Source organism: Extensimonas vulgaris (assembly GCF_003337425.1).
Classification (GTDB): domain Bacteria; phylum Pseudomonadota; class Gammaproteobacteria; order Burkholderiales; family Burkholderiaceae_C; genus Extensimonas; species Extensimonas vulgaris.
Map to the genome: position 1 here is coordinate 115,030 of NZ_QPJU01000004.1, position 114,471 is coordinate 229,500.

General features: G+C 64.7%; 95 protein-coding genes, 8 tRNA genes and 1 pseudogene (2 of these 104 cut by a window edge). 63 read left to right on the top strand and 41 right to left on the bottom strand.

The window, feature by feature from the left end:
* On the bottom strand, positions 1–116 hold the 5' end (the start) of the coding sequence (locus DFR45_RS07635; RefSeq protein WP_114483113.1) for a DUF2442 domain-containing protein. 190 nt of this gene lie to the left of the window's left edge; the window shows 116 of its 306 coding nt (coding positions 1–116); its start codon is at positions 114–116; its stop codon lies off the left edge, out of view.
* A gap of 45 nt (positions 117–161) precedes the next feature.
* Here DFR45_RS07635 and ispD point away from each other — a divergent pair, with 45 nt between their 5' ends.
* From ispD to DFR45_RS07655, 4 genes are read left to right on the top strand one after another with little or no spacing between them, the layout of a single operon-like run.
* On the top strand, positions 162–893 hold the full coding sequence (gene ispD, locus DFR45_RS07640) for a 2-C-methyl-D-erythritol 4-phosphate cytidylyltransferase (protein WP_114483114.1): 732 nt from the start codon (positions 162–164) through the stop codon (positions 891–893).
* A gap of 40 nt (positions 894–933) precedes the next feature.
* Complete coding sequence (gene ispF / locus DFR45_RS07645; RefSeq protein ID WP_114483115.1) at positions 934–1,464, top strand: 2-C-methyl-D-erythritol 2,4-cyclodiphosphate synthase; 531 nt, start codon at positions 934–936, stop codon at positions 1,462–1,464.
* A 38-nt stretch (positions 1,465–1,502) separates the two neighbouring features.
* A complete protein-coding gene (locus DFR45_RS07650) occupies positions 1,503–2,351 on the top strand; it encodes an enoyl-CoA hydratase/isomerase family protein (RefSeq protein WP_114483116.1) in 849 nt (282 codons plus the stop codon).
* 31 nt (positions 2,352–2,382) lie between these two features.
* A complete protein-coding gene (locus tag DFR45_RS07655; protein ID WP_170132850.1) occupies positions 2,383–3,210 on the top strand; it encodes a DODA-type extradiol aromatic ring-opening family dioxygenase in 828 nt (275 codons plus the stop codon).
* Positions 3,211–3,325: 115 nt separating this feature from the next.
* Here DFR45_RS07655 and DFR45_RS07660 read toward each other — a convergent pair whose 3' ends face one another.
* The 3 genes from DFR45_RS07660 to purL form a co-directional block, all read right to left on the bottom strand.
* Positions 3,326–3,925, bottom strand: coding sequence for an OmpW/AlkL family protein (locus DFR45_RS07660; RefSeq protein ID WP_114483117.1), 600 nt, complete (start codon positions 3,923–3,925; stop codon positions 3,326–3,328).
* A 136-nt stretch (positions 3,926–4,061) separates the two neighbouring features.
* Positions 4,062–5,024, bottom strand: a complete 963-nt coding sequence (locus DFR45_RS07665; RefSeq protein WP_114483118.1) for a DUF808 domain-containing protein — start codon at positions 5,022–5,024, stop codon at positions 4,062–4,064.
* A gap of 48 nt (positions 5,025–5,072) precedes the next feature.
* A complete protein-coding gene (purL, locus tag DFR45_RS07670; protein ID WP_114483240.1) occupies positions 5,073–9,140 on the bottom strand; it encodes a phosphoribosylformylglycinamidine synthase in 4,068 nt (1,355 codons plus the stop codon).
* A gap of 218 nt (positions 9,141–9,358) precedes the next feature.
* Between purL and map the strand changes: the two are divergent.
* From map to DFR45_RS07690, 4 genes and pseudogenes are all read left to right on the top strand, one after another.
* Positions 9,359–10,156, top strand: a pseudogene (gene map / locus DFR45_RS07675) (type I methionyl aminopeptidase); the annotation flags it as partial.
* A 170-nt stretch (positions 10,157–10,326) separates the two neighbouring features.
* The gene (locus DFR45_RS07680; protein WP_114483120.1) at positions 10,327–12,987 is read left to right on the top strand and encodes a [protein-PII] uridylyltransferase; all 2,661 of its coding nucleotides are present in this window, start codon (positions 10,327–10,329) and stop codon (positions 12,985–12,987) included.
* A gap of 87 nt (positions 12,988–13,074) precedes the next feature.
* Positions 13,075–13,150 (top strand) — tRNA-Asn (locus DFR45_RS07685).
* 88 nt (positions 13,151–13,238) lie between these two features.
* Positions 13,239–13,314, top strand: a tRNA-Asn gene (locus tag DFR45_RS07690).
* 410 nt (positions 13,315–13,724) lie between these two features.
* Here DFR45_RS07690 and DFR45_RS07695 read toward each other — a convergent pair.
* The 4 genes from DFR45_RS07695 to DFR45_RS07710 all read right to left on the bottom strand — a co-directional run bounded on the left by DFR45_RS07695 (position 13,725) and on the right by DFR45_RS07710 (position 18,785).
* Positions 13,725–13,801, bottom strand: a tRNA-Val gene (locus tag DFR45_RS07695).
* Positions 13,802–14,071: 270 nt separating this feature from the next.
* Positions 14,072–16,291: a RelA/SpoT family protein gene (locus DFR45_RS07700; protein WP_114483121.1), complete on the bottom strand. Its 2,220-nt coding sequence runs from the start codon at positions 16,289–16,291 to the stop codon at positions 14,072–14,074.
* On the bottom strand, positions 16,288–17,301 hold the full coding sequence (locus tag DFR45_RS07705) for an alpha/beta fold hydrolase (RefSeq protein WP_114483122.1): 1,014 nt from the start codon (positions 17,299–17,301) through the stop codon (positions 16,288–16,290). Before DFR45_RS07705 ends, DFR45_RS07700 begins: the two co-directional genes overlap by 4 nt.
* A 104-nt stretch (positions 17,302–17,405) precedes the next feature.
* Complete coding sequence (locus DFR45_RS07710; RefSeq protein ID WP_114483123.1) at positions 17,406–18,785, bottom strand: chloride channel protein; 1,380 nt, start codon at positions 18,783–18,785, stop codon at positions 17,406–17,408.
* Between the two features lie 438 nt (positions 18,786–19,223).
* Here DFR45_RS07710 and ompR point away from each other — a divergent pair, with 438 nt between their 5' ends.
* Together ompR and DFR45_RS07720 are read left to right on the top strand one after the other, a co-directional pair.
* The gene (gene ompR, locus DFR45_RS07715; RefSeq protein WP_114483241.1) at positions 19,224–19,955 is read left to right on the top strand and encodes an osmolarity response regulator transcription factor OmpR; all 732 of its coding nucleotides are present in this window, start codon (positions 19,224–19,226) and stop codon (positions 19,953–19,955) included.
* 80 nt (positions 19,956–20,035) lie between these two features.
* On the top strand, positions 20,036–21,487 hold the full coding sequence (locus DFR45_RS07720; RefSeq protein ID WP_114483242.1) for a sensor histidine kinase: 1,452 nt from the start codon (positions 20,036–20,038) through the stop codon (positions 21,485–21,487).
* Between the two features lie 118 nt (positions 21,488–21,605).
* Here DFR45_RS07720 and DFR45_RS07725 read toward each other — a convergent pair whose 3' ends face one another.
* A complete protein-coding gene (locus tag DFR45_RS07725; RefSeq protein ID WP_114483124.1) occupies positions 21,606–23,312 on the bottom strand; it encodes an electron transfer flavoprotein-ubiquinone oxidoreductase in 1,707 nt (568 codons plus the stop codon).
* Between the two features lie 180 nt (positions 23,313–23,492).
* Here DFR45_RS07725 and DFR45_RS07730 point away from each other — a divergent pair, with 180 nt between their 5' ends.
* The 16 genes from DFR45_RS07730 (at position 23,493) to DFR45_RS07805 (ending at position 35,969) form a co-directional block, all read left to right on the top strand.
* A complete protein-coding gene (locus DFR45_RS07730; protein ID WP_114483125.1) occupies positions 23,493–24,413 on the top strand; it encodes a DHH family phosphoesterase in 921 nt (306 codons plus the stop codon).
* A 335-nt stretch (positions 24,414–24,748) separates the two neighbouring features.
* Positions 24,749–26,167, top strand: a complete 1,419-nt coding sequence (locus tag DFR45_RS07735) for a DegQ family serine endoprotease (RefSeq protein ID WP_421782214.1) — start codon at positions 24,749–24,751, stop codon at positions 26,165–26,167.
* A gap of 228 nt (positions 26,168–26,395) precedes the next feature.
* The gene (lepA, locus tag DFR45_RS07740) at positions 26,396–28,204 is read left to right on the top strand and encodes a translation elongation factor 4 (RefSeq protein ID WP_114483127.1); all 1,809 of its coding nucleotides are present in this window, start codon (positions 26,396–26,398) and stop codon (positions 28,202–28,204) included.
* Complete coding sequence (gene lepB, locus DFR45_RS07745; protein WP_114483128.1) at positions 28,204–29,178, top strand: signal peptidase I; 975 nt, start codon at positions 28,204–28,206, stop codon at positions 29,176–29,178. Before lepA ends, lepB begins: the two co-directional genes overlap by 1 nt.
* A 34-nt stretch (positions 29,179–29,212) precedes the next feature.
* The gene (locus tag DFR45_RS07750; RefSeq protein WP_114483129.1) at positions 29,213–29,581 is read left to right on the top strand and encodes a DUF4845 domain-containing protein; all 369 of its coding nucleotides are present in this window, start codon (positions 29,213–29,215) and stop codon (positions 29,579–29,581) included.
* 2 nt (positions 29,582–29,583) lie between these two features.
* A complete protein-coding gene (rnc, locus tag DFR45_RS07755; RefSeq protein WP_114483243.1) occupies positions 29,584–30,267 on the top strand; it encodes a ribonuclease III in 684 nt (227 codons plus the stop codon).
* Complete coding sequence (era, locus tag DFR45_RS07760; protein ID WP_241659370.1) at positions 30,264–31,406, top strand: GTPase Era; 1,143 nt, start codon at positions 30,264–30,266, stop codon at positions 31,404–31,406. The genes rnc and era overlap by 4 nt, the downstream gene beginning before the upstream one ends.
* A gap of 36 nt (positions 31,407–31,442) precedes the next feature.
* Positions 31,443–32,237 carry a DNA repair protein RecO gene (gene recO / locus DFR45_RS07765; protein WP_421782174.1) on the top strand — a complete coding sequence of 265 codons (795 nt, stop codon included), beginning with the start codon at positions 31,443–31,445 and terminating at the stop codon, positions 32,235–32,237.
* A gap of 55 nt (positions 32,238–32,292) precedes the next feature.
* Positions 32,293–33,075, top strand: coding sequence for a pyridoxine 5'-phosphate synthase (locus tag DFR45_RS07770; RefSeq protein ID WP_114483132.1), 783 nt, complete (start codon positions 32,293–32,295; stop codon positions 33,073–33,075).
* Between the two features lie 51 nt (positions 33,076–33,126).
* Positions 33,127–33,516 (top strand): holo-ACP synthase, encoded by a 390-nt coding sequence (acpS, locus tag DFR45_RS07775; protein ID WP_114483133.1) that lies wholly within the window; start codon positions 33,127–33,129, stop codon positions 33,514–33,516.
* Between the two features lie 68 nt (positions 33,517–33,584).
* A complete protein-coding gene (gene nagZ, locus DFR45_RS07780) occupies positions 33,585–34,673 on the top strand; it encodes a beta-N-acetylhexosaminidase (RefSeq protein ID WP_114483134.1) in 1,089 nt (362 codons plus the stop codon).
* Between the two features lie 102 nt (positions 34,674–34,775).
* Positions 34,776–34,851, top strand: a tRNA-Gly gene (locus DFR45_RS07785).
* 26 nt (positions 34,852–34,877) lie between these two features.
* Positions 34,878–34,951 (top strand) — tRNA-Cys (locus DFR45_RS07790).
* Between the two features lie 149 nt (positions 34,952–35,100).
* Positions 35,101–35,176: transfer RNA gene (locus DFR45_RS07795), tRNA-Gly, on the top strand.
* A 69-nt stretch (positions 35,177–35,245) separates the two neighbouring features.
* Positions 35,246–35,339 (top strand) — tRNA-Leu (locus tag DFR45_RS07800).
* 12 nt (positions 35,340–35,351) lie between these two features.
* Entirely contained in the window at positions 35,352–35,969 is a 618-nt protein-coding gene (locus tag DFR45_RS07805; RefSeq protein ID WP_114483135.1) for a DUF6806 family protein, read from the top strand.
* Positions 35,970–36,105: 136 nt separating this feature from the next.
* Here the strand turns inward: DFR45_RS07805 and murI are convergent, their stop codons facing one another.
* From murI to apbC, 3 genes are all read right to left on the bottom strand, one after another.
* Positions 36,106–36,963 (bottom strand): glutamate racemase, encoded by an 858-nt coding sequence (gene murI / locus DFR45_RS07810; protein WP_114483136.1) that lies wholly within the window; start codon positions 36,961–36,963, stop codon positions 36,106–36,108.
* Positions 36,964–37,012: 49 nt separating this feature from the next.
* Positions 37,013–38,569 (bottom strand): fumarate hydratase, encoded by a 1,557-nt coding sequence (locus DFR45_RS07815; RefSeq protein ID WP_114483137.1) that lies wholly within the window; start codon positions 38,567–38,569, stop codon positions 37,013–37,015.
* Between the two features lie 98 nt (positions 38,570–38,667).
* Entirely contained in the window at positions 38,668–39,759 is a 1,092-nt protein-coding gene (gene apbC / locus DFR45_RS07820; RefSeq protein WP_114483138.1) for an iron-sulfur cluster carrier protein ApbC, read from the bottom strand.
* 234 nt (positions 39,760–39,993) lie between these two features.
* Here apbC and metG point away from each other — a divergent pair, with 234 nt between their 5' ends.
* From metG to DFR45_RS07850, 6 genes are all read left to right on the top strand, one after another.
* Entirely contained in the window at positions 39,994–42,066 is a 2,073-nt protein-coding gene (gene metG / locus DFR45_RS07825) for a methionine--tRNA ligase (protein ID WP_114483244.1), read from the top strand.
* Between the two features lie 42 nt (positions 42,067–42,108).
* Positions 42,109–42,324: a DUF3460 family protein gene (locus DFR45_RS07830; RefSeq protein WP_114483139.1), complete on the top strand. Its 216-nt coding sequence runs from the start codon at positions 42,109–42,111 to the stop codon at positions 42,322–42,324.
* Positions 42,325–42,388: 64 nt separating this feature from the next.
* On the top strand, positions 42,389–43,225 hold the full coding sequence (locus DFR45_RS07835) for a segregation and condensation protein A (RefSeq protein WP_114483140.1): 837 nt from the start codon (positions 42,389–42,391) through the stop codon (positions 43,223–43,225).
* Between the two features lie 45 nt (positions 43,226–43,270).
* Positions 43,271–44,860, top strand: a complete 1,590-nt coding sequence (nadB, locus tag DFR45_RS07840) for an L-aspartate oxidase (RefSeq protein WP_114483141.1) — start codon at positions 43,271–43,273, stop codon at positions 44,858–44,860.
* A gap of 66 nt (positions 44,861–44,926) precedes the next feature.
* On the top strand, positions 44,927–45,331 hold the full coding sequence (gene panD / locus DFR45_RS07845) for an aspartate 1-decarboxylase (protein WP_114483142.1): 405 nt from the start codon (positions 44,927–44,929) through the stop codon (positions 45,329–45,331).
* A 45-nt stretch (positions 45,332–45,376) separates the two neighbouring features.
* Positions 45,377–45,736 carry a 5-carboxymethyl-2-hydroxymuconate Delta-isomerase gene (locus DFR45_RS07850; RefSeq protein ID WP_114483143.1) on the top strand — a complete coding sequence of 120 codons (360 nt, stop codon included), beginning with the start codon at positions 45,377–45,379 and terminating at the stop codon, positions 45,734–45,736.
* 44 nt (positions 45,737–45,780) lie between these two features.
* On the opposite strand, the gene DFR45_RS07855 is transcribed toward DFR45_RS07850, so the two are convergent.
* Complete coding sequence (locus tag DFR45_RS07855) at positions 45,781–46,671, bottom strand: LysR family transcriptional regulator (protein ID WP_114483144.1); 891 nt, start codon at positions 46,669–46,671, stop codon at positions 45,781–45,783.
* A 176-nt stretch (positions 46,672–46,847) separates the two neighbouring features.
* Here DFR45_RS07855 and DFR45_RS07860 point away from each other — a divergent pair, with 176 nt between their 5' ends.
* The 4 genes from DFR45_RS07860 to DFR45_RS07875 all read left to right on the top strand — a co-directional run bounded on the left by DFR45_RS07860 (position 46,848) and on the right by DFR45_RS07875 (position 51,944).
* Positions 46,848–48,371, top strand: a complete 1,524-nt coding sequence (locus tag DFR45_RS07860) for a CoA-acylating methylmalonate-semialdehyde dehydrogenase (protein WP_114483145.1) — start codon at positions 46,848–46,850, stop codon at positions 48,369–48,371.
* A gap of 144 nt (positions 48,372–48,515) precedes the next feature.
* Positions 48,516–49,682 (top strand): acyl-CoA dehydrogenase family protein, encoded by a 1,167-nt coding sequence (locus DFR45_RS07865; RefSeq protein ID WP_114483146.1) that lies wholly within the window; start codon positions 48,516–48,518, stop codon positions 49,680–49,682.
* A 115-nt stretch (positions 49,683–49,797) separates the two neighbouring features.
* Positions 49,798–50,691, top strand: a complete 894-nt coding sequence (mmsB, locus tag DFR45_RS07870; protein ID WP_114483147.1) for a 3-hydroxyisobutyrate dehydrogenase — start codon at positions 49,798–49,800, stop codon at positions 50,689–50,691.
* Between the two features lie 173 nt (positions 50,692–50,864).
* Positions 50,865–51,944 (top strand): MBL fold metallo-hydrolase, encoded by a 1,080-nt coding sequence (locus DFR45_RS07875; protein WP_114483148.1) that lies wholly within the window; start codon positions 50,865–50,867, stop codon positions 51,942–51,944.
* 30 nt (positions 51,945–51,974) lie between these two features.
* Here DFR45_RS07875 and DFR45_RS07880 read toward each other — a convergent pair whose 3' ends face one another.
* On the bottom strand, positions 51,975–52,229 hold the full coding sequence (locus DFR45_RS07880; RefSeq protein WP_114483149.1) for a hypothetical protein: 255 nt from the start codon (positions 52,227–52,229) through the stop codon (positions 51,975–51,977).
* 80 nt (positions 52,230–52,309) lie between these two features.
* Here DFR45_RS07880 and moaE point away from each other — a divergent pair, with 80 nt between their 5' ends.
* The 3 genes from moaE (at position 52,310) to DFR45_RS07895 (ending at position 56,175) form a co-directional block, all read left to right on the top strand.
* The gene (gene moaE / locus DFR45_RS07885) at positions 52,310–52,792 is read left to right on the top strand and encodes a molybdopterin synthase catalytic subunit MoaE (protein WP_114483150.1); all 483 of its coding nucleotides are present in this window, start codon (positions 52,310–52,312) and stop codon (positions 52,790–52,792) included.
* Positions 52,793–52,918: 126 nt separating this feature from the next.
* Positions 52,919–55,525 carry an ATP-dependent chaperone ClpB gene (gene clpB, locus DFR45_RS07890; protein WP_114483151.1) on the top strand — a complete coding sequence of 869 codons (2,607 nt, stop codon included), beginning with the start codon at positions 52,919–52,921 and terminating at the stop codon, positions 55,523–55,525.
* A gap of 131 nt (positions 55,526–55,656) precedes the next feature.
* Positions 55,657–56,175 (top strand): GNAT family N-acetyltransferase, encoded by a 519-nt coding sequence (locus tag DFR45_RS07895; protein ID WP_114483245.1) that lies wholly within the window; start codon positions 55,657–55,659, stop codon positions 56,173–56,175.
* A gap of 25 nt (positions 56,176–56,200) precedes the next feature.
* Here the strand turns inward: DFR45_RS07895 and DFR45_RS07900 are convergent, their stop codons facing one another.
* Positions 56,201–56,728, bottom strand: a complete 528-nt coding sequence (locus DFR45_RS07900) for a hypothetical protein (RefSeq protein WP_114483152.1) — start codon at positions 56,726–56,728, stop codon at positions 56,201–56,203.
* Between the two features lie 487 nt (positions 56,729–57,215).
* On the opposite strand from DFR45_RS07900, the gene DFR45_RS07905 reads away from it, so the two are divergent.
* From DFR45_RS07905 to DFR45_RS07920, 4 genes are all read left to right on the top strand, one after another.
* Positions 57,216–58,823: a long-chain fatty acid--CoA ligase gene (locus DFR45_RS07905; protein WP_199755301.1), complete on the top strand. Its 1,608-nt coding sequence runs from the start codon at positions 57,216–57,218 to the stop codon at positions 58,821–58,823.
* Positions 58,824–58,922: 99 nt separating this feature from the next.
* Entirely contained in the window at positions 58,923–60,377 is a 1,455-nt protein-coding gene (locus tag DFR45_RS07910; RefSeq protein WP_114483154.1) for an aldehyde dehydrogenase family protein, read from the top strand.
* A gap of 110 nt (positions 60,378–60,487) precedes the next feature.
* A complete protein-coding gene (locus DFR45_RS07915; RefSeq protein WP_211306509.1) occupies positions 60,488–61,528 on the top strand; it encodes a zinc-binding dehydrogenase in 1,041 nt (346 codons plus the stop codon).
* Positions 61,529–61,649: 121 nt separating this feature from the next.
* Positions 61,650–62,558 carry an alpha/beta hydrolase gene (locus DFR45_RS07920; protein ID WP_114483156.1) on the top strand — a complete coding sequence of 303 codons (909 nt, stop codon included), beginning with the start codon at positions 61,650–61,652 and terminating at the stop codon, positions 62,556–62,558.
* A gap of 65 nt (positions 62,559–62,623) precedes the next feature.
* Here the strand turns inward: DFR45_RS07920 and DFR45_RS07925 are convergent, their stop codons facing one another.
* On the bottom strand, positions 62,624–64,348 hold the full coding sequence (locus tag DFR45_RS07925) for a flavin-containing monooxygenase (protein WP_241659371.1): 1,725 nt from the start codon (positions 64,346–64,348) through the stop codon (positions 62,624–62,626).
* Between the two features lie 27 nt (positions 64,349–64,375).
* Positions 64,376–66,001: a flavin-containing monooxygenase gene (locus tag DFR45_RS07930; protein ID WP_206665067.1), complete on the bottom strand. Its 1,626-nt coding sequence runs from the start codon at positions 65,999–66,001 to the stop codon at positions 64,376–64,378.
* A 368-nt stretch (positions 66,002–66,369) separates the two neighbouring features.
* On the opposite strand from DFR45_RS07930, the gene DFR45_RS07935 reads away from it, so the two are divergent.
* Positions 66,370–68,361, top strand: a complete 1,992-nt coding sequence (locus tag DFR45_RS07935; protein ID WP_114483158.1) for a sigma-54-dependent Fis family transcriptional regulator — start codon at positions 66,370–66,372, stop codon at positions 68,359–68,361.
* 38 nt (positions 68,362–68,399) lie between these two features.
* Here DFR45_RS07935 and DFR45_RS07940 read toward each other — a convergent pair whose 3' ends face one another.
* Both DFR45_RS07940 and tsaE read right to left on the bottom strand, forming a co-directional pair.
* Positions 68,400–69,971 carry an N-acetylmuramoyl-L-alanine amidase gene (locus DFR45_RS07940; protein ID WP_114483159.1) on the bottom strand — a complete coding sequence of 524 codons (1,572 nt, stop codon included), beginning with the start codon at positions 69,969–69,971 and terminating at the stop codon, positions 68,400–68,402.
* Positions 69,968–70,513 (bottom strand): tRNA (adenosine(37)-N6)-threonylcarbamoyltransferase complex ATPase subunit type 1 TsaE, encoded by a 546-nt coding sequence (tsaE, locus tag DFR45_RS07945; RefSeq protein ID WP_114483160.1) that lies wholly within the window; start codon positions 70,511–70,513, stop codon positions 69,968–69,970. Before tsaE ends, DFR45_RS07940 begins: the two co-directional genes overlap by 4 nt.
* Here tsaE and queG point away from each other — a divergent pair.
* Positions 70,496–71,611, top strand: a complete 1,116-nt coding sequence (gene queG / locus DFR45_RS07950) for a tRNA epoxyqueuosine(34) reductase QueG (protein ID WP_174564682.1) — start codon at positions 70,496–70,498, stop codon at positions 71,609–71,611. The two genes, tsaE and queG, sit on opposite strands and share 18 nt — an antisense overlap.
* 14 nt (positions 71,612–71,625) lie before the next feature.
* Here the strand turns inward: queG and DFR45_RS07955 are convergent, their stop codons facing one another.
* A complete protein-coding gene (locus DFR45_RS07955) occupies positions 71,626–72,537 on the bottom strand; it encodes an AEC family transporter (protein ID WP_114483161.1) in 912 nt (303 codons plus the stop codon).
* Positions 72,538–72,813: 276 nt separating this feature from the next.
* Here DFR45_RS07955 and DFR45_RS07960 point away from each other — a divergent pair, with 276 nt between their 5' ends.
* The 3 genes from DFR45_RS07960 to DFR45_RS07970 all read left to right on the top strand — a co-directional run bounded on the left by DFR45_RS07960 (position 72,814) and on the right by DFR45_RS07970 (position 75,590).
* Positions 72,814–73,776: a tripartite tricarboxylate transporter substrate binding protein BugE gene (locus DFR45_RS07960; protein WP_114483162.1), complete on the top strand. Its 963-nt coding sequence runs from the start codon at positions 72,814–72,816 to the stop codon at positions 73,774–73,776.
* 49 nt (positions 73,777–73,825) lie between these two features.
* Positions 73,826–74,767 carry a site-specific tyrosine recombinase XerD gene (gene xerD, locus DFR45_RS07965; RefSeq protein ID WP_114483163.1) on the top strand — a complete coding sequence of 314 codons (942 nt, stop codon included), beginning with the start codon at positions 73,826–73,828 and terminating at the stop codon, positions 74,765–74,767.
* 130 nt (positions 74,768–74,897) lie between these two features.
* The gene (locus tag DFR45_RS07970; RefSeq protein WP_158636980.1) at positions 74,898–75,590 is read left to right on the top strand and encodes an SH3 domain-containing protein; all 693 of its coding nucleotides are present in this window, start codon (positions 74,898–74,900) and stop codon (positions 75,588–75,590) included.
* A 965-nt stretch (positions 75,591–76,555) separates the two neighbouring features.
* On the opposite strand, the gene folK is transcribed toward DFR45_RS07970, so the two are convergent.
* The 4 genes from folK to hda all read right to left on the bottom strand — a co-directional run bounded on the left by folK (position 76,556) and on the right by hda (position 80,226).
* Positions 76,556–77,023 (bottom strand): 2-amino-4-hydroxy-6-hydroxymethyldihydropteridine diphosphokinase, encoded by a 468-nt coding sequence (gene folK, locus DFR45_RS07975; RefSeq protein WP_114483165.1) that lies wholly within the window; start codon positions 77,021–77,023, stop codon positions 76,556–76,558.
* A gap of 99 nt (positions 77,024–77,122) precedes the next feature.
* Positions 77,123–78,817 carry a polynucleotide adenylyltransferase PcnB gene (gene pcnB, locus DFR45_RS07980; protein WP_114483166.1) on the bottom strand — a complete coding sequence of 565 codons (1,695 nt, stop codon included), beginning with the start codon at positions 78,815–78,817 and terminating at the stop codon, positions 77,123–77,125.
* Positions 78,814–79,500 carry a histidinol-phosphatase gene (locus DFR45_RS07985; RefSeq protein WP_114483167.1) on the bottom strand — a complete coding sequence of 229 codons (687 nt, stop codon included), beginning with the start codon at positions 79,498–79,500 and terminating at the stop codon, positions 78,814–78,816. Before DFR45_RS07985 ends, pcnB begins: the two co-directional genes overlap by 4 nt.
* Before the next feature lie 45 nt (positions 79,501–79,545).
* On the bottom strand, positions 79,546–80,226 hold the full coding sequence (gene hda / locus DFR45_RS07990) for a DnaA regulatory inactivator Hda (protein WP_114483168.1): 681 nt from the start codon (positions 80,224–80,226) through the stop codon (positions 79,546–79,548).
* 202 nt (positions 80,227–80,428) lie between these two features.
* Here hda and purM point away from each other — a divergent pair, with 202 nt between their 5' ends.
* Positions 80,429–81,493: a phosphoribosylformylglycinamidine cyclo-ligase gene (purM, locus tag DFR45_RS07995; RefSeq protein WP_114483169.1), complete on the top strand. Its 1,065-nt coding sequence runs from the start codon at positions 80,429–80,431 to the stop codon at positions 81,491–81,493.
* 126 nt (positions 81,494–81,619) lie between these two features.
* The gene (locus DFR45_RS08000; protein ID WP_114483170.1) at positions 81,620–82,639 is read left to right on the top strand and encodes an AI-2E family transporter; all 1,020 of its coding nucleotides are present in this window, start codon (positions 81,620–81,622) and stop codon (positions 82,637–82,639) included.
* A 23-nt stretch (positions 82,640–82,662) separates the two neighbouring features.
* On the opposite strand, the gene recN is transcribed toward DFR45_RS08000, so the two are convergent.
* A complete protein-coding gene (gene recN, locus DFR45_RS08005; protein WP_114483171.1) occupies positions 82,663–84,354 on the bottom strand; it encodes a DNA repair protein RecN in 1,692 nt (563 codons plus the stop codon).
* 2 nt (positions 84,355–84,356) lie between these two features.
* On the bottom strand, positions 84,357–85,253 hold the full coding sequence (locus tag DFR45_RS08010) for an NAD kinase (RefSeq protein WP_114483172.1): 897 nt from the start codon (positions 85,251–85,253) through the stop codon (positions 84,357–84,359).
* A gap of 26 nt (positions 85,254–85,279) precedes the next feature.
* On the opposite strand from DFR45_RS08010, the gene hrcA reads away from it, so the two are divergent.
* Together hrcA and DFR45_RS08020 are read left to right on the top strand one after the other, a co-directional pair.
* A complete protein-coding gene (gene hrcA / locus DFR45_RS08015; protein WP_114483173.1) occupies positions 85,280–86,296 on the top strand; it encodes a heat-inducible transcriptional repressor HrcA in 1,017 nt (338 codons plus the stop codon).
* Positions 86,297–86,345: 49 nt separating this feature from the next.
* A tRNA-Ile gene (locus DFR45_RS08020) sits at positions 86,346–86,422 on the top strand.
* A gap of 191 nt (positions 86,423–86,613) precedes the next feature.
* Here the strand turns inward: DFR45_RS08020 and DFR45_RS14350 are convergent.
* The 12 genes from DFR45_RS14350 to DFR45_RS08075 all read right to left on the bottom strand — a co-directional run bounded on the left by DFR45_RS14350 (position 86,614) and on the right by DFR45_RS08075 (position 95,933).
* Complete coding sequence (locus DFR45_RS14350; protein WP_144686934.1) at positions 86,614–86,871, bottom strand: hypothetical protein; 258 nt, start codon at positions 86,869–86,871, stop codon at positions 86,614–86,616.
* A gap of 91 nt (positions 86,872–86,962) precedes the next feature.
* Entirely contained in the window at positions 86,963–87,139 is a 177-nt protein-coding gene (locus DFR45_RS14505; RefSeq protein ID WP_158636981.1) for a hypothetical protein, read from the bottom strand.
* A 208-nt stretch (positions 87,140–87,347) separates the two neighbouring features.
* Positions 87,348–87,764 (bottom strand): putative PDDEXK endonuclease, encoded by a 417-nt coding sequence (locus DFR45_RS08025; protein WP_114483174.1) that lies wholly within the window; start codon positions 87,762–87,764, stop codon positions 87,348–87,350.
* Positions 87,752–88,483: a 3'-5' exonuclease family protein gene (locus DFR45_RS08030; RefSeq protein ID WP_114483175.1), complete on the bottom strand. Its 732-nt coding sequence runs from the start codon at positions 88,481–88,483 to the stop codon at positions 87,752–87,754. Before DFR45_RS08030 ends, DFR45_RS08025 begins: the two co-directional genes overlap by 13 nt.
* Positions 88,484–88,493: 10 nt before the next feature.
* Positions 88,494–89,126 (bottom strand): phage replication initiation protein, NGO0469 family, encoded by a 633-nt coding sequence (locus DFR45_RS14690; RefSeq protein ID WP_241659372.1) that lies wholly within the window; start codon positions 89,124–89,126, stop codon positions 88,494–88,496.
* A 207-nt stretch (positions 89,127–89,333) separates the two neighbouring features.
* Complete coding sequence (locus tag DFR45_RS08040) at positions 89,334–89,954, bottom strand: hypothetical protein (RefSeq protein ID WP_144686935.1); 621 nt, start codon at positions 89,952–89,954, stop codon at positions 89,334–89,336.
* Positions 89,951–91,846: a DUF927 domain-containing protein gene (locus DFR45_RS08045; protein WP_114483177.1), complete on the bottom strand. Its 1,896-nt coding sequence runs from the start codon at positions 91,844–91,846 to the stop codon at positions 89,951–89,953. The genes DFR45_RS08040 and DFR45_RS08045 overlap by 4 nt, the downstream gene beginning before the upstream one ends.
* Positions 91,839–92,741: a toprim domain-containing protein gene (locus DFR45_RS08050; RefSeq protein ID WP_114483178.1), complete on the bottom strand. Its 903-nt coding sequence runs from the start codon at positions 92,739–92,741 to the stop codon at positions 91,839–91,841. The genes DFR45_RS08045 and DFR45_RS08050 overlap by 8 nt, the downstream gene beginning before the upstream one ends.
* Before the next feature lie 482 nt (positions 92,742–93,223).
* Positions 93,224–93,865 (bottom strand): hypothetical protein, encoded by a 642-nt coding sequence (locus tag DFR45_RS14355; RefSeq protein ID WP_144686936.1) that lies wholly within the window; start codon positions 93,863–93,865, stop codon positions 93,224–93,226.
* A 97-nt stretch (positions 93,866–93,962) separates the two neighbouring features.
* Positions 93,963–94,256 carry a helix-turn-helix transcriptional regulator gene (locus tag DFR45_RS08065; RefSeq protein WP_114483181.1) on the bottom strand — a complete coding sequence of 98 codons (294 nt, stop codon included), beginning with the start codon at positions 94,254–94,256 and terminating at the stop codon, positions 93,963–93,965.
* Positions 94,243–94,563 carry a type II toxin-antitoxin system RelE/ParE family toxin gene (locus DFR45_RS08070; RefSeq protein WP_241659473.1) on the bottom strand — a complete coding sequence of 107 codons (321 nt, stop codon included), beginning with the start codon at positions 94,561–94,563 and terminating at the stop codon, positions 94,243–94,245. The genes DFR45_RS08065 and DFR45_RS08070 overlap by 14 nt, the downstream gene beginning before the upstream one ends.
* A gap of 41 nt (positions 94,564–94,604) precedes the next feature.
* A complete protein-coding gene (locus DFR45_RS08075; RefSeq protein ID WP_114483183.1) occupies positions 94,605–95,933 on the bottom strand; it encodes a tyrosine-type recombinase/integrase in 1,329 nt (442 codons plus the stop codon).
* A 417-nt stretch (positions 95,934–96,350) separates the two neighbouring features.
* Between DFR45_RS08075 and DFR45_RS08080 the strand changes: the two genes are divergently transcribed.
* Positions 96,351–97,667, top strand: a complete 1,317-nt coding sequence (locus DFR45_RS08080; protein ID WP_114483248.1) for an HD-GYP domain-containing protein — start codon at positions 96,351–96,353, stop codon at positions 97,665–97,667.
* Complete coding sequence (locus tag DFR45_RS08085) at positions 97,664–99,736, top strand: putative bifunctional diguanylate cyclase/phosphodiesterase (RefSeq protein ID WP_114483184.1); 2,073 nt, start codon at positions 97,664–97,666, stop codon at positions 99,734–99,736. The genes DFR45_RS08080 and DFR45_RS08085 overlap by 4 nt, the downstream gene beginning before the upstream one ends.
* Positions 99,737–100,102: 366 nt before the next feature.
* Here the strand turns inward: DFR45_RS08085 and DFR45_RS08095 are convergent, their stop codons facing one another.
* Positions 100,103–100,921, bottom strand: coding sequence for a sulfite exporter TauE/SafE family protein (locus tag DFR45_RS08095; protein WP_114483249.1), 819 nt, complete (start codon positions 100,919–100,921; stop codon positions 100,103–100,105).
* A gap of 375 nt (positions 100,922–101,296) precedes the next feature.
* The gene (gene ppsR, locus DFR45_RS08100; protein WP_114483186.1) at positions 101,297–102,121 is read right to left on the bottom strand and encodes a posphoenolpyruvate synthetase regulatory kinase/phosphorylase PpsR; all 825 of its coding nucleotides are present in this window, start codon (positions 102,119–102,121) and stop codon (positions 101,297–101,299) included.
* A 189-nt stretch (positions 102,122–102,310) separates the two neighbouring features.
* Between ppsR and ppsA the strand changes: the two genes are divergently transcribed.
* From ppsA to DFR45_RS08120, 4 genes are all read left to right on the top strand, one after another.
* Positions 102,311–104,701 (top strand): phosphoenolpyruvate synthase, encoded by a 2,391-nt coding sequence (gene ppsA / locus DFR45_RS08105; RefSeq protein WP_114483187.1) that lies wholly within the window; start codon positions 102,311–102,313, stop codon positions 104,699–104,701.
* 83 nt (positions 104,702–104,784) lie between these two features.
* Positions 104,785–105,105: a DUF4212 domain-containing protein gene (locus DFR45_RS08110; protein WP_114483188.1), complete on the top strand. Its 321-nt coding sequence runs from the start codon at positions 104,785–104,787 to the stop codon at positions 105,103–105,105.
* Positions 105,106–105,181: 76 nt separating this feature from the next.
* Positions 105,182–107,176, top strand: coding sequence for a VC_2705 family sodium/solute symporter (locus DFR45_RS08115; RefSeq protein WP_421782738.1), 1,995 nt, complete (start codon positions 105,182–105,184; stop codon positions 107,174–107,176).
* A gap of 216 nt (positions 107,177–107,392) precedes the next feature.
* Positions 107,393–107,902, top strand: a complete 510-nt coding sequence (locus DFR45_RS08120; RefSeq protein WP_114483190.1) for a hypothetical protein — start codon at positions 107,393–107,395, stop codon at positions 107,900–107,902.
* A 95-nt stretch (positions 107,903–107,997) separates the two neighbouring features.
* On the opposite strand, the gene DFR45_RS08125 is transcribed toward DFR45_RS08120, so the two are convergent.
* A complete protein-coding gene (locus DFR45_RS08125; RefSeq protein WP_114483191.1) occupies positions 107,998–108,303 on the bottom strand; it encodes a winged helix-turn-helix transcriptional regulator in 306 nt (101 codons plus the stop codon).
* Between the two features lie 237 nt (positions 108,304–108,540).
* Here DFR45_RS08125 and DFR45_RS08130 point away from each other — a divergent pair, with 237 nt between their 5' ends.
* From DFR45_RS08130 to DFR45_RS08150, 5 genes are all read left to right on the top strand, one after another.
* A complete protein-coding gene (locus tag DFR45_RS08130; RefSeq protein WP_114483192.1) occupies positions 108,541–110,181 on the top strand; it encodes a 3-(methylthio)propionyl-CoA ligase in 1,641 nt (546 codons plus the stop codon).
* Between the two features lie 110 nt (positions 110,182–110,291).
* Complete coding sequence (locus DFR45_RS08135) at positions 110,292–111,524, top strand: branched-chain amino acid ABC transporter substrate-binding protein (protein WP_114483193.1); 1,233 nt, start codon at positions 110,292–110,294, stop codon at positions 111,522–111,524.
* Positions 111,525–111,675: 151 nt separating this feature from the next.
* A complete protein-coding gene (locus tag DFR45_RS08140; RefSeq protein WP_114483194.1) occupies positions 111,676–112,629 on the top strand; it encodes a branched-chain amino acid ABC transporter permease in 954 nt (317 codons plus the stop codon).
* A gap of 33 nt (positions 112,630–112,662) precedes the next feature.
* Positions 112,663–113,952, top strand: coding sequence for a branched-chain amino acid ABC transporter permease (locus DFR45_RS08145; RefSeq protein WP_114483195.1), 1,290 nt, complete (start codon positions 112,663–112,665; stop codon positions 113,950–113,952).
* Positions 113,949–114,471, top strand: the 5' portion of a protein-coding gene (locus DFR45_RS08150; protein WP_114483196.1) for an ABC transporter ATP-binding protein. The gene runs 299 nt beyond the window's last position; 523 of the gene's 822 nt are visible here — the first part of the coding sequence; it begins with the start codon at positions 113,949–113,951; its stop codon lies off the right edge, out of view. Before DFR45_RS08145 ends, DFR45_RS08150 begins: the two co-directional genes overlap by 4 nt.

Sequence of the window (114,471 nt, forward strand, 5' to 3'; positions counted from 1 at the left end):
TTGAACCAAGGAAATTCCGTGAATGGGAGCAGCAATTCCTCTTCATCGAGCAGCAGCCAGAAACCGTTTGGAGAAACGTGCGTGACTTCAGCGAACAAGATGTTCTTTCCAGACATTGGGGGCCTCTTACCATCTGAATTTTGCATGTTCCACTTTTCGTAATGGACTTCGACACTCTCATGCCCCCGTCTCCCCATGTTCCCCGCTGCTTCGCCCTGCTCCCCTGTGCCGGCAGCGGCTCGCGTGCGGGGACGGCGCAGCCCAAGCAGTACCAGCCGCTCGCCGGGCGGCCGCTGGTGCGGCATACGCTTGCGGCGTTTGCGCAGGTGGGGCGCATCGCGCGGGTGCTCGTGGTGGTGGCGCCGGGGGATGAGGCGCTCGCCGCACACGACGATTCGTTTTTGATAGCGCCTTGCGGAGGTGCTACGCGCGCCGAGAGCGTTTTCAATGGTCTTGCTGCGCTGCAGGCTCTCGGCGCGGCGGCGCACGACTGGGTGCTGGTGCACGATGCGGCGCGCTGTCTGGTCACGCCGGCGCAGATCGACGCGCTGATCGACGCCTGCCTGCCCGACACGGTGGGCGGCCTGCTCGCGCTGCCGCTGGCCGATACGCTCAAATGCGCCGATGCGGCCGGCCGCGTGGCCGCGACGCTCGATCGCACGGGTAAGTGGCTCGCGCAGACGCCGCAGATGTTTCGCCTGGGCGCGCTGCAGGCGGCGCTGGCGGCGCACGCGGACATGGGCTTTGCCGGCATCACCGACGAGGCCAGCGCGATGGAGGCGGCGGGCCACCGGCCCCTGCTGGTGCGCGGCAGCGCGCAGAATTTCAAGGTCACATACCCCGAAGACTTTGCGCTGGCCGAGGCCGTGCTACAAAGCCGAGAGCGCCTATGATGGTCACCATCGATGGCTTCCTGACTGCCTGAACTCCGACATGAGCACACCGCATTTGCCCCCCACCGCTTTCCCTCCGCCACCGTTTCGCATCGGCGAGGGCTGGGACGTGCACGCGCTGGTGCCGGGGCGCGCGCTGGTGATTGGCGGTGTGCGCATCGAGCATTCCCTGGGCCTGCTCGGGCATTCGGATGCGGACGTGCTGCTGCACGCGATCACCGACGCGCTCTTGGGCGCGGCGGGGCTGGGCGACATAGGCCGGCACTTTCCCGACACCGACGCCACCTTCCGCGGCGCCGATTCGCTCGCGCTGCTGGCCGAGGCCGCGCGCCGCGTGCAGGCGGCCGGCTGGTGCGTGGGCAACATCGACAGCACCGTGGTCGCGCAGGCGCCGCGCCTGGCGCCGCACATCGCGGCCATGCGCGCACGCATTGCGCAGGCGCTCGGCGTGGCGGCCGAGCAGGTCAACGTCAAGGCCAAGACGGCCGAGCGCCTGGGCCCGGTGGGGCAGGGCGCGGCGATCGAGGCGCGGGCCGTGGCCCTCATATATAAATTTGGCTCTAACGCTTGATGGTATTGCCTGAGAAGCTACTGTTTTAGGAGACTTGCATGTCTGAACACACCGCATCTTCCAACGCTGCCGACCTCGCCAGCGCCGCCTACGAGCTGCCGCGCTACGACACGGTGCAAACGGCGCTCGTGGGCGCGCATGTGCTGCAGGTCACGCTCGCCCGGCCCGAGGTAGGCAATGCGATGAACACGCAAATGGGGCGCGACCTGTTCGATCTGTGGAGCCGGCTCACCGAGGACGCGGGCCCCGTGCGCTGCGTGGTGCTCACGGGCGCGGGCGGCAAGATTTTTTGCGCAGGCGGCGACCTCAAGGAGCGCAACGGCATGACCAAGGCGCAGTGGCAGCGCCAGCATGAATTGTTCGAGCGCGCGGTCTGGACGCTGGTCGATTTGCCGCTGCCCGTGATCGCCGCGGTGAACGGCCACGCCTACGCGGGCGGGCTCGAAATGGCGCTGTGCTGCGACTTCATCTATGCGAGCCAGAGCGCGCGCTTTGCGCTCACCGAAGTCACGCTGGGCATCATGCCTGGCGCGGGTGGCACGCAAAACCTGCCGCGCGCCGTGGGCGACCGCCGCGCCAAGGAGATTTTGATGACGGGCCGGCCCTTCGACGCGCAGCAGGCGCTGGCCTGGGGCGTGGTGAACCAGCTGTTCGAGCCCGAACAGGTGCTTGCGCAGGCGCTCGCGACGGCCGAAGTGATCGCGGCCAATGCGCCGCTCGCGGTGCGGCAGGTGAAAAAATCCGTGCGCTACGGCACGCAGATGGAGCTGCGTACCGCCTACCGCTTCGAAGTCGAGGCCTACAACCACCTCGTGGACACGCAAGACCGCCTCGAAGGCGTGCGCGCCTTCAACGAAAAGCGCAAGCCGGTGTTCCGCGGCTGCTGAAGAAAAACCTCTTGACTGTGTCTGGATGCCCATGAACGAGCCCACCCACCGCACCGTGCGCATGCCCACGCTCTACATCCCGCATGGCGGCGGGCCGTGCTTTTTCATGGACTGGGACCCGCCGGGCACCTGGGACAGGATGGCGGCGTTTTTGCGCAGCATTCCGGCCAGTCTGCCGGCCAGGCCGCGCGCGATCGCGCTGGTCACGGCGCATTGGCTCGCGCCGCAGCCGAGCATGAGCAGCGCCGCACAGCCGGGTTTGCTGTTCGACTACTACGGCTTTCCGCCGCACACCTACCAGCTCACCTACCCCGCGCCCGGCGCGTCCTGGCTGGCCGAGCGCGCGAGCGCCTTGCTTGCTCAGGCCGGTTTTGCGCCGGTGCAAGACCCGAATCGCGGCTACGACCACGGCACTTTCATCCCGCTCAAGGTCGCCTTTCCCGAGGCCGACGTGCCCGTGTTGCAGATGTCGCTGCTCAGCAGTCTTGACGCAGGCGCGCACTTGCGGCTCGGGCAGGCCCTGGCGCCTTTGCGTGACGAGGGCGTGCTCATCATCGGCAGCGGCATGAGCTGGCACAACATGCGCGGCTACGGCAACCCGCGCTCCACGCCGATCAGTGCGGCCTTCGACGCATGGCTCACCGACGCCGTGACGCGCCCGGCCCATGAGCGCAATGCGCTGCTCGCCGATTGGGAGCGCGCGAGTGCGCCCTGGGGCCGCCAGTCGCACCCACCGCGCGCCGAAGAACACCTGCTGCCGCTGCACGTGGCGGCCGGCGCGGCGGACGACGGCGCCGGGCACAAGGTGTTTTCAGATACGGTGATGAGCGCCGTGGTGTCGGCGTTTCGCTTCGATTGAGCTGCAAACTGCGCAGGCAGAGCAGCCAATAAAAAGCCGGTGCATGCACCGGCTTTTCACCCAAAGAGCATTGCGACCAATAGCGCTGCCACTGCAGCGCCGCGGCCTCCGTGCCTCAGAAACGATAGCCCACGCCCACGCCGATCAGCCACGGATCGACCTTGTACTTGGCGTGGTCCAAACCAGCGCCCGTCACCTTCGTGTCCATCCAGACCTTCTTGACGTCGAAGTTGAGCACCCAGTTCTTGTCCAGCGCGTAGTCGAGACCGGCTTGCAATGCGGGGCCCCAGCTGTCCTTCTTGATCGACACGGCACCGCCGGCGATATCGACGCTGGAAAAGCGCGTGTAGTTCACGCCGGCGCCCAGATAGGGCTTGAATGCACCCAGGCCTGTAAAGTGGTATTGGCCCAGCAGGGTGGGCGGCAGTTGCTTGAGCGAACCGACCGGAGTGCCGCCAAGGCGCACAGTGTGCTTTTGCGGATAGGTCAGGATCAGCTCGGCCGCCAGGTTGGGCGTGAAAAAGTAGCTGACATCCACCTCGGGGATGGTTTTGCTGCTGACCTTCACGCCAGCATCACCCGCAGCGCCACCATGATCGGTATTCACGCGCACGGCACGCAGACGAACCATCCAAGGGCCCGGCATTTCTTGCGCAAAAGCAGCGCTAGAAGCCAAAACGCCGAGAGCAGCCAGAGCAAGCAGTTTCTTTTTCATAGGAATCTCATGTGCAGTTGCACGGGGACGACCCCCGTGGCTGCATTGCACCGCCGATCGGTTGCGCAAACCTTGCTGTAAGTCAAATACTGGGCGGCTGCCCTGCCATAGACGACTTCAGAGTGCTGCAGCTGCACTAAATGCGACGCAAACGTTGCACCAATGCAACGCTTGTGAGCGCCAGCGCGCCTGCGACCACGCCCACCAGAGCGTTGCACAGCGCAGGCAGCAGCCAGTGCCACGGGCCGCCGGCGCCAGCGCCCAGCCTTTCGACGGCGTGGTGCAGCGCCGGGATGCCGTGCGCCAGGATGCCGCCGCCCACGAGGAACATGGCCGCCGTGCCCACGACCGAGAGGCTTTTCATGAGCCAGGGCGCGGCCTGCACGATGGCCAGGCCCAGCGTGCGCAGCAGGGCCTGGCGCCGGCGTGCGAGCCATAGCCCCAGGTCGTCGAGCTTGACGATGCCCGCGACCAGGCCATACACGCCCACCGTCATGAGCACGGCCACGCCCACGAGCACGGCCACCTGCTGCGCAAACGGTGCCGCCGCCACCGTGCCCAGCGCGATGGTGATGATTTCTGCCGAGAGGATGAAGTCGGTGCGCACGGCGCCCTGCACCTTGTCTTTTTCGAAAGCCACCAAGTCCAGCGCCGCGTTGGCATTCGCCAGCACGTGGCTTTCGTGTTCGGCCGCATCGTGCGGCGCGCTGGGCAAAAACTTGTGCGCGAGTTTTTCCACGCCCTCGAAGCACAAAAACGCCCCGCCCAGCATGAGCAGCGGCGTCACGGCCCAGGGGGCGAAGGCGCTCACGAGCAGGGCCGCGGGCACGAGGATGGCCTTGTTCACGAGCGAGCCCTTGGCCACGGCCCAGACCACGGGCAGCTCGCGGTCGGCGCGCACGCCCGTCACTTGCTGGGCGTTGAGCGCCAGATCGTCGCCGAGCACGCCCGCGGTCTTTTGCGCCGCCACCTTGGTGAGCACCGACACGTCGTCGGCCATGGTGGCGCTTTTTTGCGCGGCCACCTTGGTCATGAGGGCGACGTCGTCGAGGATGGTCGCGATGTCGTCGAGCAGGGCGAGCAGGCTGCCGAGGGCCATGGGGCGTCCTTTGAGAGATGGTTTCCAGTGGGACAGGCGCTCAGCCTCTCAGCCCACCCAGCGGCGCGCGTTGCGCCAGATCTGCATCCAGGGGCTGAAGTCGTCCTTGGGCAGCGGCGTCCAGCTGAACTGCAGGTTGCGAAACACCCGCTCGGGGTGCGGCATCAGGGCCGTGAAGCGCCCGTCGGGCGTGGTCACGGCGGTGAGGCCGCCGGGGCTGCCGTTGGGGTTGAAGGGGTAGGCTTCGGTCGGCTGGCCGAGATGATCGACGTAGCGCATCGCGGCCAGCACCTGGCTGGCGTTGCCGCGGTGGCGGAAGTCGGCGTAGCCCTCGCCGTGCGCGGTGGCGATCGGCAGGCGCACGCCCGCCATGCCGGCAAAAAACAGGCTGGGCGAATCCAGCACTTCGACCTGCGCGAGGCGCGCCTCGAAGCGCTCGCTCTGGTTGGTGGTAAAGCGCGGCCAGGCCTGCGCGCCGGGGATGATGTCGGCAAGCTCGGCAAACATCTGGCAGCCGTTGCACACGCCCAGGCCAAAGGTGTCGCCGCGCGCGAAGAAAGCGCGGAACTGCGCGGCCAGCGCGGCGTTGAAGCTGATGCTGCGCGCCCAGCCTATGCCCGCGCCCAGCGTGTCGCCGTAGCTGAAGCCGCCGCAGGCCACCAACCCCTGGAAGTCGGCGAGCTGCACGCGCCCGGCTTGCAGGTCGCTCATGTGCACGTCGCAGGCCTCGAAGCCCGCGGCGTCGAAGGCCCAGGCCATTTCGACATGCGAGTTCACGCCTTGTTCGCGCAGGATCGCGACCCTGGGGCGCGCGCCGCCGATGGCTACTGCGTTGATAGCTGCTTGCGCTTGCTGCGCCTCGTTTTCAGCCACTTTTTGCTTGAAACTTTCGGGCAGGTACACGTGCAGGCCGCCGTCGTGCGCGGCGCCCGCGGCGGCGTGCTCGGCGTCGGCGCAGGCGGGGTTGTCGCGCGCGCGGCAGATTTTCCAGCTCACGCTGTCCCAGACTTGCTGCAAGTCCGCGAGCGTGGCGTTAAAGACGAGTTTGGTGTCGCGCCAGATTTGCAGCTCGCCCGCGCCGGTGGCGATCGGTGCGTGTGCGGGCCGCGTCTTGCCGATGAAGTGGCTGTGCTTGGACAGGCCATGCGCGCGCAGCGTCTGCATGACGGCGTCGCGCTCGGCCGTGCGCACCTGCAGCACCACGCCAAGCTCTTCGTTGAACAGCGCCTTGAGCGTGCGCTCCTCGCGCCGCGCGCTGACCTGGCTGGCCCAGTTTTTCGCGTCGCCGTAATCGGCGCGGCTGTCGCTGATGCCGTCGCCTTCGGTGATGAGCAGATCGACGTTGAGCGCCACGCCCACTTTGCCGGCAAAGGCCATTTCGGCCACGCAGGCCAGCAGCCCGCCGTCGCTGCGGTCGTGGTAGGCGAGGAGCTTGCCCTCGGTGCGCAACTGGTTCACGGCCGCCACGAGGCGCACCAGGTCTTGTGGATCGTCGAGGTCGGGAACCACGTCACCACTTTGGCCCAGCGCTTGCGCGAGCATGCTGCCGCCCATGCGGCACTGGCCGTGGCCCAGGTCGATCAGCACCAGCGTGGTGTCGGCCTCGTCGCGGTCGAGCTGCGGCGTGAGCGTGCCGCGCACGTCGGCAAGCGTGGCAAAGGCGCTCACGATCAGGCTCACGGGCGAGGTGACCTTGCGCAGCGTGCCGTCCGCGCCCTGCCACTGCGTGCGCATAGAGAGGCTGTCTTTGCCCACGGGGATGGAAATGCCCAGCGCCGGGCACAGCTCCAGGCCCACGGCGCGCACGGTGGCGTAAAGGTCGGCGTCCTCGCCCGGCTCGCCGCACGCGGCCATCCAGTTCGCGCTGAGCTTCACGCGCGGCAGTTCGATGGGCGCGGCGAGCAGGTTGGTGATGGCCTCGGCCACGGCCATGCGGCCCGAGGCCGGCGCGTCGAGCGCGGCCAGCGGCGTGCGCTCGCCCATGGCCATGGCTTCGCCGGCAAAGCCGCGGAAGTCCGCGAGCGTCACGGCGCAGTCGGCCACGGGCACCTGCCAGGGGCCAACCATCTGGTCGCGGTGCGTGAGGCCGCCCACGCTGCGGTCGCCGATGGTGACCAAAAAGCGCTTGCTCGCCACCGTGGGGTGGCTCAGCACGTCGATCACCGCCTGCTGTAGCGGCACGCCGGTGAGCTCCAGCGGTGTGCCGCGGCGGGGCACGCTGCGCACGTCGCGCTGCATCTTGGGCGGCTTGCCCAGCAGCACGTCCATGGGCATGTGCACGGGCTCGTGCTGCGGGCCGCTGGGTGCGGCGCTGTCTTCGACGATGAGCTCGCGCGGCTCGGTGGCCACGCCGACCACGGCGAAGGGGCAGCGCTCGCGCGCGCACAGCTGCTCGAACGCTGCGAGCGAGGCGGGCGCGATCGCGAGCACGTAGCGCTCCTGGCTCTCGTTGCACCAGATTTCCTTGGGTGCGAGGCCCGATTCTTCGAGCGGGATGGCGCGCAGGTCGAAGCGCGCACCGCGCCCGGCGTCGTTGACGAGCTCGGGAAAGGCGTTGGAGAGCCCGCCCGCGCCCACGTCGTGGATCGCCAAAATGGGGTTGCCATCGCCCAGCGCCTGGCAGGCGCTGATGACCTCTTGCGCGCGGCGTTGAATCTCGGGGTTGCCGCGCTGCACCGAGTCGAAGTCGAGCTGCGCGGCGTTGGTGCCGCTCGCGAGCGACGAGGCCGCACCACCACCCATGCCTATGCGCATGCCGGGCCCGCCCAGTTGCACGAGCAGCGTGCCCGCGGGGAAGGCGATCTTGTGCGTGAGCCGCGCGTCTATGCTGCCCAGGCCGCCTGCGATCATGATGGGCTTGTGGTAGCCGCGCTGCACCTCGGCCACGCGCTGTTCGTATTCGCGAAAGTATCCGGCCAGGTTGGGGCGGCCGAACTCGTTGTTGAAGGCCGCGCCGCCCAGCGGCCCCTCGGTCATGATCTGCAAGGGGCTGGCCATGTGTTCGGGCTTGCCACCGGGCTGGTCGGCCAAGCCGCCCCAGAGCTTGCCCACGGAAAAGCCCGTGAGCCCGGCCTTGGGGCGCGCGCCGCGGCCCGTCGCACCCTCGTCGCGGATTTCGCCGCCCGCGCCGGTGGCCGCGCCCGGAAAAGGGCTGATCGCCGTGGGGTGGTTGTGCGTTTCCACCTTCATCAGCACGTGGCGCAGGGCGCTTTCTTTTTGATAGCTACTTGCGCCTGATGTACCAGGGTTAGAGGCCGATTTGACTTCAAATACTTCGACGGTGCCGCCTTCCATCACCGCGGCGTTGTCGCTGTAGGCCACGATGGTGTGCTGCGGCGCCTGGCGGTGCGTGTGGCGGATCATGGCAAACAGGCTGTGCTCCTGCGCCACGCCGTCGATGGTGAAGTCGGCGTTGAAAATCTTGTGCCGGCAGTGCTCGCTGTTGGCCTGCGCGAACATCATCAGCTCCACGTCGGTGGGGTTGCGACCGAGGCGCGTGAAGGCATCGAGCAGATAGTCGATTTCATCCTCGGCCAGCGCCAAGCCCCAGTCGCGGTTGGCGGCTTCGAGTGCGGCGCGGCCGCGCCCGAGGACATCGACATGCGCGAGCGGCTCGGGCTGCAGTGGGCTGAACAGCGCCTTCGCCGCGTCGCAACTGGCAAGCACCGACTCGGTCATGCGGTCGTGCAAGAGTGCAGCAATGCGCTCGTGCAACGCGGGCGAGATTTCCGGCGCCTTGCCGAACCAGCCTGCATCGAACTGCAGGTGGTATTCGGTCACCCGTTCGATGCGGTGCACGGGCAGGCCGCAGTTGCGCGCAATGTCTGTGGCCTTGGACGCCCAGGGCGAGACCGTGCCCAGGCGCGGCGTGACGACGAGCACCAGCTCAGGGCTGCTGCCCGGCGCTGGCGCATACGGCTCGCCATATTCGAGCAGCGCGGCCAGGCGCTCTTGCAGCTCGGGTGTGGGCGGTGCGTCCAAGGCCACGAGGTGCACGAAGCGCGCGCGGATGCCGCTGATTTTGGGGTGGATGGCAGCCAGCGCCGGCGCAAGCTGTTGGGCACGAAAGGGACGGAGGGCGTTGCCCCCGGCAAACTGGGTCAGGTGCAAGGTCACGGTAGCGGCCAGGTCGAAGGGATGGGGCGCGATGCCGCGCTGTCGGCGGCCATGCGAAGGCGAAATACGGGGCAGGGCGGGGATTTTACCGAGCGTCTTTGCAAGGCCAGCATGGCCGGCGTGCATCGTCCGCGTGCGGCAAGCCCGTCGCCATGCGGCGCTGCTTCGTATGGCGCCAGCCCCTGCAAGGTCAAAAGCCCGATGGGATAATCATTTGCATGAGCATCACCATCAAATCCGCCGAGGACATCGAAGGCATGCGCGAAGCGTGCCGCCTCGCGGCCGAAGTGCTGGACTACATCGCCCCGCACATCCGCCCCGGCATCAGCACCAAAGAAATCGACCGCCTGGGCGCAGAGTGCATGGCGCGCCAGGGCACGGTGTCGGCCACCGTGGGCTACCAGCCGCCCGGCTATCCGCCGTATCCGGCCTCGCTGTGCACTTCGGTCAACCACGTCGTCTGCCACGGCATCCCCAGCGACAAGCCGCTCAAAAAGGGCGACATCGTGAACGTCGATGTCACCGTGGTCACCAAGGCCGGCTGGTATGGCGACACGAGCCGCATGTATATCGTGGGTGAGGGCTCGATCGCCGCGCGGCGCCTGTGCACCGTGACCTACGAGGCCATGTGGCTGGGCATCATGCAGGTGCGCCCCGGTGCGCACCTGGGCGACATCGGCCACGCGATCCAAAAATACGCCGAAGGGCACGGCTACTCGGTGGTGCGCGAATTTTGCGGCCATGGCATAGGGCGCAAGTTCCACGAAGAGCCCCAGGTGCTGCACTACGGCCGCCCCGGCACGCTCGAAGAATTGCGCCCCGGCATGGTGTTCACCATAGAACCCATGATCAACGCCGGTCGGCGCGAGGTCAAAGAATTCGGCAACGACGGCTGGACCATCGTCACCAAAGACCGCAGCCTGTCGGCGCAGTGGGAGCACACCGTGCTCGTGACGGAAACCGGCGTCGAGGTGCTGAGCCTCTCGGCCGGTGCGCCGCCCGCGCCTGCCTTCGTGCCGCCCGAGATTGCCCGCCCGCGCGGCGCAGGCCAGCCGAGCGTCGGTTCTGCCGCAGCGGGCCCAGCCGCCCCTGCAGCCGCAGCGCCCACCGTGCCGGCCTAAACCGCACCGTCGCGTTGGCGGTGGCCGTGATCCTTACGCGCATGCTTTTTGCATAGGACATCGGCATGTCATCGCTTCCCGCCAGCCCACCCCCCACCGCAGTCACGCCCGATACCGCGCTGGCGCACGACGCGCCGGCCCTGCAAACCCTGCGCGACGCCTTCCGGCGCGACAAGGCCGCATTGCTGGCGCAGTTGCAGCAAGGGGGCGGCGCCTCCACGCGCAACATCCACGCCTTGCTGCGCCGCTTTGCCGCCCTGGCCGACGGCCTGTTGCGCACGCTGTGGCAGCGGGCCGAGTTGCCGCCCGACATGGCCCTGCTCGCCGTGGGCGGCTATGGGCGGGCGCAGTTGTTTCCGTATTCCGACATCGACGTGCTCTTGCTGCTGCCGCCGCACTGCAGCCCCGAATGTGAAGACGGATTGCGTGCGCGCATAGAGCGCTTCGTCGGCAGCTGCTGGGACGCGGGGCTGGAGATCGGCTCGAGCGTGCGCACCGCGGCGCAGTGCCTGGCCGAAGCGGCGCAGGACGTGACGGTGCAGACCTCCTTGCTCGAAGCGCGCTGGATTTGCGGCAGCCGCGCCTTGTGCGACGAGTTCGAGCAGCAGTTCCGCACGCAGATCGATCCGCATGCCTTCTTCATCGCCAAGACGCTGGAGATGCGCCAGCGCTACACCAAGTACGAAAACACGCCTTATGCGCTCGAGCCCAACTGCAAGGAGTCACCCGGCGGCCTGCGCGATCTGCAGACCATCTTGTGGGTCGCGCGCGCTGCGGGCCTGGGCCGCAACTGGCGCGAGCTCGGTGCGAGCGGCATGGCCACGGCCATCGAGGTGCGGCACCTCGCGCGCAACGAGGCGCTGCTGTCACTGATCCGCGCGCGCCTGCATGCGCTCGCCGGGCGGCGCGAAGACCGGCTCGTGTTCGACCTGCAAACCGCCGTGGCCGAATCCTTCGGCTACCGCTCGCAAGCGCCCGACGGCAGCCCGTTGCCCATGCGCGCGAGCGAGAGCCTGATGCGCCGCTACTACTGGGCGGCCAAGGCCGTGACCCAGCTCGCACAGGTGCTGCTGCGCAACATCGAGGAGCACCTCAACCCCAGCACGCACGCGCTGCGCCCGATCAACGAACGCTTTTACGAAAAGGCCAACCTGCTCGAAGTCGCAAGCGATGACCTGTACCAGCGCGAACCGCACGCGATCCTCGAAACCTTTTTGCTCTACGAAACCACGGTGGGCATCAAAGGGCTGTCGGCGCGCACGCTGCGGGCGCTTTACAACGCGCGCGGCGTCATGGACGCGCAGTTCCGCCGTGACCCGGTGAACCGCGCCACCTTTTTGCGCATCCTGCAGCAGCCTGCGGGCATCACGCACGCCATGCGGCTCATGAACCAGACCTCGGTGCTCGGACGCTACCTGTGGCCGTTTCGGCGCATCGTGGGGCAGATGCAGCACGACCTGTTCCACGTCTATACGGTCGATCAGCACATCCTCATGGTGCTGCGCAACGTGCGGCGCTTTTTCATGGCCGAGCATGCGCACGAATACCCGTTTTGCTCGCAACTCGCGGCCGGTTGGGACAAGCCCTGGCTGCTCTACGTCGCGGCGCTGTTCCACGACATCGGCAAGGGGCGCGGCGGCGACCATTCGCTGATCGGCGCCATGGAGGCGCGGCGCTTTTGCCACCAGCACGGCATCGCGCGTGAGGACGCCAAACTGATCGAATTCCTCGTGCGCGAGCACCTCAGCATGAGCCGCGTCGCGCAAAAAGAAGACCTCTCCGACCCGCAAGTGATCGCCGCGTTTGCGCAGCGTGTGGGCAACGAGCGCTACCTCACTGCGCTGTACCTGCTCACCGTGGCCGACATCCGTGGCACCAGCCCCAAGGTGTGGAACGCCTGGAAGGGCAAACTGCTCGAAGACCTGTACCGCGCCACGCTGCGCGTGCTCGGAGGGCGTGCCCCCGACCCGGCCGCCGAGGTCGAAGCGCGCAAGCGCGAGGCGCTGGTGCTGCTGAACCTGCACGCGCAGCCGTTCGAGGCGCACAAGGCTCTGTGGGACACGCTGGACGTGAGCTACTTCATGCGCCACGAGGCGGCCGACATCGCCTGGCATACACGCCACCTCTCGCGGCACGTCAATGCGCCGTACCCCGTGGTGCGCGCGCGCGAGTCGCTTGCAGGCGAGGGCTTGCAGGTGCTGGTCTATACGCCCGACCAGCCCGACCTGTTTGCGCGCATCTGCGGCTATTTCGACCGCGCGGGCTTCAGCATCCTGGACGCGCGGGTGCACACCACGCGCACCGGGCACGCGCTCGACACTTTCCAGGTCGTCGCGGCGAACCAGCCGGGCCACTACCGCGAACTCATCCACATGGTCGAAAACGACCTCGTGCGCGCGATTCAAGACACCGGCCCCTTGCCCGAGCCCGGCCGCAAGCGCGTCTCGCGCCGCGTCAAGAGCTTCCCCGTGGCGCCGCGCGTCACGCTGCAGCCCGACGAGAAGGCGCAGCACTGGCTGCTCAGCATCTCGGCGAGCGACCGCGCCGGCCTGCTCTACCTCGTGGCGCGCATCCTTGCACAGCACCACCTGAGCGTGCAGTTGGCCAAAGTCACCACCCTGGGTGAGCGTGTCGAAGACACTTTCCTCATCGCCGGCGCAGAACTGCACGACAACGCGCGACAAATCGCTATAGAGACCGAGTTGTTGTGCGCTTTGTCTGAATAGATTGCCCCGGTTGTGTCGTTCAGAGTGGGCTGGATGGGCTGGTCGAGGTGAAATGACCGGTTTATGCGTATATAATTGTGGGCTTATTCCTCGATAGCTCAGTCGGTAGAGCGCCGGACTGTTAATCCGTAGGTCCCTGGTTCGAGCCCAGGTCGAGGAGCCAAAATTTCAGGTCTTGCGATTCGCAAGGCCTTGGCATGAAAAGACGGTTTCAAGTCTGTACGTGCCAATGCAATAGATTTGCCGATCATTCCTCGATAGCTCAGTCGGTAGAGCGCCGGACTGTTAATCCGTAGGTCCCTGGTTCGAGCCCAGGTCGAGGAGCCAAATCATCCCGCGTCCTAATGGGTTGGAACATTCTGGGTTGAATTCGAACCCGTCGCTTCCATTCAAATAGCCCTTTGCGCAGCAAAACCATCAGAGCCTATTTCAGGAGTAAGCATGCCCCGTGTGCATCGCAGAGGGCGCGCTAGCAGCCTGTCGGACTTTGGGCGTCGAAAGCGAGAAGGTGCCCCAGCGAGGCCAGTTTTTGCCGGATTCGCAGCCCCATAGCGGTGCTATGGGGCAAGAAGACGGTAAAAAATGGGCCGCTGCGGCGCATTCGCAGCCGACGATTCCAAAGTCCGACAGGCTGCTAGGGCTTCCATACCCCGTGATCTTTTTACGTTCCGGTGAAAATCTCCCAGAGATACCTACGAAAAAGCCCGGCACACATGAGTGTGTCGGGCTTGTCGTGTTGGTAGGCGCGATTGGACTCGAACCAACGACCCCCACCATGTCAAGGTGGTGCTCTAACCAGCTGAGCTACGCGCCTGTGTTTGTTCGAAAACATAGATTATAGCAGCAAAATTTGCCGATGAATCTGCTGCCGATGAATCTGCCAACCTGCCAATCAGCCCCTCTGGAATTGACGGTGTTGGGATGGGTCTTGCCGATCAGCCTGTCGAACGGTGGGCGTCGATAGCGAGAATGCACCGCAGCCGACGATTCCAAAGTCCGACAGGCTGCGAGGGGGAAGCGGGCGCAAAAAGAGCCGTCTGAATGGATTCAGACGGGTGTGCTGCAGCGCAAATCACCCCATGTGTCAACGCCGCCGCGCCCAGCGCACGCCGGCCACATTTGCGACGATGCCCAGCACCTTGTTCAGGCGGCCGGCGTCGCTGACTTCGACCGTGAAGGTCATCCACGCCGTTCCTTTGACGGACTGGGTTTGCACGCCGATGACGTTGGTCTTTTCGCGTGCGAACACGTCCGAGATGTCGCGCAGCAGGCCCTGGCGGTCGGCGGCTTCGATGGCGATATCGACCGGGTAAACGGGGCTGGCTTCTTTGGGCGTGCCCCATTCGACTTCGATCACGCGCTCGGGGTTGCGCGCGGCCAGTTCGCGGAAATTGCTGCAGTCGGCGCGGTGTACGCTCACGCCCTTGCCGCGTGTGACGAAGCCGCCGATGGCGTCGGGCGGCGCGGGTTTGCAGCATTTGGCGAGCTGCGTCATAAGCGAATCGACGCCGACCACGAGCACGCCGCTGCGGTGCGCCGAGGCGCTGGCACGCGCCTTTTTGAAGGCCGGCAGGTCTTGCGGCGTGGCTTCGGGCTCGGGTGGCGGGCGCAGCAGGTTTTCAATGTTGCGCAGCGAGTATTCGTCCTTGCCCACGACCTCGAAGAGCGCGTCAGCCGATTTGAAGCCGAGCTGGGTGGCGAGCTCGTCAAGCTTGAGGGCCGTCTTGCCTTCGCGCTGCAGCAGTTTTTCGACAGCTTCACGCCCGCGCGCGATGGTTTCGTGCATGGCCTGGGCGTTGAACCAGGCGCGAACCTTGGCGCGTGCACGCGGGCTCGTGAGGTAACCAAGCTCGGCGTTGAGCCAGTCGCGCGAGGGGCGCTCCTCGTCCTTGGCGGCGATGATTTCGACCGTCTGGCCGTTGTGCAGTGGTGTGTTGAGCGGCACCATGACGCCATCGACGCGCGCGCCGCGGCAGCGGTGGCCCAGGCTGGTGTGCACCGCGTAGGCGAAATCGACGGGCGTGGCGCCCTGCGGCAGCTCGATCACCGCGGCGTCGGGCGTGAGCACGTAGATGCGGTCTTCGAACAGGCTGCTGTGCCGCGCTTCGCCCACGAGGTCGCTCTGCCAGGCCAGCAGCTGGCGCAGCACGGCGATCTTGGCGTCGTATTCGCTGTCGGCAGACACGCCTGCGTAGCCCTTGCTGCCGGCCTCTTTGTAGGCCCAGTGCGCGGCCACGCCATGCTCGGCATGTTCGTGCATGGCCTGGGTGCGGATCTGGATTTCGACGGGCTTGCCGCTGGCATCGCGCACCACGGTGTGCAGCGACTGGTAGCCGTTGGGCTTGGGGCGCGCGATGTAGTCGTCGAACTGCTCGACGATGGGCGTGAAGCGCTCGTGTACCCACGAGAGCGCGGCGTAGCAGTCCTTCACGGTGGGCACGATCACGCGCAGCGCGCGGATGTCGAACACCTGGTCGAAGTCGAGCGACTTGCCGCGCATCTTTTTGACGATGCTGTAGATGTGCTTGGGGCGCCCCTGCACGGTGGCGCTGATGCTGTGCGCACGCAGGTCGGCTTCGAGCTGGGCGCGCAGCTGCTCCATGGCGAGCTCGCGCTCGGCGCGCTTTTCGTCGAGCAGGCGTGCGACCTGTTTGTAGGTGTCGGGCTCGAGGAAGCGAAACGACAGGTCTTCGAGCTCCCACTTGATCTGCCAGATGCCCAGCCGGTTCGCGAGCGGTGCAAATACCTGCAGCGATTCGCGCGCCAGGTTCGGTGAGGCCGGGCGCTTGCTCGCTGCGTGAAAGCGCAGCGTTTGCAGGCGCGAAGCCAGACGCAGCATCACTACGCGCAGATCGCGCGAGAAGGCGAGCAGCATCTTGCGCACGTTTTCGGCCTGCAGGGCAGGGTCGTCGAGCTGCTGCGCGCCGCGCGCCTGGCGCTGCACGCGCATGAGCTTGGTGGTCTCGACGGCCAGCTTGGCAAAGTCGGCGCCGAAGGCTTTGGCGATGACCTCTTCGGGTTTGGTGAGGTGGTCGCAGGCATAGACCAAGTAGCTCGCAGCCTGCATGGCCTCGGAGCCGCCCATGGTTTTGAGGATTTCGGCCATTGCGTCGGCGTGCGCGAGCGTGTTCTCGCCCGAGTCCAGCGTCTCGCCAGCGAGCAGCGGCTCGGCAAACAGGCGCGCGCGCGTGAGCGCGCCGACCTGGTCGGCCAGCGTGTGCCGCGTGGCTGCGACAAGGTGCGGCAGTTGCGCGGAAGCTTGCGGCAATGGAGGCGCGACTGCGCCCGAGGCTTGCGACTTCATCCGGCGGGGTGCGGCTCAGGGGCGAGCAAAAATTCGACCACGGGCGCGATCTGGTCGGGCGTGACCAGCGTGGGCGCGTGGCCCACGCCCGGGAATTCGACGACTTGCGCGCGCGGCCCGCGCTGCGCCATGGCCTGCGCCGTCTCGGCCGAGAGGATGTCGGACTCGAGCCCGCGCAGCAGCAGCGTGCGCGCGCGGATGCGGTCGTAGAGCTGCCACATTTGCGCCTCGCCCTGCGCTGCGGCGCCCGGCGGCGCGGCGCGGAAGGCTTGGGCGATGTCCGGGTCGTAATGCAGCAACAGCCCGCCATCGGGCGCGGGGCGCACCATGTGGCGCGTGAGCGTGAGCCAGTCTTCCTGCCGGTGCGGGCCGCTCAAGGTCGAGCGCAGCGCCTCGGCGGCTTGCTCCAGGGTGTCGTAGCGCACGGGCTGGCCAAGATATTGGCCGATGCGCTGCAACCCCTGTGCATCGATGCGGGGGCCGATGTCGTTGAGCACGAGCCGGCGCACGGGCACGCTGAGCGGCCAGTGGCTGCCCACGGCCTGGCCGGTGGCGTTCGGGTCGTCGGGGATGCAAAGCCCTGGCTGGCCGCAGATGGCCATGCCGATCAAGCCGCCCATGCTGGTGCCGACCCAGTCCAGCGTCTGGATGGGAGCCTCGCGCTGCAACTGCGCGAGCAGGGCGAGGATGTCGGCGACGTACTGTGGCACGGCGTAGGCCATGGGGTCGGCAAGCCAATCGCTGCGCCCGCGCCCGGGCATGTCGGGGCAGACCACGCGCGCATGCCGGCTCAGGGCACGTGCCAGCGCGTCGAAGTCGCGCCCCTGGCGCGAGAGGCCGTGCACGCACAGCACCACGTGCGGGTGCGCGGGGTTGCCGGTGTCGTTCCATTCCCAATAGGCCATGCGGTGCTGCCCGAGGTCGGCCGCCGGTGCGTCAGGGGCGACCAGCGGGCTGCGGGGGGAAGCCGCACCAGGGCAAAGGACGTAGTTCAAGCGAGGTTCGGTCATGGCAGAGGAAGTTTGGGTTGTGAAGTGACGAACGGAAATCATGCCATCAGCGGGTCGGTCGGCAGGGGCGCCAAGGCCTATTTTCGATCTTGATGCTGGTGAATTCATGAGCTTCGCCCCTTGTGGTTCGGCTCCTGGGTGAATCCATGCAACGCCGTTGGTTCCACCGGCGTGGGAAGACGTCGCAGCTGGAGTTCGGCCAGGCCCGGATAAAGAGGTCGGCTGATCAGGCGCGATACGCCGGAAGCGAGCAGGCTGCAGGCCATGAGGCTCAGCACGAGACTGTGGCCGTCCACCATCTCCATCACGATGATGAAGGACGTCATGGGGGCCTGCGTCACGGCAGAGAGAAAGGCGGCCATTCCCAACGCGATGAGAGTCGGCGTGTCCACATGGCCGGTCAGCAGGGCTATGTCGTGCCCCAGCGCACCGCCGATCGACAGCGCTGGGGCAAAAATACCGCCTGGCGCTCCGGACCAGGCCGTGAGCCAGGTGGCGAGAAATTTCAACAAGGCATACAAGGGATTGGTGTCCGTTCCTCCTTCCAGCAAAGCCCGGTTGTATGCATAGCCTGAGCCAAAGACGGCGCCGTCGGAGACGAGGCCCATGACGGCTACGGCCAATCCACATGCGGCTGCGAACCGGATGGGGTATTGCTGGCGCAATTGGGTCAGCCGGTCGGGCGAGCGCTCGGAAAGCGAGCGGATGAGCAGGCGCGAAAACAGCCCTCCCGCCAGTCCGCAGACCACGGCCACCAGTACCGCCGGCCACCACAAGGACCAGCCCACCGCTGCGACGCGAATGATGCCGAAGTAGGTGGCATTGCCATATGCCGATATGCCCATGATGCCGGCAAGAATGATGGCCGCCATGAGGAGGCCGTTATTGCGTTGTTCCGGGCGGCGGGACAGCTCTTCGATGGCAAACATGATGCCACCCAGCGGTGTGTTGAATGCCGCGGCGATGCCCGCCGCCCCTCCCGCGATCAACAAGCCGTGCGGCGAAACGGCGGCTTTGGGCGGTAACCAATGGCGGGCTGAATGCATGATCCCGGCTCCGATCTGCACCGAAGGACCTTCCCGCCCTTGTGAAAGACCACCCAGTAGCCCCAAAGCGGTCAACGCGATCTTGGCCACGCTGAGTCGAAACGACACGTAAAGGGACTTCCACGGTGTGCCGGTCACGCCTGGATGGAGTGCTGCCATGACCTGAGGAATGCCGGAGCCCGCAGCACCCGGGGCCCAGCGGCGTGTCATCCAGACAATCAGCGCCGTCCAGGCCGGCGTCCAGAGCAAGGGGAGCCAGAACGCCATTGCGCGTGCGTGCTCGAACAGGTTCGAGGCGCGCTCGCCCAGCCAGGTGAGCGCCACCACGGTGAGGCCTGAAAAAGCGCCAAAAACGAGTACGACGATGCGGGTTTTCCAGAGATTTCGGTCTTGCAATTCGGACTTCAGGGCCTTGGCGATCAGGGGGTCTTGCTGCATGGTGGGGGGAGGGGTGTTGAGCGCCAGTGGTAGTGGAGGGAAGGCGTGATGACTTCGTGCAAACCGTCGGATTTTGGCAATCCCGGTACATGCCCGAGCGCATTTTCGCCTTCATTGTTCAGGCGGACGCGGGAGGACGGTTCCCCCGCCATTGCGAGAGCCGCAAGGCCCGCGGCAATCCGCGGAGCCTTGGCAACAGCGCCTGCGCACGCCGCCAAGGGGGGCTGGATTTGATCCTTGGCATGGCAGGAACTCCTGAGCCGTAAGGGATTGGCAGAGGATAGGCACCTGCGTGCAGACGGCACGTGAAGGCGCAGAAAACGCACGGTACGGCGCAGCAAGACTTGTAACAGTGCGTCAGGGCTGGCGCAAAAACGGGAGTTTCGCGCTGCAAGCTGGTCAGAATTGCCGTTGTTACAAATTCGACCTGGAGTCATGATGAATACCACGAGCAACCGCACCGACAAGATTCTGGTCGTGGACGACGACGCACGCATCCGCGATCTGCTGCGCCGCTACCTCACACAGGAGGGCTTTGAAGTCATGCTGGCCGAGGACGGCAAGGCGCTGAACCGCATTTTGCTGCGCGAAGCGGTCGATCTCATCGTGCTCGACCTCATGATGCCGGGCGAGGACGGCCTGTCGATCTGCCGCCGCCTGCGCGCCGCGAACGACCGCACGCCCATCATCATGCTCACGGCCAAGGGCGAGGACGTGGATCGCATCGTCGGGCTCGAGGTGGGGGCGGACGACTACCTCGGCAAGCCCTTCAATCCGCGCGAACTGCTCGCACGCATCCACGCCGTGCTGCGCCGCCGCCCCGTGCCCGAGGCACCCGGTGCGCCCTCGGGGGAGAACGAGGTCGTCACTTTCGGCCCCTTCACCTTTGACTTGGGCACGCGCGTGCTGCGCCGCAACGACGAAGAGCTGCCTCTGACCACGGGCGAATTCGCCATGCTCAAGGCGCTGGTGCGGCATCCGCGCCAGCCGCTGTCGCGCGAAAAGCTGGCGCTGCTGGCGCGCGGGCGCGAGTTCGAGCCTTTCGATCGCAGCCTGGACGTGCAGATTTCGCGCCTGCGCAAGCTGATCGAGGCCGACCCGGCGACGCCGCGCTACATCCAGACCGTGTGGGGCGTGGGCTACGTGTTCGTGCCGGATGGAACGAGCTGATGGCCATGCCGCAATCGGGTGGACATTCGGCCTTCCGGGAGTCGCAGGTCAACGTTGAGGAAGTGGCTGCGGAGCTCACGATGCCGGCGCCGCTGGAGTCGCCAGAGGCCAGCGCTGAGAACAAGCCGCGCAAGCCCCGCGCCAGTCTGAGGCTCAACCTTTTTTGGCGCACATTTTTCCTGCTTGCCCTGCTGCTCGCAGGCAGCATCCTCGCATGGCTGCAGATTTTGCGCGTGCTCGAATTCGAGCCGCGTTCGCTGCAGATGGCGCAGCAGGCAGCCTCGCTGGTCAACCTGAGCCGCGCGGCGCTGGTGCACGCCGACCCGATCGCGCGCGTGTCGCTGATCAAGACCATGGCCGAGCAGGAGGGCGTGCGCATCATGCCGCGCGAGCCCGGCGACCGCTATGAGCCGTTGGCGGGCTCGGCGCTCGCGCGGCGGCTGACGGAGGAACTCGCGCGCCGCCTGGGCCCCGACACCATCGTGGCGCAGAGCGTGAACGGCGAGCCAGGTCTGTGGGTGGGCTTTAGCATCAATGGCGATCCGAACTGGCTGCGCATGGACCAGGCGCGCTTCAGTCTTGCTGGCGGGCGCACCTGGCTGATCTGGCTCGCGATGGTGGGGCTGCTTTCGCTCGCGGGCGCCGCGGTGATCGCGCGGCTCATCAACCGCCCGCTCAAGCAGCTGTCGTACGCGACCAGCCGCGTACGCGAGGGCGATTTCGCGGCCAGCCATCTCGACGAGAACGTCTCGACGAGCGAAGTGCGCGAGGTCAACATCGGCTTCAACCGCATGGCCGAGCGCCTCGCAAAGCTCGAGCAGGACCGCGCCGTGATGCTTGCAGGCATTTCGCACGACCTGCGCACACCGCTCGCGCGCTTGCGGCTCGAAACCGAAATGAGCGTCACCGACGAGGTGGCGCGCGCACACATGGTGGCCGACATCGTGCAGCTCGATGCGACCATAGACAAGTTCCTCGACTATGCGCGCCCCGACCACGCCACGCTCACGCCGGTGAATCTGCACGGCGTCGTGTCTTCCTGTGTGTACGCCCTGCAAAACCACCATGCGGTGCAGATTCGCATGGCCGTGCCCGAAGACCTGAATGTGCTGGCCGACGAGGTCGAGCTCGCGCGCGTGATCTCCAACCTGCTCGAAAACGCGCGCCGCTACGGCAAGACGCCGGGCACCGAAATCACCCAGGTGGACATCGCCGCGAAGGCGCAGGACGACTGGGTGCTGCTCAGGCTGCGCGACCACGGCCCCGGTGTGCCGCCCGAGCAGCTGGCCAACCTCACCAAGCCTTTTTTCCGCGGCGATGCGGCACGCACGGCCGCGGCCGGGGCCGGGCTGGGCTTGTCCATCGTCGACAAAACCGTGCAGCGCATGGGCGGCCGCTTGACTTTGGCGAACGCGCGTTCGGGCGGGCTGGAAGCGCAAATCAGGCTGCGCCGTGTGCTCAGTCTGCCGCCCGGCGAAGATCCGCAACCGCGCCTGCAGCGTCCCGCGGTCATGCGCCACGGCGCCTCTTAGCCACGGAATGCGCCTTGGCATGCCTTGGCGGGCATTTTCGGAAATTGAAACGAAAAGGGCCCGCAATGCAGGCCCATCAAGCGCTAAATGCTACTGAAAAAGTAGTCTTGGCGCGCTGTCACATGCCTACGTAATTTGGCCCGCCGCCGCCTTCGGGCGTGACCCAGACGATGTTTTGTGTCGGGTCTTTGATGTCGCAAGTCTTGCAATGCACGCAATTTTGCGCGTTGATCTGCAGGCGTTGGGCATTGCCGCCCTTGGATTCGTCGGGGACGAACTCATACACGCCGGCAGGGCAGTAGCGGCTCTCGGGGCCGGCGTAGATGGCGAGGTTGATCTTCACGGGCACCTCGGGGTCCTTGAGCGTGAGGTGCGATGGCTGGTTTTCCGCGTGGTTGGTGTTGCTCAGGAACACGCTGGAGAGCCGGTCGAAGGTGAGCTTGCCGTCGGGCTTGGGATAGGCGATGGGTTGACACTCGGCCGCGGGTTTGAGGTAGGCGTGGTCGGGTTTTTCGCGGTGCAGCGTCCAAGGGATATGGCCGCGCAGCACGAATTGCTCGAAGCCATTCATCACCGTGCCCACCGTCAAGCCGTACTTGAACCAGTTTTTGAAGTTGCGGTCTTTGTTGAGTTCGGTGTGCAGCCAGCTCTCTTCGAACGCTTTGGGGTAGGCCGTGAGTTCGTCGTGCTGGCGCCCGGCCACGATGGCGTCATAAGCCGCTTCGGCCGCGAGCATGCCGCTCTTGATCGCGGCGTGACTGCCTTTGATGCGGCTGACGTTGAGGTAGCCCGCGTCGCAACCGATGAGCGCGCCGCCCGGGAAGATCGTCTTGGGCAAAGAGTTGATCCCGCTCGCATTGATGGCGCGGGCGCCATAGCTCAGGCGCTTGCCGGGCTGGATGCCCTTGGATGCATCGCCTTCGAGGTACCAGCGGATGTTGGGGTGTGTCTTCCAGCGCTGGAACTCCTCGAACGGGCTCAGGTAGGGGTTGGTGTAGTTCAATCCCGTGACGAAGCCCAGCGCCACCTTGTTGTCCTCCATGTGGTAGAGGAAGGCGCCGCCGTAGGTTTTGCTGTCCATGGGCCAGCCCGCGGTGTGCATGACGAAGCCCGGCTGATGGCGTGCAGGGTCGATCTCCCACAGCTCTTTGATGCCGATGCCGAAGCTCTGCGGGTCGCAGCCTGCGTCGAGCGCATAGCGCGCGATCAGCTGCTTGCCCAGGTGGCCGCGCGCGCCCTCGGCAAAGATGGTGTATTTGGCGTGCAATTCCATGCCGAGTTGGAAGTCGGGCGTGGGCTCGCCATCTTTTCCTATACCCATATTGCCCGTGGCCACGCCTTTGACCTTGCCATCCTCGGTGTAGAGGACTTCGGCTGCGGGGAAGCCGGGGAAAATTTCCACGCCCAGCGCTTCGGCCTGCTCGGCGAGCCAGCGCGTGACGTTGCCCAGGCTAATGATGTAGTTGCCGTGGTTGTGCGCAAACGGCGGCAAGAACATGTTGGGCACGCGAAACGAGGACTTTTCGCCCAGAAAGACGTAGGCGTCGTCGGTCACGGGCTGGTTCAGCGGTGCGCCTAGTTCCTTCCAGTTGGGGAACAGCTCGGTCAGAGCCCTCGGGTCCATGATCGCGCCCGAGAGGATGTGCGCGCCCGGAGCCGAACCTTTTTCGAGCACGACCACCGAGACGTCGGTGCCTTGTTCGGCGGCCAGCTGCTTGAGGCGGATCGCGGTGGCCAGGCCCCCCGGCCCGGCGCCCACGATGACCACGTCGTATTCCATGGCTTCGCGCGGGCCATATTTGGCGAGGATTTCTTCGTTCGTCATTGTTGCGGGTCGTTCAGAAGGGTTGCGGGAGCGGGCACGCGGCATCTGCGACCCGCCATGGAAAAGGCCACGATTGTATGCGGAGCCAAAAGCGCTGAACAAACGTTTGGTTAGTTCCTTGGCCCTTGTTCTTGCCCGCGTGTGCGGTGGAGACATCGGGCATGCCCCACAATCCCGGCCATGACACAACATTCTCTTTTGCCGCTGCCGGTGGCGCCGAGCGTGGACGACCCCCGGCCGCTGATTTTGTACCACGGACGCCGCTGCCCCGACGGTTTCGCTGCGGCCTTCGCGGCCTGGTTGTTGTATGGCGCGCGCGCCGAATATGTCGCGCTCGACCATGGCGACGTGCGCTCGCTCGATGATCTGCCGCCGCTCGATGGGCGTGCCGTTTACGTGCTCGATTTCGCGTTCGCGCCCGAATTGCTGCATGCGATCGAAGCACGTGCGGCGCGGCTCGTCCTGCTCGACCACCACAAGAGCGCCGCCGACCAGCTGCGCGGATATGCAGGCCGGCACGCCGTGCTGCACTTCGATATGCGCAAGTCCGGCGCGCGCCTGGCTTGGGAGTTTTTCCAGCCGCAGGTGCCGGTGCCGGCGCTGGTGCGCTACATCGAGGATCGTGACCTCTGGAAGTGGGAATTTCCTGAAAGTGCGGCCTTCCTCGCCGCCCTGGATTTGGAGCCGCAGGACTTTGCACGTTGGCAGGAGATTGCCGCGTTCACGCCCGAGCAGCTCGCGGCTTTCACCGCGCGCGGTGCAGCCATGGATGAAAAATTCCGCAAGCTTGCAGCCGACATCGCCGAGGGCGCGCAGCCGCTGGTGTTCAACGGCATCGCGGGGCTGATGGTGAACGCGCCCGGCATGTTCCACAGCCTGGTGGGCGACATGCTGTCGGCGCGCTCGCAGACCTTTGCGCTGCTGTGGAGCGCGGGCGACAAGGGCGTCAAAGCGGGTTTGCGCTCGCAGCGCAACTTCGACTGCATCCCGCTGGCCGAGAGCATGGGCGGCGGCGGCCACGCGCAAGCCTGCGGCTTTCGCATGGGCGTGGAGCGGCTGCCGGAGTTGCTCAGCGGGCGTTTCGACGCTGGGTTGAAATAGGCGCAGCCTCACCGACATAGGTTGGCGTGCGCTTTGCGGCTTGTTTGTCGCTCGATGCGACAAATAAAACCGATGGATTTTTGGTCTGGGCAAGGCACAAACCGCAGCGATACCGGGCGGTATCGCGAGGATTTGCAACGCGGCCCAGGCCGAAAAGACGCGGTTTTATGTCGCAGATAGCGTCGAACACTACACTAGAGCGGAACCTCTGCGCCGCATGCCGCTCTCAATGGTTTTTGCTCCGTCGATCGATTGACCTGGTCACAAGAAAAGAAAGAAGGTTCACGATGTTTCAAACGCTTTGGAAAAAGTTTTCCGCCCTGGCGCTGTTCGCCATGCTCGTAGGCGCGGGCGTCGGCTCGCTCGCGCCCGTGAACGCGGCGCAGGCGCAGCCGGGAGTCGTGGTGCGCACCTTGCCCGATTTCACCGACCTGGTCGAACAGGTGGGGCCGTCGGTGGTCAACATCCGCACGCTCGAGCGCGTTTCGGCGCCAAGTTTGGGCATGGATGGGATGGACGAGGACATGCTCGAATTCTTGCGGCGCTTCGGCTTTCCGGTGCCCAGTGTGCCGCGCCAGCAAAAGCCGCAGCGCCCGCAGCCACAGGAGGAGCAGCCCGTGGGCCTGGGCTCGGGCTTCATCCTGAGTTCGGACGGCTATGTGATGACGAACGCGCACGTGGTCGAAGGTGCGGACGAGGTCATCGTCACGCTCACCGACAAACGCGAGTTCAAGGCCAAGATCATCGGCAGCGACAAGCGCACCGACGTCGCCCTGGTCAAGATCAACGCCACGGGCCTGCCGGCCGTGAAGATCGGCGACGTGAACCGCCTCAAGGTCGGCGAGTGGGTGATCGCGATCGGCTCGCCCTTCGGGCTCGAAAACTCGGTCACCGCCGGCATCGTGAGCGCCAAGCAGCGCGACACGGGCGACTACGTGCCCTTCATCCAGACCGACGTGGCCATCAACCCCGGCAATTCGGGCGGGCCGCTGATCAACATGCGCGGCGAGGTCGTGGGTATCAACAGCCAGATTTATTCGCGCTCGGGCGGCTACATGGGCATTTCGTTCGCGATCCCGATCGACGAGGCCATGCGCGTGAGCGAGCAGCTGCGCACCACGGGGCGCGTGATCCGCGGACGCATCGGCGTGCAGATCGGGCCGGTGACCAAGGACATCGCCGAATCGATCGGCCTGGGCAAGCCCATGGGCGCGCTGGTCACGGGCGTGGAAGCGGGCTCGCCCGCGGACAAGGCCGGCGTGGAGCCGGGCGACATCATCACGCGCTTCGACGGCAAGCCGATCGAAAAACTCAGCGACCTGCCGCGCCTCGTGGGCAACACCAAGCCGGGCACGCGCAGCACGATCACGGTGTTCCGGCGTGGCAAGAGCAAGGATTTGTCGGTGCTCGTGGCCGAGGTCGAGCCCGACGAACCCGTGGCCCAGCCGAGCGAACGCGAGGGCAAGCCTTCATCTGCGGCGCAGCAGCTGGGCCTCGCGGTACGGCCGTTGACCGAGGCGCAGAAGAAGGAGCTCAAGCTGCGCGGCGGCGTGCTCGTGACGCAGGCCGTGGGCCCGGCGGCGCGCGCGGGTCTGCGCGAGGGCGACATTATTCTCGCGGTGGCGAACGTCGAAATTTTGAGCGTCAAAGACTTCGAGGCCGCCCTCGCGCGCGCCGACAAGGGCAAGCCGCTGAACGTGCTGTTCCGCCGCGGCGATTGGGTGCAATACACCTTGATCCGCCCGGCCAAGTGAGGCGGGAGCGGTAGGCAAACGTCCCTGGGCCGCACATCGCCGGGCTGGGAGCGCTGCTGGCCTAAAATGCGGCGCCTCTCATAAAAAGGGACAGTTCAGGGCGCGCCGCACCGGACGCGCCTTTTTTCTTGTATTGGACTTACGCAAACAAGGATGCCGCAGCGTGTTTTGCCCTGGGGCGAGCGCCTTGCCTGAGCCCGATTTGCGTAAGTCGTGTTGTATTTCTTGATGAACCACATTCGCAATTTTTCCATCATCGCGCACATAGACCACGGCAAATCGACATTGGCCGACCGGCTGATTGCGCGCTCCGGCGGCCTGTCCGAGCGCGAGATGAGCGAGCAGGTGCTCGATTCGATGGACATCGAAAAAGAGCGCGGCATCACCATCAAGGCGCAGACCGCGGCGCTGCAATACCGTGCGCGCGACGGGCAGACCTACCAGCTCAACCTGATCGACACGCCCGGCCACGTGGACTTTTCGTACGAGGTGAGCCGCTCGCTCTCGGCCTGCGAGGGCGCGCTGCTGGTCGTCGATGCCTCGCAGGGCGTGGAGGCGCAGACCGTGGCCAACTGCTACACCGCGCTCGATCTGGGCGTGGAAGTGCTGCCCGTGCTCAATAAGATGGATCTACCGCAGGCCGACCCCGAGCGCGCCAAGGCCGAGATCGAGGACGTGATCGGCATCGACGCCTCCGAGGCCATTCCGTGCTCGGCCAAGACCGGCATGGGCATAGACGAGATTCTCGAAGCCATCGTCGCCAAGGTGCCGCCGCCGCGCGGCAACCCGCAGGGCCCCTTGCGCGCGATGATCATCGACAGCTGGTTCGACAGCTACGTGGGCGTGGTGATGCTCGTGCGCGTGGTCGATGGCGAGCTCAAAAAAGGCGAGCGTATCAAGCTCATGGCCACGGGCGCGGTGTACGAGGCCAATGGCCTGGGCGTGTTCACGCCCGCGAACCAGCCGCGCGAGGCGCTCAAAGCGGGTGAGGTGGGCTACGTGATCGCGGGCATCAAGGAGCTCAAGGCCGCGCGCGTGGGCGACACCATCACGCTCGAGAAAAAGCTGCCCAACAACGCCGGCCCGGCCGAGACGCCGCTGCCGGGCTTCAAGGAGGTCAAGCCGCAGGTGTTCGCGGGCCTGTACCCGACCGAGGCGTCCGAATACGACGCGCTGCGCGATGCACTCGAAAAACTGCAGCTCAACGACGCCGCGCTGCAGTACGAGCCCGAGGTGTCGCAGGCGCTGGGTTTTGGCTTTCGCTGCGGCTTTCTGGGCCTGCTGCACATGGAGATCGTGCAGGAGCGCCTTGAGCGCGAGTTCGACCAGGACCTCATCACCACCGCGCCCAGCGTGGTCTATCAGGTGGTGCGGGGCGACGGCGAGGTTCTCATGGTCGAGAACCCCTCGAAAATGCCCGAGCAGGGCCAGATCCGCGAAATCCGCGAGCCCATCGTCACCGTGCACCTGTACATGCCGCAGGACTACGTGGGGCCCGTGATGACGCTCGCGAACCAAAAGCGCGGCGTGCAGATCAACATGGCCTACCACGGCCGCCAGGTGATGCTGACCTACGAGATGCCGCTGGGCGAGATCGTGCTCGACTTCTTCGACAAGCTCAAATCCGTGAGCCGCGGCTACGCGAGCATGGACTACGAGTTCAAGGAATACCGCCCCTCGGACGTGGTCAAGGTCGATATCCTGCTCAACGGCGAGCGCGTCGATGCGCTCTCCATCATCGTGCACCGCTCGCAGGCGCAGTTCCGTGGGCGCGCCGTGGTGGCCAAGATGCGCGAGATCATCAGCCGCCAGCAGTTCGACGTGGCCATTCAGGCGGCCATTGGCTCGAACATCATCGCGCGCGAAACCGTCAAGGCGCTGCGCAAGAACGTGCTGGCAAAATGCTACGGCGGTGACATCACGCGCAAGCGCAAGCTCCTCGAAAAACAAAAAGCAGGCAAGAAACGCATGAAACAGATCGGATCGGTAGAAGTGCCCCAAGAGGCTTTCCTGGCCATTTTGCAGGTGGAAGACTGATGCCGTTCATGCAAACGCTCACCGCCCTCGTGCTCGCGGCCTTTGCCGGCTACATGGGCGCCTGGTACTTTGGCGCCCTCGAGGGCGACTTCGAACTGCTGCTCTTTCTGGCCACGGTGGTCACGGCCGCGTACTGGCTGGCCGAGCGCTTTTACTTTCTGCCGCGCCGCCGCCGTGCCGCGCAGGCCGTCGCCGCTGCCGCCGCGCAACGCCGCACCGAGCTCGACCGTCTGGGCATCGAAAAGGTGGACCTCGACGTCGAAGAGGCCCAACAAAAACTGCTGCGCCAGCCGTGGTGGCTCGACTGGACGGCGGGGCTGTTTCCGGTCATTGCGGCGGTGTTTTTGCTGCGCTCGTTTCTGTTCGAGCCTTTCAAGATTCCCTCGGGCTCGATGATTCCGACGCTGCTCGTGGGCGATCTGATCCTGGTGAACAAATTTACCTACGGCGTGCGCCTGCCCGTGATCCATACGCGCCTCACGCAAGGCGCGCCACTGCAGCGCGGCGACGTGGTGGTGTTTCGCTACCCGCCCAAACCCAGCGTGGATTACATCAAGCGCGTGGTCGGCGTGCCGGGCGACGAGGTGGCATACCTGAACAAGCGCCTGACCATCAACGGCAAACCGGTCAAGACCGTACCGTTGCCCGATTTTTTCGACGCCGATGCGATGCGTTACTTTCCGCAGTTCGAGGAATACCTGGGCGCACGCCCGCACCGCATGCTCAACAACCCCGAGGTGCCGGCTTTCGTGCAGGGCGCAAGCCAGTTTGCCTACCGCGACAACTGCCGCTACAGCATCGAGGGCGTGGTCTGCAAGGTGCCTGCCGGGCATTACTTCATGATGGGTGACAACCGCGACAATTCGCTCGATTCGCGCTACTGGGGCTTCGTGCCCGAGGCGAACATCGTGGGCAAGGCCGTGCTGATCTGGATGAACTTCAGCAACCCCAAGCGTGTAGGCACCTTCGACTGACCGCGCTGCAACCATCGATAGGGAGGGACGGTATATGAAATTGCATAGCGCCAAGCATGCGCACCGCCAGCGTGGAATCACATTTTTTGGCCTGATTTTCCTGGTGCTGTTCATCGTCGCGGCGTTTGCCATCGGCAGCCAGTCGGTACCCATTTTTCTCGAGTACGTCGCTGCCAAGAAAGCGATCGAGAAGGCCAGGAATGAAACCACCGTGAAAGGGGTGCGCGATGCCTTCGATCGCGCCGCTGCGATCGACGACATCAACGCCATCAAGGGCTCGGACCTCGAGGTCACCAAAGTCGATGACAAGGTGCAGGTGTCGTTCAAGTATTCGCGCGAGATCCACCTCGTGGGGCCGGCGTATCTGGTGTACCGCTTCGAGGCGACGACGCGCGAAAAGTGACGGTGCACGCTCCCCTCTCCGACCTGCAGCAGCGCCTGCAGCATGTGTTTGCCGACCCGCGCCTGTTGCAACGCGCGGTCACGCACCGCAGTTTTTCGTCTGACCACAACGAGCGCCTCGAATTCCTCGGCGATTCGGTGCTCAATCTGGCCGTCTCCAGCCTGTTGTACGAGCGCCTCGCCAGCTTGCCCGAAGGTGACCTCTCGCGTGTGCGCGCGAACCTCGTGCGCCAGGAGACGCTGCACCAGATCGCGCTGCGCCTGCGCCTGCCCGAGGTGCTGCGCCTGGGCGAGGGCGAGCTCAAGTCCGGCGGGCTGCGGCGTCCTTCGATCCTGGCCGACGCGCTCGAGGCGCTGATTGGTGCGGTGTACCTCGATGCCGGCTATGAGCGTGCGCAAGCGCTGGTGCGACGGCTGTACGAGGGCGTGGAAATCACGCCGCAGATGCAGGCGGCCGCCAAGGACGCCAAGACCGCCTTGCAGGAGTGGCTACAGGGCCGCAAAATGGACTTGCCGCTCTACGAAGTGGTGGGCACGGCGGGCGCCGCGCACCGCCAGAGCTTTGAGGTCGAATGCCGCATTGCGGCGCTGGGGCTGCGCGCACGTGGCAGCGGTACTTCGCGCCGCGCCGCCGAGCAGGCTGCGGCCGCGGCCATGCTGCAGACGCTGAAAGCGAAAAAACCATGAAAGATGCTTCATCAAAGATAGCTGCTCACGCTGATGGTGCGGGCGCTAGAGGTCAAAAAGACCCTGAAACACCGGCGCAAACCCAGGCCGATCTCGACGCCATGCTCGCCGCCGCGCTGCACGGCCAGGCGCAGGATGTCGCCGAGCCCCCGCCCGCCACGCAGGAGCCGCCGCGCGCAGCGCCGGGAGCGGCGCTGCATCTGCAAAGCGCCGCGGGTGCCGTCCCAGGCCAGCAGCGCTGCGGCCTGATCGCCATCGTCGGCAAGCCCAACGTGGGCAAGTCCACGCTGCTCAACGCACTCGTGGGCCAAAAGGTCAGCATCACGAGCCGCAAGGCGCAGACCACGCGCCACCGCATCACGGGCATACGCACACTGGCGGACGGGCAGGGCGGCGGCACGCAGTTCGTGTTCGTCGATACGCCGGGCTTTCAGACGCGCCACGCCACGGCACTCAACAAGTCGCTCAACAAAACCGTACTCGGCGCGATCGGCGACGTGGACCTGATTTTGTTCGTGGTCGAGGCGGGCAACTTCACGCTCGCCGACGCCAAGGTGCTGTCGCTGCTGCAGCCCGGCATTCCCGTGCTGCTCGTGGCCAACAAGCTCGATTTGGTGCAGCGCCGCGCCGAGATCGCGCCCTGGCTGCGCAGCATGCAGGAGCGCCACCCGTTCGCTGAATTCGTGCCCATGTCGGCCAAGAACAAGGGCGAGATCGAGCGTCTGCTCGGCATCTGCGCGCGCTACCTGCCAGAGCAGCCCTGGTGGTACGGCGAAGACGAGCTCACCGACCGCAGCGAAAAGTTCCTCGCGGGCGAGATCGTGCGCGAAAAGCTGTTTCGCTTCACCGGCGACGAGCTGCCCTACACCTCCACGGTGCTCATCGACAAGTTCGACGAGGAGCAAAGCCGCCAGCACGCGCGCATGCTGCGCATCGCCGCGACCATCGTCGTCGAGCGCGAGAGCCACAAGGCCATGGTCATTGGCGAAAAGGGCGAACGCCTCAAGCGCATCGGCACCGAGGCGCGCCAGGAGCTCGAAAAACTCCTCGGCGGCAAGGTGTTCCTCGAACTCTGGGTCAAGGTGCGTTCGGGCTGGGCCGACGACGAGGCGCGCGTGCGCGCGTTCGGCTACGAGTGAGCGGCTTCGGGCATTGGCGGCCTTTGCGCGGTTTTGTTGTCATTTTCTTGCCTTGCAGCCGCCGTGGTCACGCGCATCAGCCATGAACCGGCCTTCGTGCTGCACAGTTATGCCTGGAGCGAATCGAGCCTGATCGTCGAAGCCTTTTGCCGCCACCAGGGCCGCGTGGCGCTGGTGGCCAAGGGCGCCAAAAAGCCCAGTTCCAACTTTCGCCCCGTGCTGCTGCCGCTGCAGCCGCTGCAGCTCAGCTACACCCCTGCAGCCAGCGCCGACGCCGACTTGCACACGCTCAAGGGCGCCGAATGGCAGGGCGGGCACGTGATGCCCACGGGCGACGCGCTGCTCGCGGGCCTGTACCTCAACGAGCTGCTGCTGCGCCTGCTCGCGCGCGCCGACCCGCACCCGGTGCTGTTCGACGCCTACGCAGGCACGGTGGCCGTGCTCGCCACGGCGCGGGGCGAGGCGCTCGAACCGGCGCTGCGCAGCTTCGAGCTGCTGCTGTTGCGTGAAATCGGCCTGCTGCCCAGCCTGGACGTGCAGACGCTCACGCTGCAGCCGTTGCGACGGGAAGAGCGCTACGCCCTGGTGCCCGAAGGCGGCCTGCGCGTGGCGAACGAAGGGGAGCGCGCGAGCCTCGCGGGTGCGCAGTGGCTGGTGCTGCAGCGCGCGCTCGACGAGTCCACGCCCCGCGCACGCTTTGCCGCCACCTTGCGCGCCTGCGCCGACCTGCCGGGCGAGCTCAAAATCCAGCTGCGCACGCTGCTGCAATACCATTGCGGCCAGCCGCCCCTGCGCACGCGCCAGCTGCTGCGCGATTTGCAGGCGCTGTGAGCGAGCATTCATGCCGTTCCCGTTGTTTCATTCGGCCGTTTTTCAGTCCACTTCCATGCCTTCATCCACGGCACCGCAGCGCACCGCCTTGTCGGTCAACGTCAACAAAGTCGCCTTGCTGCGCAACACGCGCCATCTGGGCATCCCGAGCGTCACGCGCGCGGCGCAGCTGTGCCTGCAGGCCGGGGCGCACGGCATCACCGTGCACCCGCGCCCCGACGGGCGCCACATCCGCGCGCACGACGTGTACGAGCTCGCGGCGCTGCTACGCGACTGGCCCGGGCGCGAGTTCAACATCGAGGGCAACCCCACGCAAAACCTGATGGACTTCATCCGCAGCGTGCGTCCACAGCAGGCTACCTTCGTGCCCGACAGCGAAGACCAGTTCACGAGCGACCACGGCTGGAGTCTGCCGCAGGACGCCGCGCGACTCGCGCCGCTCGTGGCCGAGTGCCGCGACCTGGGCGTGCGCGTGAGCCTGTTCATGGACCCGGTGCCGCAGGCCATGGCCGCGGCGCGTGCCGTGGGCGCCGACCGCGTCGAGCTCTACACCGAACCCTACGCCGCCGCCTGGCACGACCCCGCCGCGCGCGCGCAGCAGCTCGCGCGCTACCGCGCCGCCGCCGAGGCCGCGCACGCCGCCGGGCTGCAGGTGAACGCAGGCCACGACCTGAACCGCGACAACCTCGGCGACTTTCTGCGCACCGTGCCCGGCGTGGCCGAAGTCTCCATAGGGCATGCGCTGATCGCCGACGCGCTCGAACTTGGCTACAGCGCCACCGTGCAGGCCTATCTGCGCTGCATAGACGCGGCATTCGAGGGCGCAGAAAAATCCTGATTCGATAGCTGCTAAGGCAGTCTGCATCAGCGCTATAAGCCATTTTTATCCATGATCTACGGCATAGGCACCGACATCTGCGACATCCGCCGCATCCGCGCGAGCCTGGAGCGTCATGGCGAGCGTTTTGCATGCAAGGTGCTGGCCGAAGGTGAACTGGCGACCTGGCGCGAACGCAGCGAGCGCTGGCCCGAGCGCGGCGTGCGCTACCTGGCTACGCGCTTTTCCGCCAAGGAGGCCTTCAGCAAGGCCATCGGTCTGGGCATGCGCATGCCCATGACCTGGCGCCACTGCGAAGTCGCCAAGCTCCCCACGGGGCAGCCGGTGATCGTGCTGCACGGCGCGCTCAAAGAATGGTTCGAATCCCGCAGCCTGCGCGCACACCTGAGCGTGACCGACGAGAGCGACTATGCCGCGAGCTTTTGCGTCGTCGAAAAATAAGTGCCAAATCGCCTCTCGGTGCAGGTATATCAAGCGCAAGCAGCTATTTTTATCAGAGTAAACCCGCCATGCAGCACGCCCCCTTGATCCTCGACATCGCCGGCACCAGGCTCAGCGCCGCCGACCGCCGCCGCCTCGCACACCCGCTCACGGGCGGCGTGATCCTGTTCACGCGCAACTGGCAAAACCGCGCGCAGCTGCTTGAGCTCACGAGCGCCATCAAGTCCGTGCGCGACGACCTGCTGATCTGCGTCGATCACGAAGGCGGGCGCGTGCAGCGCTTTCGCAGTGACGGCTTCACGCAGCTGCCGGCGATGGCGGCGTTTGGCCGCATGTGGATGGACGACGGCCGCGGCGCCGCGGCCCGCCCCGGCAGTGGCGCGCTGCGCGCCACCAACGCCGCAACCGCGGCCGGCTATGTGCTCGGCGCCGAGCTGCGCGCCTGTGGCGTCGATTTCAGCTTCACGCCGGTACTCGACTTGGATTGGGGCCGCAGCAGCGTCATCGGTGACCGCGCCTTTCACAGCGACGCGCGCGTGGTCACCTTGCTTGCCAAAAGCCTGATGCACGGCCTGTTGCAAGCCGGCATGGCGAATTGCGGCAAACATTTCCCGGGCCACGGCTGGGCCTCGGCCGATTCACACACCGACGTGCCCGTCGATGAACGCAGCCTGCGCGCCATCCTCGCCGACGACGCCGCACCCTACGGCTGGCTCAGCAGCGCACTCAGCAGCGTCATGCCCGCGCACGTGATCTACCCCAAGGTCGATCGCCGCCCCGCGGGCTTTTCGGCGCGCTGGCTGCAAGACATCCTGCGCGAGCGGCTGCACTTTCAGAGTGCGGTGTTCAGCGACGACCTCAGCATGGAAGGCGCACGCCGGCTCGACGGCCAGATCGTCAGCTACACCGACGCCGCGGTGGCCGCGCTGCAGGCCGGCTGCGATCTGGTGCTGCTGTGCAACCAGAGCCTGGGCGACGGTCGCGCGCTCGATGCCTTGCTGGAGGGGCTGGAATCTGCGCTGGCTGCTGGCCGCTGGCAAGCCAGCAGCGCGAGCGAAGCCCGCCGCCTGGCCCTGCTGCCCCAGACCCCGCCGCTGCCCTGGGACGAATTGATGTTCCACGGCGCCTACCTCGCCGCCCTCGAACTGCTGCCCTGACCATCGAGCGCCGCTTGCCATCGTTCAAAATTTTCAGGTCGAAATAGGCTAGAATCGCATCCATCGAAACGCACGTTATATAATGGAGAGCTTCGGTAAAACGCGGGAATAGCTCAGTTGGTAGAGCGCAACCTTGCCAAGGTTGAGGTCGCGAGTTCGAGACTCGTTTCCCGCTCCAGGTTTCGTAGCGCAAAAGCAATTTTTGGCGCGGTAGCAAAGCGGTTATGCACCGGATTGCAAATCCGTGTAGGTCGGTTCGACTCCGGCCCGCGCCTCCACTTGCAGGAATGCCAAAGGCAGCTTCGAGCTTTCGGTGGTGTTCCGGTTTTTTGCGCAGGAAGGTGTTAAAAAGCGGAAAACGACTTTATAATTTTTCGCTTCGGTGATGCACATAGCAATGAAAAAAGTTGGTGCATCGAGGGTTTACGCGGGAATAGCTCAGTTGGTAGAGCGCAACCTTGCCAAGGTTGAGGTCGCGAGTTCGAGACTCGTTTCCCGCTCCATAATTGCAAGGGAAGCCTCGGCTTCCCTTTTTTCTTGGGTTGCGGCCATGGCCTATGGCGCGGCCCGGGGCCCCGATGGTGGAATTGGTAGACACAGCGGACTTAAAATCCGCCGCTTTCCTGCGTAAGGGGCGTGCCGGTTCGATCCCGGCTCGGGGCACCAAGGGTGAAAATCATGTCAAGTAACAACGCTCCCTTTGAAATCCATGTGCACGGACAGGTGCCGCTGCGTGCCGATGTGCGCTTTGATCAATTGCAGCAGGCGCTCAAGCCGCTGTGGAAATACGCCGGCGCGCGCTCCTTGGCCGATGGCGCCGCGAGCCTCTACGAAGAAGAGCCAGGCATCGAGTTCGACCCCAAAGAACACCGCTTGAACATGTGCTGGACGGTGGAGGGCGACGAGGATTTTCGCCAGGCGCTCGATGACTTGTGCATGGGCCTCAATGAACTCGCCGAGAGCGGCGCGGCGATCGAGGTGAGCTTTTACGATACCGACTACGACGAAGAAGACGAAGATGAAGGCGAAGAGCCGCGCGACGACTTTCTGATGCTCTTCGTCGGCCCCACGCCTGCGGCCATCATGCAGGTGCAGCGCGATTTGCTCGTACAAGACGTGGTCAACCTCATGGAGCGCCATTTCGATGCCTCCGAACTCGGGGGAGTGGTGAGCGAGATCGACAAACTCTTCACGCAGCGTTTCGACGCGCTCGTCAATTCGCTGGAGATCAGCAAGCCGCCGCGCGGCCCGGGCGGCGGACACGGTGGCGGGCGCCGTCCGCGCCATTTGCACTGACTTTTTGGGGCACGACTTACGCAAATCGGGGTGAGGCAAGGTGCTCGCCGAATGGCGAAACACCTCGCTCCATCCTTGTTTGCGTAAGTCCAGTTGGGTTTTCTGTGGGCTGCGAAGAAGCAGGCTTGGTTCGGGCTCAAGGATGCTCGACCCGCTCGCACTGTTGCGCGGGCAGTTGCAGCCAGCGCTGTGCTGCGGCTTGCAAGGGTGCCAGCGCACCGGTGGTCAGCAATTGCACGGTGCCGGCGGTATCTCCCGGCAAAGATTCCGGCGCCAGTGCCGCGCTTTGCTCCAGCAAGCGCCGGGTCTGCCGCGCCACGGGCGCGCCGGTGTCGATGATGTGCACCTGCGGGCCGACGAGCGCGCGCAAAGTGGGCAGCGCAAAGACGTAGTGCGTGCAGCCGAGCACGAGCGTGTCTATGTCTCCAGATTCAGTGCCAAATCGGCCCATAGCGCTGATGTAGCGTGCGCAGAGCGCTCTCACTTCAGGAGTCTCTGCGTCTGCGCTCAGGTGTTGCTCAGTGCTGCGCTCTATGGCGTGGGCCAAGCCGTCGCAGGCTTTTAGGATGAATTCGGCCTGCGCGGCGAGGGCGGCGTGCAACCTGCGGAATTTGTCGCTGCCCAGGGTGCCGCGCGTGCCGATCACGCCGATGCGCCGGGTCTGGCTCCGCTGCACGGCCGGCTTGAGTGCGGGCTCCACGCCCACGAGCGGCAAGTCGGGGTGGCTGCTGCGTACTTCGTGGATGGCGGCGGCGGTGGCCGTGTTGCAAGCCACGACCAGGGCCTTGATGTGGTGCTGCGCGCGCAGGTAGGCAGTGATCGCATGCGTGCGCTGGGCGACGAAGCGCGCGTCGCGCTCGCCGTAGGGCGCGTGGCCGCTGTCGGCGAGATAGACGAAGCGCTCGTGCGGCAGCTCGGCGCGCAGCGCGCGCAGCACGCTGAGGCCGCCGATGCCGCTGTCGAAGACGCCAATGGGGCGCGCGGCAAGAGGCATGGACAATGGCCGCATGGGGTTGGCGCGCCCGCAATCTGCGTTCGGGAAATCAGCCCTGCGCGACGCGAATGCCTTTGAACTCCCCTGCGGCGATGCGTTTTTGCCATTCGGCCGGGCCGGCGATGTGCGCGCTCGTGCCATTGGCATCGACGGCCACGGTCACGGGCATGTCGACCACCTCGAATTCATAAATCGCCTCCATGCCCAGGTCTTCGAACGCGACGACCTTGGCGCTTTTGATGGCTTTGGAGACGAGGTAGGCCGCCCCGCCCACGGCCATGAGGTAGGCGCTTTGGTGTTTTTTGATCGCTTCGATGGCGGCAGGGCCGCGCTCGGCTTTGCCTATCATCGCGATCAGGCCGGTGTTGGCGAGCATCATTTCGGTGTATTTGTCCATGCGCGTGGCCGTGGTGGGGCCTGCGGGGCCCACGACTTCGTCACGCACCGGATCGACGGGGCCGACGTAGTAGATCACCCGGTTGGTGAAATCGACCGGCAGTTTCTCGCCTCGGTTGAGCAAATCCTGGATGCGTTTGTGCGCGGCGTCGCGGCCCGTAAGCATCTTGCCCGTGAGCAGCAAGGTTTCGCCGGCCTTCCAGGTGGCGACTTCGGCCTTGGTCAGCGTGTCGAGGTTCACGCGCTTGCTCTTGTTGTAGTCGGGCGCCCAGTGCACGTCGGGCCAGAGGTCCAGGCTCGGCGGATCGAGATAGACCGGCCCCGAGCCGTCGAGCACGAGATGCGCATGGCGCGTGGCCGCGCAGTTGGGGATCATGGCCACGGGCTTGCTGGCCGCGTGCGTGGGGTACATCGCTATCTTGACGTCGAGCACGGTGGTCAGGCCGCCCAGGCCCTGCGCGCCTATGCCCAGGGCGTTGACCTTTTCGTAGAGCTCCAGGCGCAGCTCCTCGACGCGGTCGAGCTTGGCGCCCGAGGCGGCTTTGGTCTGCAGCGCGTACATGTCGATGTCGTCCATCAGGCTTTGCTTGGCCAGCAGTGCGGCCTTTTCCGCGGTGCCGCCTATGCCTATGCCGAGCATGCCGGGCGGGCACCAGCCTGCGCCCATGGTGGGTACGGTTTTGAGCACCCATTCGACGAGGTCATCGTTGGGGTTGAGCATGGCGAGCTTGGATTTGTTCTCGCTGCCGCCGCCCTTGGCTGCGACGATGACATCGACGGTGTTGCCCGGAACGATCTCGGTGACGATCACCGCAGGGGTGTTGTCCTTGGTGTTTTTGCGCTCGAACTGCGGGTCGGCGACGATGCTCGCGCGCAGTTTGTTGTCGGGGTGGTTGTAGGCGCGGCGCACGCCCTCGTTGATGGCGTCGTCCAGGCTGCCCGTGAAGCCTTCCCAGCGCACGTCCATGCCGATCTTGAGGAACACGTTGACGATGCCCGTGTCCTGGCAGATCGGGCGGTGGCCTACGGCGCACATGCGGCTGTTGGTGAGGATTTGCGCGATGGCGTCCTTGGCCGCGGGGCTTTGCTCGCGTTCGTAGGCGCGGGCCAAGTGCTGAATGTAGTCAGCAGGGTGGTAATAACTGATGTATTGCAGCGCGCCGGCGATGGATTCGATCAGGTCGTCCTGGCGGATCGTGGTCGTGGTCATGGTGGGTGGTGAAGATGGAGGACGGGATGGAGACGAGCGGGATTATCTCTCTGCGCCCATGCAGGAGGCGCCCGCCGACGGTGGCGGGCGCGCGGCCTTCAGCCGCCTTGCTGCACGTTGATGGGCGGGAACTTGGCCGAATAGTCCTTGCCCTGCAGCGCGATGCGCGCGGCCACGCTGCGCGCGATGTGTCGGTAGGTTTGCGCAGCCTCGGACGTGGGTTCGGCCACCACGGTGGGCCGGCCGCTGTCGGCCTGCTCGCGGATGCGCAAGTCCAGCGGCAGCGCGCCCAGGTAGGGCAGGCCGCATTCGGCGGCCATTTTCTTGCCGCCTTCGGCGCCGAAGATGTGCTCGGCGTGGCCGCACTGGCTGCACACGTGCACGGCCATGTTTTCGACGATGCCGAGGATGGGTACGCCGACTTTTTCGAACATGGTGATGCCCTTGCGCGCGTCCAGCAGTGCGATGTCCTGCGGCGTGGTGACGACCACGGCGCCCGTCACCGGGGTGCGCTGGCTCAGCGTGAGCTGGATGTCGCCGGTGCCGGGCGGCATGTCGACGATGAGGTAATCGAGCCCCTGCCAGTGCGTCTGGCGCAGCAGTTGTTCGAGCGCCTGCGTGGCCATGGGGCCGCGCCAGATCATGGCCTGCTCGGGTTCGACCAGAAAGCCGATCGACATGACTTGCACGCCGTAGTTTTGCAGCGGCTCCATGGTCTTGCCGTCCAGGCTTTGCGGCTTGCCGCTGAGGCCCAGCATCATGGGCTGGCTCGGGCCGTAGATGTCGGCGTCGAGCACGCCCACGCGCGCGCCTTCGGCCGCGAGCGCGAGCGCAAGATTCGCGGCGGTGGTGCTCTTGCCCACGCCGCCCTTGGCCGAGGCTACGGCGATGATGTTTTTGACTTCGGGCAGCAGCGGCACGCCGCGCTGCACGGCGTGCGCCTGCACTTTGGTCGTGATCTCTACGGCTACCTGCTGCACGCCGGGCACGGTCTGGGCGGCGGCCGCTAGGCTTTGCTGCAGCGCGGGAACGAGGCTTTGCGCGGGGTAGCCGAGTTCGAGCGTGAAGGACACCGCGCCCCCATCGACGCGCAGATCGCGCACGGCGCGCGTGCTGACGTAGTCCTGGTCGGTGTGGGGGTCGCGCACCTGCGCGAGGGCCTGCAAAATCGTTTCAGGGCGGACGGTCATGCGAAAAATCCGAAAAGTGCAAAGGAGGAAGGAAAGGCGCGATTGTCCGCGCTCCGTGCCAAGGGCGTGCAAACACCTGCGGCGCATGGTGTTGCTCGGGGCGCGTGCGCTGCGGCGAGGTGCTGTGCGTCGCTGCTGCTGCGGGCCCTAAAATCCCGGGTTTCCTTGCCACGGCGCAAAGAGCCACTGCGCGCCAGCTTTGCTGCAACGCCAGCCACGAAAGCCATTTTCCGCATGTCAGCCCGCAAACTGTTCGTCACCACGGCCTTGCCGTATGCCAATGGCAACTTCCACATCGGCCACATCATGGAATACATCCAGGCCGACATCTGGGTGCGCATGCACCGTATGTACGGGCACGAGGTGTATTTCGTCTGCGCCGATGACGCGCACGGCGCGCCCATCATGATCGCGGCCGAAAAGGCCGGCAAGACGCCGCAGCAGTTCGTGGCCGAGATCGCTGCGGGACGCAAACAGTACCTCGACGGCTTTCACATTTCGTTCGACAACTGGCACAGCACCGAAAGCCCCGAAAACTACGAGCTGGCACGTGCGATCTACCGCGACCTCAAGGCCAACGGCCTGATCGTCACCAAAACGATAGAGCAGTTCTTCGATCCGCAAAAAGGCATGTTCCTGCCCGACCGCTTCATCAAGGGCGAGTGCCCCAAGTGCGGCGCGCAGGACCAGTACGGCGACAGCTGCGAGGCTTGCGGCGCGGTCTATGCGCCGACCGATCTCAAAAACCCTTATTCGGCGCTCTCGGGCGCGACGCCGGTGCTCAAAACTTCGGAGCATTACTTCTTCAAGCTCTCGGACCCGCGCTGCAGCGCTTTTCTCGAAGCCTGGACGAGCGAGCCCGGGCGCCTGCAGCCCGAGGTGCTCAACAAGATCCGCGAATGGTTCGTGCCCGACGAGGCGGGCAAGAGCCGCCTTGCCGACTGGGACATCAGCCGCGATGCGCCGTACTTCGGCATCGAAATTCCCGACGCGCCGGGCAAATACTTTTACGTCTGGCTCGACGCGCCTATAGGCTACCTGGCCTCGCTGAAAAATTACTTCGGCAAGATCGGCAAGGACTACGACGCCTTCATGGCCGACCCCGAGGTCGAGCAGTACCACTTCATCGGCAAGGACATCATCTACTTTCACACGCTGTTCTGGCCAGCGACGCTGCATTTTTCAGGGCGCAAGACGCCGACCAAGGTGTTCGTGCACGGCTTTTTGACCGTGAACAACGGCGAAAAGATGAGCAAGAGCCGCGGCACCGGGCTCGATCCGCTCAAATACCTGCAGCTGGGCATGAACCCCGAATGGCTGCGCTACTACCTCGCGGCCAAGCTCAGCTGCCGCAACGAGGACATCGATTTCAACGCCGACGACTTCATGGCGCGCGTCAACGCTGATTTGGTGGGCAAGTACGTGAACATCGCCGCGCGCGCGGCGGGCTTCATCACCAAGCGCTTTGACGGCGTGCTCGGGGAAGTGTCGGCCGACGGCGATGCGCTGCTGGACCACCTGCGTACCAGCGTGCCCGCGATCACCGAACTGCTCGCCGAGCGCGACTACGGCAAGGCGCTGCGCGAAACCATGCTGCTCGCTGACCGCGTGAACGAGTACGTGGACCAGAACAAGCCCTGGGAGCTCGCCAAGCAGCCCGCGCTGCAGGAGCGCCTGCACGACGTGTGCACCACCTGCATCGAGGCGTTCCGCCTGCTGACCATCGTGCTCAAGCCCGTGCTGCCCGCGCTCGCGGCGCGGGTCGAAGCGTTTTTGCGCATCGCGCCGCTGACCTTCGCGAGCGCCGAGCAGGCGCTGGGCGCGGGGCACCGGATCGGCGCTTACGAACACCTCATGCACCGCGTGGAACGCACCCAGCTCGAAGCCCTTTTTGCGCCGCCAGCGCAGGAGCAGCAAGCGCCTTCAGCTACCACAGACGTAGCGCCCGGCGGCGAGCCTATCGCGCCCACCATCACCATCGACGACTTCGCCAAGATCGACCTGCGCATCGCCAAAATCGTCGAATGCGCACCCGTCGAGGGCTCGACCAAACTGCTGCGCCTCACGCTCGACGTGGGCGAGGGGCGGCTGCGCAACGTGTTCTCGGGCATCGCTAGCGCCTACCAGCCGGCCGATCTGGTCGGCAAGCTCACCGTGGTGGTGGCGAACCTCGCGCCGCGCAAGATGAAGTTCGGCGTTAGCGAGGGTATGGTGCTTGCCGCGAGCCACGCCGACGAAAAGGCGCACCCGGGCATTTTTGTGCTCAGCCCCTGGCCCGGCGCCGAGCCGGGGATGCGCGTGCGTTGAGCCTGTTTTCCATCATCGTTTTCTTGCAAAGGTTGCCACGCCATGTCGCTTTTCCGCCGTCCCGATTACGAGTCCGAAGTCACGCAGTTCCTCAAGCAGCTCAAGCAGCAAAAGCCCCAACTCGAAGAGCAGCAGCGCGCCGGCCGTGCGCTGCTGTGGGACAAAAAGGTCGATAGAAGCCTGTGGCGCGAGTACCGCGCCGCGGCCGTGCCGCAAAAGCCCTACGTCTATCAAACCGAGCCCAGTTCCGAACATTGAGCATGTTTTAGGCCCTTAGCCCGCATGTAGCAAGCGCTAGCAGCTATGAAAATGGTAGATTCCCATGCCTGCTGAGCCGCTGCTGGAGGCGCACCCCGAGACATCCGCGGGCGCGGCCGATGCCGTGGCCCTTGCGCGCCTGTATGGCGAGCCGTTGTTCGCGCTGCCGGCCGACCTCTACATTCCGCCCGACGCGCTCGAAGTCATCCTCGAAGCCTTCGAGGGGCCGCTCGACCTGCTGCTGTACCTGATCCGCAAGCAGAACTTCAACATCCTCGACATTCCCATGGTGGAGCTCACGCGCCAGTACCTTGGTTATGTCGAAGAGGTGCGCAGCCGCAACCTGGAGCTCGCAGCCGAGTATCTGCTCATGGCGGCGATGCTCATCGAGATCAAATCGCGCATGCTGCTGCCGCCGCGCAAGCAGACCGAGGGCGAGGAGCCCGAAGACCCGCGCGCCGAGCTCGTGCGCCGCCTGCTCGAATACGAGCAGATCAAGCTCGCTGCCGCGCATCTGGGCGAGCTGCCGCAGCAGGGGCGGGACTTTTTCCCGGCGCGCGCCTGGTTCGAGCCCGGCGCGCTGCCGCGTTTTGCCGACGTGCACGTAGCCGACCTGCAAGCTGCGTGGCGCGACATCCTGGCGCGCGCGCGCCTCGTGCAGCACCACAAAATCAGCCGCGCACAGCTCAGCGTGCGCGAATACATGAGCCGCGTGCTCAAGGCGCTGCAGGGCCAGCGCTTCGTCACCTTCGAGTCCTTGTTCGAGCCGGCCGCGGGCCGCGCCGTGCTCGTGGTCACCTTCGTCGCCTTGCTCGAACTGGCCAAGGAGACTTTGATCGAAATCACCCAGGCCGAAGCCTTTGCGCCGATTTACGTGCGCCTGGCCTATGTGCCGGCCTGACCGGCGCCCCCGTCCACGACCCATTCTGCGCTACGCTCCCTTTTTATGACGACCCATGATTTCGACGTTTTGATCGTCGGCAGCGGCCTCGCAGGCCTGTCTGCCGCGCTGCACCTCGCGCCCACGCACCGCGTGGCCGTGCTCACCAAGCGCTCGGTGTTCGACGGCTCGAGCAGCTGGGCGCAGGGCGGCATTGCCGCCGTGCTGGCCGACGACGACAGCTTTGCCGCGCACATCCAGGACACGCTGGTCGCGGGGGCCGGGCTGTGCGACCTCGCGGCCACGCGCTTCGTGGTCGAAAACGCGCCCTCGGCCATCGCCTGGCTGCGCGGCCTGGGCGTGCCGTTCACGCTCGAGGGCGAGCACCTGCACCTCACGCGCGAGGGTGGCCACAGCGCGCGCCGCATCGCCCACGTCACCGACGCCACGGGCGCCGCGGTGCAAAAAACGCTGATCGACGTGGTGCGCGCCACGCCGGGCATCACGCTGTTCGAAAACCACATGCTCGTGGACCTGGTCACGAGCCGCAAGCTCGGCCTTGCCGGGCACCGCTGCCTGGGCCTGTACGCGCTCGACGAGGACACCGACGAGGTCATCACCTTCCGCGCGCCGCAGACCATCCTGGCCACGGGCGGTGCGGGCAAGGTCTATCTCTACACCACCAACCCCGACACCTCCACAGGCGACGGCATCGCCGCGGCCTGGCGCGCGGGCTGCCGCGTGGCCAACATGGAGTTCATCCAGTTCCACCCCACGGGCCTGTACCACCCCAAGGCCAAGTCCTTTCTCATCAGCGAAGCCGTGCGCGGCGAGGGCGGCGTGCTGCTGCTGCCGCCACAGGCGGGCGGCGGGCGCTTCATGCCCGAACACGACCCGCGCGCCGAGCTCGCCCCGCGCGACGTGGTGGCGCGCGCAATCGACTTCGAGATGAAGCGCCACGGGATCGACTACGTGCTGCTCGACATCTCGCACAAAAGCCCCGAGTTTTTGCACGAGCATTTTCCCAACATCCTCGCGTACTGCGCCGAGCTGGGCATAGACATCACCAAAGAGCCCATCCCCGTGGTGCCCACGGCGCACTTCACCTGCGGCGGCGTGCTCACCGACCTGTCGGCGCGCACCGACCTGCCGGGCCTGTACGCCGTGGGCGAGACGGCCTACACCGGCCTGCACGGCGCGAACCGCCTCGCGAGCAACTCGCTGCTCGAGTGCATCGTGTTCGCGCGCGCGGCCGCGCAGACCATCGCCGCGGCGCCGCGCACGCCCATTCCGTCGCTGCCGCGCTGGGACGACAGCCGCGTCACCGACGCCGACGAAACCGTGGTCATCTCACACAACTGGGACGAGCTGCGCCGCTTCATGTGGGACTACGTGGGCATCGTGCGCACCAACAAGCGCCTGGAGCGCGCCGCGCACCGTATCAGCCTGCTGCAAGGCGAGATCCAGGAGTTCTATGCGCACTTCCACGTCACACGCGACCTGCTCGAGCTGCGCAACCTGGTGCAGGTGGCCGACCTGATCGTGCGCTCGGCACAGCTGCGGCGCGAAAGCCGCGGTCTGCACTACAGTCGCGACTACCCCGAAATGGCCGCGCCCGCCGCGCCCACCATCCTCGTGCCGCCGGTTTCGTACTGACGCGCTTTGACGCGCTTTGACGCACTTCACCCGCCGCGCCCCTTGCCACTCCACGGAAACCACGCGATGTACCGCACCCTGCTCAAGTCCAAAATCCACCGCGCCACCGTCACGCACTGTGAACTGCACTACGAAGGCTCCTGCGCCATCGACGAAGACCTGCTCGAAGCCGCCAACATGGTCGAAAACGAGCAGGTGCACATCTGGAACATCAACAACGGCGAGCGCTTCATCACCTACGCCATCAAGGGCGAGCGCGGCAGCGGCATCATCTCGGTCAACGGCTCGGCCGCGCGCCGCGCCGCCGTGGGCGACCTGATCATCATCGCCGCGTTTGCCCAGGTGCCCGAGTCACAGGTGGCGGCGCACCGCCCGCAACTCGTGTTCGTCGATGCGACAAACCGCCAGACCGGCCTGCGCGACCACGTGCCCACGCAGCCTGCGCAGGCGCACAACGCCGATGAATGCTGAGCCTTGTCCCTGTCTTTCCGTCTGCGTTTCCCAAGGATTGATCCCATGCCTCATCTGATCGTCGAATATTCCGCCAATCTGCCCGCCTTCCCCGAGGCGCAAGCCCTGGCAGAGCTCAACGCCGCCGTCGTGGCCAGCCCCGAAGTCGCGAACGAAGCCGACCTCAAGTCGCGCCTCGTGCGCGTAGGCAGTTTTCAGGTCGGCACGCAACCCGCGCAGCGCGCCTTCGTGCACGCACAGTTGCGCCTGCTGGCCGGGCGCACGCCCGAAGCCAAGCAAGACCTGGCCGAGCGCGTGGCCGGCGTGCTGCGCCGCCTCACGCCGCGCCCTGAGGGCGTGCTCGTGCAGCTGAGCGTGGAGATCGTCGATATGGACCGGCCGTCTTACATCCGGGAGCGGCTTTGATGCGTTGAATGGGTGGTTTGAGCCCATGCAGCCTGCGCAAGGCGCTACGCAGGCAATAGCGCCTCTTGCTGCGCCTGCACCGTCTGGCGGACGAAATCCCACACCGCCTGCATGCGTGCGACGTGCTTGTTTTCGGCGGGCATGGACATCCAGAAGGTGCGCGTGAAGCGCGCCGCGTCGGGCAGCACGGCGCACAGGCTCGCGTCCTGCGCGGCGACGAAGGCGGGCAGCACGGCCAGGCCGGCGCCTGCGCGTGCGGCCTCGTACTGCGCGAGGATGCTGGTGCTGCGCAGCGTGTAGCGGCTCGGGCGGTGCAGCTCGTCGAGGATTTGCAGCTCTTTGCTGAACAGCAGGTCGTCCACGTAGCTGATGAAGGGGTGGCCCTGCAAATCCTCGGTGCGCGTGATGGGCGCGTGCTGCGCGAGGTAGCTGCGCGCGCCGTAGAGCTGCAGCCGGTAGTCGGTGAGCTTGACCACGAGCACGGCGCCGCGGCTTGGGCGTTCGAGCGAGATCACGATGTCGGCCTCGCGGCGCGACAGGTGCACGAGGCGCGGCAGCGAGAGCAGATCGACCACCAGCCCCGGGTGCGCCTGCGCAAAGCGCGCGAGCTGCGGCGCGAGCACCAGGTTGCCGAAGCCCTCGGTGCAGCCTATGCGCACCAGCCCTTGCAGGCCCTGGCGCACGCCGGGTGTGGCGTTTTCCACGGCCAGAAAGGCGGCTTCCATGGCTTCGACCTGCGGCAGCAGCTGGCGCCCGGCTTCGCTCAGGCGGTGGCCGCCGGCCTCGCGCGCGAACAGCGCCGAGCCGACCTGTTTTTCGAGCGCCTGGATGCGCCGCGCCACCGTGGTGTGATCGACGCCCAGGCGCCGCGCTGCGCCCACCAGCGTGCCCGCGCGTGCGAGTTCCAGAAAGTAGCGCAGGTTGTCCCAGTCCATGGTGTGCGGGGGCGAGGGTGTGGATGCGGTTTGGCAGCAGTGCGCGCGGGCAAAAGCGCAAAAACGTGACCTTTGCATTTTTGCAAATCTGCTGCGCGCAATTGTCTATTGTCTCGACAATTCTGCACAGTTACGATCGCCAGGTTTTGGCTCTGTTTCACCCAGGAGATGTTTGCATGAATGCACCCAGCAACGTGGCCGCGCTGGCCCCTACCGTCAAGCTGCTGATCGGCGGCAAGTTCGTCGAGTCCAAGAGCACCGAATGGCGCAACGTGGTCAACCCTGCCACGCAGGAAGTGCTCGCGCGCGTGCCTTTCGCCACGCCCGACGAGATCGAGGCCGCCGTGGCCTCGGCCAAGGAAGCCTTCAAAACCTGGCGCAAGACGCCGATCGGCGCGCGTGCGCGCATCTTCCTCAAGCTGCAGCAGCTGATCCGCGAGCACATGGCCGAACTCGCCGCGATCCTCACGGCAGAGCAGGGCAAGACCTTGCCGGACGCCGAGGGCGACGTGTTCCGCGGCCTCGAAGTGGTCGAGCACGCGGCTGGCATCGGCAACCTGCAGCTTGGCGAGCTCGCCAACAACGTCGCCAACGGCGTCGATACCTACACGCTGTTGCAGCCGCTGGGCGTGTGCGCGGGCATCACGCCGTTCAACTTCCCGGCCATGATCCCGCTGTGGATGTTCCCCATGGCGATTGCCACGGGCAACACCTTCGTGCTCAAGCCCTCCGAGCAAGACCCCATGGTCACCATGCGCCTGTGCGAACTCGCGCTCGAAGCCGGTATTCCGCCCGGCGTGCTCAACGTGGTGCACGGCGGTGAGGCCGCGGTGAACGCGATTTGCGACCACCCCGACATCAAGGCGATCTCCTTCGTCGGCTCGACGCGCGTGGGCACGCACGTGTACCAGCGCGCGAGCCTCGCTGGCAAGCGCGTGCAGTGCATGATGGGCGCGAAGAACCACGCCATCGTCCTGCCCGACGCGAACAAGGAGCAGACGCTCAACGCGCTCGCGGGCGCGGCTTTCGGTGCTGCGGGGCAGCGCTGCATGGCGGTGTCGGTGGCCGTGCTCGTGGGCGAGGCGCAAAAATGGATTCCTGAGCTCGTCGCCAAGGCCAAGACCCTCAAGGTGGGCGCGGGCCACGAAAAAGGCACGGACGTGGGCCCGCTCGTGTCCTGCGCCGCGCTCGCGCGTGTCGAGAGCCTGATCGAAAAAGGCATTGCCGAAGGCGCCAAGCTCGAGCTCGACGGCCGCAAGCCGCACGTGCCGGGCTATGAAAAGGGCAACTTCGTCGGCCCCACGATCTTCTCGGGCGTCAAGCCCGGCATGGCGATCTACGACCAGGAAATCTTCGGCCCCGTGCTGTGCATCGCGGGCGCCAACAGCCTCGACGAAGCCATTGAATTCATCAATGCGAACCCGAACGGCAACGGCACCGCGATCTTCACGCAAAGCGGCGCTGCGGCGCGCAAGTTCCAGGAGGACATCGACGTGGGTCAGGTCGGCATCAACGTGCCGATTCCCGTGCCCGTGCCGATCTTCTCGTTCACCGGTTCGCGCGCGTCCAAGCTCGGCGACCTCGGGCCCTATGGCAAGCAGGTCGTGCTGTTCTACACCCAGACCAAGACCGTCACGGCGCGCTGGTTCGACGACAGCACCACTGCGCAGGGCGTGAACACCACGATCAGCCTGCGCTGAACGCGCGCGGCAGGCAGGGCAGGGCGCTGCCGCGGCAACATCGTTATTGATAGCTGCCAGCGCACGTCCTGCCTTGATAAAGTGCCAAAAACACCCATTTTTTGCCACTGCGCAACCGCACACACCACGAGGAGACGCATCCCCATGGATTTCGAGTTGAGCGACGATCAGCGGGCTTTTGCCGACACGGCGCGGCAGTTTGCCCAGGCAGAACTCGCGCCACACGCCGCGCGCTGGGACGCCGAAGGGATTTTTCCGCGCGAGGCCATCGCCAAGGCCGGCGAGCTCGGTTTTTGCGGCCTGTACGCGCCCGAAAACGCGGGCGGTCTGGGCCTGCCGCGGCTCGACGCCACGCTGGTGTTCGAGGAGATGGCCGCCGTCGATCCCTCGACCACGGCCTTCATCACCATCCACAACATGGCGACCTGGATGCTCGGCACCTGGGCCACGCCCGCCGTGCGCGAGCACTGGGGGCCGCTGCTCACGCGCGGCGAAAAGCTCGCCTCGTACTGCCTGACCGAGCCGGGCGCGGGCTCGGATGCGGCCGCGCTCAAGACGCGCGCCGAGGCCGTGGGGCACGAGTGGGTGATCAACGGCAGCAAGGCCTTCATCTCGGGCGCGGGCAGCACCGACATGCTGGTGCTCATGGCGCGCACGGGCGACGCGCAGTCCGGCGCGGGTGGCATCTCGGCCTTTGCCGTGCCGGCCGACACGCCGGGCATCAGCTACGGCAAGCGCGAGCACAAAATGGGCTGGAACAGCCAACCTACGCGCACCATCAGCTTCGACAATGTGCGCATCCCGGCCGACCACTTGCTCGGGCGCGAGGGCGAAGGCTTCAAGATCGCCATGAAGGGCCTGGACGGCGGGCGCATCAACATCGCCACTTGCTCGGTCGGTGCGGCGCAGGGTGCGCTCACGCACGCGCAGCGCTACCTGCACGAGCGTCGGCAGTTCGGCAAGCCGATCGCGAGCTTTCAGGCGCTGCAGTTCAAGCTCGCCGACATGGCGACCGAGCTCGTCGCGGCGCGCCAGATGGTGCGCCTGGCGGCCTCCAAGCTCGACGCCGGCGCGCGCGACGCTAGCACCTACTGCGCCATGGCCAAGCGCTTTGCCACCGACGCGGGCTTTGCCGTGTGCAACGAGGCGCTGCAGCTGCACGGCGGCTACGGCTACCTGAACGACTTTCCGCTCGAGCGCCTGGTGCGCGACACGCGCGTGCACCAGATCCTCGAGGGCACGAACGAAATCATGCGCGTGATCGTCGCGCGGCGCATGCTCGAAGGCGATGCGCCCGAGGTGATTCGCTGACTGTCGCGCCGACAGATTTTTTGAAATGCTTTTATTTCGATAGCTTCTTGCGCAGCTATATCAAGCGCTAGAGGCATATTTGATGCTTAACCACTTGCACTCAGGAGACCTCACCATGCACATCGCATTCATCGGTTTGGGCAACATGGGCGGCCCCATGGCGCTGAATCTGCACAAGGCCGGCTACAGCGTGCGCGGCTTCGATTTGTCCAAGCCCGCGTGCGACAAGCTCGCCGCCGAGGGCCTGGTGATCGCGCCCAGCGCCACAGAGGCGGCGCAGGGCGCGGCCGTGGTCATCAGCATGCTGCCCGCGAGCCCGCATGTCGAGGCGCTGTACCTCGGCGACGGACGCCAGCCAGGTTTGCTTGCGGCATTGAGCGCGGGCACGCTGGTCATCGACAGCTCGACCATCGCCGCAGCCACCTCGCGTAAAGTGGCCGAAGCCGCGGCGGCGCGCCAGATCGACTTCATCGACGCGCCCGTCTCGGGCGGCACGGGCGGTGCCATTGCGGGTACGCTGACCTTCATGGTCGGCGGCGAGGCGGCAGCGCTCGAGCGCGCGCGCCCGCTGCTCGAAAAAATGGGCAGCAACATCTTCCACGCGGGCGCCGTGGGCGCGGGCCAGACGGCCAAAATCTGCAACAACATGTTGCTGGGCATCCTCATGGCCGGCACCAGCGAGGCCATCGCGCTCGGCGTGGCCAACGGGCTCGACCCCAAGGTGCTGTCAGAGATCATGCGCCGCAGCTCGGGCGGCAACTGGGCGCTCGAAAAATACAACCCCTGGCCCGGCGTGATGGAAAACGCGCCCGCCTCCAAGGGCTACGCGGGTGGCTTCGGCACCGACCTCATGCTTAAAGACCTGGGCCTCGCACAAGAAAACGCCACCGCCGTCAAGGCCGCGACGCCGCTGGGCGGCCTGGTGCGCGGCCTGTACGCGGCGCACAGCCTCGCGGGTTACGGCGCGCAGGACTTCTCGAGCATCGTCAAGCTGGTACACAAGGGCTGACACGGCCCGAGAGGCTTCGGCCCACCCGAATGCCAGTTGGGGTTCGGAATGCGGCCGGCCCCGCAAAGCGCGCTGCCAAGTGGGGGACAGCGCGCTGGGCGCATCCTTTCTACAATCGACAGGACTTGCACCGCGGCGCGGTGCCCCGTCCACACGCTCACATCCCCCCACCCATGCCCTCTGCCGCCGAACTCGAACGCGCCTTGCACTACCCGCTTGCCGACCGCCTACCGCCACGCGGCGGTGCGATCGAGGTGGCGCCCGGTGTGCTCTGGCTGCGCATGGCCTTGCCGTATGCGCTCGACCACATCAACCTCTGGCTGCTGCGCGACCACCTCGACGGCCGCGACGGCTGGAGCGTGGTCGATTGCTGCATAGACCGCGCCGAGTCGCGCACCGATTGGGAGCAGGTGTTTGCAAGCCAGTTGCAGGGCTTGCCGATTCTGCGCGTGATCGTCACGCACATGCACCCCGACCACATCGGCCTCGCGCACTGGCTGTGCGAGCGCTGGAGCACGCCCGCGCATGAATGCCGTCTGTGGATCAGCGCCACCGACTACCAGGCCGGGCTCTTCAACTCTGCGGTGGTGGACGATGTGCGCGCCGAGCGCTCGGCGCAGTTCTTTGCAAGCCATGGCCTGCGCGATCCGGACGACCTCGAAAAAATCCGCCAGCGCAAGAGCTACTACAGCAGCCACGTGCCGGCCGTGCCGCCGACCTTCCGGCGCCTCATGGACGGCAACGTGCTGCGCATCGGCGCGCACGAATGGCGCTGCATCGTCGGCTACGGCCACGCGCCCGAGCACATGGCGTTGTATTGCGCCGCGCTGGGCCTGTTGATCAGCGGCGACATGATGCTGCCGCGCATCTCCACCAACGTGAGCGTCTATGAGAGCGAGCCCGAGGCCGACCCGCTCACGCTGTTCCTCGACTCGATCGACCGCTTCGAGGCGCTGCCCGCCGACACGCTGGTGCTGCCCGCGCACGGCAAGCCCTTCGTGGGCCTGCAAACGCGCATCGCCCAGCTGCACGAGCACCACCGCGCGCGCCTGGCCGACGTGCTCGTCACGGCGCGCGAGCACCCCGTGACGGCGCACGATCTGCTGCCCGTGCTGTTCCACCGCCAGCTCGACCTGCACCAGACCACTTTTGCGATGGGCGAGGCCGTGGCGCACCTGCACCGCCTTTGGTACGCGGGCCACCTGCGGCGCACGCGCGACGCCGAGGGTGTGTGGCGCTTTGCGCTGGTTTGAGCGGGGCATGTTCCCCACTGAAATCGGCGCTCAATCGGGCACGAAGCGGCTTTCGAATCTGCGCAAGTCCTGCTCGAGCTCGAAGGTCACGAGTTGCCCCATTTTCATGTCGGCAAGCCGGCAAGCGGCAAACAAGCTGCTTTTGCCCGCGAGGTCGAAGCTCGGCAGGTCGATCAGCGCATACGGGTAGGGCACGAATAGCTCGTGCGCAAACAGCGTGTGGCTCTCGTTGCGCGGCGAGGGGTAGAGTTTGTAGCGGGCAGTGGTGATGGTGCGTGTTGCCATGGCAGGGTGGATGAAAATACCGTACCGCGTAATGCTAGCCAAGCTAGGCTAGCCCAGCCAGCCCAAAGTAGGGTGACCCGATGAACGCTTCTTTCGTTTCCATACAAACCGCCGATTTCGATCTGACGACCGAGCTCGCTGCCCTGCGCGCGCAAGACCGCCGCGTGGGTGCGCTGTGCAGCTTCGTCGGTCTGGTGCGCGACCATAACGAGGGCGACGCCGTGGCCAGCCTGGAGTTGGAGCACTACCCAGGCATGACGGAAAAGTCCATTCAAACCATGGTCGATGAAGCCCTGGCGCGCTTTCCCGTCTATGCAGTGCGCGTGATCCACCGCGTGGGCCTGCTGCAGCCCGCGGAGCAGATCGTGCTCGTCGCGGTGAGCGCGGCGCACCGCGGGCCGAGTTTTCAGGCCTGCGAATTTCTCATGGACTACCTCAAGACGCAGGCGCCGTTCTGGAAAAAGGAGCAGACACCGCAGGGTGCGCGCTGGGTCGATGCGCGCGTGAGCGACGACGCCGCGCTCGCGCGCTGGGGTATCGCGGCGCGCAACGCAGCTGCATGAGCTGCTGCTGGAGCCGACGCCAGCAGTCGGCTGCGGGTTTGATGTAGGTCAACGATATTCGTGCGCAGCGCGCCTTGAAATGGTGCGCTTGCCCCTCAGCTGCGATCCCATCGGAGGTAAAAACCCATGCGGATCGACAAATTCACGACCAAATTCCAGGAGGCTCTGAGCGACGCCCAGTCGCTGGCGCTCGGTAACGACCACGCCTATATCGAGCCTGTGCACGTGCTCGTGGCCATGCTGCGCCAGGAGGACGGGCCGCGCTCGCTGCTGCAGCGCGCGGGCGTCAACGTGCAGGGCTTGCTTGCCGCGGCCGAGGCCGCCGTCAAGCGCCTGCCGCAAGTGCAAGGCCAGGAGCAAGTGCAGATCGGGCCCGAGCTGGCACGTGTGCTGCAGGCCACTGAAAAAGAAGCCATCAAGCGCGGTGACGAATTCATCGCCAGCGAGCTGTTTTTGCTCGCCCTCGCCGACAGCAAAGGCGAGGCCGGGCGCATCGCCCAAGAAAACGGCCTCACGCGCAAGAGCCTCGAAGCCGCCATCGAAGCCGTGCGCGGCGGCCAGAAGGTCGACAACCCCGAGGCTGAAGGCCAGCGCGAGGCGCTCAAGAAATACTGTATCGACCTGACCGAGCGCGCACGCCAGGGCAAGCTTGACCCGGTGATCGGCCGCGACGATGAAATCCGCCGTGCCATCCAGGTGCTGCAGCGGCGCACCAAGAACAATCCCGTGCTGATCGGTGAGCCCGGCGTCGGTAAGACCGCCATCGTCGAAGGCTTGGCGCAGCGCATCGTCGCGGGCGAGGTGCCCGAGTCGCTGCGCGACAAGCGTGTGCTCGCGCTCGACATGGCAGCTTTGCTCGCGGGTGCCAAATACCGTGGCGAATTCGAAGAGCGCCTCAAAAATGTGCTCAACGAACTGGCCAAGGACGAGGGCAAGACCATCGTCTTCATCGACGAAATCCACACCATGGTCGGCGCCGGCAAGGCCGAGGGCGCGATGGACGCAGGCAACATGCTCAAACCGGCGCTCGCGCGCGGCGAGCTGCATTGCATCGGTGCGACCACCCTCGACGAATACCGCAAATACATCGAAAAAGACCCTGCGCTCGAGCGCCGCTTCCAGAAAATCCTCGTCGAGGAGCCGAGCGTGGAAGACACGATCGCCATCTTGCGCGGTCTGCAGGAAAAATACGAAGTGCACCATGGCGTCGAGATCACCGACCCGGCCATCGTGGCTGCGGCCGAGCTCTCGCACCGCTACATTACCGACCGCTTTCTGCCCGACAAGGCGATCGACCTGATCGACGAGGCCGCGGCCAAGGTCAAGATGGAAATCGACTCCAAACCCGAGGAGATCGACAAACTCGACCGCCGCCTGATCCAGCTGAAGATCGAACGCGAAGCCGTCAAGAAAGAAAAGGACGAGGCCTCGCAAAAGCGCCTGGCCTTGATCGAGGAGGAAATCAGCAAGCTGCAAAAAGAGATTGCCGACCTCGAATCCATCTGGATGGCCGAAAAGGCCGCGGCGCAAGGCAGCCAGCAGATTCGCGAGCAGATCGAGCAAGTCAAGCAGCAAATCGAGGAATTCAAGCGCAAAGGCGACTTCAACAAAGTGGCCGAGCTGCAATACGGCAAGCTGCCCGAGCTCGAAAAACAGCTCAAAGAAGCACAGGCCCAAGAAGCCAGTAAAGAGGGCGCGCCCGCTCAGCGGCGCCTGCTGCGCACGCAGGTCGGCGCCGAAGAAATCGCCGAGGTCGTGAGCCGCATGACGGGTATTCCCGTGGCCAAGATGATGCAAGGCGAGCGTGAAAAGCTGCTGCACATGGAAGAACACCTGCACGAGCGCGTGGTGGGTCAGGACGAGGCGATCGCCGCCGTCGCGAATGCGATCCGGCGTTCGCGCTCGGGCTTGTCCGATCCCAACCGCCCGACCGGCAGCTTCTTGTTCCTTGGCCCCACGGGGGTGGGCAAGACCGAGTTGTGCAAGGCGCTCGCAGGCTTCTTGTTCGACAGCGAAGACCACCTGATTCGCATCGACATGAGCGAATTCATGGAAAAGCACTCGGTCGCACGCCTGATCGGTGCGCCGCCGGGATACGTCGGCTACGAGGAAGGCGGCTACCTGACCGAAGCCGTGCGCCGCAAGCCCTACAGTGTGGTGCTGCTCGATGAGGTCGAAAAAGCCCACCCCGACGTGTTCAACGTGCTGCTGCAGGTGCTCGATGACGGGCGCTTGACCGACGGCCAGGGACGCACGGTGGACTTCAAGAACACCGTGATCGTGATGACCAGCAACATCGGCTCGCAGATGATCCAGTCGATGGTCGGGCGCGACACGAGCGAGATCAAGGATGCCGTCTGGAACGAGTTGAAGAACTACTTCCGGCCCGAATTCTTGAACCGCATCGACGAAGTCGTGGTCTTCCACGCGCTCACGGCGCAGCAGATCAAGGACATCGCGCGCATCCAGCTCAAGCTGTTGCAGGATCGCTTGGCGAAGATGGACTTGCAGCTCGAAGTCACCGATGCTGCTCTGGCCGAACTCGCCAAGGTTGGTTTCGATCCGGTGTTCGGTGCACGGCCGCTCAAGCGGGCGATCCAGCAGCGCATCGAGAATCCGCTGTCCAAGCTGCTGCTCGAAGGGCGCTTCCCGCCCAAGAGCACGATCCGCGTCACGGTCGATCCGGTGCGCGAGCCCGGGGTGTTCCAATTCTCCATGGCCGAGCAGAAGTAAACCAAATTTCCTGAAATGATAGCTGCCAGCGCTTGATACATAAGCGCTGGCAGCTTTTTTTATGCCTATTTTTGCAGGCAGACCCGATTGCGCGGACAATGCCGCCCTTTCGTCACTTTCCCGGTTTGTGCATGTCCAACATTCAAGTACGTCCCGCCACGCTGCGCGACGTCAAAGCCATCGCCCAGATTCACACCCTTGCCGTGCAGCAAGCCTATCGCGGCTTATTGCCCGATGAATACCTGCAGGCGCAAAAGCCCGACGAGCGCCAAGCCTACTGGCGCGAGGCCATCGAATACTGCGAGCCGCAGGTGCTGGTAGCGGTGGACGCGGAAAAAGTCATTGGTTTCGTCGGTTACGACCGCTCGCGGGACCCCAAATCGCGCCCGACCACGGGTGAAATTTGGGCCATTTATGCGGCCCCCAGCCATTGGAGCCAAGGCGTGGGGCTGGCACTGTGGGACGCAGCGCGTGATGGCCTGCTAGAAGAAGGCTGCACCAGCGTCACCGTGTGGATACCCCTGTGCAACGAGCGGGCACTGCGCTTTCATGAGACGGCCGGTTTCAAGCGCGAGCTGGCAACGGCCAAGACCTCACTCGTGGGTGGCGTGCGCATCGAGGAAATCCGGCTCAAGCGCGCCTTGCACTGACCCGGAGGCTCTTTCTGCCCTGCGCTCAGCGGCTCAAGGAGGCGGCTCGTTCTTCGGGCAGCAGCTCCTTGAGGCGTTCGCGTATCGTTTGCGCGCGTTCGTGGCCGGCCAGCTGCACCACTTCTTCGATCAAGGCGGCGCCTACGCGGAGCATGCTTTCGACGTCGCGCGCATTGCGCAGGGCCTCGCGGAAGGTGTCGGCCAATGCCGGGTCGCGCCGCGCAAACATGCGCTCGCACATGTCGAACAGGTACATGCGCGCCGCCGGTAGCGAGCGCAGCGCCTGCGCTGAATTTGCCGGCTTGGCCGTTGGCTGCGCCACGGCGGGCGCCGGCTGCAGTTGGACTTCGACGGCTTCGACAGTTTCGACGATCAGATAGCCTTCGGCGATGAGCTTGTCCAGCAGCTGTGCCCCCATGCCATTGTGCAAGGCGTGCAATTCGGCGGCGCGCTTGCCTTCGGCCAGCAGCAGCAGGGAGCGCTCACGCAGACTCAGGGTGCGCACGCCCGGGGAGAGCTCGAGACGTGCTTTCTCGGTTTTGCGCAGGAACATGGCGAATGTAATCACATGTTAAAGACCCATTGCATCGTGTTTTCATGACGTGGGGATGACATGAAGGCGGGGCCGGTTTTGCCCTTGCGGTCGCCCGCGGGCCGGTGTTCCAGACTGAAACGGATCGCTATGCACTGTTTCGCAATGAATCGGTCTTGCACCTACGCCCGCGTGGACATCGTGGCGGCTTGCAGGGGCAGGGCCGTGGCACAAGCTTTGCTATTTCAGGGGCTGTGCGCATTCCCGTCGCGAAAAGCGATGGCGGTTGCGTCCGATTTCAACCCAGATTGTTCATGAGGACGCGGGACGATGGCGAGGCGGCTGGCGAGGCAGTTTGGTCGCTGGTGAGAAGTCCATGGCCGGTGCCATGGACGCCGAAGCAGCGGCCAAAATGACCGTCAGGCGTCCGCCAGCGCCCGCGTAGGTGCGCAGCACCGCCTCGTGAACAATCTGGGTTCAACCCTCTGCAACGCACAAGCCGATGGTCATGCAACTGAATCTGAGAGCATTTTTCGAGCGCGTCGAAGCCTATTTCCCGGAAAAGGAAATCGTCTCGCGCCAAGCCGACGGCACGCTGTTTCGCTACCGCTACGCTGATTATTGCCGGCGCGTGCGGCAGCTGGCCGATGCCTTGAGGCGGCTGGGCATAGGCCCGGGCGACAAGGTGGCTACGCTCGGCTGGAACACCTACCGGCACATGGAGCTGTATTTCGCCGTGCCTTGCCTCGGGGCCGTGCTGCACACCGTGAACATCCGGCTCTCCGACGACCACATCGCCTATATCCTCAACCACGCCGAGGACGTGGCCCTGTTCGTCGATCCCGACCTGGTGCCCACCCTAGAGCGCATCGCGCCGCAATTGCGCACCGTGCGCCACTTCATCGTGCTCGATGACGGCGCGGGGGCGGCGGCGCTGCCAGAGGTGCGGGCCTACGAAGACTTTTTGGCGCAGGGTGATGCCGCTTTCGCATACCCTGTGCTCGATGAGAACATGCCTTGCGGCATGTGCTTCACCTCGGCCACCACGGGTGACCCCAAAGGTGTCAGCTACACCCAGCGCGGCCTGTACCTGCACACGCTGGCGCTGTGCATGGCCGACTCGCTGGCAGTTTCAGAGCACGACACACTGTTGCCCGTGGTGCCCATGTTCCACGTCAACTCCTGGGGGCTGCCCTATGCGGCGGTGGCTACGGGCGCCAAGGTGGTGCTGCCGGGGCCGCAGCCGACCGCAGCCGACATCCTCGACCTGATCGAATCCGAGCGCGTGACGTTTTGCGCGGCAGCCGTCACGGTGGGCGTGCAGATGTATGCGCAGCAGCGCGAGCGCCGGCGCGACCTGGGCTCTTTGCGCGGGCTCATGCTCGGCGGCTCGGCAACGCCGCGGGCGCTCATGCGGCGCTACCTCGAAGACTATGGGGTGCATATCTACACCGCCTGGGGTGCGACGGAAGCGGCCCCGCTCGCCACCATCACGCACGTGCGCCAGGCGCTCTTGTCCGCAGGGCCCGAGGCAGAGATCGAGGTGCGCGCGCGCCAGGGCATACCGCTGCCCGGCATCGAGCTCAAAGTGCTCGATGCCCAAGGGCAGCCCGTGCCGCGCGACGACGAGCACGCCGGCGAGGTCTATGTGCGCGGGCCCTGGGTCGCGACCGAGTATTACCGCGATGCGCGCAGCCGCGATGGCTTCGTCGATGGCTGGTGGAAAAGCGGCGACATCGCCACCGTAGGGCCTGATGGCTCGATCCGTCTGGTCGATCGCGCCAAAGACCTCATCAAGTCCGGCGGCGAATGGATTTCCTCGGTCGATCTGGAAAACGAGCTCATGGCCCACCCCGCGGTGGCCGAAGCCGCGGTGGTGGCGATGCCCGATGCACGCTGGCAGGAGCGGCCGATCGCCTTCATCGTCACCGCCCCCGGCGCGCAGCCGCCCTCTGAAGAAGATCTTCGACAATGGCTCGCACGGCGCTTCGTCAAGTGGTGGCTACCCGATCGCTTCGTGGTGACCGATGCCTTGCCCAAGACCGGCGTTGGCAAGCTCGACAAGCGCCGCCTGCGCGAGCGCGCCGCCGAACTCGCTGTCGCCGGCCCGGCTTAAGGCCATGCGAAAAGCGTGCAGATGGGCTGGTTAGGGTTGCGAGGGTGGAGGACTGCTGGCCAGTGCCAGTGACTGATTTCATTCAACAGGAGATTCAAAGTGGGTGCAGAAAAAACGCTGCCGGACTGCAGCAAGCTGTTTTTGGGCGGGCGCTGGGTGGAGCCGGTGCAAGGCACGTATTACGACAACGAAAACCCCGCCAAGCGCGAGACGATTTGCCGTGTGGCGCAGGCTTCGGCGGCGGACGTAGATGCGGCCGTGCGCTGTGCGCAGCAGGCGCTCGAGCCAGGTAGCCCCTGGGCGCAAATGACGCCGGCCGCCCGGGCGCGGCTGCTGTGGCGCGTGGCCGAGCGCATTCGGGAGCAAGTCGAGGAATTGGCCTGGCTCGAGTCGCTCGACACCGGCAAACCCTATGGCGAGGCGCTGCACGGTGACATTCCGCACGCGGCCGGCGCTTTTGAATACTACGCGGGCTGGTGCAGCAAGCTCGCGGGCAGCGTGCTGCCGGTTTCGCCGCGTTACCTCGACTACACGCGGCTCGAACCCGTGGGTGTGGTCGGGGCCATCATCCCGTGGAACTTTCCGCTGCAGATGGCGGCGATGAAGGTTGCGCCGGCGCTGGCTGCGGGCAATGCCGTGCTGCTCAAGCCTGCCGAGCAGACGCCGCTCACGGCGTTTGCCTTGGCACGCATCTTCGAGGAGCTCGAATTCCCGCCCGGCGTGCTCAACGTGCTGCCCGGCTTTGGCGAAACGGGCGCTGCGATGGTCGCGCATCCGGGCATAGACAAGATCACCTTCACAGGCTCCACGGCGGTCGGCAAGATCATCATGCGCGGCGCGGCAGACACGCTCAAGCGGGTCTCGCTCGAACTCGGCGGCAAGTCGCCCAACATCGTCTTCGCTGACGCCGACCTCAAGCGCGCCGTGCGTGGCGCCACCACCGGCATTTACTACAACCAGGGGCAGATGTGCACCGCGGGCTCGCGCATCCTCGTGCAGGACAGTCTCTATGAAAAATTCCTCGAGGCCTTCACCGCCGCCATCGCCGACCTACGCCCCGGCGATCCGCTCGACCCCAAGACACGCATGGGCGCGCTGGTGTCGCAAGAGCAGTTCGATCGCGTGAGCCACTACGTCGCGCTGGGGCAGGAGGACGGCGCCACCTTGCTGGCCGGCGGCCAGGGCAGCGCGGACAGCGGGTACTTTTTCCCGCCCACGATCTTTACCGACGTGCAGCCCACGCACCGCATCGCCCAGGAAGAAATCTTCGGCCCCGTGGTGTCCATCCTGCGCTTTGGCAACGAAGAAGAGGCTTTGCGCCTGGCCAACGGCGTTTCTTACGGTCTCGCGGCGGGCGTGTGGACGGCAGACGTGGGGCGCGCGCACCGCATCGCCCATGGCCTGCGCGCAGGCACCGTATGGGTCAACACCTACAACGCGCTGTGGAACGAGGCCCCTTTCGGTGGCTACAAGCAAAGCGGCATGGGCCGCGAAGGCGGGCGCGAGGGCATCGAGCCCTACACCGAAGTAAAAAACATCTGCCTTTCCCTCTGAATTCGTTGGATTCCGTTCATTCCATCCCCAGGAGACTCGCTATGGCAAAAACCGGCCGCATTGCATTGTTCGAAAGCCCACACCAACCGTTCACGTTCCGTGAGATGCCCGTGCCTGACCCCAAACCCGGCGCAGCCGTGGTGCGCGTGACCATGGCCAACATCTGCGGCTCCGACCTGCACGCCTGGCATGGCGACTTCAAGCTCACGGGCCTGGGGGGCAAGCTGCCCACGGTGCTCGGGCACGAGATGGCAGGCCAGATCGTCGCGCTCGGAGAGGGCAAGCACACCGACGGCAACGGACAGCCCTTGCACGAGGGTGACCACGTGGTCTACACCTATTTCACGGGCTGCGGCCACTGCCCCATGTGCCTGCGCGGCCACCGTGTGTCGTGCGACGAACTCAGCATGGCCATGACCGAGCCGGCGCTCGAGTGGCCGTACTTCGTCGGCGGCTATGCCGACTATTACTACATCAAGCCCGGCGCGACGATCTACAAAGTCCCGCAGGGCCTGCCCGACGAAGTGGTGGCGGGCGCGAACTGCGCGCTGTCGCAGGTCATCTCCGGCTGGGAGCGCGCGCAGCTGACGTTTGACGAAACGGTGCTCATCCAGGGCGCGGGCGGGCTCGGCCTCTACGCCTGCGCGGTGGCCAAGGCGTTTGGCGCGCGCCTCGTGATCGCCGTTGACGCGGTGCAGCAGCGCCTGGACATGGCACGCCGCTTCGGCGCCGATGCGACGATCAACCTCACCGAGTTGCCCGACGAAAAAGCGCGCGTGAATCTCGTCAAAAAGCTCACCGACGGGCGCGGCGTGGACGTGGTGATGGAGCTCGTCGGCCGCGCCGACGTGGTGCCCGAGGGCTTGCGCATGCTCGGGCAGTTCGGGCGCTACGTCACCATAGGCAACATCAATGCAGGGCAGACCTATGCGGCCGATCCGTCGCGGCTCGTGATGTCCAACAAATCCATGCTGGGGGTGTCGCTCTACGAGCCGCCGACGCTGGGCAAGGCGCTGCGTTTCCTGGAGCGCCATCGCGACACCCTGCCGTTCGCTGAAATGCTGAGCACGCGCTTTCCGCTCGAACAGATCAACGAGGCCTTCGCCAAGGCCGACGCCCGCGAGGTGGTGCGCGCGAGCATCGTGCCCTGAGGGCAACCGGACTGAGGCGCGCAAACGCGCCGAAAGTGGTGCCGGTGCGGACGATCCGATACCGGCTTTCAAGAAACGGCGCGCACAGGTGTGCGCGCAACGACAATCAAAGGAGCACATCATGGCAAGTCCAGAGTCGCAAGACTTGGTCAATCTCTACAAAGGGTGGGTCGCAGCAATGCAGGCCAAGCCCGACATGGAACTCGAAGAGATTCGCAAACTCTTCGGTCATTGGGGCGACGTGACCGTCGATCCCCGAGGGGTCGATTACATCGAGGTCGATGTCGAGGGCATTCCCGCGATGTGGGCCATACCGAAAAACAGCGTGCAGGACCGGGCCTTGCTGTGCTCGCACGGAGGCGGCTACGTCGTTGGCTCCATGTACACGCACCGCAAGCTCTTCGGCCACATCGCCAAGGCCGTGGGCTGCCGCGCGCTGATCGTGGACTATCGCCGGGCACCCGAAAACCCGCATCCGGGGCCGGTCAACGACATGGCCACGGCCTACCGCTGGCTGCTCGAACACGAAAAACTCTCGCCGTCCCACATCGCGCTGACTGGGGATTCGGCCGGCGGGGCGCTCGCGCTCACGACCATCGCCCGCATTCGCGAGCTGGGCTTGCCGCTGCCGGCCGCCACCATGCCGATGTCGCCGTGGGCAGGCTGGGATACTTCTGGGAAAACCTACGACACCAACAAGGACAAGGATGCCCTGGTGTCGCGCGACACGACCGAGGCCCTGGGCAGCCTGTTCATCGGCAACGGCGATCCCAAGCATCCGCTGGCGAACCCGCTCTACACCGACTACACGGGCTTCCCGCCGATTTACATCCAGGTTGGCGATGCCGAGACCTTGCTCGACGACAGTCTGCGCATTGCCGAGCGTGCGAAAGCGGCTGGTGCGGACGTGCGCATAGACGTGTACCCCGAAATGCAGCACGTGTTCCAGTTCCTCGCCGGCAACGCCCCCGAGGCCGATGAGTCCATCCAGCGCATGGCTGCCTGGGTGCGGCCGAAGATCGGTTTGTAACCCTGAAGAGAAAAAGGGCGCCGCATGCGGCGCCCTTTTTCAGCAGCATTGGCTAATCGACAGCTTCAGCCAGACGCGCGCTCCAGAGGCTGGAATGCAAAGCCTTGGTATTGCGCATGCACCACGTCGGCGAGCTGCTTACGATAATTCCCCAAGCCACCCAGATAGAACATCACGGCATGTTCTTTACCAGGGATGTTGGCGCCGAAGATCCACGATTCGACCTTGGGGAACAGTGTCATTTCGGCAATTTCCTTGCAAGTGCGGCTCCAGCTTTCTTCGGCGTCGTGCGTTGATTCGGTCGTTGCAAGCCCGTGCTGGCGCATGTGGGCGATCAGGTCGGCGATCCATTCGACCTGCGTTTCGATCGAGGGCGGCAGGTTCGTGAACGGGCCGTTCGGGCCGAGAATCATGAACATGTTGGGAAAGCCGGCAGTCGTGATGCCCAGGTAGCTGGTGGGCCCGTTTTCCCAGTGTTCACCGATGCTCTTGCCACCGCGCCCGCGCAAGTCCATGCGGCGGTAATTGCCATCGACGGCATCGAAGCCCGTGGCAAAGACCAGCACGTCCAGCTCATGTTCCACGCCATCGGCAGTGCGAATACCTTGGGGCGTCATCGCGCTGATCGGTGTGGCTTTCACGTCCACCAGCGAGACGTTGCTGCGGTTGTAGGTGCGGTAGTAGCCGCTGTCGCACAGCGGGCGGCGGGCATAGAGGTCATGGGGCGTGAGCTTGCGTGCCGTCTCGGGGTCGTGGACGATTTCGGCGATCTTGTGGCGTATGAAAGAGGCTGCGGCCTCGTTGGCCTGCGGGTCGGTCGCGATGTCGCCAAAGGTGCCGAACATGAAGTAAAAGCCATTTCCCTCATTCCAGGCTTCCTGGAAAACGCGCTGGCGCTCTTCCTCCGAGACGCTCATTGCCGGAACCGTGCTTTCGGCGAAGCCGAATGCCACAGCCGATTCGCGCACCTGCTGCCATGTCTGGCGGAAGTTCTGCTTGGTTTCAATGATTTCGCGTTTCGATACTGCCCGGTTTCCGGTCGGCACGCTGTATTGCGGCGAGCGCTGAAAGACCGTGAGGTGTTTGACCTCTGGGGCGATGGCGGTAATCACCTGCACGCCTGTCGAGCCCGTGCCGATCACGCCCACGCGCTTGCCGCGCAGATCGACGCCCGCAGGCCAGGCCGCCGTGTGGTAGATCTCACCTTTGAAGCTGTCGCGCCCCGGAAAGTCGGGGATGTTGATGGCGGAAAGCAGCCCGAGTGCCGTGACGACGAAACGCGCGGTATAGCGTTCGCCGCGGTCTGTGCGTACTTCCCAGGTGCCGCTTGGCTCGTCGAAGCGCATGGACGTCACGGTCGTATTCAATTGGATATCACTGCGCAGGTCATAGCGATCCGCTACCTGTTCCAGATAATCCAGGATTTCCGGCTGGGTCAGGTACCGATTTTTCCATTCACGCTCTTGCAACATCGTTTCGTCGAACGAGTATTGGTAGACGTGGCTGTGCGTATCGGACAAGGCGCCGGGGTAGCGATTCCAATACCAGGTACCGCCGATGCCGCCGGCCTTGTCGAATACGCGGGTTTTGAGCCCGAGCTGATCGCGCAGTTTGTGCAGCATATAAAGCCCGCCGAAACCTGCGCCGATGACGATGGCGTCGAAATCCAGCGATTGCGGGGAGGTGCAAGCTTGACTGGTGCTGGGATGCAAGGCATTCATGTGAGTGTCTTTCGGAGAATTGGTTGTAATATGAAACCATCCATACAATGGCTTTTGCATGGATGGCATTCAAATATCCTTCAGGGTCAGCTTGTTTTATGACAAGGTAAAACCTTCATAATTTCGTGCGGCGTTTTCCTTGAATTTTTGTACGTAGGTCGGCAGACCTCCGGGATAATTGAGAATTTCTTTCGGTTTGCCTGGAATGTTGGCGCCCATGTACCAGGAATCAGCTTGCGGAAACAAAGTATGCGCGGCGGTCTCTAGATTGTGTTGCCGCCATGCCTCTTCTGCGGCCGGTGTGGCTTCGACGCGTGTAATTCCCTGATCGCGTAAATCCTTCAGCATTTGCACGATCAAATCTCCTTGGATTTCTGCGGCGCTGGGGCCGTTGCAAAAACCGGAAGGGCTTTGCGGCCCATACAGGAAAAACAGATTCGGAAAGCCGCTCGTGGCGATACCCAGCTGCGTGCGTATGCCATCTTTCCATTTTTCTTTGATGTTTGGCACATCACTGCCTGCGATATTGATGCGGGTGATGCCTCCAGAGACGGCATCGAAACCCGTGGCGAATACGATGATGTCAAGGTCGTGTCGCCCATCTTTGGTCTTGATGCCACGCTCGTCGATTTCTGTAATCGGCGATTCACGCAAATCCACCAGCGCGACATTGTCCTGAGCGAACACGTCGTAATAATATTGCTCCAGCGAAGGTCGCTTGGCGCCCCAGGGGTGGGGTGGCTCGGTGGGCGCGAGCTTCTCGATAAGCTCCTTCTTTTTGATGCGCTGGCGTGTCTGGTCGCGCCAGAAGTCGTATGCAGTGCGGTTTGCTTCGGCATTCATCAGCACATCGTTGTAAGTGCCTAGCCAGAATGGAAAGCCCCCTTGTTCCCAAAGCTCTTCATAAACGGCGTTTCTTTCTTGCGGCGAAACCGCCAGTGCGGATTCATCCCGGAAGTCGAAGTCAAAGCCGCCGAAGGTCTCTGCGCGCCGCGCGAAGCGCGCCGGGTAATCTTTTTTCATGCGCTCATTGTCTGCGGCGCTCAGGGGGCGCTGGCGCATCGGTAGTGCGAGCATGGGCGTGCGCTGAAAGACCGTGGTATGGCTGGCTTTGCGACTGGCTTCCTGGATGACCTGGATGGCGCTGGCTCCGGTGCCCACGACGCCCACCTTTTTTCCTGTCAAGTCCAAACCGCCCTGTGGCCAAAGCGCCGTATGGTGCATTTCACCCCGGAACAGCTCCTTGCCCGGAATGGCAGGGATGTAAGGCGCAGAGGCAAAACCCGTACACAGCAAAACATGCCGTGCACGTACCGTTTTTTCGTTTTGATCCTGCACGACCCAGTGGCGCTTGCGCTCATCAAATTGGGCCGACGTGACTCTGGTATTGAGCTGCACGTCTTTTGCCAAATTCAGATGCTGGTCCACGTGGTCGAAATAGGTTCGCATTTCGTTCCAGCTCGGATAAAGCTCGCTCCAGTTCCAGTCTTTCCAGAGATTCGGGTCAGAAAACTGGTAGATCGCCGAGTAAGTATCGACACGTGCACCCGGGTAACAATTCCAGTGCCATATGCCGCCCACCCCGCCACCTGCCTCGTAAAGCCGGACTTTCATTCCCAGGTTGCGCAAGCGCTCCAGTTGATAAAGTCCCGCAAATCCGGCGCCGACGATGAGTGCGTCAAAATCCGTGTCTCCTGCCATCACATTTCCATTGTTTGCCATCATGTTGCTCCTCCAGTCTCCACAGACTGGCGAGGGCTTGCCAAGCAAATCGAATGCCAGCCATCTTGCTGTGAAGCCATGCCTTACGCCATGTTCATGGAATGACGTGCTGGTCTATTGCAGTGATGTTTGGGGCTGGATGCATGACGCAAGAATGTTCCACTCTGGAACAGCAGGTGTAGCAATTGCAAACATGGAAACCTGCAGTTGCAGATTTGCCACCCTGAGGTCAGGGTATTCACTATGGTGATTGGTGCCGATCTGCGTCTAAATACAAGTTCCTGACCCAGGTCAAAGCAAGGTGCCGCATAAACAGTGCAGGCGCGTCGTGGCATAGGGCAGTTTGCAGCAGAACGAGGAGACAAGGCATGGCATTGGCTGATGGACGAGCACCCGCAATCCGCACCGGCAGCATGGACGAGGCGATGCGTGTGTTGCGCATGCGCGAGGCATTCCTGAGCGGGGGCACGCCTGTGCACGGTTGCGTCAGTGAGCTGGTCGTCGAATCGTGGCGGCGTTGTCGCGACAAGCGGGTCGATCCCGGCTTGCCGGCGGCGCCGGTCGATGCGGCGTATTTGGAGGTGGCGCAACGCGAACAAGGTGCACTGCTCGACGCAGCGCGCCCGGTGTTGCGCGACATGGAGGATTCACTTGCGGATGCGGGCGCAATGGTCTTGCTTTGCAACGGGGCTGGCGTGATCTTGCAAGCCTGCGGTGCTCCAGCGACCCGCGATGCAGGCGCCGAGGTAAACATCGTTCCCGGTGGCATCTGGGCAGAGGGCGCAGCTGGCACGAACGCGGTGGGGATGGCGATTGCGCTGGACCGCCCGGCTGTGATTCGCAACGTGGAGCATTACTGCGACGCGGTTACACGCTGGAGCTGCGTCGCCAGCCCGATCCACGACCCGCTCGACGGCCGACTGATCGGCGTGCTCGACCTGTCGCACTGCGAGCAGGTGTTCGATGATTACGCGCGCTCCTTGGTGCTTTCTTCAAGCAAACGCATAGAGCAGGCCCTGGATTGCGCACGTCTGCGTAGCGAAACCATGCTGGTCGAGGCTTACCTCGAGCACAGCGCCCGGCAGGGCAGCGACGGCGTGTTGCTGCTCGATCGGCAAGGGCGTCTGTTGCGCAGCAATGAACATGCGCTCGAAGCCTTGCGTGCGTACGGTGTGGAACTGGCGCTGCGGCGTGGCATGGCGCTCGGGGGTGAATGGCAGGCGCAGGGCGTATGGCGTCCGCCGGCATGGTTGCAGCCGGATTGGGTGCGCCCCATTTTCCAAGGGCAGGACTACGTGGGCATGCTGGTGCGCATTCCGCGTCTGTTGCGGCGTGCGCCTGCGGGCGTGGGCGCTCCTTGCGAGTCCACCGCCATGGCACCCGAGCCCGACACGCTCGATCCGCGCCTGCGTGGGCACCGTGGCGCCGCCATGCGCAAGGCCGCGATGCAGGCGCTGCGGGTCGCCGTGGTCGATGTGCCGGTGCTACTCGAAGGGGAAACGGGCACCGGCAAGGAAATCATGGCGCAGGCCATCCACCGCGCCAGCAAGCGCGCAGGCAAACCCTTCATCGCCGTGAATTGCGGCGCCATCCCCCGAGAGTTGCTCGCGAGCGAGCTGTTTGGCTACGTCGAAGGGGCGTTCACGGGTGCGCGCCGCGGCGGGCAGGCCGGGAAGTTCGAGCAGGCCGACGGCGGCACGCTGTTTCTGGACGAATTGGGCGAGCTGCCGCTCGACTTGCAGCCCTATCTGCTGCGGGTTCTCGAAGATGGAAAGGTCACGCGCCTGGGCAGCGACAAGCCACGCGCGGTCAACGTGCGCATCGTCGCGGCGACGAACCGTGACCTGCGCAGCGCCATGGAAGAAGGGCGCTTTCGCAGCGACCTGTATTTCCGCTTTCGCGTCGGCATTCACTTACCGCCACTGCGCGAGCGCCGTGAAGACCTCGATCGCTACATCGACAACGCGCTGGCCGAGGTTGCGCAGCGGCATGGCATCGTCAAGACCGTCTCTGCGGCGCTGCGCGCTTTTTTGCACGGCTACGACTTTCCCGGCAATTTGCGCGAGTTGCATAACCTGATCGAACAAATGGCGGTGATGAGCGATGGCGGCGAGTTGGGCCTGGAACATTTGCCCGAGCACCTTCATGCAGCACAAGTTACTTGCGCGGCGCCCCCCAGCGGGATGGCGCCGTCCATGGCGCCAAGCGCCGCCCCCGGCATGCTCAAGGAGATCGAGTGGCGCACGATCGTCGAGGCGCTGCGGCTCGAGCAGGGCAACCGCAGTCGCACAGCGCGCCGGCTCGGCATCTCACGCACGACCTTGTATCGGCGCCTGGTGGGCGGCGAACACGCCCTCTGAGCTTTGTGGGTTAGCACCGGGTGTCTCGCGTACCTTGCTTAGACCGAGCGGCTGCGCGCGAGCGGCGGGTTTTTGGCGAAGTAGCGCTGGATGCCGCGCATCAGCGCGTCGGCCAGGCGCTCCTGGTATTCGCGGCTGCGCAGGCGCGCCTCTTCGTCGGGGTTGCTGATGAAAGCGGTTTCAACGAGCACGCTGGGGATGTCGGGCGCCTTGAGCACGGCAAAGCCGGCTTGTTCCACGCGCGGCTTGTGCAGCTGGCCCACGTTGCTGATTTCGCCCAGCAGCGCGCTGCCGAGCTTGAGGCTGTCGTTGATCTGCGCCGTGGTGCTCATGTCGAGCAGGGCGCGTTGCACATGCTGGTCTTGTACGCGCACATTCAGGCCGCCGACCAGGTCGGCCTGGTTCTCTTTGTTGGCGAGCCAGCGCGCGGCGGTGCTCGAGGCGCCGCTCTGGCTCAGGGCGAACACGCTCGCGCCGCGCGCGGCTGGCGTCGTGAAGGCATCGGCGTGGATGCTCATGAACAGGTCGGCCTGCACACGCCGCGCCTTTTCCACGCGCGTGCCCAGTGGCACGAAAAAGTCCGCGTCGCGCGTGAGAAAGGCGCGCATGGGGTTGCCGTTCACGCTCGTGGCGTTGATGCGGTCGCGCAGCAAGAAGGCGATGCGCAGCACCACGTCCTTCTCGTGTGTGCCTGCGGGGCCGGTGGCGCCGGGGTCTTCGCCGCCGTGGCCCGGGTCTAACGCGACGATGATGATGCGGTCGGTCTGGCGCGACGTCGCGCCCGTGCTGCTGCGCGCGGTGGCGGGCGGGGTAGCGGAGGTGGCCGTGGGTGCAGAAGGTGAGATCGTGGCGGGTGAGGTCGTGGCGGGCGCGGGGGCTGCGGCTACGTTGACAGGCGGCGCACTGGGTGCTGCTGCCGGCGCTGGGCGGGCCGTGCGCTGGGTGATGAGCTCGCCGAGCGGGTCTGAGGCTGCGCGCGCCGCCGTGGCGGAGTGCGCTGCGCTGCTGGGGCTGGCGGCTTGCACTGGTGCGGGCGGCGTGGCAATGGGTGCCGAGGCAGCTTTGGCCGCGGCGGTGGTGGAAGAGGGTGCCTGCCCCTGGGCCGTTGCGGGCGCGTCGCGCAGGCGCTCGGCGATCAATGCTTCGAGCGGATCGACGGGCCGCGCTGGGTACAAATCGAGCACCAGCCGGTGCTGGTACGCGGCGACGGGCTGGAGCGTGAAGACCTGCGGCTGGGCTTCTTGTTTGAGGTCTATGACCAGGCGCACCACGTTGGGCGCGTACTGGCCCACGCGGATGCCCGCGATGTTCGGGTCGTCGGCTTTGACCTTGGCCACGAGTTCGCGCAGCGCCGGGTTCAGGTCTATGCCTTCGATGTCCACCGCGAGGCGCGGCGGTGCGTTGACAAAGGTCTGCCGGGTCACGAGCGGCGCATCGGATTCGATGGTGACGCGCGAATACTCGGGCGCGGGCCACACGCGCACGGCCACGATGGTGGCGCCGCGCGCGATCTGTTGCACGCCCAGCAGCAGCACCAGGCTGCCAGCCTGCAGCAGCGTGCGCCGTGGCAATCGGGGCGTGAAGGGGGATGGAGCTTGCAAAGGCGTCATGGCGATGCACGCAGGGCTTGCAGCAGGTGGCGCCCCGTAGCGCTCGCGGCCTGCAGCGTAGCGCGCCTGCTGGTGTCGTCGATTGCTTCTATATTAATAGCTATATCCGCAGGTGGAATGAGCGCTGCAGCCTTTTCTGGCCATTCAGCGAGTTTGAGGCCGGGGGCAGCGAAGATATCGCGAAAGCCGGCGTCTTCCCACTCGCGCGGGTCGCTGAAGCGGTAAAAGTCGAAGTGCCAGACCGGCAGACCCGGCAATTCGTAAGGCTCGACCACGGCGTAGGTCGGGCTCTTGATGCGCCCCTGCACGCCCAGTGCGCGCAGCAGATGGCGCACGAGCGTGGTCTTGCCTGCGCCGAGTTCGCCGTGCAGCGTGATGAAGACGCTGGCGTCGGGCGGCAGCGCCTGCAACTGCGCCGCGAGTTGCTGCGCGAAGGCGGCGGTGTCGTCCTCGGTGCGCCAGAGGCAAGCGAGGGCGCCGCTGTGCGCTGCAGCGCCTGCTGCGCTTTCTACAATCGTGTCGGTATGGGGTGTGACAGTCAAATCGTTCCTCGAATCCAGGCGTGGGGCCGCGAGCTGGGATTTTCCCAAATCGGCGTGGCGGGCGTCGATTTGTCCGCGTGCGAGTCCGGGTTAGTGCAATGGCTCGCGCAAGGGTTCCACGGCACGATGGACTATATGGCGGCGCATGGCTTGAAGCGTGCCCGCCCGGCCGAGCTGGTGCCGGGCACGGTGAGCGTGATCACCGCGCGCATGGATTATCTGCCGCGCATGGACGCCGCTGGGTGGTCGGCGCAAGGCGATCAGGACTGGCGCACCGTCGAATGGGCTCGCCTGGAGCGCCCGCACGAGGGCGTGGTTTCACTCTACGCGCGTGGGCGCGACTACCACAAGGTGCTGCGCGCGCGCCTGCAAAAGCTCTGTGACCGCATCGCCGCGGCCGTAGGGCCGTTTGGCCACCGCGTGTTCACCGACTCGGCGCCGGTGCTCGAGGCCGCGCTGGCCGAGCGCAGCGGCCTGGGCTGGCGCGGCAAGCACACGCTCGTGATCGACCGCGCCGCGGGTTCGATGTTTTTTCTCGGCGAAATTTATACCGATCTGGTGCTTGAGCCCACGCAGCCGGTGCCAGAGCACTGCGGAAGTTGTAGCGCCTGCCTGAGCGCCTGCCCCACGGGGGCGATCGTCGCACCCTACCGGCTGGACGCACGGCGCTGCATTTCCTACCTGACCATCGAACACCCGGGCGCGATCCCGCCCGAACTGCGCCCGCTGCTGGGCAACCGCATTTACGGCTGTGACGACTGCCAGCTCGTCTGCCCCTGGAACAAGTTTGCCCAGCGCAGTAGCCTGCCTGACTTCGACGCGCGCGCCGAGCTCACGGGGCAGCGGCTGGTGTCGCTCTTCGCCTGGGACGAAGCCACGTTTTTGCGCCGCACCGAAGGCTCACCGATCCGCCGCATAGGCCACGAGCGCTGGCTGCGCAACATCGCAGTGGCGTTGGGCAATGCGCTGCACAGCCGCAATGACGCAGTGCAGGGTGAAGAGCAGGCCGCGATGCGCGCCGCGCTGCAGGCACGCTCTGGCCACGCAAGCCCGCTGGTGCGCGAACACGTGGCCTGGGCACTCGCGCAGGGCGGTTGAGGCTCGCGCCGGATTCAAGCCCCGCGCAGCACGCTGAGCGCAAACGGCAGGCTCAGCATGCCGAGCAGGGTGGACAGCGTCACGAGACCGGCCACGTAAGCGCCGTTGTAGCCCATGCGCGCGGCCAGCACGTAGCAGGTAGAGGCCGTGGGCAGGGCCGTGAAGGCCAGCAGTATCGTGGTTTGCAGTGCGTCCAGCCCCCACAGGCGCGCAAGCACGCTGGCTATCAGCGGCTGCAGCAGGTGGCGTATGCCCAGCACCCCGGCAGCGAGCAGTTTGCCGCGGTGCAACAGGCCCAGCTGCATGCCCGCGCCCGCCGACATCAGCCCGAGCGCGAGCGAGGCCGCGCCGACGCGGCCGACGGCGGGCTCCAGCCAGGTGGGTATGCGCAAGCCCAGCAGGTTGGCCGTGAGCCCGGTGACGGTGGCGATGATCAGTGGGTTGCGCAGCAGCTCGCGCACGAAGCCGCGCTCGCCATGCCGCGCCATAGGCCAGACCGCGGCCACGTTGAAAATCGGCACGCACACGCCGATCAGCACGGCGATCAACAGCACCCCTTGCGTTCCGGCCAGGCGCTCGGCCAAGGCCAGGCCGATGAAGGAGTTGAAGCGAAACGCCACCTGCGCGCTCGCCGCGTGGTCGCGCCGGGGGATATGGCGCCCGAGCCAGGGCCAGTGCGGCAGGCTGTAGGCCAGCGCGATGCCCGCGAGCCCCGAAAGCACGCCCGCCGCGAGCAGGTTGGCGGTGGCGTGCAGTTCGATGGGGCTTTTGAGGATGGAGTGAAACAGCAGCACCGGAAAGAGCAGGTAATACACCAGGCTCTCCACGGGCTGCCAGATGGAGCGGTCGAGCGCCGTAAAGCGGCACAGCAGGTAGCCGGACAGAATCAGCGAAAAATCGGGGAAAAGCAGTTGCGCGTAGTTCACGCACCTAGTGTAGTGTTCGACGCTATCTGCGACGTAAAACCGCGTCTTTTCGGTCTGGGCCGCGTTGCAAATCCTCGCGATACCACCTGGTATCGCTGCGGTTTGCGCCTTGCCCAGACCAAAAATCCATCGGTTTTATTGGTCGCATCAAGCATCAGACACTACACCAGCATAGCGGCAAAGATGCCGGCAAAAATGCTGGCCAGCCAACGCTATACAGCCGCGCGGCATGTGCGCATACCATACTATGGTTTTGTTTTTTCCAGGAGATACCCCATGCACCGACGTACTTGGCTTGCCCTGGCGCTGGCCGCTGCGGCAGGGTCCGCCGCAGCGCAAGGCTACCCCAACAAGGTCATCAAACTGCAAGTGCCGTTCGCACCCGGCGGCACGACCGACATCATTGCGCGCGTGATCGCCGATCCGCTCGGGCGTGCGCTGGGGCAGAGCGTGATCGTCGAGAACAAGAGCGGCGGTGGAGGCATCGTGGGTGCGAACGAAACGGCGAAGTCGCCGCCGGACGGCTACACCCTGGGCATTGCCACGGTATCTACGGTCGCGGCAAACCCCGCCATCAACCCCAAGACGCCGTACCACCCGCTGACGGACTTCACGCCCATCACCAACGTCGCGGCCACGCCCAACCTCATCGCAGTGCACCCCAGCTTTCCGGCCAAGGATTACAAGTCCTTCGTTGCGGCGCTCAAGGCCGCGCCAGGCCAATACTCGTATGCGTCCTCGGGCACGGGCGGCATAGGCCACCTGCAGATGGAGCTCTACAAAAACCTCAGCCACACCTTCGTCACGCACATTCCGTACCGCGGCGCGGGGCCGGCGCTCAATGACGTGGTGGCCGGGCAGGTACCCATCATCTTCGACAACCTGCCCTCGGCGCTGCCCTTCATCAAGGAAAAGCGCCTCGTGCCCATCGTCGTCGCCGCGCCGCAGCGCGTAGCGGCGCTGCCCGACGTGCCCACATTCAAAGAGGTGGGCCTGGAGCCGGTGAACCGCATGGCCTTTTACGGCATCGTCGGCCCCAAGGGCCTGCCCAAAGACGTGGTGGACAAAATTTACGCTGCCACGCGCAAGGCGCTCGAAGATCCGGCCGTGCGCAAGCGCATCGAGGACACGGGCTCCATCATCGTCGGCAACACGCCCGAGCAGTTTGCTGCGCAGATCCGCGCCGAGTACGAGGTCTATAAGCGCGTGGTGGCGCAGCAAAAGCTCTCGCTGGAATGACCAAAGCACGGCAGCGCTCTTTTACGCGACCCGAAAATATGAGCAAAATATGCCTTTTGCGCAGTATTCACGTGCGCAAGCAGCTCCTGAATTGATTGCGCAAAGCCACCTGGCCATAGACGCCTTCATCGACGCCCTGTGGCTCGAGGACGGCCTGGCGCGCAACACGCTCCAAGCCTACCGGCGCGACCTGCGCCTGTACGCCGAGTGGCTCGCGCGCCAACAGCCGCCCATCGCGCTCGACGCCACGGCCGAGCACCACCTGCAGTCCTACTTTGCCGAACGCCACACGCAAAGCCGCGCCACCTCGGCGAATCGGCGCCTGTCGGCCCTGCGGCGCTACTTTCGCTGGGCGCTGCGCGAGCGGCGCATCACGGCCGACCCCACGGCGCGCCTCGACGCCGCGCGCCAGCCGCTGCGCACCCCGCGCACGCTGACGCAAGCGCAGGTCGAGGCATTGCTGCAGGCGCCCGACGTGGCGAGCGCGCTGGGCCTGCGCGACCGCGCCATGCTTGAGCTGATGTACGCGAGCGGCCTGCGCGTGAGCGAACTCGTGGGCCTCAAGACCTTCCAGATCGCGCTGCACGACGGCGTGCTGCGCACCCTGGGCAAAGGCGCGAAGGAGCGCATGCTGCCCTTTGGCGACGAGGCCAGGGAATGGCTGTTGCGCTACGTGCAAGACGCACGCCCCGCGATCCTCGCTGGCCAGCAGAGCGAGGACTTGTTCGTGACGCGCCGCGGCGCCGGCATGACGCGCGTGATGTTCTGGATGCTCGTCAAAAAATACGCCGTGCAGGCCGGCATCACCGCGCCGCTCTCGCCCCACACCCTGCGCCACGCCTTCGCCACGCACCTGCTCAACCACGGCGCCGACCTGCGCGCCGTGCAACTGCTGCTGGGCCACGCGGATATCTCCACCACCACCATCTACACCCACGTGGCGCGCGAGCGCCTCAAGACGCTGCACGCCCAGCACCACCCGCGCGGGTGAACGCGCCAGCAGCTCGCGCGTTGAACAAGTATGCACGCGCTCACTGAAGGTAAAAAATAAGAAAAATATGCCTCAAAGGCAGATATATCAAGCGCAATTAGCTCTTATTTTGAAAGCAAAAGGATTTGCCATGAAAAAATTCACCATGGGGGCCGTTCTGGCCGCAGCGCTGGCCGTGCCGGCATGGGCCCAGGCCCAAACGGCCTACCTCTCGGCCACGGTCAATCTGCGCGCCGGACCAGGACAGGTTTATCCGGTCGTCGCCGTGTTGGGCAGTGGCTTGGCGATCAACGTGCAAGGATGCCTGAGCGATTACAGCTGGTGCGACGTGGTAGCCGGCCCCTACCGCGGCTGGGTGTACGGCGGTTACATCACGTATCCCTACCAAGGAACCTACGTGCCCGTGCCCGATTACGGCCCGGTGATTGGCATAGGCATCGTCAGTTTCACGCTCGGCGCCTACTGGTACGACCACTATCGCGACCGTCCGTGGTATGCAGAGCGTCACCGGTGGGAGCATGGCCCCATCCATGATGGGCACCGCCCGCCTCCGCCGCCACCCTATCGGCCATCGCCTGGTTACCAACCCCCACGCTTCCATCCCCCACGCAATCCGCCGCCCCCTGGGCCGGGGCAGTACCGCACGCAGCCGCCTGAGCCACAAGCACGCCCCGGAGCCGAAGGGCCCCAGCGTTTTCCCGAAGGGCCAAGACACGACCCCGGTGCCATGCGCCCCCCTCGTGGCGAACCCCGCGGCGAACCCCACGGCGAAGGCCCGCGGCCCGACCGCGGCAGCCCAAGATTTGGCGAGCGGGGGCATTGAACCCAGATTGTCCATTAGGCGGTGCTGCGCACCTACGCGGGCGTTGGCGGACGTCTGCCGGTCATTTCGGCCGCGGCTTCGGCGTCTATGGCACTGGCCATGGACTTCTCACCCGCGACCAAACTGCCACGCCAGCCGCCTCGCCACCATCCCGCGTCCTAATGAACAATCTGGGTTGAACCCAGGTTGTTTGCGCGCCTACGTGGGCGTTGGCGGACGCCGGAAGCTATTTTATTTTGGCTGCCGCTTAGTCGTCCATGGCTCGGCCGTGTGCTGATCTGTCGTGATCAAACTACTCGGTACGGTTTCCTTGGCTGGGCATGCTGGCTTGGGCGCTCAAGCATGTCTATAACGTCCCCTATCAGGGTGGCGGTGCAAGCATGTGGCCCATGCCCAATCATTCGCGGGCGCCGCTGCGGCGGTTGTGAGGTTGGCAGCCCATGCCATTTTTCAGCGCAAAAGGCGGGCGGAGAGAACTTCTTGAAAAATGCCCGTCAGGCAACCTACAGACCGAGAAGGCGTACCTGTACTGGGTGCGATTTTTCATTCGCTGGCATGGCCGTGCGCGGGATAAATTAGGGTCAAATTTCGATTATCTGCCAACGCCGCACCACAAAGGCCGAGCGCAGCGATGGCCCGTGTGGTATTTCAAGCCCTTCTGCCTGCGCCGAGGAGCGCAGCGCCCGGTGGGAAAAAGGCGCACGATTGTTTGAGCTCAGCGAGTTTCGCGCGACCCCGCCGGGCGTGAGCACCGCAGGTTGCCCTGACCGCCGCGAGGCGGGCAGGGACGCAGGCAGCAGGGTCGCCTTCTTTTGCCTTTTTTTCTTGGCGAGACAAGAAAAGAAGGTGCGCCGCCGGGCGCACATCCCGGCATCCGCACTTGGCCTAAGCGCCCCCGCCATTACGAATCTGCTCCCAATGGTTCCCCTGGCGTTGGCAGACGAACGCCTGAAACCGGCCCTTGATTACCCCAGCCGTTCCACCCGCTGCCCCTGCACCGCTCGCAGTTGTTCGGGCGTGACGCGCTCGGGTGCGATTTCGGCCAGCGGCAGGAGCACGAAGGCGCGCTCGTGCATGCGGGGGTGTGGCACGGTCAAGGTGGGAGTGTGCAGCTGCAGCTCGCCCCACCAGAGGATGTCCAGGTCCAGCGTGCGCGGGGCGTTGCGATAGGGGCGCTCGCGGCCTGCGGCGTGCTCCAGATTTTGTAGGGCTTGCAGCAGCGCCTGCGGGCTCAGCGTGGTGAGAATCTCGGCCACGGCGTTGACGTAGTCCGGCCCCGTGGCGGCGACGGGGGCGCTGCGGTAGAGCGATGACTGGCGCAGCAGCTGCGTGCCGGGCAGGGCGGCGATGCCTTGCAGCGCCTGGCGCAGCGTGGCGGCGCAGTCGCCGAGGTTGGCGCCCAGGCCGATGCCGGCGGACACGGCTTCCACCATCCGCACCGCCGCCGGGCTAGCCGAAGGTGGTGCGGCGTTCTGGGCAGCGCCGTTGGGGTGGTCGGTGCGCCTAGGTGGGGGCATGCGGGCGGGAATCGGTCAGTGGGAATCAGGCACAGCGTTCGGCGCGGCGCCCGATTCGGCATTTCTGCCAGCGGCGTTGGCGCCTGCGTCTGTTCCAGCGTCTGCGTGGTTTGACGCGTCCCCCCCGGCTTCTGCGCCCGTGCCTTGCGCGGCGGGCTTGCGGCGGCGGCGGCGGCGTTTTTTCGGGGGCTGGTCTGCGTCTGCGGCTTCGTCGGCAACTGCATCGGCGGCTGTAGAGGGTGCCGGCTCTGCAGTCGGCGGCGTGCCGTCCTCGGACGGTGGAAGTGCCGCGCGCCGCGGCTTGGTGGGGCGTTTGCGCGATTTTTCCTGACCTTTTTGCTCTTCGCGCGCCTGTGCGATCAGGTCGGCGCGGCGCTCGTCGTCGGCGTTCTGGAAGTCTTGCCACCATTCGGCCAGGGCTTCTTCGACTTCGCCTACGTCGGCGCGCAGGCGCAGAAAATCGAAGCCGGCGCGAAAGCGCGGCTGCTCGACAAGGCCAAAGGGCGTGTTGCCGGTGCGCTTTTCGAAGCGCGGCTGCATGACCCAGATTTCGCGCATGTCGGCCGCGAGTTTGCCGCGCCCGGACACGTCGCCGATGCGTCGCTCGAACACTTCGTCGATGGCCTCGTGCAGCGCGGGCAGGGGGTGCTGCGTGTGCAGGCGCTGCTGCCAGGCCGCGCGCACGTCGTCCCAGAGCACGCAGGCGAGCAGAAAGCTCGCCACCACGGACTTGCCTTCGGCCACGCGCCGGTCGGTGTCGAGCAGCGCGGCGCGCACGAAGGGGGTGTCGGCGCGCTCCACCACCATGTCGAGCAGCGGGTAGATGCCGCGCGCGAGCCCGAGTTTGCGCAGTTGTTCGACCGAAGCGATGGCGTGGCCCGTTTGCAGCAGCTTGAGCATTTCGTCGAACATGCGGCTGGGCGGCACGTCGGCGAGCAAGGGCAGCGAGGCTGCGAGCGGCGCGGCGGTCTGCGGCGCGAGCGTAAAGCCCAGCGCACTGAGCTTGGCGGCAAAGCGCACGGCGCGCACGATGCGCACCGGGTCTTCGCGGTAGCGCGTGGCGGGGTCGCCGATCATGCGCAGGAGTTTTTTCTGCGCGTCCTGGATGCCCTTGTGGTAGTCCACGACGATCTGCGTTTCGGGGTCGTAATACATCGCGTTGATCGTGAAGTCGCGCCGCGCCGCGTCTTCTTCCTGCGAGCCCCAGACGTTGTCGCGCAGCACACGCCCCGAGGCATCGACGGCGTGCTGCACGCCCGCGAGCGCCTGGCGCGAGCTTTTTTCGTTGCCGCTGACCTGCTCGGCCGCGGCGCTGTCGAGGTAGGCGCGGAAGGTCGAGACTTCGATCACCTCGTGCTCGCGCCCGCGCCCGAACACCACGTGCACGATGCGAAAGCGCCGTCCGATGATGAAGGCGCGCCGAAACAGCTGCTTGACCTGCTCGGGCGTGGCGTTGGTGGCCACGTCGAAGTCCTTGGGGCGCAGGCCCAGCAGCAGATCGCGCACCGCGCCGCCCACGATGTAGGCCTCGAAGCCCGCCTGTTTGAGCGTGTGCACCACCTCGGCGGCGCGGCGATCGACCAGGTTCGGGTCTATGCCGTGCACGCTCGCGGGCACCTCGGCGCGCCGGCCGAACGAGGGCTTTTTCTTGGTCTTGGCGCTGCCCGCGGGCGCTTTGCCCAGCAGCTTGTCGATGAAGTTTTTGATCATGAGGCGAACAGGTCCAGAATGCGCCAGCCGCGCTCTTGCGCGAGGGCCCGCAGGCGCGGGTCGGGGTTGGTGGCCACGGGGTGCTCGACTTTTTCGAGCAGCGGCAGGTCGTTCATCGAGTCGCTGTAAAACGTGCTTTCGATGTCGTTCCAGCGCCAGCCGCGCTGGGCCAGCCATTGTTCCATGCGTTGTACCTTGCCTTCGCGCAGGCAGGGCACGCCCTCGATTTCGCCGGTGATCCAGCCGCTGGCATCGCGCGCCAGGCGCGTGGCGAGCAGCTCGGGCACGCCCAGCGCGTCGGCGATGGGGCGCGTGACGAATTCGTTGGTGGCGGTGATGATGAGCACATGCTCGTCCGCCGCCTGGTGCTGGCGCAGCAGCGCGAGCGCCTCGGGTCGGATGGCGGGCGCGATCACTTCGCGCATGAAGCGGGCCTGTGCGGCGGCGGCCTCCTGCGGGCCACGCTCGCGCAGCGCGGCGGTGGCAAAGCGCACGTAGTCGTGGATGTCGAGCGTGCCGGCCTGGTAGTCGGCATAAAAGGCGTCGTTGCGGCGCAAAAACTCGTCGCGGTCGTGCCAGCCGATGCGCACGGTGAATTCGCCCCAGGAATGGTCGGAGTCTATGGGCAGCAACGTGTGGTCCAGGTCGAACAGCGTGACGCGGGGGCGGAGCGGGAGGGTCATGCGCAGGTCAAAGGTGGTATGAAAATAATAGCTGCTTGCGCCCGTTCAAAGGGCCTCCAGCATGGTTTTGAGCAGTGGAATCGTGACGGCGCGCTGGGTGCGCAGGGCGAAGGTGTCGAGCGCATCGAGCAGCTGCATGAGGCTGCCCAGGTCGCGCGAAAAGCGCTGCAGCATGAAGTCCAGCACCTCCTCGCTCAGGCGGATGCCGCGCGCCGCGGCCTGCGCGCGCAGCACGGCGCGGCAGTCGGCTTCGCCCAGCGGCTGCAGCTGGAACACATGGCCCCAGCCCAGGCGGCTGCGCAAGTCCTCGCGCAGCGGCAGGTCGGCGGGCGGCAGCGCGCCCGCCGCAAGCACCCAGCGCGGGTGGCCGCTCGCAGGATGCAGGGCGTTGACGAACCAGTTGAAGGCCACCGCCTGCCGGGCGCTGTCGTAGGCGTGCACGTCGTCGAGCAGCACTGCGGCCCAGCCTTCGTCGAAAGCGGGCGGCGCGGCCGTATCGGCAGCCAGCCAGCCCACGCTTGCGCCACGCCCTTGCAAGTCGGCGCGCACGGCCTGCAGCAGATGCGTTTTGCCGCTGCCGGCTTCGCCCCACAGGTAGGTGGGCACGGGCGCTGCAGATGCGAGCATCAGGCGCAAATGCTGCAGCGCGGCCGCGTTTGGGCCGGCGTGAAACTGCGCGAGCGAGGGCGGCGGGGCCAAGCCCAGGTCCAATGCCAGTTGTTTCATGGAGGCTTCATCGTGCGGGCAGCGAAGGGAAGGGGGCGAAGGCCGAGGGCATGCTGGCTTGGAATGGAGGGCAGGCTTGGGGCGCAAGGGGCGTAGCGAACATCAGGCCGCCGAAGGGAAAAGCGGCGGGGCAGGCCACCCGGCACCGTAGAATCGGCGCGAATTTTAGTCTGCCGTGCACGTTCGCCCGTGCCGCCTTGCCATGAGTGCTGCTGATCCTATTACTACCCCCCTGTCGTACAAAGACGCCGGCGTCGATATCGCTGCTGGCGACGCTCTCGTCGAGCGCATCAAACCGCTGGCGCGCAAGACGCTGCGCGAAGGCGTGCTGGCCGGCATCGGCGGCTTTGGCGCATTGTTCGAGGTGCCCAGGCGCTACCGCGAGCCCGTGCTCGTGAGCGGCACCGATGGCGTGGGCACCAAGCTCAAGCTGGCCTTCGAGTGGAACATGCACGACACCGTGGGCATAGACCTGGTGGCCATGAGCGCCAACGACGTGCTGGTGCAGGGCGCCGAGCCGCTGTTCTTTCTCGATTACTTCGCCTGCGGCAAGCTCGACGTCGATACCGCGGCGGCCGTGGTCGGCGGGATTGCGCGCGGCTGTGAGCTCGCGGGCTGCGCGCTCATCGGCGGCGAGACGGCCGAGATGCCCGGCATGTACCCGCCCGGCGAATACGACTTGGCCGGCTTTGCCGTGGGCGCGGTCGAAAAGTCACAGATCCTCACGGGCCAGAACGTGCAGGCGGGCGACGTGGTGCTGGGGTTGGCCTCGAGCGGCGTGCACTCCAACGGCTTCAGTCTGGTGCGCAAGTGCCTGGAGCGCGCCGCGGCGCAATTGCCCGCAACGTTGGACGGCAAGCCCCTGCGCGCCGCCATCATGGAGCCCACACGCCTGTACGTGAAAAGCGTGCTCGCCGCGCTCGCGCAGCACCCGGCGCAGGGCAGCCGCGGCATCAAGGCGCTGGCGCACATCACAGGCGGCGGCCTGCTCGAAAACATCCCGCGCGTGCTGCCCGAGGGGCTCGCAGCGCATCTTGTGAAGGGTAGCTGGCCGCAAACCGAGCTGTTTGCCTGGCTGCAACAAACTGCGGGCATCAACGACGTGGAGATGAGCCGCACCTTCAACAACGGCATAGGCATGGTCGTGATCGTGGCCGAGGCCGACGCCGATGCCGCGAGCAGCACGCTGCGCGCCGCAGGCGAGCAGGTGTACCGCATAGGCCGCATCGCAGCGCGTGGTGCGGGTGCAGCGGTGGTGGTGGCGTGAGCGTGTGGGGCACCAATTTTGGCCCCCAACGCAGGCAGCCCACTTCGCTATAGGACTTCCGCAAACAAGGGAGCACCGGGGATTTTTCGATGGGGCGGATGCATTGCCTAAGCCCGATTTGCGTGATTGAGTGCCGTGCCAAACTCCTCATCCTCCTCGCGTGCCGTAAAGCTTGCCAGCTACGTGCTCATGGCGTGCGCGCTCGTGCTCATCTTGCGCTACCACTTGCTGCCGGGCCTGCTGGCGGTGTGCCTGGGGTTTCTGGGCGCCCGTTGGCTCGGCATGCGTCTCGGCGGGTTCATGCATTCGGGTGCAGCGGCGAACCTCGCGGCCGCTGCGATCGTGCTGATGCCCTTGCTGCTGATTGCCGCGGCCTTCCCTTATACGCGCGGTGTGGTGCTCGATGCGCCCGCGCAGTACCGTGAGCTGCTGGCCTTCATGGCGCGCACGGTGCTCGAGCTGCGCGAGCGGCTGCCGCCCGACATTGCGAGCCAGCTGCCCGAAGGCGCGGCGGAGATCCAGCGCGTCCTTGCCGCCTATCTGGGCAGTAAAGCGGGCAGCCTCGCCATTACGGGGCGGGCCTGGCTCGCGGGCTTGGTGCATGTGGTCGTTGGTTTGATCATCGGTGCACTCGCTGCGACCCGCCCGCCGACCTTGGCGCTCAAGCCCTTGAGTGCGCAATTGCACATTCGTGTTCGGCGTTTTGGCGAGACGTTCCGGCAAATCGTGGTCGCGCAGTTTTGGATCGCGCTGTTCAACACCGGTCTGCTGACGCTGTTTTTGTTTCTCGTGCTGCCGCTGTGGGGATACCGCCTCCCATATGCGATGGTGTTGATTTTGTTGAGTTTCGTGCTCGGCCTGATCCCTATCGTCGGCAACCTGCTCTACAACACCGTTTTGACGCTCGTCGGGCTGTCGGTGTCTGCGGTGGTGGCGCTGGCCTGCCTCGTGTTTCTGATCCTGATTCACAAGGCCGAATACTTCATCAACGCCAAAGTGGTGGGCCAGCGCACGCAACTCACCGTGTGGGAGCTGCTGGCCACCATGTTCGTGCTCGAGGCCATTTTTGGCCCCGCAGGTTTGGTGGCGGCACCGCTGTTTTACGCCTACCTCAAAAAAGAGCTCCAGGCCGAAAATTTAGTATGAAATCGGCCTCTAAGCTAATTCCATCAAGCGCTACCAGCTACTGAAATGGTAGTTTTTGCAGGCGCCTGGTGCAGTGCCATGAGCATCTCGCGTGCGTGTGCCAAGGTGGTTTCGGTCAGCTCTGCGCCGCCCAGCATGCGCGCGATCTCGGCTTCGCGCGCGGCGCCTTGCACTTCGGTCACGGTGCTGTAGCTGCCGCCAGCGGCACGCTGCTTGACGACGACGAGGTGCTGGTCGGCGCAGGCCGCCACTTGTGCGAGGTGCGTCACGGCCAGCACCTGGCGCTCGCGCCCGAGCTGCTGCATGAGCCGCCCCACGGTCTGCGCCACGGCCCCGCCGACGCCGGCATCCACCTCGTCAAAAATCAGCGTCCCTGCGTCGCCGAGCGCACTGGTCGTGACGGCGATCGCGAGCGAAATGCGCGACAGCTCCCCGCCCGAGGCGACCTTACCCAAAGGCCGTGGCGTGGCGCCCGGATGCCCGGCGACGAGGAATTCCACCGCGTCGATGCCGTGCGCCGTGGCCTGTGCCGCGGGCTGCACGCGCACTTCGAACACGCCGCCGGCCATACCCAGCCCCTGCATGGCCTGCGTGATGGCGGCGGACAGGCGCGGTGCGGCCTCGTGGCGTGCGGCCGACAGCGCCTGCGCCGCCGCCCGGTAGGCTTGCGCGCTGCGCGCCTCGGCGGCCTCGAGTGCGGCCAGGTCGGCGGCGGCATCGAGGCGCTGCAGCTCATGCTGCCACGATTGCAGCAGCGCCGGCAGCTCCGCCGGCGGGCGCCGGTAGCGCCGCGCGAGCGCGAGCCATTGGGCCAGACGCGCGTCGAGCTCGGCCAGGCGCTGCGGTTCGAGCTCGGTGCGGCCCAGATAGGTCTGCAGCGAATGCTGCACGTCTGCCGCGAGCGCGAGGCAGGAGGCCAGAATTTCGCTGAGGTTGGCGAATTCGGGCTCGAGTTCGGCCAACCCTTGCAGGCGCACCTGCGCTTGCGCGAGCTGCGTCTGCGCGCCGGCGTCCTCGTGCTCCAGATGCGCGAGCGCCGCGCCCGCCGCATCGAGCAGCGCCTGCGCGTGTGACAGGCGCCGGTGCTGCGCGTCCAGCGTCTCCCACTCGCCCTCTTGCGGCGCGAGTTTTTCGAGCTCGCCGATCTGCCACTGCAGCCGCTCGCGCTCGGCGTGCAGGCTTTGCTGCGCTGCTACTGCCGCCTCCAGTGCCTGCACGTCTGCGCGCCAGCGCGTCCACAGCGTGGCCACCTCCTCGGCGGAGGCGCCCGCGTAGGCGTCGAGCAGGGCGCGCACCGCGTCGGGCCGCATCAGGCTTTGCCAGGCGTGCTGGCCGTGGATGTCGAGCAGTTGCTCTCCAAGCTGGCGCAGCTGCGCCGCCGTCGCAGGCGTGGCGTTGATCCAGGCGCGGCTCTTGCCCTGTGCGTCGATGCTGCGCCGCAGCAGCAGCGTGTCCTCGGCATCGAAGCCGGCCTCTTCGAGCCAGGGGCGCAGGGCTGCGGGGCAGTCGAATTCGGCACAAATCTCGGCCTTGGCGGCGCCCTCGCGCACCACGCCCGCGTCGGCGCGTGCACCCAGCGCGAGTTGCAGTGCGTCGATCAAAATGGACTTGCCCGCGCCGGTTTCCCCAGTGAGTACGGTGAAGCCGGAGTGCAATTCGAGCTCGAGCGCGGGCACGATCACGAAATCCCGCAGGGTGATCCGTTTGAGTGCCATGGTCAGGAAGCTCCTTCGTTCCAATGCAATTTTTTGCGCAGCGTGGCAAAGTAGTTCCAGCCCAGCGGGTGCAAAAAGCGCACTCGATATTGCGCGCGTCGCACGAGGATGCGGTCGCCATGCAGCAGCGAGGCGAGCGACTGCATGTCGAAATTCGCGCTCGCATCGCGCCCGCTCACCAGCTCGATGGCGATCTCTTCATCGTCGGGCAGCACGATGGGGCGGTTCGAGAGCGTGTGCGGCGCGATCGGCACCAACACCCAGCCCGGAATCGCCGGGTGCAGCATGGGGCCGCCCGCCGAGAGCGCGTAGGCCGTGGAGCCCGTGGGCGAGGCGACGATCAGGCCATCCGCGCGCTGTGTCGCCAGAAAGCGCCCGCCGACCTCCACACGCAGCTCCACCATGCCCGAAGTCGCGCCGCGGTTCACCACGACGTCGTTGAGCGCGAGCGCCTCGAACACCACACTGCCATCGCGCAGCACGCGCGCGTGGAGCATCGCGCGTTGGTCTTCCTCATACTCGCCTTGCAGCATGGACGTGAGCGCGGTTTGGTAGCCGCCAAAGGGAATGTCGGTGATGAAGCCCAGTCGCCCCTGGTTGATGCCGATCAAGGGCGTGCCATAACGCGCCATCTGCCGCCCAATGCCCAGCATGGTGCCGTCGCCGCCCACCACCAGCCCCAGGTCACACTGCGCACCGATCTTGGGCACCGTGAGGGTGGGGTACTGGCCGAGGCCCGTATTGGCCGCCGTCTCCGCCTCGAGTACCACCTCACAGCCGCGGCGCGCGAGAAACTCGGCGATGTCTTCGAGCGCCGCGCGGGCGCTCTCGGACTTGCCGGCTGCGTGCGTGGCTTGATATTTGCCAAAAAGCGCTACATGGTGAAAATTGGACTTCATCTGTAAATTACATCATCAAATCCGCCATGCTCGATGACCGTGCCAAGTTGTTGCTCAAAACCCTGGTCGAACGCTACATCGCCGAAGGCCAGCCTGTGGGCTCGCGCACGCTCTCGCGCGCCTCGGGGCTGGACTTGTCTCCGGCCACGATCCGCAACGTCATGGCCGACCTTGAAGACCTCGGTCTGATCGCCAGCCCCCACACCTCGGCCGGCCGCGTGCCCACGGCGCGCGGCTACCGCCTGTTCGTGGACACCATGCTCACCGCGCAGTCCGAGCCCCTTCCGGCGCCCGAACTGCCGCCCGAGCTCCCCCCCGAACAGCCGCAAAAAGTCATAGCAAACGCGGCGCAGCTGCTCTCGAATTTGTCGCAATTCGTCGGTGTAGTGCTGGCCCCGCGTCGCGCCTCGGTATTCCGTCAGATCGAATTCCTGCGCCTGTCGGAGCGGCGCCTGCTCGTGATCATCGTCTCGCCCGAAGGCGACGTGCAAAACCGCGTGATCTTCACCGACGTGGACTACACCCAGTCGCAATTGATCGAGACCGCGAATTTTCTCAACGCCCACTATGCCGGTCTATCGATGGATCAGGTGCGCGAAAAGCTCAAGTCCGAGGTGGAATCCCTGCGCGGTGAAATCGCTGCGCTCATGCAGGCCGCGGTGAACGCCAGCTCCGAAGCCTTGAGCGAAGCGCAGGAAGAGGTCGTGATCTCAGGCGAGCGCAACCTCCTGTCCGTGAGCGACTTTTCTGCCGACATGGAGCAATTGCGCCGCGCATTCGCGCTGTTCGAGCAAAAAACGCAAATCCTGCGCCTGCTTGACATCACCAACCAAGCCGAAGGCGTGCGCATCTACATCGGCGGCGAAAGCCAGGTCGTGCCCTTTGAGGAGTTGTCGGTAGTCAGTGCGCCTTATGAGATCGACGGCAAGGTGGTGGGCACCCTGGGCGTGATCGGCCCCACTCGCATGCCCTACGACCGCATGATCCAGATCGTGGACATCACCGCTAAACTCGTCTCGAACGCCCTGAGCCACCGCCCCTGAGGCACTACAATAGCGCTCTTTTCGCCCGCCCGGTTCAGCGGCGGCATACGGGGCGTTAGCTCAGTTGGTCAGAGCAGAGGACTCATAATCCTTTGGTCGTAGGTTCAAGTCCTACACGCCCTACCAATAAAATCAAGCACTTAGCGCGGTTTTGCTACATCCTTCGTAGCAAGCACTTTTCCCGATGTAAGCGCCATGTAACCGACAACGGCGTAGGGTTATTCGGTTCGGCTTGGTCATGGTGGTTTGCACCAGGGATGCGCAGGCACAAAAAACCCGGCACGGTGGCCGGGTTTATGGTGGTGGTCAGCGGTGGGCTATGCTGCAACTTCCTCGTATGGTTTGAGGATGCCTTTTTCCCTCGCCCATTCGATCAGAGTTTCCTCCGACCATCCGCTGGCAGTGACATAGTTGCCGCGCACATCCACAAAATAATAGTCGCCTAGCTCCGCGTGGGCGCTTGTGCCCTGTCGGCATCGCTTGAGAGTATCTCCATCATGGGTTTCAGCATAGCGCTTGCAGCGGGCCTCGAGCGCTCGAAGGCTTACCTTCACTTTTCCTTCGGTTTCGGTCATGGGTGCTCCTTCTTGGTTGTGCACACAAGCATATTATCACATAAACATAAATTATCAAACGCACAAATACACAAGCGCAATGTTTGGCGTCTCACTCGCGCGCCAGCAGCGCATGCACGCACTCGAGGGGCGGCAATGGGGCCTCGCGCGGTAGCCGAGCGCGGTGCCAGGGACGCAGCAGTTGCATGTGAACGTGCCGCACCACGCGATGCGTCGCGGCCACGCTCAGGCCGTGCAGCGCTGCAATCTGGCGGACGGTGCGGCCCATAGCCCGATCAGCGCGCATCGCTGCGTTTCTACGTTCTCGGGCGGCTTGGCTTGGTGCTCGTGGCATTTTTCGTCAGTACCTTGTGGGGCCACTACCTACCCAAAGCGCGGGGGTCGAATTACCCGCGAGGTGGGAGGTGGGGAAGTACCTTTTTTGCAGCCGGGCATGGTCGCGCCGGGCCGGGCGGTCAGGCCCAGCCCTTGCCTCGCTACGCGCTCAGCAAACTCAAGCGCCGGCACAATCGCCACCAGGTCAGCAAGTCGCCCATGACTGCATCATCGAACGACGTGCACGGGGTGCGCAGCTCGGGCAAGATCGCCCACACGGGCCACACGGGCCACACGGCGCGCCATGGCTGCCGGTCGGCTCGGAAGCAGAGCAGCGGGATGGTGCCCTGCGCGTTCGCCTGCGTCACGGCCTGGGGCCACCACTCGCGGGCGACCAGGGACAGCGGCGCAGAGCGCGCGCGCTTGCTTTCGATGCACCAGTCGGGCAGGCCCACCAAGTCAGAGTCACCCGCATGCTGCCGGACACGGCGGGCAATGCGGCGCCCGGTCAGTTCGGACAACAGGGCGGCAAGCTCGCGCTCGCCACTCTGCCCCTTGGTGCGGCTCAGGCTGCCCATGGCTCGCACCCCTCGCCGGTCATGACGCGCCACGCGCTGCGCACAGCCTGCACGTCGCGGGCGCAGTATTCGGCAATCTCTGTGTGGCGCCCAGCAAGCCAAAGATCGAGGACTGCGGCGCCGGTGGTGCCGTCGGCTTTCGGGCTGGCAACCCCAAGCGCCCGGCAAAGACGGTCGAGGCTGATTTTGTCGCGCAGGCCAGCGAACAGCACCATGGTGTCGCCGTAGTCCCTGCCAACCCGCGCCAGTGGGCCGGGCATCCAACCGGGCAGCTTGATGCGGCTCACCCAGAGTCTGGCGCGCAAGAAGGGCAAGTCGAACCCGCCGATGTTGTGGCCCACCAGGTGCGGGCGCACGCCGTCGAACCATGGCGCGGCAGGGTCGCTCGGATCAGGACGGCGGGCTTCCAGCAGCGCGTTGATCGCCTTGAGCGCGCGCAGCAGAAAATCGCGCTCAGACTCTTCGAGCGTGCGCACCACGGCCACGGCGTCGGCATCGTCAAGTGCGAATCCTACGCAGCAGACTTCGCCAGCGGCGGGATCGAGCGCTTGCCGACGGTAGGCGTCTTCGACGGCGGCAGGGCCGGACTCAGCCCACCAGGTCGCGATGCTGTCTTCGCGCTTCAGCGTGCCAGGCGGGCGCACGGATTGCCGCGCCTGCTCGCGGGCGTCGGGGTGCTGGGATGGGACGGTTTCCAGGTCTATGTGCAAGATCGTCATGGCGGCCGCCTTAGAACGGAATGTCCGAATCCATATCGTCGAAGCCCGACGATGCTGCGGCCCCAGCCTGGGCAGCAGGTGCGGCAGCAGGTGCAGCGCGGCGGGTCAGCTCCCGCCACTCGGGGCTTGCCTCAATTTGCTCGCGCAGCCGCTGGGGCAGCAGCGGCAGGTCTTCGCCGCAGGTCGGGTCGGACAAGTTGAAGATCACGGGTGCAATGACGGGCGGCGGGGGCTGCATGCCCCTGGGCAGGGGCGATATGCCAAGGATGTTTGCGTACTCCCGTTCGCCGCGCTGCACGTGCACCAAATTAAGCAAGGCGGGCGCGTTGATTAGCTTCTCAACGTCGAACCCGGTCAACTCCGTGGGCGAGAATGGGCGCCCGCGCCAGCTTTCGAGGAGGGTGCGCAAGGCGGATTTTTTGTGCAGGCTCGCCGTGAACCTTCTGGACACGGTGAACGGTTCGCCGTCGCTGCGCAGCTCGGCAAGCTGCCAAGTCAGCAACAGCTTGCGGGCGCTTTTGGTTTCGCCGTTGAAGTCTGATTGCTGGGTGCCAAGATCGACGATGCGCGAGCATCGGGCGGGCTGGGGGCCGCTGGGCGGCAGTTCAAAGGTTGCGGTTGAATTTTCTGCAATGGTCAGCATTGGGTGCCTCTTTGGATTGGTTGATGCGGTGCTCGGTCTGGGTTCGGTCTGTCGCGGTCGGGTATCTGGTGCGGCGCCAGCTCGCGCAGGCGGCGTCGCGCGCTTGGTACTGGTGCAGTGGGATCACGTGCATGGGGTCGGTCGCGGCGCACACGTGCCGGTCAACGTGCGCCAGCTTGTGGTGTGCGCACGATGCACACGGGCGGCTCATGCTTCGCCCCAGCTCGGGCAGCGCTGCAACGTCGCCACCAGCGGCTCGCGCATCCCGCCTGGGGCATGGCAGCGCCACGCGCCGGGCCTGCCGCGCAGGTGGCGGCACTCAAGGCACAGCCGCCTATCGTCGCCGTCGCGGTCGCGCAGCAGCAGCGTGTCGGCCATGCGCCCAGCCTCGTGGTCAGGCAGCCCCAGCCGCTCGAAGCGCTCGCAGCGCTGCGCCATGGTCGCCAGCTCTGCATCGCTCGCTGGCGCGTGATTCCATGACTTCGGCGCCTGGGGCTTGGCGCTGTACGCCGGGCACGTGGCGGCGTGGCCCTCGGGCGGCCACACGATGCCGAAGTGCTCGCGCAGGCCAGCCGCTACGGGCTGCGAGCAGGTCGCATAGGGCAGGCGGTGGGCGCAGTCTGCGCAGGCGCGCACGCAAACATCGGGCGCAGTTTGCTTTGTGCGCTCTGGTGGTGTTTCAGGTGTATCAGGTGTGCAGCCCAATGTTTGCGCGGGTTTCGCCTGATACACCGGGTTTTGCGCAGGTGTATCAGGTGTATCGGGTGGGCCTACTGGCGCAGGTTGCGCGGCGGCGGTGCGGGCCGCAAGGTAGTCGGCGAGGCTCATTGCGCGCCCTCCACCAGCTTCGTCGGGTCGATCACGTACACGCGCACGCCACGGCCATCGATGCGCCGGAAGACAGAGCGCTTGCCATCCGCACCAGGCGCAGGCAGCGCGCCCACGGATGCAAGAACATCCGTCACCAACTTGGTGTCGAAGCCCTTGGCAGCCTCGGCAAGCCCGCTCGCGGTGAACAAGTAGCGCACACCATCGCCGGTGCTTTCGCGCCAGCCTGCACGGTCGGGAATGGGCCGCGCATCTTCTGGCGCATCAAGGCCTTGGAACCGTGCGGCACCGTAGCGGTCGAGGAACGCACCCACGGCGGCAAGCACTTTGCCGCGCTCATCGTTTTCGGCGGTGCCGCCTCGTGCCTCGTGCCACAGTTGCAGCGCCAGCCCTGCGGCCTCTACAGCGTGCCCCTGGGGCCACGGGGTCAGGCCGTACTCAATCGCCAGCTCGCCCGCAAGTGCGATCAAGGCCAGCCGGGCGGCGGCGCGCTTGACCTGACCTTGTGCGCCAGGCGGATTGAACTCGGGCAGCGCCTTGACGGCTTCGAGCGCCTGCCCAAAGTCGCGTTCGTCGTGCGCCAGGCGGTCGAGGAGGGCGCGGCCTGCGGTGCCATAGTTTTCGGCGGCAGCGGTTTTGAGCGCGTCGGAAAACGCGCGGCCATCGGCGTGGCCGTGCAGCGCATCCCACGCTCCATACTGGCGCGCCACGGGAATATCGAGCAGGCGCACGGCCTGCCCAGCCTTGGCACGCTGCCCGCCTTCGAGCATGGCCGTGGCAAGGGTCTTTTCGCCGGTCGAGAGAATGCAGCAGCGCCAGTGCCGGACGGTGCGGGCGGCGCCGGTGCGCGTCGCGCGCTGCTTGCCCGTTCCGTTTGTGAGCGCGTAGGCGATCAGGCCGATCTCGCGCGGCTCGCATTCTGATATTTCGTCGAGCGGAAGCAGGCAGTCGTTCGACAGTGCGGCGGCGCCCTCCATCCCGTTCGCCGTGCTGCGCCAGCTACGCCGAAACTCGGGGCCGCCCCACACGGAACGCGCGGCATCAAGGCACGATGTTTTGCCGGTCGAGGATTCGCCCACCAGGTGCACGCCGCCACCTTCGGCATGCACCTTCGCCAGCAGCGGGCCAGCGAAGGCCGTCGATAGCGCCAGCACGAGCATGGGGTTGTCCTGCGCCAGCGTCGCCACCGAATCGCGCCAGGCCGTGAGCGTGCCCTTCTGCGTGAAGGCGTGTTCTGCGGCTTCTTCGGCTTGGAACACCACGGTGTCAGGCGTGGGGCCGATGGTCGCGTCGGGCAGAACGAAGTTTTTCCCGTGCCAGCCGACGGACAAAGCGCAGGTCACGCGGCGCTGCGGCGTTTCGCCCTGCAAATACATTGCAAGGTGGTTCTGCGCAGCCGGGTTGATGCGCAGCCCAGCCGCCAAAAGCTCGCCGCGCAGCTCGTCGCCGCGCCCAGCGAGTAGGCGCATGGGCATGGCCCACGTCTTCCAGCGGCCTAGGGTGTTCTGGAACCTGAGCAGGCGGCCAAAGCTGCCCTCGCGCACGTCGGACAAAACGGCCTCGACGTGTAGCGGGTCGCACACCCACGTTTGCGCTGGGCGGACAAGCGGGGTCTTCGGCGTGCCCACGTTTTTCATGAAAAAGTGCCACACGCCGGGCCGCTGGCGCTTGTCTTCGGCGTCAGTCCACCAGGTGCCAAAAACCCGGTAGCAGGGGCGATCCTCTTCGCCTGGGACTTGCGGCGCTGCGCCTGATACACCAGATACACCAGCAGATTCGGCGGTGTATCGGGAGGAACCCGCGCCAGTGCTTGCCTGCACACCTGATACACCTGAAACACCTTCGCGTGTATCACTGCGATCAAAGGTCTCGAAAACGACGTGTTCATCCATGGCGCCCCTCCGTTTCCAGGAACAGCGCCAGGTCGGCAAAGTCGCTCAGTTCCAGCGGCGCACCTGCGGGCCACGCCGGACGGGCGAGCGTGCCGCCTACAGCGCTGGCGGCTTCGCGGGCTTTGACAAGGCCGGGGTTTCCAGGCGTGCAGCGATCATCGTCGGCACACAGAACCAGTTCTGCACCTGGGAATCGCTGGCGCGCGGCCTGGGCCACGTGTAGCAGGTTCCCGCAATCGAGCGCAGCAAGCACGGCGGCACCGGGAAAGAAGTGCTGCGCCACGGCCATCGCGGTAGCCCAGCCCTCGGCAACGGCGATCAGCTTGGGCGCTGCAAGGTCGCCCACCACGTGAATGAAGTGGCCGGTCTTCGCCATGCCGGTGGTGAAACGCTTCTCGCCACTGGGGGCGATGAATTGCAGCCCGTGAACGGCGCCGTCGAAGTCCTGCACGCAGAGCGCCAGCCGGTCGCCATCCTGCCGCGCAAGCCCTGGGGGGATGCGCTTTTTCAGCAGGTAGGGATGAAGCGGCTCTGCGGGCGGCAGGGATGCCCACTTGCGCGCTGCGCGCTCTGCGGCAGCTTGCCGGGCCTGGGCTTCGGCCTGAGAGCGTTGCGCCTGCATGGTGCGCACGCGCTCGCGGTGGGCGACCTCTTCGGCAGCGGTCAGCTTGCGGCCTATGTCAGCGCGCCAGCTTTGCCAGCCCAACCCGTCACGGTGGTTTTGCACGCCACCAGCCGGGATGCCGTCAAGGTGTAGTAGATAGCTGCCATCGCTGCGCCCATGCTTGCCCACGGCGTCGCAGCGGTGAATTTTCCCGTCCGCGATTATTTGGCCGGGCGGTATCAACCCGCGCGCTTCGAGCACGCGGCGGAATTGGTCGAGGTAGGCATTCATGCGCAACCTCGCATTCCAATTGCCACGGCGCAAAACACTCCAATTTGAAAACCCACGCTTGCGAAAACGAACGCAGTCGTTACAATCAGGTCTTCAGTCGGATTTTTGGAAACCGTTATTGCCGCCCATAGCCGGGCGGCATTTTTTTTGATTGCTCGCATGGCGGCGCTCCAATCAGGCAGCGCCCAGCAGTTTTTTCAGCTCGGCAGTGGGCCAAAGCAGGCGGCCATGCAGGCGAATGGGCCGGATGGGGCCATTTTCAAAGCACGCCCACAATCGCAATGTCTGCGGCTTGCGCCCCAAGTGATATGCCGCGCACTCGGTCGGTACGGCGTGGCGGGTTTCATTCGCCAGCGGGGGATATTCTTGCACTCGCATCGGTAGTCCTTTCCGTCAATTGGTGTTGACGGATGGAATGTGCCGATGGGCGCAAGGAAAGTCATTGCACCTGCAATGGTGGGCGTTGCAGTTGCAATGCTGCGCTATTTGTTTTGAAGCGCTCTGTTGGCTTCTGCAAACTTCCCGTCGGTGGTGCGCTTGGGTAGGGCGTATTCGTCTTCCAGGTACGCGACAAGCTCGGCTTGGGACTTGAAGGGGCCTTTGTCCATGATGGTTTCCAGCATGGCGCCGATGAGCACCAACAGCGTTTGGCGCTCGCGCTCGCCCAGCTCTGGTTTTGGTTTTGGCAATTCGCCAGCATGGGCGCCGATGCGGTATTCGCGCTCAAAGCGGTCTAGCTCTTCGCGGACTATGACCAGGTCTTTTGCGGTGAATATCTGCGGGGGGTCAAAATCGAATCCCACGTCCCCAACCAATGCTTCGTCTCCCGAAACCGGGGGAAGCACAATATATGGCCTGCAACCATCGCCAAAAGCGCCGCGTAAATCTTCTGGCGTCAAGCCCAGCGGCAACATGGTTTCAGTCCATTGGTTTGGCGTGTTTTTGGTGGCGCTCTTTTCACGCCAGGCAATGCAAATCTTTCGCGCGGGTCTTACCGATATTCGCAGCGCTTCATTCTCGCCATAATCAATCAGGTCTTCAATTGTGCAGCCCCATCGCCGGGCAACCTCTTCGAGGGTGAACCAATCTCTTTTGGGTAGCTGGGGGCGGTCTTTGTCGCTCATGGTGCGTCCTGCGCGCAACCTGCATTCGGGTGCCAGCGCCAGGCCGGGGCAGGAACCCGGCTTTTCACCCCGTCGGGCTAGGCGCTGGCGAAACGGGTCACGCCGTCGCTGCGTCGCTCTGTTCGATGCGCAGGCGCAGCTTGCCGCCCACGGCCTGGGCGAATCGCTCCACGGTGCGCAGCGATGGCAGGGCGCGGCCTGATTCCATGCGCGCCACGGCGCTTTGCGTGGTGCCCATGCGTTGCGCCACGTCGGCTTGGGTCAGCCCTGCGCGGGTACGCGCTTCGATCAGCGCGCGGGCAATGGCGTATTCATCGGCCATGGCATCAAAGGCGGCTTTGGCCTGGGCATCGGCGAGCAGCTTTTCTTCGAGGGCGTCAAGGGTTTGCATCGTTCATCCTTCGCATGCGCAGTAGCGCGGTGTCAATGGCACGTCGTGGCGTTTTCTCGGTCTTTTTGGTGAAGACGTGCAGCACGGTCAGCCGCTGCCCAGCGCGTGCCACATAGACGGCGCGGGCGATGCCATCGCGCCCGTGCATGCGTATCTCCCACAGTTTGCCTTCGAGCGGGCGCACGTGGGGCATACCTACGTTCAGCGGGCCGAATTCGATCAACAGCCGCCGGATATGCACAAAGCGGGCGCGAATGTCAGGCGGTGTCGCCAGCAGCTCAGTTTCTGCCTCGGGCAGCAAGTCCACTATCCACGCCATGATGTTATCTTTTTTTTGCTATTCATGGATCACTGCACCACGCGCAGGCGCTGCGCGTCTTCCTGGGGCTGGGCGATGCCTGCGGCCTCGAGGATGGCGCCCTCGATCTTGGTGTGCCACATTCGCAGCAAGTCCAGCGGGCGGGCGCGGTAGTGCTTTTCGGCAATGGCGCTCGGCTTGTGCCCCATGATCTGCGCGACTACGCCAGTCGGTGCCTCCACCCATTCTGCGAGCGTGCCAAAACTGCGGCGCAGCCCGTGCAGGGTGACGTGGGGCACGCCAGCGGTGGCACACGTCCTTGTCAATTGGTGGTTCGGGGACGTGATAGGGCCGTCGGTGCGGGCCGTCATGAATACCCACGCGCCACGACGCGGCAGCGCTTGCAGCAGGGTGGACACATAGGGCGTCAAGGGGATGGTGCGCTCACCCTCTACCTTGTCACGGATGCGCATGCTCTTCCAGGTGAAGTCCAGGTCTTCCCAGCGCAGGTCGCGCAGCTCGCCGGGGCGGGCGCCGGCCAGCAGCAGCGCTTGCAGGTAGGCGGCAATGGCCGGTTCTTGCTGGCGCGCGGCGGCGAACCAGGCGGGCAGTTGCTCGCGCTGTAGCGCATCGCCTTTCGCCTTTGGGGTGCCCAACTGCTCGCGGGCCTTGCGCGACTTGGCTGCATTGGCGTCTTTGATGGCGGGGCCGTAGTCGGGATGTGCGGCGCACCAGCTGACGAAGGAGCGCAGCAGGCGCAGCCCCAGCCGGGCCACGGTGGGGCGCTCGGGCGCGTGGCGCTTCGCCCAGCCCTCCACGGCGGCGGCGGTCAGGGTGGACAAGGGCTTGTCCAACAGCTCGCGCAGCGGGCCGGGTGCGGTGACGCCAGGGCCGCCCTTGCCGCGTGTTTTGGGTTCGCCGCCAGGCGCCACCATGGCGCGGTGGTCGCGGTAGTGCAGAGCGCCCCATGCGGGCTTGCGCTCTTCGCAGTAGGCGTCCCACACGTCAAGCGCGCGCACCTGGGCGGCTTGCTGTAGTGCACGGGCAGCGGCGGCTTGCTGCGCGCGCTCGCGCTTGACTTCGCGCGGGTCGTGCCCTTGGTCTATCTGCTGGCGCAGCTCGCGCGCTTTTGCGCGTGCCTGGGGCAGGGGCCAGGTGCTGGGGTGGCCGATGGTGACGCGCAGCGGTGCGCCGTTTGCACGGGCCTGAAAGATGTAGGACGCGGCGCCGTTGCTGGTAACGCGCAGCCCCAAGCCGGGCGCGTCGGCGTCCCAAAGGAACGCCTGGGCCTTGCCAGGCGGGCAGGTGAAGTTCGCCACGCGCGCGGCGGTGAAATTGATCTTGTCCACGGTGCTCGCCCCTTTCCATGTAATCGCCATGTAATCGCTGTGTAAGCGGATTCTATCGAAAAAGGCGAATCTTTATCAACGATAACGCTTGAAGTGTGTGCTGCAACTCGTTGATTTACTAGGGAAACGTCAACATCGGTCAACAGGGGCAAAAGTGGGGTTGAGCGGACTCATAATCCTTTGGTCGTAGGTTCAAGTCCTACACGCCCTACCAATAAAAAATCATTAGCGTGAAATCTCTTCCGCCAAGGCTCCAGCTTCTTCTGGCTGGGCTTTGCCATGGTGCAAGAAGGCCGGTAATGCTCGCCCCTGGCAGCCTGTCTGGGAGCTGAGCAGTTACGTATTGCGCTACATTTTTTGGAGTTGACTCTCTTATTCTCTGTGCGCAGAGGTCATAATTTGTGAACAATGTACGGCAGGGCGCAACGATAGGGCCCATTGTTTACAGTGACTTCTTCCATTTACATCGACGTCGATCAGCTTTGCATCGGCATGTTCATCCAGTTGGAGGTGGGCTGGATGAATCATCCTTTTCCGGTGAATAGTTTTCGCATCGCGTCGGTGCAACAAATCGCCACCTTGCGCGACCTGGGGTTGACGAGAGTTCGCGTCATCCTGGACAAATGTGATGCCGATGTCCGTCGCGCATTGGCAACATCGGAGCAAAAGGAAGTGCCCTCTACGGTGACGGAGTCTGGCGGGCCAGTAGCTGCGCAGCCTGCAAGCGCGGACGCTTCCTTACCCGAGGCGATGCGTCTGGCGTTGCTGGCGGAACAAAATCGTCGCCTGCTGGAGTGTGACCGGCGCTTTGCGCAAGCAACCCGTGAATATGTCTCGATCGAACGCACGGTGCGGGAGCTCCCTGCGCATGCCTGTGCGCAAGCCCAAAAGTTGGTGGCCGAGTGTGTCTGTGGCCTACTCGCCCAAGACGAGGTGGCCATCCGTCTCTTGTCTGAGGGGGCTGGCGAGCGCGCAGCGCTCCACCCGGTCAATGTGATGGTCGCAAGCTTGCTGCTCGGGAAAGCCTTGGGTCTGCAGAGTACGGCGTTGCAGGAGCTGGGCATGGCCGCTTTGCTGCACGATGTGGGCAAGATCACCCTGCCCCCAAAATACCGGCACCCGCTGCCCACGATGACACCGGCAGAGCGTGCGCAGTACGAGGGGCACGTGCGTGCGTCGGTTGCCTTGGCCCGCAGCATGGGGCTTCCCGATGCTGCCGTGATTGCGATAGCCCAGCACCATGAGATGGCCGATGGCAGCGGGTTTCCCAAGCGGCTCAGTGGCAGTGAACTTGGGCGCGTGAGCCAGATGCTCGCGTTGGTGAACCATTACGACCGGCTCTGTAATCCGGTGCGCGAGGCCGATGCCCTGACCCCGCACGAAGCCTTGGCTTTGATTTTCGCGCGGCGCAAGGCATGTTTTGATGAGATGGTGCTGGCCGCTTTTGTTCGCATGATGGGGGTGTACCCACCGGGGTCGGTGGTGCAACTGGCCAATGACCGTTACGCGCTCGTCGTGTCTGTGAATTCGAGCCGACCTCTGCGCCCCAAGGTGATCGTGCATGACCCGCAAGTCCCCAAGGAAAAGGCGCTGATTCTGGACTTGGAGGCAGAACCAGAGCTGAGCATACGCCGCAGCCTCAAACCGGGCCAACTCCCGCGCGAAGCATTGGACTACCTCTCACCCCGTAAAAAGATTTGCTACTTTTTTGAGCGCGCGGTATCGCTGGAGGCGGTGCAAGGGCAAGAGGAGGCCACGCAATGACCCTGCAGGTGGAAAAGTCCTGGATTGACCCTTTGCAAGAGGCCGTCTGGCTCGTCGATGCGAAATCCTTGTGCATTGTGCAGTCAAACGAAGCGGCCGCGCGGCTGCTTGGGTGGTCCTGTGACGAAATGCGGGGGATGCCGGTGTTGCGCCTTGCTGTCACGCCCGAGGATCAGGCGTTTTGGGGTGGCACTGCAGAAGAAATTGCGCGGGGAATCGACTCCTATACCCATGTGCTGCGGGCCGACGGCGCATGGGTAGCCGTGGCGCGCCGGGTGGCGCCCTTGCAGGCCTTCGACGGCAGCGGTTATTTGGTGCTCAGCATGCTCGATCGCACGGAGCAGGAGAACACCGAGCGTGAATTGGAAACCCTGCTGGCCGAGTTGCGTGCCACGCTCGATTCGGCTGCGGAAGGGATTTTGGTGTGCGACCTGCAGGGCCGCATTCGCGCTTTCAATCGGCGCATGGCACAAATCTGGGATATTCCCGAGCGATTGTTGGTGGAGCGCAATGACCAGGCGGTGTTTGCGCACATGGCAGCCCAGGTCACCGACAAAAAGGCCTATAAAAAACGGCTTGCCGAGCTGGTCAAAAACCCAGAGGCGCAAGCCTGCGACGTTCTGCATTTGCGCCATGGCACCGTAGTCGAGCGTCTGGTGGTGCCGCAGTTGCAGCGCGGCGAACTGGCGGGGTGGGTTTATTCTTTTCGCGACATCACACAGCAGCAGGCTGATCGGCAGCGCATTCAGGAGCTTGCCTACACCGACGCGCTGACGGGGTTGCCCAACTACCTGCAGTTTGCGCAGCGGGTAGAGGCCGCTATCCAGGAACCTTCTGAAAAGGCGTCGCGCTTTGCCATTGTTTTTCTCGATCTGGACCGCTTCAAGATCGTGAACGATTCCCTGGGGCATTCCTTTGGCGACAGGGTGTTGCAACTGGTGGCCGAGCGTATCGCAGCCTGTCTGCGTCAGACGGATATGCTGTGTCGTCTGGGCGGGGACGAGTTCTTGCTTTATCTGCACGAGGCCGATGCGACCGCAGCAGAAGGTGTGGCGCGTCGCATCCTGGAAAGCATGCTGCGTCCCTGCGAGCTCGACGGCATGGGCTTTTCGGTGATGTGCAGCATGGGCATTGCGTTATATCCACAAGACGGCTCCACGCTGGATGAACTCATCAAACAGGCAGACACGGCGATGTACCGTGTCAAAGACCGGGGGCGCGGCAACTATAGCTTTTACCAGCCGCAGATGAACGCGCATCTGCTGTCACGCATGAAACTGGAGCATGCGATGCGCCAAGGGCTGGAGGCGCAGCGGTTTTTTGTGCACTATCAACCGCAGGTGTGTCTGGCTACGGGTGGTATCACGGGGGCCGAGGCTTTGCTGCGCTGGAATGATCCCGAGCTTGGGGCGGTGTCGCCCGGGCAGTTCATCCCTCTTGCAGAAGAGTCCGGCTTTATCGTTGTTCTGGGCGCCTGGGTCATGGAGCAGGCAATACGCGAAGCATCGCAGTGGATGCACGCTGGACGCCCGCTTGTTGTCTCCGTCAATGTTTCGACACTGGAGTTTCGTCAGCCGGATTTTGTCGAACGCGTCACACGGCTGCTCGCAGTGCATCAATTGCCTCCTTCATTGCTGGAGCTCGAACTGACAGAATCGATTATGTTGCAGGACGCAGTGGAAATGGAGCAGCGGCTGCAACAACTGGCTGAGCTTGGGGTCAATCTGGCCATCGATGATTTCGGCACCGGCTATTCCAACCTCGCTTACCTCAAAAAGCTGCCTATCCACAAACTCAAGATCGACCAGTCTTTCATTCGCGGCCTACCTGACGACGAGGGCGATATGGCAATCGTGCAGGCCATCGTGGGCATGGGGCAGGCCCTGCACATCGAAGTGGTGGCGGAAGGGGTGGAAACCATCGCTCAGCGGCTGGCATTGCAGCACTTGCACTGCGGTCATTTCCAGGGTTTTTTATGTGCACCGGCGCTATCCGCCAGAGAATTCTGGCAAAGGCTCGCGCACCCTGGTGCAGCGACGCAGGATGCGCATGCCGATCCATTGTGCTGACTTGCCGGCTCTAGTGTAGTGTTCGACGCTATCTGCGACATAAAACCGCGTCTTTTCGGCCTGGGCCGCGTTGCAAATCCTCGCGATACCACCCGGTATCGCTGCGGTTTGCGCCTTGCCCAGACCAAAAATCCATCGGTTTTATTTGTCGCATCAAGCATCAAACACTACACTAGCAGCCTGTCGGACTTTGGAATCGTCGGCTGCGAATGTGCCGCAGCGTTTCATTTTTTACCGGCTTCTTGCCCCATAGTCCCGCTATGGGGCAAGAAGCCGGCAAAAACTGGCCTCGCCGGGGCCCATTCTCGCTATCGACGCCCAAAGTCCGACAGGCTGCTAGGCGCAGCTTGCATCATTGTTCCGGTTTCAGGCTGCGGCCAACCCCTTCCAGAGCATGTAGGCCGCAAGCCCCAGGAGCAGACTCGCGAAGATGCGCTTGAGTTGCGCCACCGGCAGTTGGTGCGCTGCGCGTGCGCCCAAAGGGGCCGTAAGCACGCTGCAGGCAGCGACGAAGACGAGTGCGGGCAGCCAGATATAACCGAACGATAGGGCCGGCCGGCCAGCGACGGACAGGCCGCTAAGCACGTAACCCAGGACGTTCACGATCGCAATCGGAAAGCCCAGTGCGGCGCTGGTGGCAACGGCGCTGTGGATGGCGACGTTGCACCAGACCATGAAGGGCACGCTCACGAAGCCGCCGCCAGCGCCGACCAGCCCGGACAGGAAACCGATCATGCCCCCCGCCAAGAGCTGTCCGGCCGCATCCGGCATTTGCCGGGTGGGAGAAGGTTTTCTGTCCGCCCACATGCGCATTGCGGAGAAACCCACGAACAGGCTGAAAAGGATGGCCAGCCATGATCCCTTGAGCAGGCTGAACGCGCCAAGACTTGCGAGCAAGCCCCCCAAAACGATGCCGGGTGCGAGCCTCAGCACGATGTCCCAGCGCACGGCGCCGTGCCGGTGGTGCGCGCGCACGCTGGACAGCGAGGTGAACGCGATGGTCGCCATGGAGGTGGCGATGGCCATCTTGACGGCCAGATCGGGGTTGACCTGCTGGCGCCCCAGAAGATAGGTCAGCATGGGCACGAGCAGCATGCCGCCGCCTATGCCCAGCAGGCCGGCGAGGAACCCTGCGACCAGACCGAGGGCGCACAACTCGAGGATCAGGAAGAGTGAAAGGTGCATGGATGGGGAGGCGAGAGCGCTTTGCGGCGCCATCCCAGCTGCGCTGAAAAGGTGTCTGCAGATGCCACCGAACCGGCATCCTGAACCGGGGGTTCAGGGGGGCGAGGGCAGCCAGGCGTTGGGTTCATCTGACGCGAGACGATCACGCTCGCCTGGCAATGTACCAAGCCCGTGCTCCAAGAGCATTGGTTCAAGGAAATATAAGGCCCGACAACACTGCAGACCCGGTGATTGTATGGTCTGCGCTTTCCAGATCAAGCGTTGCAGATCAAGCGCAGTGTTTTTTGGAGATTTCCCTTTGGGTTCTAAAATTTACGTGAAATTGGCCTCTAAGGCTTGATAATAAAGCGCAAGTAGCTACTATAAGTATAGCTTTCAGGAGAAGGCGGGTCGTTCCAGTTGCATCTCTTGCAAGATGGTGGTCGCGATTTCTTCGATCGATTTGGTGGTGGTCGAGAGCCAGCGTATGCCTTCGCGGCGCATCAGCGCTTCGGCTTCGGCGACTTCATAGCGGCAGTTCTCTAGGCTCGCGTACTTGGAGTTGGGACGGCGTTCATTGCGTACTTCCGCAAGGCGTTCGGGCTGGATGCTCAGGCCGAAGATTTTTTTGCGATAGGGCAGCAGCGCCTTTGGCAACTGGCGGCGTTCGAAGTCTTCAGGGATCAAGGGGTAGTTGGCGGCCTTGATGCCATATTGCATCGCAAGGTACAGGCTGGTTGGGGTTTTGCCGCTGCGCGACACGCCAACGAGGATGACGTCTGCGTCCGCGAGGTCCTGATTGCTTTGCCCATCGTCGTGCGCCAGGCTGTAGTTGATGGCTTCGATGCGCGCTGCGTATTCGCGACTGCGACTGACGTTGCTGAAGCGCCCGACGCGATGGTGCGACTTGACGCCCAATTCTTGCTCGAGCGGATTGACGAAGGTGCTGAACATGTCAAGCAGCATGCCTTTGCAGTGTTTCTGGATGACTTCGAGCACTTCGGTATTGACGAGGGTGGTGAAGACGATGGGTCTTTTGCCTTGGATTTCACCGCTGTGGTTGATTTGCCGCACGGCTTGGTGCGCTTTGTCTACGGTGTCTATGAAAGGCAGGCGGATGAAGCGGAATTGGATGTCGAACTGGGCCAGGATCGCCTTGCCAAAGGTTTCGGCGGTGATGCCGGTGCCGTCGGAGACGAAAAAAACGGTGCGTGCGTGCATGGGGCTCTTTGAACTGTGGCTGGATGCGGGAGTGTCAGACCTACAATGACAGTCACTCATTATCTTGATTCCCCTTCGCCATGGCTGGCCCCAAATCAAAAAAGAAAGCCGCCATGCGCGAATCCATCGTCAGCGCAGTGGCGGCAGCGTTGGCGAATAGCGCGGTTTTTTAACTTTGGAGCTTTCCACATGTCAGCACTTTTCAGCCCGGATGCCTTGGTCGTACCGTTTGAAAAACTTCGCATGACCGACGTTGCCGTGGTCGGTGGCAAGAATGCGAGCCTCGGTGAGATGATTTCGCAATTGCCGCATGGCGTACGTGTGCCCACGGGCTTTGCCACTACGGCGCATGCCTACCGTGAGTTTTTACGGCACGGTGGTCTCGACCAGCGCATCAATGCCCTACTCGAAGCACTGGATGTGGACGACGTGCGCGCGCTCGCAAAGACCGGGGCCGACATCCGTGCCATGGTGCAGGCGCAGCCTTTCCCCCCCGCGCTCGAGCAGGCCATCGACGAGGCATTCGCGCGTTTGAGTGCCGACAACCCGGGCGCGTCCTTCGCCGTGCGCTCGTCGGCCACGGCAGAAGACCTGCCGGACGCATCGTTTGCCGGACAGCAGGAGACCTTTCTCAATGTCGTAGGTCTTGTCGAAGTCAAGCACAAGATCAAGGAGGTGTTTGCCAGCCTGTACAACGATCGCGCGATCAGCTATCGCGTGCACAAAGGCTTTGCGCATTCCGAGGTGGCCTTGTCCGCGGGCGTGCAGCGCATGGTGCGCTCCGACGTGGGTGCCTCGGGGGTGATGTTCACCATTGACACGGAATCGGGTTTCGAAGACGTGGTTTTCATCACGAGCAGCTACGGGCTCGGTGAGACGGTGGTGCAAGGCGCCGTCAATCCAGACGAGTTTTACGTGCACAAGCCCATGCTGCGCGCGGGCAAAAAGGCGCTGATCCGCCGCAACCTGGGCAGCAAGCTAATCCAGATGGTGTTTTGCACGCCCGAGGAAAAGGCGCAGACGGGCAAGCTCATCAAGACCGTCGAAGTGCCCGCCGAGCAGCGCAACCGCTATTCGATCACCGACGACGAGGTCTTGGAGTTGGCTCGCTATGCGCTCCTGATCGAGGAGCATTATGGGCGCCCCATGGACATCGAATGGGGCAAAGACGGCGTGGACGGGCTGCTCTACATTTTGCAGGCCCGCCCCGAGACCGTGAAAAGTCAGGCCAAAGGCCAGGTGGAATTGCGCTACAAGCTCAAAGGCAAGGGCGCAGTGCTCGTGGAGGGACGTGCGATCGGGCAAAAAGTGGGCACCGGCCCGGTGCGCGTGGTGCACAGCCTCAGCGAGATGGACAAGGTGCAGCCCGGTGACATCCTCGTGACCGACATGACCGACCCGAATTGGGAGCCCGTGATGAAGCGCGCCGCTGCGATCGTCACGAACCGCGGGGGGCGCACCTGCCATGCGGCGATCATCGCGCGCGAGCTGGGCATCCCGGCCGTCGTGGGCTGCGGCGATGCGACCGAGCGGCTCAAAGACGGCATGTTGGTCACCGTGAGCTGTGCCGAAGGTGATACGGGCCGCGTTTATGACGGTTTGCTCGAAACCGAAGTCACCGAGGTGGAGCGTGGCAGCATGCCCGCCATTGCAACCAAGATCATGATGAACGTGGGCAATCCGCAGCTCGCCTTCGATTTTGCCCAGCTCCCCAACGAAGGGGTGGGGCTCGCGCGCTTGGAGTTCATCATCAACAACAACATCGGCGTGCACCCCAAGGCCATCCTTGACTATCCGAACATCGACAGCGATTTGAAAAAAGCCGTGGAATCCGTGGCCCGCGGCCATGCGAGCCCGCGCGCTTTTTATGTGGACAAGGTGGCCGAGGGCGTGGCGACGATCGCCGCGGCGTTCTGGCCCAAGCCGGTCATCGTGCGCCTGTCGGACTTCAAGAGCAACGAGTACCGCAAGCTCATCGGCGGCAGCCGCTACGAGCCCGAGGAAGAGAACCCCATGCTCGGCTTTCGCGGTGCGGCGCGCTACCTCAGCGCAGATTTCGGCGAGGCGTTTGCGATGGAGTGCGAGGCGCTGCGGCGCGTGCGCACCGAGATGGGGCTCGTGAACGTGCAGGTCATGGTGCCCTTTGTGCGTACGCTGGGCCAGGCCGAGCGCGTGGTGCAGCTGCTCGCGCGGCACGGCCTCGAACGTGGCAAGGACGAGCTCAAACTCATCATGATGTGCGAAATCCCCAGCAATGCCATTCTGGCCGAGCGCTTTCTGGAGTTTTTCGACGGGTTTTCGATCGGCTCCAACGACTTGACCCAACTCACGCTGGGACTGGATCGCGATTCGGGGCTGGAGTTGCTCGCGCAGGACTTCGATGAGCGCGATCCGGCTGTCAAAGCGCTGATCCATCAAGCCATCCAAGCCTGCCGCGCGCAGGGCAAATACATCGGAATTTGTGGCCAAGGGCCTAGCGATCACCCGGACTTCGCGCGTTGGTTGATGCAAGAAGGCATTGCATCGATTTCGCTCAATCCGGACAGTGTGATTGCGACTTGGCAACAATTGGCGAGCTGAGTCCCGGCTGCACGTGGGCGCATGCGTGTCTTGACGCGGTGCCCATCTTGACGCGGTGCTGGAAAACCCACCAGAGGCACGAAATGTCCGAGAAGGCGCGTCCTGAGACCGATGGCGCGGGCTTCGGCGCGCTGCCTCCCGTGCCTGATTTGCGCCACGCTGGGCTCAAAGGCGTATTGATCGCACTCTGGACGGCAGTCGCATTCGGTGTGCCTTTCTTTGCGCGCGAGTTGCAAGCCTGGACCACCGGGCCGTGGCCCCTCGGGTATTGGCTCGTGGCGCAAGGGGCTGTGTTGGTATTCATTGGCATCGTGGTGTTTTATGCATGGGCCATGAATCGTTACGAGCGGCGCGCAAAAAGGGCTGCAAGCCAAGTTTCCGTGGTGCAGCGGCGCGGTGATTGAGCGAGCCATGGCTGACCCAGGCAGTAAACATGGTTGGCGCTGGCACAGGGCACTCCTTGGGTGCGTGCTGTGCCTGATGGGCTTTTTGTTGGTGATGGCGTGGGCCGAGCGCCGCGGACTTTCGCGTCAGTGGATAGGGCCGATTTTTTTGTTCGGCTCCATCATGGTCTATGCCGCCATCGGTGTGCGTGGACGCACGACCGATGCCGAAGAGTATTACGTGGCCGGGCGGCGCATTCCGCCGATGTTCAACGGTATGGCGGCGGCCGCCGATTGGATGAGCGCGGCCTCGTTCATCAGTCTCTCGGGCGCTTTGTATCTGCAGGGGTTTTCGGGTTCGCCGGGGCAAACCGGCGGACTTGCGTACCTGCTCGGCTGGACGGGCGGATTTTGCCTCGTGGCCATGCTGATTGCGCCGCAATTGCGCGCCCTCGAGATCTACACCGTGCCGGACTTCTTCCAGTTGCGCTTCGGGGGCCGCTGGCCACGCATCCTGGCGGCGTGGGCCGCGGTGTTGTGCTCGTTCACCTACGTGGTTGCGCAGATTTATGGCGTGGGCCTGATCGCCTCGCGTCTTACGGGGGTGCAATTCGAGATCGGCATCATGCTCGGGCTCGGTGGTGTGTTGCTGTGTTCATTTCTGGGTGGGATGCGGGCCATCACCTGGACGCAAGTAGCGCAATACGTCGTTCTGCTGCTGGCTTTTTTGATACCTGTGTCGTGGCTTTCTTACCAGCAATTGGGCAACCCCCTGGCGCCGCTGGTGTATGGCGTGCAGATCGGCAAGATCGCAGAGCTCGAGGCGCAATTTTTGGAGTCACCTGCCGAGCGCGAAGTGGCACGCGCCTATTTGCAGCGCGCGTTGGACTTGCAGGAGCGCTTGCGCAATGTGGAGGCAGCGCTGCAACACGAGCGCGAAAAGGGCAGGGCGCAGATACAGACCCTGCGTGCACAGAACGCCGATGTGGAGCAGATCGTGCGCGCCAGCCAGGCGCTCGCAGCCTTGCCGCGGGATGCGGCGCAGGCACGCGAGCGCTGGACGCGCGAAATGCGCGAGAGCTTCGAACGTGCGCGCCCGCTCGGCGGGCTGCCACCTCATAGCCGGGCTTTTGCTGGAAATCCACACGGTACACCGCACGAACAGGAGGAATACACGCTTTCGCGCCGCAATTTTCTGGCGTTGATGTTCTGCCTCATGGTCGGCACGGCTGGCTTGCCGCATTTGCTGACGCGCTACTACACGGTGCCCTCGGTCGCGGCCGCACGCACTTCAGTGGCTTGGTCATTGTTTTTCATCGCCTTGCTGTACCTGAGCACGCCCGCGCTTGCGGCTTTGGTGAAATTCGAGGTGATGCAAAACCTCGTCGGCAGCCATTTCGATGCCCTGCCACACTGGATGGCGCAATGGGCGCGCGTCGATCCCTCCTTGCTCTCGGTCGAGGACATGAACGGCGACGGCATCGTGCAGTTCGGTGAGATCCACCTGGGCGCCGATCTCATCATGCTCGCCACACCGGAAATCGGCGGCTTGCCTTATGTGGTTTCAGGCCTCGTCGCTGCGGGCGGTTTGGCGGCGGCCTTGTCCACCGCCGATGGCTTGCTGCTGACCATCAGCAATGCATTGGTGCGTGACTTGTATTTTCAGGGCGAAAAAGAGACAAAGGCATCGCCCGAGCAGCGGGTGATTTTGAGCAAGTTTGCGCTCTTGGCTGTGGCCTTGACTGCGGCCATGGTGGCCTCGTTCAAGCCCGCGGAAATTCTGCCCATGGTGTCGGCGTCGTTTTCTCTTGCTGCGTCGGCTTTCGTGCCGGCCATGGTCTTGGGCCTGTTCTGGCGCGGCATGACGCGGCAAGGCGCTGTGGCCGGAATGCTCGCTGGGTTTGGTGTCACGACGTACTACATGCTTGCACAAATACCCGCGCTGCGTTCCCTGGGCGTATTGCCGCGCTGGCTGTTCGTGGAGGGGCTGTGGTGGGGGATAGAGCCGGCGGCGGCAGGGGTGTTCGGTGTGCCGGTTGGCTTCGTGGTGGCCGTGGGATGGAGCTGGTGGCGTCGGATTGCTGCACGGTAGCCGGTGCCGCCCACCCGATCGCATGGCGCATGGGTCATGGAAAGCCCCGATTTACGGGGGATCCTGGGGGCGAGAAACTCCTTCGGGGGTGTTGGGGCATGGTTTCAATGATGCCCTCGCCATCCACTGTATGCGCTCGGATTTTGTATCCTGCCGGTGCTCCCCATCCATGGAAATGCCGGAAACAGCGCACAGGTCATTTTTTTCAGGAAGGCCATGGTTCTCAGCAAAACGTCGGCAGGTTTGGCGGCACTCAAGGATCGGCATGGCGGCCTCACGCCACGTCAGCGCGCGGCTTTCATTCTGTTCGATGGCAAACGGAGCACTGCAGAGGTGCTGGCGGCTACGGCGGCCATAGGGATCACGCAAGCCGATGTGCAGGCCATGCTGGAGCAGGGGCTGCTCTGCGCGACCGAGGGCTTTTCTGAATCGGTCTTGACTGCATCAATGGCCGCTTCGCCGGACGAGACGCCCTCGGCTGTGGCGGATGAAACCGTTGCAGTAGAGAGCAGCCAGGGAAGCGGCCGCTCCGACATGGAGCGTTATCAGGCGGCGTATCCGATCGCCATCCAGCTGACGGCGGGGCTTGGTTTGCGCGGATTCCGTTTGAATCTGGCCGTGGAGAGCGCGCACGGATATGCCGATCTGGCGACGCTGGCACCCAAAATTCGTGACGCCGTGGGCGATGCCAAATACGCTGCATTGGCGCGCGTCTTGTTCGATTGAGGCGAGGTGGGTGGCACTTGCCGCAACCGGCATGCGCGGCAAATCATCCGTATCCATGGCGCGGCACGTGATGCCACCACGGACGGGCGCCAGCCTTATTTTTTCGCCCGTGCTGCCGCCCAGCGCGAGGCGAAGGCTTGAACGTCGCTCAGGCGTTTGACCAAGTCGGCCCCGGCGGGGGTGAGGAAGTAGCCGCCGCTGCCATGGTCGAGCAAGCCGGCCTCGCGCAGGTCTTTGATGCGCGTGTTGAGTGTATTCGGGGTGATGCCGCCGACACTGTCTTGCAGCAGACGAAAGGTTTGTGGATGCCCGTCGCGCAGCGCCCAGAGTACGCGCAGGGCATAGCGGGCCTCGAGCAAGTCAAACAACTGACTGATGGCGGTTTTTTCTTTGGTGCTCATGGATGCTCCTGACAAATGGCGTGCTGAAACGAAGTTGGGTTCGCAAACTATAGCGTGGAATCGTTTTCGCTACAAGTTTAATAGTTGTTCGGTAGGGCCGGCGCGGGTCTTCTCGCAATGAGGCAGCCATGCAAGGGGCGGGAGCAGCCGTTGGCTTGCTTGCGCGATGCGGTGTCGACCCGCGGTAACATCCGCGCCTTTCTTTCATCACCAACCGCTATTCAGAGAGGAATATCCATGCTGGGACTCATGCAAAAACAACCGTTGCTGATTTCTTCGTTGATCCAGTTCGCCGAGCGCTACCATGGGGACACGGAGGTCGTCTCGCGTCGGGTCGAGGGTGACGTCCACCGCTACACCTACCGCGACCTCGCGGCGCGTGCGCGGCAGCTGGCGAACACGCTCGAGCAGGAAGGTTTGCAGTTTGGCGACCGCGTGGCCAGCCTGGCCTGGAATGGCTACCGCCACTTGGAGATGTATTTCGGCGTGAGCGGCTCGGGCCGCGTGCTGCACACCATCAATCCGCGTTTGCACCCCGAGCAGGTCGCCTGGATCGTGAACCATGCCGAAGACCAGGTGCTGTGCTTTGACACCACCTTTTTGCCGCTGGTGCAGGCCGTGCATGCGCAGTGCCCCACGGTGAAGAAATGGGTCGCCCTGTGCGACGCGGACAAGCTGCCGACCGACGCTGGCATCCCCGGCCTCGTGAGCTATGAGTCCTGGATTGGCGGCGCGAGCAGCACCTACACCTGGCCCGAGTTCGACGAAAACACCGCCTCGGGCCTGTGCTACACCAGCGGCACGACGGGGCATCCCAAGGGCGTGCTCTACAGCCACCGCTCGAACGTGCTGCACGCCTATGGTGCGGCGCTGCCCGACGTGATGGGGTTGTCTGCACGCGACACGGCCATGCCCGTGGTGCCCATGTTCCATGTGAACGCATGGGGGCTGCCGTATTCGGCGCCGCTCACGGGTTGCAAGCTCGTGCTGCCCGGGCCTGCGCTCGACGGCAAGTCGCTGTACGAACTGATGGAGGCCGAAGGCGTGACCTTTGCTGCGGGCGTGCCCACCATCTGGCAGATGTTGCTCAACCATGTGCGCGCGGGCGGCCTCAAGTTCAGCAGCCTGCGGCGCACGGTGATCGGCGGCTCGGCCTGTCCGCCGGCCTTGATCGACGCCTACCGCGACGAATTCGGCGTGACGGTACTGCACGCCTGGGGCATGACCGAGACGAGCCCACTGGGCACGCTCTCGACGCTCAAGCGCAAGCATTTGAGTCTGCCGCGCGAAGAGCAGATGAAGCTGTTGCAAAAGCAGGGCCGCCCGATTTTTGGTGTGGACTTGCGCATCATCGACAGCGCAGGCCAGGATCAGCCCTGGGACGGCAAGACCTACGGCGACCTGCTGATCCGCGGCCCCTGGATCATCGACAGCTACTACAAGGGTGAAAAATCGCCGCTCGTGTTCGACGCCGAAGGGCATGGGTGGTTTCCCACGGGCGACGTGGCCACCATAGACCCCGACGGCTTTATGCAGATCACCGACCGCAGCAAGGACTTGATCAAGTCGGGCGGCGAGTGGATCAGCTCGATCGACATCGAAAACATCGCCATGGCGCATCCGGCCGTCGCCATGGCGGCCTGTATAGGCATGCCGCACCCCAAGTGGGACGAGCGCCCCATCATCGTCGTGGTCAAGCGCCCCGGCGCCGAAGTCACGCGCGAGGAATTGCTGGCCTTTTATGAAGGCAAGATCGCGAAATGGCAAATTCCCGACGACGTGGTGTTCGTCGATGCGATTCCGCTGGGCGCCACAGGCAAGATGCTCAAGACCAAGCTGCGCGAGCAGCTCAAGGACTACAAGCTGCCTGGCGTGTGAGTCCGTGAAGTAGGTCACATGGGTGACTTGCGCTCAGGGATTGCCCTGAGCGCTTTTTTTTGTGCACTGCAGTAGGCTTGCCGCTTGTCCAATTCACAGGAGACGATCCTATGCAATTCGCTTTCAAGACAATAGCTGCAACCGTCCTGCTGGCAAGCGCTAGCGGTGTTTTTGCCCAAAAAGGTGAGACGGTCAAGATCGCCTGGCTGGACCCGCTTTCAGGGCTCATGGCGGCGGTAGGGACGAACCAGCTCAAGACCACACAGTTCTTTGCCGAAGAGTTCAACAAAAAGAACGCGGCCGGCGTCAAGTTCGAGGTCATAGGCATAGACAACAAGCTCAGCCCGCAGGAAACCACGAGCGCGCTGCGCTCGGCGATGGACCAGGGTGCGCGCTATGTGCTGCAGGGCAATGGCTCGGGGCCGGCGCTCGCGATCATCGAGGCGCTCGAAAAGCACAACGCGCGCAACCCCGGCAAAGAAGTGGTCTATCTGAATTACGCAGCCGTCGATCCTGACCTCACGAACAGCAAGTGCAGCTACTGGCACTTTCGCTATGACGCCGACACTTCGATGAAGATGGAAGCGCTGACCACCTACATGAAAGACCAGCCCGACATCAAGAAAATCTACCTCATCAACCAGAATTATTCGCACGGCCAGCAGGTCTCGAAATACGCCAAGCAAATGATGAAGCGCAAGCGCCCCGACGTGGAATTCGTGGGCGATGACCTGCACCCGCTCGCCCAAGTACGCGACTTTGCGCCTTACATCGCCAAAATCAAGCAGTCCGGTGCCGACACCGTCATCACTGGCAACTGGGGCTCCGATTTGACTTTGCTGATCAAAGCTGCGAACGACGCGGGTCTGAACGCGAAGTTCTACACCTACTATGCCGTCACGACGGGCACGCCCACGGCCATGGGTGCCGCTTCCGCAGGCAAGGTCTATCAGGTCAGCTATGCGCACTACAACATGGGCGGCGAGATCGGCAAACTTTCCGACCAATTCAAGGCCAAGTTCAACGACGACATTTTTGCGACCGACCTCTACACGGTATTCGCCTCGCTGGTCGAAGCATTCGCGCGCACCAAATCGACCGACCCTGTGAAAGTCGCGGCCACCCTTGAAGGCATGCGTTTCAAGAGTTTCAATGGCGATGTCGAGATGCGCAAGACCGACCACCAATTGCAACAGGGCCTCTACATCACCCGCTGGGAAAAGGCCAGCGCCAAGTACCCCTATTCGCCTGAAAACACGGGCTATACGCTGGTACCCGTGAAGTATTACGAGCCCTACGTCGCGAGCACGCCCACTTCGTGTCAGATGAAGCGGCCGTCCTGAGAACCTATGCATGCTCTTTTCCTATGAAAAGAGCATGAACAGGTTCTGACGCCGCCGGCCGGCGAGGCCAAGCCGTGAGCGGGGTGCGCAGGGATTGCGCCTTCCCTGCGGCGGCTTGGATGTTCGATTTTCTTGCTGCACACCACCTCCGATGAATGCCGAGTTTTTCGTGATTTCGCTGCTCAATGGCGTGAGCTATGGGTTGCTTTTGTTCATGCTCAGTGCGGGCCTCACGCTGATTTTCAGCATGATGGGCGTGCTCAATTTCGCGCACACGAGCTTTTACATGCTGGGTGCGTATTTCGCCTACAGCGTCTCGGGCGTATTGGGCTTTTGGCCCGCGCTGGTGATCGCGCCGCTGCTGGTGTTCGCGCTGGGGGCTGCATTTGAGCGCTACTGCCTGCGCCGCGTGCACCGCTTCGGGCATGTGGCCGAGCTGCTCGTCACTTTCGGCCTCTCGTACGTGATCCTCGAACTCGTGCAGCTCGTATGGGGCCGAGCGGCCGTGCCTTACGGCTTGCCCCCGCAATTGCAGGGCGCGCTGTTCACCTTGTATGGCACGCAATTTCCCAAATCACGTGCCTTCATCATGCTCGTAGCCGTGCTGATGCTGTTTGCGGTATGGCTGCTGCTCACGCGCACGCGCATCGGGCTCGTGATCCAGGCCGCGCTCACGCATCCGCAGATGGTCGAGGCGCTGGGCCATAACGTGCCGCGCGTATTCACGCTGGTGTTCGGCGGCGGCGCCGCGCTCGCAGGCCTCGCGGGGGTGATTGGTGGCAACGCCTACATCACCGAGCCGGCCATGGCGGCATCCGTGGGCTCGATCGTGTTCGTGGTGGTGGTGGTCGGCGGCATGGGCTCGCTCGCCGGAGCGTTTCTGGCTTCGCTGTTGATCGGCGTCGTGCAGACTTTCGCTGTGGCCATAGACGCGTCGTTTGCGAGCGCACTGCAGAACTTCGGCGTGGCCGTGTCCGATACCACCTTTGGTGCGCCGTTGCTGCAGCTGACGCTGGCGCAGGTGGCGCCCATCTTGCCGTACCTGTTCCTGGTGCTGATGCTGATCTTCCGCCCGAAGGGGCTGCTTGGCACGCGCGAGGACTGACCCATACGACAAAGTTTCCCTTTCAAACCATCCATGCCTTTTTCCTCTGCCGCCACGCACCGTGGCTACCACTTTCGGCCCTTGAACCTCGGACGCATGCTCGTCTGGGGATTGTTCGCACTGATGCTCGCGCTGGCCCCGCAGCTGTTTCGCAGCAGCCTCGCGCTGACCATGCTCGCGCAGATCGGCTATCTCATCATCATTTGCCTGTCCTACAACATTCTGCTTGGACAAGGCGGCATGCTGAGCTTCGGTCATGCCGTCTATACGGGGCTGGGCGCCTTCATCGCCGTGCATGCGATGAACCTTGCAAGCCAGGGGACGATCACGCTGCCGCTGGTGCTGGTGCCGCTCGTGGGTGGCGTGGCCGGGATGTTTTTCGCCGCCTTGTTGGGCTATGTGAGCACGCGCAAGGCCGGCACTACCTTCGCCATGATCACGCTTGGAATCGGCGAGCTCATGGCCTCGATGGCGCTGATGTTCCCGGGCTTTTTCGGGGGCGAGGGCGGCGTGAGCACCAACCGCGTCTACGGCCGGCCATTTTTTGGCTTCGACTTCGGCGCCAGCATTCAGGTGTATTACCTGATCGCGGTCTATTGTTTCGTGTGCACGGTGGCGATGTTTGCCTTCACGGGCACGCCGCTGGGGCGCATGCTCAATGCCGTGCGCGACAACCCCGAGCGCGTGGAGTTCGTGGGCTACAACACGCAGCGTGTGCGCCACCTGGCCTTCATCATCGCGGGCTTTTTCGCGGGCATAGGCGGAGCGCTCACCGCGATCCAGTTCGAGATCGTCACCGCGGCCGATAGTCTGAGCGTGGTGCGCTCGGGGAGTTATCTGTTGTTCACCTTCCTGGGCGGCGCGACCTTCTTTTTCGGCCCCATCATCGGTGCGGTGCTGCTGGTGCTCGCTTCGGTGTTGCTGTCCGAACTGACCAAGGCGTGGCTGCTCTACCTCGGGCTGGCGTTCCTCTTCATGGTGATGTTCGCGCCCGGCGGCATTGCGAGCCTGGTCATGCTCAACCTGCGCCTGGCCTCCCTGGGCAAGCTGCGCGGCCTGGGCACGGGCTATCTCGCGCTGGCCGGCACCGCGCTCGTGGCCGTACTCGGCGCCGCAGCCATGGTCGAAATGACTTACCACCTGCAGCTCAATGAGGCCTTGGGGCCGCAAATGTCCTTTTTGGGCGCCACGCTCGATGCCAAGGCGATCGACAGCTGGGTCGGTGCGGCTTTCGTGCTGCTCACCGGTGGCGGCCTGTTCGAGTTGTGCCGGCGCCAGTTTGCGCGCCAGTGGGATGCTGCCATGGAGGGCGCTGCGCCATGACGACCTCCACCCCTGCCGTTTCCCCAGCGACGCAAGCCTACGCGCTCGAGCTGCGTGATCTGCGCAAGCGCTTTGGCAAGACCGAGATCATTCGCGGCGCGAATCTGGCCGTGGCTGCGGGCGAGCGCGTGGCCATCATCGGCCCCAACGGTGCTGGCAAATCGACCTTGTTCAACCTCATCAGCGGGCGTTTCGCGCCCACGAGCGGCGAAGTGCTGCTCCATGGCGCCCGCATAGACGGCAAAAAACCGTTCGAAATCAACCGCCTGGGGCTGTCGCGCAGCTTTCAGATCACGAACATCTTTCCCAACCTCAGCGTGTTCGAAAACCTGCGCTGCGGCGTGCTCTGGAGCCTGGGTTATCGCTATAGCTTCTGGCGTCTGCTGCGCAAGCTGCACGACGCGAACGAGCGCGCCGCGCAGCTCATGGAGATGATCCACCTCGCGCACAAGCGCGAGACCCTGGCCATGCACCTGACCTACGCCGAGCAGCGCGCGCTCGAGATCGGCATCACCATCG

Excerpts from the sequence above, each read along its gene's own strand:
- ispD (WP_114483114.1), top strand. The coding sequence starts at position 162 with ATGGACTTCGACACTCTCATGCCCCCGTCTCCCCATGTTCCCCGCTGC.
- ispF (WP_114483115.1), top strand. The coding sequence starts at position 934 with ATGAGCACACCGCATTTGCCCCCCACCGCTTTCCCTCCGCCACCGTTT.
- DFR45_RS07650 (WP_114483116.1), top strand. The coding sequence starts at position 1,503 with ATGTCTGAACACACCGCATCTTCCAACGCTGCCGACCTCGCCAGCGCC.
- DFR45_RS07655 (WP_170132850.1), top strand. The coding sequence starts at position 2,383 with ATGAACGAGCCCACCCACCGCACCGTGCGCATGCCCACGCTCTACATC.
- DFR45_RS07660 (WP_114483117.1), bottom strand. The coding sequence starts at position 3,925 with ATGAAAAAGAAACTGCTTGCTCTGGCTGCTCTCGGCGTTTTGGCTTCT.
- DFR45_RS07665 (WP_114483118.1), bottom strand. The coding sequence starts at position 5,024 with ATGGCCCTCGGCAGCCTGCTCGCCCTGCTCGACGACATCGCGACCATC.
- DFR45_RS07680 (WP_114483120.1), top strand. The coding sequence starts at position 10,327 with ATGTCATCGCTTCCCGCCAGCCCACCCCCCACCGCAGTCACGCCCGAT.
- DFR45_RS07700 (WP_114483121.1), bottom strand. The coding sequence starts at position 16,291 with ATGAAGTCGCAAGCCTCGGGCGCAGTCGCGCCTCCATTGCCGCAAGCT.
- DFR45_RS07705 (WP_114483122.1), bottom strand. The coding sequence starts at position 17,301 with ATGACCGAACCTCGCTTGAACTACGTCCTTTGCCCTGGTGCGGCTTCC.
- DFR45_RS07710 (WP_114483123.1), bottom strand. The coding sequence starts at position 18,785 with ATGCAGCAAGACCCCCTGATCGCCAAGGCCCTGAAGTCCGAATTGCAA.
- ompR (WP_114483241.1), top strand. The coding sequence starts at position 19,224 with ATGAATACCACGAGCAACCGCACCGACAAGATTCTGGTCGTGGACGAC.
- DFR45_RS07720 (WP_114483242.1), top strand. The coding sequence starts at position 20,036 with ATGCCGGCGCCGCTGGAGTCGCCAGAGGCCAGCGCTGAGAACAAGCCG.
- DFR45_RS07725 (WP_114483124.1), bottom strand. The coding sequence starts at position 23,312 with ATGACGAACGAAGAAATCCTCGCCAAATATGGCCCGCGCGAAGCCATG.
- DFR45_RS07730 (WP_114483125.1), top strand. The coding sequence starts at position 23,493 with ATGACACAACATTCTCTTTTGCCGCTGCCGGTGGCGCCGAGCGTGGAC.
- DFR45_RS07735 (WP_421782214.1), top strand. The coding sequence starts at position 24,749 with ATGCTCGTAGGCGCGGGCGTCGGCTCGCTCGCGCCCGTGAACGCGGCG.
- lepA (WP_114483127.1), top strand. The coding sequence starts at position 26,396 with ATGAACCACATTCGCAATTTTTCCATCATCGCGCACATAGACCACGGC.
- lepB (WP_114483128.1), top strand. The coding sequence starts at position 28,204 with ATGCCGTTCATGCAAACGCTCACCGCCCTCGTGCTCGCGGCCTTTGCC.
- DFR45_RS07750 (WP_114483129.1), top strand. The coding sequence starts at position 29,213 with ATGAAATTGCATAGCGCCAAGCATGCGCACCGCCAGCGTGGAATCACA.
- era (WP_241659370.1), top strand. The coding sequence starts at position 30,264 with ATGAAAGATGCTTCATCAAAGATAGCTGCTCACGCTGATGGTGCGGGC.
- DFR45_RS07770 (WP_114483132.1), top strand. The coding sequence starts at position 32,293 with ATGCCTTCATCCACGGCACCGCAGCGCACCGCCTTGTCGGTCAACGTC.
- acpS (WP_114483133.1), top strand. The coding sequence starts at position 33,127 with ATGATCTACGGCATAGGCACCGACATCTGCGACATCCGCCGCATCCGC.
- nagZ (WP_114483134.1), top strand. The coding sequence starts at position 33,585 with ATGCAGCACGCCCCCTTGATCCTCGACATCGCCGGCACCAGGCTCAGC.
- DFR45_RS07805 (WP_114483135.1), top strand. The coding sequence starts at position 35,352 with ATGTCAAGTAACAACGCTCCCTTTGAAATCCATGTGCACGGACAGGTG.
- murI (WP_114483136.1), bottom strand. The coding sequence starts at position 36,963 with ATGCCTCTTGCCGCGCGCCCCATTGGCGTCTTCGACAGCGGCATCGGC.
- DFR45_RS07815 (WP_114483137.1), bottom strand. The coding sequence starts at position 38,569 with ATGACCACGACCACGATCCGCCAGGACGACCTGATCGAATCCATCGCC.
- apbC (WP_114483138.1), bottom strand. The coding sequence starts at position 39,759 with ATGACCGTCCGCCCTGAAACGATTTTGCAGGCCCTCGCGCAGGTGCGC.
- metG (WP_114483244.1), top strand. The coding sequence starts at position 39,994 with ATGTCAGCCCGCAAACTGTTCGTCACCACGGCCTTGCCGTATGCCAAT.
- DFR45_RS07830 (WP_114483139.1), top strand. The coding sequence starts at position 42,109 with ATGTCGCTTTTCCGCCGTCCCGATTACGAGTCCGAAGTCACGCAGTTC.
- DFR45_RS07835 (WP_114483140.1), top strand. The coding sequence starts at position 42,389 with ATGCCTGCTGAGCCGCTGCTGGAGGCGCACCCCGAGACATCCGCGGGC.
- nadB (WP_114483141.1), top strand. The coding sequence starts at position 43,271 with ATGACGACCCATGATTTCGACGTTTTGATCGTCGGCAGCGGCCTCGCA.
- panD (WP_114483142.1), top strand. The coding sequence starts at position 44,927 with ATGTACCGCACCCTGCTCAAGTCCAAAATCCACCGCGCCACCGTCACG.
- DFR45_RS07850 (WP_114483143.1), top strand. The coding sequence starts at position 45,377 with ATGCCTCATCTGATCGTCGAATATTCCGCCAATCTGCCCGCCTTCCCC.
- DFR45_RS07855 (WP_114483144.1), bottom strand. The coding sequence starts at position 46,671 with ATGGACTGGGACAACCTGCGCTACTTTCTGGAACTCGCACGCGCGGGC.
- DFR45_RS07860 (WP_114483145.1), top strand. The coding sequence starts at position 46,848 with ATGAATGCACCCAGCAACGTGGCCGCGCTGGCCCCTACCGTCAAGCTG.
- DFR45_RS07865 (WP_114483146.1), top strand. The coding sequence starts at position 48,516 with ATGGATTTCGAGTTGAGCGACGATCAGCGGGCTTTTGCCGACACGGCG.
- mmsB (WP_114483147.1), top strand. The coding sequence starts at position 49,798 with ATGCACATCGCATTCATCGGTTTGGGCAACATGGGCGGCCCCATGGCG.
- DFR45_RS07875 (WP_114483148.1), top strand. The coding sequence starts at position 50,865 with ATGCCCTCTGCCGCCGAACTCGAACGCGCCTTGCACTACCCGCTTGCC.
- DFR45_RS07880 (WP_114483149.1), bottom strand. The coding sequence starts at position 52,229 with ATGGCAACACGCACCATCACCACTGCCCGCTACAAACTCTACCCCTCG.
- moaE (WP_114483150.1), top strand. The coding sequence starts at position 52,310 with ATGAACGCTTCTTTCGTTTCCATACAAACCGCCGATTTCGATCTGACG.
- clpB (WP_114483151.1), top strand. The coding sequence starts at position 52,919 with ATGCGGATCGACAAATTCACGACCAAATTCCAGGAGGCTCTGAGCGAC.
- DFR45_RS07895 (WP_114483245.1), top strand. The coding sequence starts at position 55,657 with ATGTCCAACATTCAAGTACGTCCCGCCACGCTGCGCGACGTCAAAGCC.
- DFR45_RS07900 (WP_114483152.1), bottom strand. The coding sequence starts at position 56,728 with ATGTTCCTGCGCAAAACCGAGAAAGCACGTCTCGAGCTCTCCCCGGGC.
- DFR45_RS07905 (WP_199755301.1), top strand. The coding sequence starts at position 57,216 with ATGCAACTGAATCTGAGAGCATTTTTCGAGCGCGTCGAAGCCTATTTC.
- DFR45_RS07920 (WP_114483156.1), top strand. The coding sequence starts at position 61,650 with ATGGCAAGTCCAGAGTCGCAAGACTTGGTCAATCTCTACAAAGGGTGG.
- DFR45_RS07925 (WP_241659371.1), bottom strand. The coding sequence starts at position 64,348 with ATGCCATCCATGCAAAAGCCATTGTATGGATGGTTTCATATTACAACC.
- DFR45_RS07930 (WP_206665067.1), bottom strand. The coding sequence starts at position 66,001 with ATGGCAAACAATGGAAATGTGATGGCAGGAGACACGGATTTTGACGCA.
- DFR45_RS07935 (WP_114483158.1), top strand. The coding sequence starts at position 66,370 with ATGGCATTGGCTGATGGACGAGCACCCGCAATCCGCACCGGCAGCATG.
- DFR45_RS07940 (WP_114483159.1), bottom strand. The coding sequence starts at position 69,971 with ATGACGCCTTTGCAAGCTCCATCCCCCTTCACGCCCCGATTGCCACGG.
- queG (WP_174564682.1), top strand. The coding sequence starts at position 70,496 with ATGGGGTGTGACAGTCAAATCGTTCCTCGAATCCAGGCGTGGGGCCGC.
- DFR45_RS07960 (WP_114483162.1), top strand. The coding sequence starts at position 72,814 with ATGCACCGACGTACTTGGCTTGCCCTGGCGCTGGCCGCTGCGGCAGGG.
- xerD (WP_114483163.1), top strand. The coding sequence starts at position 73,826 with ATGCCTTTTGCGCAGTATTCACGTGCGCAAGCAGCTCCTGAATTGATT.
- DFR45_RS07970 (WP_158636980.1), top strand. The coding sequence starts at position 74,898 with ATGAAAAAATTCACCATGGGGGCCGTTCTGGCCGCAGCGCTGGCCGTG.
- folK (WP_114483165.1), bottom strand. The coding sequence starts at position 77,023 with ATGGTGGAAGCCGTGTCCGCCGGCATCGGCCTGGGCGCCAACCTCGGC.
- pcnB (WP_114483166.1), bottom strand. The coding sequence starts at position 78,817 with ATGATCAAAAACTTCATCGACAAGCTGCTGGGCAAAGCGCCCGCGGGC.
- DFR45_RS07985 (WP_114483167.1), bottom strand. The coding sequence starts at position 79,500 with ATGACCCTCCCGCTCCGCCCCCGCGTCACGCTGTTCGACCTGGACCAC.
- hda (WP_114483168.1), bottom strand. The coding sequence starts at position 80,226 with ATGAAACAACTGGCATTGGACCTGGGCTTGGCCCCGCCGCCCTCGCTC.
- purM (WP_114483169.1), top strand. The coding sequence starts at position 80,429 with ATGAGTGCTGCTGATCCTATTACTACCCCCCTGTCGTACAAAGACGCC.
- recN (WP_114483171.1), bottom strand. The coding sequence starts at position 84,354 with ATGGCACTCAAACGGATCACCCTGCGGGATTTCGTGATCGTGCCCGCG.
- DFR45_RS08010 (WP_114483172.1), bottom strand. The coding sequence starts at position 85,253 with ATGAAGTCCAATTTTCACCATGTAGCGCTTTTTGGCAAATATCAAGCC.
- hrcA (WP_114483173.1), top strand. The coding sequence starts at position 85,280 with ATGCTCGATGACCGTGCCAAGTTGTTGCTCAAAACCCTGGTCGAACGC.
- DFR45_RS14350 (WP_144686934.1), bottom strand. The coding sequence starts at position 86,871 with ATGACCGAAACCGAAGGAAAAGTGAAGGTAAGCCTTCGAGCGCTCGAG.
- DFR45_RS14505 (WP_158636981.1), bottom strand. The coding sequence starts at position 87,139 with ATGGGCCGCACCGTCCGCCAGATTGCAGCGCTGCACGGCCTGAGCGTG.
- DFR45_RS08025 (WP_114483174.1), bottom strand. The coding sequence starts at position 87,764 with ATGGGCAGCCTGAGCCGCACCAAGGGGCAGAGTGGCGAGCGCGAGCTT.
- DFR45_RS08030 (WP_114483175.1), bottom strand. The coding sequence starts at position 88,483 with ATGACGATCTTGCACATAGACCTGGAAACCGTCCCATCCCAGCACCCC.
- DFR45_RS14690 (WP_241659372.1), bottom strand. The coding sequence starts at position 89,126 with ATGCTGACCATTGCAGAAAATTCAACCGCAACCTTTGAACTGCCGCCC.
- DFR45_RS08040 (WP_144686935.1), bottom strand. The coding sequence starts at position 89,954 with ATGAGCCTCGCCGACTACCTTGCGGCCCGCACCGCCGCCGCGCAACCT.
- DFR45_RS08045 (WP_114483177.1), bottom strand. The coding sequence starts at position 91,846 with ATGGATGAACACGTCGTTTTCGAGACCTTTGATCGCAGTGATACACGC.
- DFR45_RS08050 (WP_114483178.1), bottom strand. The coding sequence starts at position 92,741 with ATGAATGCCTACCTCGACCAATTCCGCCGCGTGCTCGAAGCGCGCGGG.
- DFR45_RS14355 (WP_144686936.1), bottom strand. The coding sequence starts at position 93,865 with ATGAGCGACAAAGACCGCCCCCAGCTACCCAAAAGAGATTGGTTCACC.
- DFR45_RS08065 (WP_114483181.1), bottom strand. The coding sequence starts at position 94,256 with ATGCAAACCCTTGACGCCCTCGAAGAAAAGCTGCTCGCCGATGCCCAG.
- DFR45_RS08075 (WP_114483183.1), bottom strand. The coding sequence starts at position 95,933 with ATGGCGATTACATGGAAAGGGGCGAGCACCGTGGACAAGATCAATTTC.
- DFR45_RS08085 (WP_114483184.1), top strand. The coding sequence starts at position 97,664 with ATGACCCTGCAGGTGGAAAAGTCCTGGATTGACCCTTTGCAAGAGGCC.
- DFR45_RS08095 (WP_114483249.1), bottom strand. The coding sequence starts at position 100,921 with ATGCACCTTTCACTCTTCCTGATCCTCGAGTTGTGCGCCCTCGGTCTG.
- ppsR (WP_114483186.1), bottom strand. The coding sequence starts at position 102,121 with ATGCACGCACGCACCGTTTTTTTCGTCTCCGACGGCACCGGCATCACC.
- ppsA (WP_114483187.1), top strand. The coding sequence starts at position 102,311 with ATGTCAGCACTTTTCAGCCCGGATGCCTTGGTCGTACCGTTTGAAAAA.
- DFR45_RS08110 (WP_114483188.1), top strand. The coding sequence starts at position 104,785 with ATGTCCGAGAAGGCGCGTCCTGAGACCGATGGCGCGGGCTTCGGCGCG.
- DFR45_RS08115 (WP_421782738.1), top strand. The coding sequence starts at position 105,182 with ATGGGCTTTTTGTTGGTGATGGCGTGGGCCGAGCGCCGCGGACTTTCG.
- DFR45_RS08120 (WP_114483190.1), top strand. The coding sequence starts at position 107,393 with ATGGTTCTCAGCAAAACGTCGGCAGGTTTGGCGGCACTCAAGGATCGG.
- DFR45_RS08125 (WP_114483191.1), bottom strand. The coding sequence starts at position 108,303 with ATGAGCACCAAAGAAAAAACCGCCATCAGTCAGTTGTTTGACTTGCTC.
- DFR45_RS08130 (WP_114483192.1), top strand. The coding sequence starts at position 108,541 with ATGCTGGGACTCATGCAAAAACAACCGTTGCTGATTTCTTCGTTGATC.
- DFR45_RS08135 (WP_114483193.1), top strand. The coding sequence starts at position 110,292 with ATGCAATTCGCTTTCAAGACAATAGCTGCAACCGTCCTGCTGGCAAGC.
- DFR45_RS08140 (WP_114483194.1), top strand. The coding sequence starts at position 111,676 with ATGAATGCCGAGTTTTTCGTGATTTCGCTGCTCAATGGCGTGAGCTAT.
- DFR45_RS08145 (WP_114483195.1), top strand. The coding sequence starts at position 112,663 with ATGCCTTTTTCCTCTGCCGCCACGCACCGTGGCTACCACTTTCGGCCC.